Origin of the sequence: Serratia sp. CY71090 (assembly GCF_052166845.1) — a bacterium.
GTDB classification, from domain to species: domain Bacteria; phylum Pseudomonadota; class Gammaproteobacteria; order Enterobacterales; family Enterobacteriaceae; genus Serratia; species Serratia nematodiphila.
This window is the reverse complement of record NZ_JBJNOA010000006.1, coordinates 222,605-335,789: the sequence shown is the minus strand read 5'-3', so window position 1 is coordinate 335,789 and position 113,185 is coordinate 222,605. Positions and strand designations below refer to the sequence as shown.

Genomic DNA, 113,185 nt, shown 5'->3' with positions numbered 1-113,185 from the left:
ATGAGCGGCTGGTGGACGGCAACCGCATCTGCAACGAGCTGGGTTTCGAGTACCAGTATCCCGATCCGGCGCGTATGCCGGTCAGTTAAGACGGTATATGTCGTTTAAAGCGGGAACAGATGGCTCGTCACAAAGTCGACGAACAGCCTGATTTTGACTGACAGGTGGCGGCCCGACGGCCAAAGGACATGAAAAACCATGTTCTCGCGGTGGTACTCATCCAAAACCGTCACCAGGCTGCCCTGTTCCAGCTGTCTGCGCACGGCGATCTCCGGCAAATAAGCGATGCCTAACCCTTGTTCCGCGAAGCACACCTGCGGATCGAGGGTATTTGTCACCATGCTGGCCGGCCGTTCGGGGATCATCTCCGTTTTGTCCCCCAGCGGCCAGACATCCAGTTTGCCGGTGCTGGGAAAGCGATAATGCAAACGGGCATGGCTTGTCAGATCCTCGGGCTTGCGCGGCATACCCGCTTGGCTGAAATAACCCGGCGCGCCAACGAAAACCTTGCGGCAGGTACCCAGCCGGCGGGCAACCAGCCGTGAGTCACTCGGGGTTCCGCTGCGGATAACGGCATCGAAACCTTCCTCAATCACGTCAACCAGCCGATCCGAATAATCAATATCCAGCTCGATCTCAGGATAGCGGCGCTTGAAGTCCCCCAGTTTTGGCATAAAAAGCGTGCCCAGCGACGGGAGGCTGATGCGCAGCTTGCCCTGAGGCGTTCCCCGCGTTTGCAACAGTTCGGCTTCCGCCTCTTTCACCTCACTCAAAATGCGACGGCACCTTTCCAGGAACAGGGCCCCTTCCGGCGTCAGGTTGACCGTGCGGGTGGAACGGTGGAACAAACGCACGCTGAGCCGCTCCTCCAGCCGGGCGATGGTTTTGCTGACCGCCGACGCGGAGATCCCCAGCTGCTGCCCGGCCACCGTGAAACTGCGGCTTTCACTGACCCGGACGAAAACGTCGAGAGAACCCAGACTTTCCATAGGCTTCCATTCTATTGATGACATCTTTGTCATGAGTGTTGTTCACTTTAGCCTATTTTTCTTTTATCAGCGAGTGGGCAGCATGATGCAACCGTCATCCGCAATGAGCGGAAACATCTTTGAATGGGGAGTGATTGATGAATCAAACGACGATATCTGCGCCTGCCGGGAGCATCGAGCGGTTGCCGCTGGGGGGCCTGCTGGCATTGGCAATGGCCGCTTTCATCACGCTGCTGACCGAGATCATGCCGGCGGGCGTGCTTTCTTCGATCGCGGGCGATTTGAACGTGTCTGAAAGCCTGGCGGGACAATTCATCACCGCCTATGCGGTGGGCGCGTTGGTCGCCGCCATTCCGCTGACCGCATTAACGCAAGGCATGCGGCGCCGCCCCTTGCTGTTGAGCGCGATCTGCGGTTTTGCCATCGTCAACCTCGTCACGGCGCTGTCGCATGATTACCATGTCTCATTGGCGACGCGTTTCTTCGCCGGCGTTTTCGGCGGCATCGTTTGGTCTTTGCTGGCCGGTTACGCCGTGCGCATGTCACCGGCTCATCTTGGCGGCCGCGCTATTGCGATCTCCGGCGCCGGTGCCACCCTGGCGTTGGTGCTCGGCGTACCGCTTGGCACGTTGCTTGGTCGAGCCATCGGTTGGCAGGGCGCCTTTGGCCTGATGACGTTGATGGCGCTCGCGCTCGTGGCGTGGATCATCGCCATTGTGCCGGATTTCCCCGGCCAGGCTAAGGCGCATCGCCCGTCTCTGAGCGGCGTCTTCTTGCGGTGCGGGATCCGCGCCGTGCTGTTCGTGGTGTTCACCTTCATCGTTGCCCACAACATTCTGTATATCTACCTGGAGCCTTTCCTCAAGCCGTCGGGGTTATCCGAGCGGGTCGATATCGTTCTGTTTATCTTCGGGCTGGGCGCGATTGCCGGATTAGGCATTGCCGGGATGCTGGTCGATCGGCGAGTCCAATCTCTTACGGTGATGAGTATCGTTATCTTTTCCCTCGCCGCCGTGCTGCTGGGGAGCGGGGGACGGGCGGCCCCGATCGTCTATCTCTCCGTCGCATTGTGGGGCGTGGCTTTCGGCGGTTTCGCCACCCTCACGCAGACGGCATTGTCACGGCTTTCCGGCCGCGCGGCCGACGTTGCGCAGTCCATGTATACGACGGGCTGGAATACCGCCGTGGCCGCTGGTGGCGCGGTCGGCGGCATGGTGCTCGACAAGGGCGGAGCGGCCTCTTTCGCCTGGGCCATCATCGGGTTCCTCGTCCTGTCTTTAACCGGCACGCTGTTTGCCATGAATCGGGCGCTGGCCTCTCAGCGATGAGGTGATTGGCGTGCGGCGCGCGCCAAATCCTCCAGCAGCGCGTTCAACGCCTCGTCGGGCTGGACGGGGCGGCTGACCAGGCTAAGCGTGGCGCGATAAGAGAGCGCCGTGCCGCCCAACTGCCGCAGCAGCCCCTGTTCCACCCAGCGCGCCGCGTAGTGGGTGGGCAGATAGCCAAGACAGGTACCGCTCAGCACCAGATGGGCGACGCTTTCCATATGGTGAGCCACCGCCGCCAAGTGAGGGGGCGCGATCGGGCACAGCTGCTGCGCCAGCAGGTAGCCGCGCTTGACCCAGCGCGCGTTTTCAATCTGCTCGCGCTCGGGTTCTTCCACCGCGAACAGCGGGTGATCCTCACTGCAATAGATCGCCTGCCTCTCCTCCAGCCACGGTTGATAACGCAACGCCTCCAGCTGCTGGCCGAAGTAGCCGATGCCCAGATCGAGCTGCTGGTGCAGCAGCCCTTGCTCAATCTCGTTCGGCGAACAGATGCGGCACTGCAATTGCACGTCCTGGTGGCGCCGCTGAAAGTGCTTGATGGCCTGGCTGAACGGGTTGCCCGGCAGCGAAACCAGATTGTCCACCAGACCGATTTGCAGATCGCCGGTCAGCAGGCCGTTCAGCGACTGGCTGACCCGGGTGAAGTCGCGAGCGGCGTTGAACAACGAGCGGCAGGCGATCAGCATGCGTTCCCCCTTGGGCGTCAGCCGGAAGCCGGAGCGCCCGCGCTGGCACAGGCGAAAACCCAGTCGCGTTTCCAACGAGGCCAGATGGGTGCTGATGGTGGATTGGTTCATCAGCAGCGTTTCCTGCGCGGCGCTGACACCCTGGGCTTCCGCCACCGCGACGAACACCCGCAACAGCTTCAGATCGATATCGCTTAGGTTAGTGAGCATCTGTCCCTCCGCAGAACGTCGGCCGGTTAACCCATTTTTAACATCGAAGAAATAGGCGCGGCGCTGAAGATATGGCCTTTCTTATGGCATGATATTGAAATAAAAATCAATACTTCAATGGGTTAGTTACATCGCGTTTTCCGATGTTTACATGTAAAAGCAGGAATGGTAGCCGGTGCGGTCAACGGGGTAGCCTGCGAATGTTGCTTAAATGTTTCAATTTATCGCAAGCCCAAGACAAGGAAACGCCATGCTGAACCAACCCCAAAGCGGTAACGATATGCCGCGCTTTGCCGGCCTCCCCACCATGATGCGCCTGCCCGCGGCCGAACAGGCGCGCGGTCTGGACGCCGCCTTTGTCGGCATTCCGCTCGATATCGGCACCTCCAACCGCAGCGGCACTCGCTATGGCCCGCGCCAGATCCGCCAGGAATCGGTGATGATCCGCCCCTACAACATGGGTACCGGCTCTGCGCCGTTTGAACGGCTGCAGGTGGCCGATCTGGGGGATATCGCCATCAACCCCTACAGCCTGGCGGACAGCGTGCAGCGCATCGAGGCGGCTTACCACGAGATCCTGGCGCACGGCTGCACGCCGTTGACGCTCGGCGGCGATCACACCCTGACGCTGCCGGTGCTGCGCGCCGTCGCCCGCCGTCATGGCCCGGTCGGGCTGATCCACGTCGATGCGCATTCCGATACCAACGAGGAGATGTTCGGTGAACAGCTGGCGCACGGCACCACCTTCCGCCGCGCGTTTGAGGAGGGGCTGCTGGCGCCGGAAAAGGTGGTGCAGATTGGCCTGCGCGGCAGTGGCTATGCGGCGGACGACTTCGACTGGTCACGCCGCCAGGGCTTTCGTGTGGTGCCGGCCGAGGCCTGCTGGCACCGGTCGCTGACACCGCTGATGGCGGAGATCCGCGAACAGATGTGCGACGCGCCGGTTTATCTCAGCTTCGATATCGACGGGCTGGATCCGGCCTTCGCACCGGGCACCGGCACGCCGGAGGTCGGCGGGCTGTCGGTCTGGCAAGGGCTGGAGATCGTGCGCGGCTGTCATGGGCTGAACCTGGTCGGCGGCGACGTGGTGGAGGTGTCGCCGCCTTACGATCGCTCCGGCAACACCGCGCTGTTGGCCGCCAACCTGCTGTTTGAAATGTTGTGCGTGCTGCCGGCCCGTTGAGGCCGGCGCACTGACTCTACCGGCGGAGCGGTTGCGTCGGGGCCCCTGATAACAATAACTACGGAGTGGAGGTACCCATGAATCTCGATCTGCTGGTCGTGGTGTTTTACTTTCTGGTGATAGGCGCGGTGGGGTGGATGGGCATTCGCCGCGCCAATTCCAAAGAGGCGTATCTGGTGGCCGGGCGCAACCTGGGGCCGGGGCTGTATCTGGGCACGCTGTCGGCGGTGGTGCTCGGCGGTGCGTCGACCATCGGCAGCGTCAAGCTCGGCTACACCTACGGTATCTCCGGCGTCTGGCTGTGCGGCGCGCTGGGGCTGGGCATCGTGGTGCTGAGCCTGGTGCTGGCCAAGCCGCTGCTCAAGCTGAAACTGTATACCGTCAGCCAGGTGCTGTCGCGGCGCTATCACCCGGCGGCGCGGGTCACCAGCGGCGCGATCATGCTGGCGTATGACCTGATGGTGGCGGTGACCTCGATCATCGCCATCGGCAGCGTGATGCAGGTGATGTTCGGCCTGTCGTTCAGCGCATCCATTCTGCTCGGCGGCGGGCTGGTGGTGCTGTATTCGACGCTGGGCGGCATGTGGTCGCTGACGCTGACCGACATCATTCAGTTCATCATCATGACCGTCGGCATGATGCTGGTGCTGATGCCGATGAGCATCGTCAAGGCAGGCGGCTGGGAGGCGTTCACCAGCCTGCTGCCCGCAGGTTACTACCAGCTGTCGTCGATCGGGCTGGACACTATTCTGGTGTTCTTCCTGATCTACTTCTTCGGCATTCTGATCGGCCAGGACATCTGGCAGCGGGTGTTCACCGCCCGCAGCGCCAACGTGGCGCGCTTCGCCGGACTGGGAGCGGGCGTCTATTGCGTGCTGTACGGCGTGACCGGCGCGCTGATCGGCATGGCCGGCAAGATCGTGCTGCCGTCGCTCAGCAACACCGACGGCGCCTTCGCCGCCATCGCGCAGACGGTATTGCCGGTCGGCGTCAGCGGGCTGGTGGCCGCCGCGGCCCTGGCGGCGCTGATGTCCACCGCCAGCGCTTGTCTGCTGGCGTCCTCCACCATCGCGCTGGAGGACGTGCTGCCGGCCATCCGCCGTAAACCTTCCGGCGGGCTGGCTGCCGGGCGCATCACCACGCTTTTCATGGGCGCGGTCATGCTGGGGCTGGCGTTTGTGGTGCGCGACGTGCTGGCGGCGCTGACGCTGGCTTACAACCTGTTGGTAGGCGGCATGCTGATCCCGCTGGTGGGGGCGATCTTCTGGCCGCGCGCCACCAGCGCCGGGGCCATCGCCAGCATGCTGACCGGCAGTCTTTGCGTGGTGGGGCTGATGATCTGGCACGGTATCGACGCTAACAGCCCGATCTACGGCGGTCTGCTGGGTGGCGGCGTCGCCTTCGTGCTGGGCAGCCTGCTGAGCCGCCCGGCGCCGCAGCTGCAGACCCAAACCGAGCGTTGAGGCGCGATCCGGGCTTTTATCACGGTGCCTTTACTGATTTACTGAGGAGCAGGGGGCATTGCCGCCCTGTCGGTTTAACGGTGAGGGTAAGGAGAAGGTGAGTCATGGGTAAAATCAGCGTCGCATGCTGCCAGTTAGCGCTGCGGGTAGGGGAAGCAGAGCATAATCGGGCGCAGTCCGCTCAGGCGATCCGTCATGCGGCGCAGCGCGGCGCCAACGTCATCGTTTTGCCGGAGCTGGTGAACAGCGGTTATGTGTTGCGCGATAAGGCGGAGGCGCTGACGTTGGCCGAGACCGAAGACGGGCCCAGCCTCAGCTTGTGGTGTGCCCTGGCGCGTGAGTTGGATGTGGCGATCGTCGCCGGTTTCTGCGAGCGGCTGCCCGATGGCGGGGTGGCCAACAGCGCGGCATTGATCGATGCGCAGGGCGTGAGGGCGATTTATCGCAAGGCCCACCTGTGGCATGAGGAGAGCACGATCTTTACCCCCGGCGATCGGCCACCGCCGGTCGTCGAGACCCGCTTTGGCCGGTTGGCGGTGATGATCTGCTACGATCTTGAATTCCCCGAATGGGTGCGGCTGCCGGCGCTGGCCGGCGCTCAGCTGCTGTGCGCGCCGGTCAACTGGCCGCAGGCGCCGCGCCCGCAGGGCGAACGGCCGGCGGAGATGGTGAAGGCGCAGGCCAACGCCGCCGTCAATCGGCTGTTCATCGCGGTGTGCGATCGCTGTGAAACGGAGCGCGGCGTTGCGTGGATCGGCGGATCGGCGATCGTCGACGCCGATGGCTATCCGTTGACGCAAAGCCTGACAGGTGAAGGCATGGTGCTGGCATCGATGGATATCGGCGAGGCCGATGACAAGCGCATCGGCCGCTACAATCACGTACATCGCGATCGGCGGCCGCTGCTGTATTGAAGCGGCGGGGCGGTCGGCGGATCCGGCTGCCCCGCCGACCGTTTTTCCGGCGGGAAAATCCGCCGTTTTGGCGCTTACAGCCAGCCTGATTTCTTCAGCTTCTGATACAGGAAAATACAGCCGACGGCGGTCGCCCCCAGCGTGGCGTGATAGGCCCACGGGAATTTCAACTCCGGCATGTCGGCGAAGTTCATGCCGTACAGGCTGAAGATCACCGTCGGGATGGCCAAAATCGCCCCCCACCCCGCCAGCCGTTTCACCACTTCGTTTTGTTTGACCGTCACCAGCGCCAGGTTGACGTGCATGGCGTTGGTCAGCATCTCGCGCATGTCGTCGATGTTGCTGACCACCTGATGCGCGTGATCCTGCACGTCGCGCACGTAGGCGCGCAGCTCTTTCGGGATCACTTCTTCGTGCAGACGGATCAGCTGGTTGCAGATTTCATCCATCGGCAGCGCGGCGTTGCGCAGCGCCAGCAGGTGGCGGCGCAGAGTATAGACGTTCTCGATCGCCGCCTGATCGAACTCCGACTGAAACATGTTGGCTTCGATGTTCTCGATGGTGCTCTCGAAGCGCGTTACCACGCTGCGGTAGTTATCCACCACGAAGTCCAACACCGAATAGAGGGCGAAGCCCGGCCCGCGGCACATCTGCTTGTGGTTCTCTTCCGCCTTGGCGCGGATCGGCGCGTAGCTGGGTGAGGCGCCGTGGCGCACCGTCACCAGAAAGTTTTTGCCGACGAAGAAGTGGGTTTCGCCGTATTCGATTTCGTCGTGCTCGCCCCACTGCGCGGTTTTCACCACGATGAACAGCGAGTCGCCGTAGGTCTCCAGCTTCGGCCGCTGGTGCGCGCACAGCGCGTCTTCGATCGCCAAATCGTGCAGGCCGAACTCCTCCTGCACCTTGCGCATAAATGCCGGCTCCGGCTGCCGCAACCCCAGCCAGACGAAGGTGTCCGGTTGTTTGACCACCTCGCTGATATCGTCGATGGTCACTTCGCCCAGCCGTTGGCCGGCTTTGTACGCCACACAGTTCACCACCATGCTTTTGCTGTCCATCTGTCCGTCCATTAATCAGTCAGGGTTTTGGTAAGAAAATAGCACTCATGTTCCACCGGATACTCTTTCAGCGTCATTTGCAGCTGATAGCCGAGCTTTTCGTAGAACGGTCGCGCCTGGAAGCTGAAGGTGTCGAGACGGGCGTAGCGGCAGCCGCGCGCCTGCGCCTCATGCTCGGCGGCGCGCATCAGCCGGCCGCCGAGGCCGCTGCCGCGCTGGGTATCCGCCACCCACAGCCACTCGACGCTCAGCCAGTTGCCCCAGGTTTCGGCGGTCAGCCCGCCGATCACCGTGCCGGCCTCGTCGCGCGCATAGACGCTGAGCGGCTTGCGGTGACGGGCATCGATATGCGGCAGGTTGTAAGCGCGCAGGCCTTGCCTGATCGCATCGAGGGTATGTTCGTCAATCGCGTCGGTAACGGTAATGTCCATTTTTCCTCCTGGGTTATGGATTAACTTAAGCACACTGCGGCTAAAAGGCAACCCGTTGAAATGTAATGCAAACGACCGCTTCTGCTGAGTGGGCTACACTAAACGGGTCATTTCATCTTCAGGAGGACGCCATGCCCCGATTGACTCTGCTGGCCGGTTTGCTGCTGTGCAGCGGCCTGCTGCACGCCGCGCCGACGGTCAGCCAATTGCAGGACGGCCTGGAACACCCATGGTCGCTGGCCTTCTTGCCGGCGGAACAAGGCCTGCTTATCACCGAACGGCCCGGCCGGCTGCGGCTGTGGCAGCAGGGCAATGGCCTGTCGCCGCCGATCGCCGGCGTGCCGCAGGTCTACGCCGAGGGGCAGGGCGGCCTGCTGGAGGTGTTGCCGGCGCCCGACTTCGCCGCCAGCCGCCGGGTATATCTCAGCTTCGCCGAACCGGGCGAGGGCGGCAAAGCCGGCACGGCGGTCGGCTATGGCCGCCTGAGCGACGACGGCGCGCGGCTGGAAAACTTTAAGGTGATCTTCCGTCAGCAACCCAAGCTGTCGGTCGGCAATCACTTTGGCGGCAAGCTGGCGTTCGATCGGCAGGGCTACCTGTTTATCGCGCTGGGCGAAAACAACCAGCGGCCGACGGCGCAGGAGACTGACAAACTGCAGGGCAAGCTGGTGCGGCTGACCGCCGAGGGCGCGGTACCGCCGGACAACCCCTGGGTCGGCCAGGCAGGTAAACGCCCGGAGGTTTGGTCTTATGGCCACCGCAATCCGCAAGGGTTGGCGCTGAACCCGTGGAGCGGCGCGATCTGGGAGCATGAACACGGTCCGCGCGGCGGCGATGAGCTCAATATCCCGCTGCCGGGTAAAAACTACGGCTGGCCGCTGGCCACCTATGGCATCAACTATTCCGGCCAGCCGATCCCGGAGGCCAAAGGAGAACGGGTGCCCGGCACCGAACAGCCGCTGCACTATTGGCGGGTTTCGCCCGGCCTCAGCGGCATGGCGTTTTATGACGGGCAGCGTTTCCCCGCCTGGCGGCATTCGCTGTTCATCGGCGCACTGGCGCAAAAGGCACTGATTCGCCTGACGCTGGAAGGGGACAAAGTGGTGGCGGAAGAGCGGCTGCTGGGCGATCGCGGCGAACGCATTCGCGAGGTGCGCAGCGGGCCGGATGGCTACCTGTATCTGCTGACGGACGAACGGGACGGCAAGCTGCTGAAGGTCGGGGCGTCGTAGCGCCCCGCACGTGTCAGGTGAGCTCGCTCATCACGCCGCGCTGATAGGCCGGGCGTGCGCGCAGTTGCTGATACCAGCGCTCCATGTTCGGCCGCGGGCGGCGGGCGATCGGCATTTCGAACCAGGCGTAGGCGAAGCTGCCGAGCGGGATATCGCCGAAGCCGAACGCGTCGCCGGAGAGGTAAGGCTGGTGCGCCAGCGTCTGTTCAATGACGTCGAAGTGTTTTTCCAGCGTGGCGATCGCCGCTTCGATTTTCGCCATGTCGCGCAACTCTGGCGCGGTGCGGATCAGGCCCCAAAAGACGATGGTGAAGGCCGGAACGATGGTCGAGGTGGTCCAGTCCATCCATTTCTCGGCGGCGGCGCGCGCCTGCAGATCTTGCGGATAGAACGTCGCGTCGCCGAATTTCGCCGCCAGGTAGCGCACGATGGTGTTGGACTCCCACAGCACGAAGTCATCGTCCTGCAGTAACGGCACCAGGCCGTTCGGGTTCAGCGCGCGGTAACTCTCTTCGTTGACCTTGCCAAACGCCCCGCCGGCGTTGATGTGGGTATAGCTCAGCCCCAGTTCGGCGGCGCACCACAGCACCTTCCTGACGTTGTTCGAATTCTCACGACCCCAAATGGTCAGCATGGGATAACTCCGTTAGCGGATTAAAGACCCTTAATACCTACGCCACAATGCGCTTTTTGTCACACCGCAGGGCATTTTTTGTCTGCCGCTCAACGCTCCCAGCGGCACACTTCCCAGCCGTGCTCCGCCGCTAGCGCGCTCAGTTCGCTGTCGGGGTTGATCACCGTGGCGCTGTCGACGAATTGCAGCATCGCCTTGTCGTTGAGAGAGTCGCTGTAGCCGTGGCTGTGCTCGAACTTCAGGTGCGGGTGCTGCGCCAGCCAGTGCTGCAGGCGGATCACCTTGCCCTGCTGATAGGTCATGGTGCCGTAGGTGTTGCCGGTGAAGCGGCCGTCGCTGATTTCCACGCCGATCGCCAGCGCGTCGTCGGCGCCGAGCTGTTCGGCGATCGGCGCCACCAGGTGTTCGCCGGTGGCGGAGATCACCAGGATGCAGTCGCCGCGTTCGCGGTGCCACTGCAGGCGTTCACGGGCGGCGGGGTAGACGCGCGGCAGGATGTCGCGCCGGATATAACGCTGCACCCAGCCGGCCACGGTTTGCACGCTCAGGCCGGTCAGCGGCGCCAGCGTAGCCTGCATATAGTCCTCCATCGACAGCTTGCCCTGATAATAGAGCTGCATCAGCTGCTGCTCCTGCAGTTCCAGCTCCGCCGGCGCGAACCCCTGGCCGACCAGCCAGCGGATCCACAGGCTGGCGCTGTCATCGTCAATCAGGGTTTCATCCAGGTCGAATAAGGCTAAATCCATCAGTATTTCTCCGGCAGGCAGGGTATGAGGTCGTTTACAGGATAGCGGATAGCGCACGTCGCCAGCCAGCGGCGTCGGCGAAATTGCGCAGAGCATAAGAAACATTGATGACGGTTTTGCGACAGTTTGTTGAACGTTTGCATAACTTAGAACGCAACAATATTGGCCGCTCCGGCGAGCGCGGTGGTAACTATGGGGCAAATGCAGCCACCCGCTGGGGAGGGTCAATGTTGATTATTCGCCTGTACGGCAGCCCGATCGTAATCGGGGAAGAAGAGGAACCGCATGATGACGCACCTGACGACGCTGAAGACGTTGCCGTTGCTGGATCTTTCGCAGCTTGACGGTGATGCGCGCCGGCGGCGCGCTTTTCTTGACGATTTGCGCGCGGCGGCGCGCGACGTCGGTTTCTTCTATCTGCGCGGTCACGGCGTGGATGGCGCGCTGAATGCGCGGCTGCAGCACGCCGCGCGGCAATTTTTCGCCCTGCCGGAAGCCGACAAGCTGGCGGTGCAGATGGTGCATTCGCCGCACTTTCGCGGTTACAACCGTGCGGCGGCGGAACTCACGCGCGGGCAGCCTGACTGGCGCGAGCAGTTCGATATCGGCGCCGAACGCCCGGCGCTGAAGCTGGCTGACGACACGCCGCGCTGGGCGCGTCTGCAGGGGCCAAACCAGTGGCCGGCGGCGCTGCCGGCGCTGAAACCGCTGCTGCTGGAGTGGCAACAGGCGATGACCGCCATGTCGCTGCGGCTGCTGCGCGCTTTCGCGTTGGCACTTTCGCTGCCGGAGCAGGCTTTCGATCGCTTATACGGCGAGAAGCCCAACGAGCACATCAAACTGATCCGCTACCCGGGGCGGGACGCCACCGCCAGCGCACAGGGCGTCGGCGCGCACAAGGACTCCGGCTTTCTCAGTTTCCTGCTGCAGGACGCGCAAAAAGGGCTGCAGGTGGAGGTCAGCGAGGGGCAATGGATAGACGCGCAGCCGCGTGAAGATACCTTCGTAGTGAACATCGGCGAGCTGCTGGAGCTGGCGACCAACGGCTATCTGCGTGCCACGGTGCACCGGGTGGAAACGCCGCCGGCGGGGCGCGACAGGTTGTCGATCGCGTTCTTCCTCGGCGCGCGCTTGGACGCGGTGGTGCCGCTGTATCAACTGCCGCCGCAGTTGGCGGCGCAGGCGCGCGGCCCGGCCAGCGATCCGCTCAATCCGCTGTTGCGCGACGTGGGGTATAACTACCTGAAAGGCCGCATCCGCTCCCATCCCGATGTGGCACACCGTTTTTATCAGGACGTCATCGGCCTCTGAACGCCGGGCGTAAAAAAGCCCGGCGCGTCGGCCGGGCTGATCGTACGCTGATGCGGCGATTATTCCGCCAGCGCCTGCTGCAGATCGGCGATCAGATCTTCCACATCCTCAATCCCCACCGACAGGCGCACCAGCTGCGGCGTGATGCCGGTTGCCAGGCGCTGTTCCAGCGGAATGGAGGCGTGCGTCATGCTGAACGGCTGGCTGATCAGGCTTTCCACGCCGCCCAGGCTTTCCGCCAGGGTGAACAGGCGCGAACGCTGGATGACCCGGCGCGCATAGGCGTCGTCGCCTTTCAGCCGTACCGAGATCATGCCGCCGAAGCGCGTCATCTGGCGCGCCGCCAGCTCATGCTGCGGATGGCTCGGCAGGCCGGGGTAATAGACGTTTTCCACCTGCGGCTGGCTCTCCAGCCACTGGGCGATGCGCAGCGCGCTGTCGCTGTGGCGCTGCATGCGCAGTGCCAGAGTGCGAATGCCGCGCAGCGTCAAGAAGCTGCTGAACGGATCGAGAATGCCGCCGACCGCGTTTTGCAGGAAACCGAGCTGTTCCGCCAGCGCCGGGTTATTCCCCACCGCCGCGACGCCCGCCACCACATCGGAGTGGCCGTTAAGGTATTTGGTGGCGGAGTGCACCACCACGTCAAAACCCAGATCCAGCGGGCGTTGCAGATACGGCGAGGCGAAGGTGTTGTCCGCCACGCTGATGAGCCGGTGCTTTTTGGCGATCGCGGCGATGGCGCTCAGATCCGCCAGCTTAAGCAGCGGGTTGGTCGGCGTTTCCACCCAGATCATTTTGGTGTCCGGCTCGATCGCCTGTTCCAGCCCGGCGAGATCCGCCGGCGCCACGTAGGTGACGCGCAGGCCGGCGGTGCGGCTGCGCACTTTTTCCAGCAGGCGATAGGTGCCGCCGTACAGGTCGTCCACCGCGATCAGGTGGCTGTCTTTATCGAGCAGCTCCAGCACCGTGGAGCAGGCCGCCAGGCCGGAGGCGAAGGCGTAACCGCGGCTGCCGCCTTCCAGTTCGGCGATGGCGCTTTCCAGCGCGGTGCGCGTCGGGTTGGCGCTGCGGGAGTATTCATAGCCGGTATGTTCACCCGGCGCCGGTTGGGCGTAGGTGGAGGTGGCGTAAATCGCCGGCATCACTGCGCCGGTCGCGTCCGGGGTGTAACCGGCGTGAACGGTCAACGTATCAAACTTGGCCATAATGGGTCCTTATTAACGTAATTTTTGGCGCCAGGCGTTAAGCACGTCTGTGCGGGTAATCAGGCCGAGGAAGCGCTCGCCGTCGAGCACCACCGCGACGTGGCCATGGTTGAAGGTGGCCTGTAATTCCTCGTAGCCGGCTTCCTTTTGCAGCGTATGAACCTGTTTGGTCATCGCGCTGCCGGCCGTCAGGCTGAAGTGGGCGGCGTCGGCCTGGACGGCGTTCAGCAGATCCCACTCATCGATCAGACCGACCACCCGATCGCCTTCCAGCACCGGTAGCTGCGAGATGTCGTACAGCCGCATGCGGGCGTGCACGATCGCCAACGTGTCGTCCGGCGCGGCGGAAACGGCGGCGCCCTCGTCGTGGCGGTAGGCGATCAGATCGCGCAGATCGCCGTGCTGTGGCTTGCTCAGCAGGCCCTGCTCCAGCATCCAGTGGTCGTTATACATTTTAGACAGGTATTTGTTGCCGCTGTCGCAGACGAAGGTCACTACCCGCTTGGGTTCGGTTTGCGCGCGGCAGTAACGCAGGGCGGCGGCCAGCAGGGTGCCGGTGGAGGAGCCCGCCAGCACGCCTTCCTTGCGCAGCAGATCGCGCGCGGTGGTGAAGGCTTCTTCATCGCCGATGCGGTAAGCGTGGCGTACCGGGTCAAAGTCGCTGAGCGGCGGGACGAAGTCTTCGCCGATGCCTTCCACCAGCCAACTGCCCGCTTCGCCGATTTGGCCGTGGTCGAGATAGTCCGCCAGGATAGAGCCGGCAGGGTCGGCCAGCACGAATTCCGTCTGCGGCGAAACCTCGGCGAAATAGCGGCTCAGCCCGCCCAGCGTGCCGCCGGAACCGACGCCGACCACGATGGCGTCCACGTCATGCTCCATCTGCCGCCACAGTTCGGGCGCCGTGGTGGTGGTATGAGCCGCCGGGTTGGCCGGATTATTGAACTGGTCGATATAAAAAGCGCCAGGGATCTCTTCCGCCAGGCGTTTGGCGTAATCCTGGTAGTAAGCCGGATGCCCTTTGCCGACGTCCGAACGGGTCAGCAGCACTTCCACCCCCAGCGCGCGCAGGTGGAAGATCTTCTCGCGGCTCATCTTGTCCGGCACCACCAGCAGCAGCTTATAGCCTTTCAGCGCCGCCACCAGCGCCAACCCCAGGCCGGTATTGCCGGCGGTGGCTTCGATGATGGTGCCGCCCGGCTGCAGTTTGCCGTCGCGCTCGGCCTGTTCGATCATCGACAGCGCCACGCGGTCTTTGATCGAACCGCCGGGATTTTGGTTCTCCAGCTTGACGAACAGCCGGCATGGGCCGGTATCAAACTGGGTCAGTTCCAGCATCGGGGTATTGCCAATCATCTCGATGACGGAATGGGGGATCGCCATGACTCATCTCCAGGATTATTCGGTATAAAAGTCTTTGTGCGGATGATAGCGCTGAGGATAAGCGCTTTAAAAAGAACAAATAGCGGTTCTATATGCCATTATGGAATATATTAATCTTTTTTGGACGTATGGATGCGCAGATGTTTAGCGGTGCAGATGCTTGGCCGTGTAGCCGTGGGTAGATGCGAAAATGCGCGTCGTGATGCTTTTTTGAACGATAAGTGCGTACCTGCGTACAGTTATGTAAAAATGCTGAAAATTCACGCTAAACCCTGCAAAAATAAGATAAATCACATAAACTCACAGCAAGGGCATTTTCGGTGCGTTGCGTTACCCACTACGGGCGCCGCAGGGGGTTGCGGCCGGCACGCGCGCACCGGGCCACTCTCGCTGGTTGGCTTAAAACGTGAACATGTTTGAAAGTTAACGCTATTTCAATGGTTTTGAATGGACACTCTGGCGACGTCATGATGAAAAAAAACTTATCCACTTCCCTGAAAAAACTGACCTTCAGCGTAGGCATCCTGTTGCTGGCCGCCCCGGCCGTGCACGCGGCCGAGCCGCCGGCGCCGCCGCAGGTAGACGCCAAGGCCTTCATTCTGATGGATTACAACAGCGGTAAGGTGCTGACCGAAGGCAATGCCGATACGCGTCTCGATCCCGCCAGCCTGACCAAGATCATGTCCAGCTACGTGATCGGCCAGGCGATCAAGGCCGGCAAGATCAAGCCGGAAGACATGGTCACCGTCGGCAAAGACGCCTGGGCGCCCGGTAACCCGGCGCTGCGCGGCTCTTCGCTGATGTTCATCAAGCCGGGCGATCAGGTGCCGGTGCTGGAACTGAATAAGGGCATCGTGATCCAGTCCGGCAACGACGCCAGCATCGCGCTGGCGGACTACGTGGCGGGCAGCCAGGATTCGTTCGTCGGCCTGATGAACAACTACGCCAAATCCCTCGGCCTGCAGAATACCCACTTCCTGACGGTGCACGGTCTGGATGCGGAAGGGCAGTACAGCACCGCGCGCGACATGGCGCTGTTGAGCCAGGCGTTGATCCGCGACGTGCCGGACGAATACGCGCTGCATAAAGAGAAAGAGTTCACCTTTAACAAAATCCGCCAGATTAACCGCAACCGTCTGCTGTGGAGCAGCAACCTGAACGTCGACGGCATCAAGACCGGTTACACCAGCGGCGCCGGCCACAACCTGGTGGCGTCCGCCACCGACGGCCCGATGCGTCTGATCTCGGTGGTTTTAGGCGCGCCGAGCGATCGCGTGCGCTTTAGCGAAAGCGAAAAGCTGCTGACCTGGGGCTTCCGCTTCTATGAAACCGCGACGCCGATCAAGGCCGATAAGCCGTTCGTCACCCAGAAAGTGTGGTTCGGCGATGTCAGCGAAGTGCCGCTCGGCGTGGCGAAAGACGCCTCGGTCACCATTCCGAAAGGGCAGATGAAAAACCTGAAGGCCAGCTACAAGCTGACCCAACCGACGCTGGAAGCGCCGCTGGCGAAAAACCAGGTGGTCGGCACCATCGATTTCCAGCTGGACGGCAAAACCATCGAGCAGCACCCGCTGGTGGCGATGCAAGAGGTGAAAGAGGGCAACTTCTTCAGCCGCATCTGGGATATGGTGGTGATGAAGCTGAGCCAGTGGTTCGGCGGGATCTTCGGCTGAATAGCCTGATATGAGGAGCGCCCCGGGCGCACCATCCTCGACCAAGCCGCAACGGAGACGTTGCGGCTTTTTTTATTTTCAGTATCCGGCCGAAGCGGCGCTTTAAAAATAGTCCACCAGCATGGTGGCGCCGCTGGAGAAGTCGCCTTCCGCCAGGGTGACGGCGCTGTTTTTCACCGGCACTGCATCAAGCGTCGGCGGATTGGCGTAGTCGATGTTCAGCGGCGTATTGATGGCGAAGGCCTTACCGTTGGCCAACAGCTTGATGCCCAATCCAGTGACGCTACTGGTCAACACGCTGTTGTCAAAGGCCGCCGCGCTGCCCATGATCTTCATTTTCAACTGGCGGCTGTTATCCAGAAACTCGCATTTGATGCTGTAATCGATGCGTTGCATATAGCGGCTGCCGTCGATGCGTTTGATGCCGACCTTGCCGAAGTCGATATCGATGGTGCGCCCGTCGTTGATCACGCAAGGCGGAGGCGCCACCACGGTGGCGGTGATGTTGACTTTGGTGCCCTGATCGGCGGCCTGAGCGGCCGAGCTAATCAATTCCAGCGCCAACAGCAGGGCGCAGCCCGTTTTTATCGTCATGTTCATTCTGGCTCCCGTCTCAAGGTGCGCTGAAGATCAGCGTGGCCGAGCCCGACAGCGGACCGGTGGCGATGCTGGTGTAAGGGACATTGTTCTTCACCGGCACAAAGGTGACGGTGTCGTTGCCCAGACCGTTGACGATGCGCGTTCTGAAGGCATTGTTGGGCTTTACCACCGCGCCGTTGTGCACCATGGCCACGCCGACGTTGGGGTTGGTGGTCTTGATAAAATCGCTGGAGAAGCCACTGGCGTCGCTGACCATCCGGATCAGAATATCCTGCGTCGCACTCTGATCGTCGCACTGGTAGCTGAGCGCTTTGTCCTGTTTGATCTGGGCGTCGTTGGCGCTCTGGGTCAGGAAGTCCTGGCGGATCTGACCAAAATCGACATTAATTTGCTGGCCGTTGTTGATGGTGCAACTGGTGGTGACGAAGTAGGCGTCGTTGTCGGCGATCAGGCGCCAGCGATAAACGCCGCACTGTGGGCAGCCCGGTTGATCGTTGGTCTGAATAAAGTTGATTTGGCCGATGACGTCACCCTTATTCACCTTGATGTCCGGCGTTGGGAAACGGTTCAACACGATATAGACCCGGATGGCGACAGACTGGGTCTGCAAGCCGGTGAGGCTGAGTACGCTGATGCCGGCAGGCACCGGGGAGTTGTAGTCGCTGCCGTTGATGGTCGTGCCGCTGCCGATCGAGCCAAAAATCGCACCGTTCATCGACAGTGCCGGGCTATCGGTTTTGAGATAGTCGTACCAGCTCGCGACGTCGTTTTTACAGGTGACCTGGCTGACGTTGACGATTTCGTTTTTGCCATAAGAAAGCTGCGGTCCGATGCGAACCCGGACGTCAACCGGCGTGGCCGATCCCCCTGGGGGAATAAGTCCGCCATCGGACGTGCGGCAAGTAAATGCGTTGGCGTTGCCAAACAGCAGGAAGAAAGAGAGTGCCAGGCAGCAACGTAAAAATAGCAGGGCTGTTTTTCTCACGATAATATCCCGATATATATAAATGGTGTGCGGCGTTACTCCGCAATGAAATATTGCCAATCAGGCCGGCTGGCCATATTTATTCCGTTAAAGGAGAGTGAGATGCATCTTTGTTGGGTATGCCGTTGTTATCGCCACCGTCCAGCAACGCGGTGGGATACCACCTCAACGAGTTGTTGATGGAGCCGTCCGTCACAATCACTTCTTGTCGGGCGACAAGATCCAATAACAGCCGTCGAGCTCGGTAAACACCGACGTTGACGGCATTGGCCAGTTGCCGTGTCGAGAGCCACTGCTGCTGTGGCGGCGGCCCGGCGACGGGACATTGACGGGGCGATTGCGCGAATAATGTTTGCAGCAGATCGTGCTGCAATTGCCGTATTTCCTTTTGTTTCGGAGATAACGCTTCCATAGCACTTCCTCTGTATTCCGATTGCCGTATTCCTAAGAAAAAACAAACATTCGCCGTCTACCAACAACGAGGTAAAACGCGAACAAAGAAAATTCCTATCTATTTATCAGGATTGAAAAAAAAGGCGTTGCCCGCCCCGTTTTTACCTATGTTCAGGCAGGGGTGGCGTCACGCAGAAACCTAAAATTTTGGTTTATTATATTCACAAAGAGCCACTTTGCGATCTGATTACTTGTGAATCTCGCAAAAACAGGATATTGCTCTATAAAAGTATTTTTTACGATCTATGAGCCTAAAAATAACAGTAAATTAACTTTAATTAGGAAATAAATTGCGAATGTTCGCCTTGATCAAAAAAAGCCTTTTTTTGCTGAGAGGCATTTGCCAGAATATTCATCGCCGGACAAGAAGGGCGGATTAGAAAGTATTGGCCCCTGCTCGTTGTGGTTTCGTTTATTTTTATAGGACGAATTCATTAATGGGTGGGCCGCTGCAGACTTACCGTTATCGACTTTTTATTGTCGGTGCCTTTGGGTTTTGGCAGTTAACCAACTAGCAAGATGCTAAAGAATCAGGGCTGCGCACATATAAGCGCGAGCAGGTTTCCTGTTGCTCTTTTTCTTGATTGGAATATGCATTTTTTCTTATAAGGAATATAGGTTCTATGAAACTTAACAAAATCATGATGGCTGCAGTGATTGCATTTGGCGCAAGTTCTTTTGCACAGGCAGCCGATCAGGGACACGGTAAGGTCACTTTCACGGGCTCTATTATTGATGCGCCATGCTCTATTGCGCCTGAGTCGATCGATCAGACCGTAGATCTGGGCCAGGTGTCCAACGTGGCGTTGAAAAACGGCGGCAAATCCAACCCGCGTCCGTTTGAAATCAAGCTGGAGCAGTGCGACATCACCACCCTGAAAACCGTTAAAACCACCTTCAGCGGCGTAGCATCGTCTACCGATAAGGATCTGCTGGGCATCGCGGGCACCGCCAGCGGCGCCGGCGTAGCCATCTCTTACAACGGCCAGCCGATCAAATTGGGTGAAGCGACTACCGCGCAGACCCTGAACACCGGCAACAACACCCTGCATTTCGCCGCCTACCTGCAGGGCGAAGGCGCTTCCGCCGCCATCGTTCCGGGCGACTTCACCGCCGTAGCCGATTTCACCCTGGCTTATCAGTAAGTGAGTCCGAAGGCTTAATCAACCAGGCATGGGGCTCGCCGAATGCCTGGTGAATCTCCCTGTCAAAGGAATGTCGCGATGTTTTTACCAAGGAATCGAGCGGGTGCCGTTCTTTTGGCGTCGTTGGCGTTTGCGCCCGGCTATGCAACTTCCGCCGCGCAGGGGTGGGGCAAGGTCAGTATGCACGGCGCCATTATCGACACCGCCTGCGCCATTGCCGCCGGCAGCCGCGATCAGACGATCGATATGGACACTCTTCCTCTCGGGCAGATCATTCGTGACGGCCAGGGGATGACCAAACCTTTCAGTATTGAATTGGTCAACTGCATTTTGGAACGGCCGGAAAACAAACCTGATTGGAAATTCTTTCAGGTCACGTTTGATGGTTATGCGGAAGGCGCTCTGTTTGGCGTACAGGGCGAGGCGCGCGGCGTCGCATTGAAGATAAAAGACAGCAACGGCACGCCGGTTATTCCAGGGAAACCCTTACCGATGGAAGGAATAATACCGGGAAATAGAGTGCTGAATTATTCCATGACGTTGATGCCGAATCATCAGCCGTTGAAGGCGGGAGCGTATTTTTCCACAGTGCGTTTTAAGCTGGATTATTTTTGATTTTTTCTCGTACTGACGGTTAATTCGTTATTGAAAGGACTTTTATTATGCTTTCACCGGCAGGGAAGTTATTTCGTCTTCAAGCTTTGGGGCTCTGTGTTGCCCTTTCTCTGGGAAATCCGATCGCGTTGGTCTATGCCGCCGACGTTATTCAATTCAATACTGACGTATTAGACATCAACGATCGTAAAAATATCGATCTGAGCCAATTTACGCGCAGCGGCTACATCATGCCGGGCGTTTATACCATGGTGGTGCACGTCAATAAGAACGACCTGCCGGAACAGCCGGTAACGTTTTTGGCGCCTGAGAACGATCCTAAAGGCAGTGAAGCCTGTCTTTCACCGGCATTGGTCAACCAACTGGGGCTGAAAGAAAAGCTGTTAAGCACGCTGAACTGGACACACGGCGGCCGCTGCCTTGACGCCTCCAGTCTGGCGGGGATGGAAGCGCGCGGCGATCTCGCCAGTTCCGCGCTGTATCTCAACATCCCACAGGCCTATCTGGAGTACAGCTCGGAAAACTGGGATCCGCCTTCGCGCTGGGATGACGGTATTCCCGGGCTGCTGTTTGACTATAACGTCAACGCCCAAACGCAAAAGCACCAGAAAGGCGGCAGCAGCTACAGCCTGAGCGGCAACGGCACCGGCGGCGCCAACCTGGGCGCCTGGCGCCTGCGCGCCGACTGGCAGGCCAACCTCAACCACCAGACCGGATCTTCTCAGCCGACTGACAAACAGTTCGACTGGAGCCGCTATTACGCCTATCGGGCGATCCCGGCGCTGCGTTCGCGGCTGACGATGGGGGAGGATTACCTGAACTCCGACATTTTCGACAGCCTGCGCTTTACCGGCGTCAGTCTGCGATCCGACGACAGCATGTTGCCGCCCAACCTGCGCGGCTATGCGCCGGAAGTGACCGGCGTGGCGAAAACCAACGCCAAGGTGGTGGTCAGCCAGCAAGGGCGCGTGCTGTATGAAACGCAAGTGGCGGCGGGGCCGTTCCGCATTCAGGACATCAACGACGCCGTTTCCGGCGAGCTGGACGTGCGCGTCGAAGAGCAGGACGGCAGCGTGCAGGAGTTCAAGATGAACACCGCCAACATTCCTTACCTGACGCGCCCGGGCACGGTGCGTTACAAGCTGGCGACGGGCAAACCGTCGGAGTGGGGGCATCACCTGCGCGGGCCGATGTTCGGCACCGGCGAGTTCTCCTGGGGCATCAGCAACGGCTGGTCGCTGTACGGCGGTGGCATCGCCGGCGGCGATTACAACGCGCTGTCGCTGGGGATCGGGCGCGATCTGATGGCGCTGGGGGCGCTGTCGTTCGACGCCACGCAGTCGCGCGCGCGTTTGCCGCAGGAGGGCACGCTTACCGGCGGTTCGTATCGGTTGAGCTATTCGAAGAACTTCGATGAATACGACAGCCAGGTCACCTTCGCCGGTTACCGCTTCTCCCAGGAGGACTTCATGAGCATGGGGGACTACCTCGATGCGCGTTACGAAGGGGGACGCAGCGGCAAGAGCAAGGAGATGTACACCATCACCTTCAACAAACAGTTCCGCGATCTGGGGCTCAGCACCTATCTCAACTACAGCCACCAAACCTATTGGGATCGGGCGCCGAACGATCGTTACAACCTGATGGTATCGCGCTACTTCGATATCGGCGATTTCAAGAACGTCAGCGTATCGCTGTCGGCCTATCGCAACCGTTACAACGAGCGCAACGACGACGGGATGTACCTGTCGCTGTCGCTGCCCTGGGGCAGCGCCGGGACGCTCAGTTACAACATGACGCTCGATCGCGAAGAGAACGCCCATCGGGTCGGTTACTACAACCGGGTCGATGAACACAACAACTATCAGATCAGCGCGGGCGCCGCACGCAGTGGGGCGACCGCCAGCGGGTATTACAGCCATCAGGGCGATATGGCGCAGATCAACGCCAACGCCAGCTACCAGGCCGGCCGCTACAGCGCCGTCGGCATTGGCGCGCAGGGCGGCCTGACGATGGCGGCGGAAGGGACGGTGCTGCATCGCGTCAATACGCCGGGCGGCACGCGCTTGCTGCTCGATACCGAAGGCGTCGCCGGCGTGCCGGTGCGTGGCTACGGCAGTACGGTGCTGACCAACCGTTACGGCAAGGCGGTGGTGGCGGATGTGAACAGCTACTACCGCAACAAGGCCAGCATCGATCTCAATAGCCTGAGCGACAACGTCGAGGCGACGCGTTCCGTGGTGCAGGCCACGTTGACCGAGGGGGCCATCGGCTACCGCAAGTTTGAGGTGATAGCCGGCGAGAAGGCGATGGCGATCGTCAAACTGGCGGACGGCAGCGAGCCGCCGTTCGGCGCCACGGTGCTGAATGCCCGCAAACAGGAGACCGGCATCATCAATGACGGCGGCAGCGTTTACCTGTCCGGCCTCAACCCCGGCGAGCGCATGCGCGTGCATTGGAACGGCGCGGCGCAGTGTGAAATCCAGTTGCCGGCGCCGCTGCCGGCCGAAATGCTGATGAACACGCTGCTGCTGCCTTGCCGTCCTCTGGCCGGCAACAAGCCGGCGGCTGACGCCAACTGACTTACACCCGGCGGAGTGCGCTCCGCCGCTAAACCGCCGGGGCGGGATTGCCCGCCTTCGGCCGACTGGAACCGTGAAGACATGATGAATCTGACTATGACCAGAAAGACCGTTTCCCTTGTGGGCCCGCTCGCCGCCGCATTGACGCTCGGCGCGGTCGGCCTGCCCGCTCATGCGGCTATCGCGCTGGATCGCACGCGCGTGATTTTCGACGGCGACCTGAAAACGGTCAGTCTCAACATCAGTAACCAGAACAAACAGTTGCCGTATTTGGCGCAGGGATGGATCGAAGACGATCGCGGCAACAAGATCCAAAGCCCCTTCACCGTGCTGCCGCCGGTGCAGCGGGTGGAGCCGGGCAAACCGAGCCAGGTGAAGATCCAGTCGCTGCCGGCGGCGCGTCAGCTGCCGCAGGACCGGGAGACGCTGTATTACTTCAACCTGCGGGAAATACCGCCGCGCAGCAATAAGCCGAACACGCTGCAGATAGCGTTGCAGACCCGCATCAAAATGTTTTATCGCCCGGCGGCGCTCGCCCCGAAGAAGAACGCGGCGCCGTGGCAGGAGCAGCTGACGCTGACCCGGCAGGGTGACAAATATGTGGTGAACAACCCGACCCCTTATTACGTGACGATCGTTGAGGCGAGTGCCAGCAAGGGCGGCAAAGGGGCGGCCGGCTTTGAACCGTTGATGGTGGCGCCGAAGGCCAGCGCCCCGCTGAACGTTTCCGCCGCGAGCCTCGGCAACGCACCGTCGCTGGCGTACATCAACGATTACGGCGGGCGGCCGCAGTTGAACTTCCGCTGCGCCGGCAGTGCCTGCCAGGTCGTGCCGGTCGCCAAATGACGAGCCGAGCGCAAGCAGGGAAGACCGAGTCATGAACACAGCGGAGTGAACGAATCATGCAACGAAAGATCCCCATGCTGTTGGGAAAGGCCTATGAACGTCATCAGCGACACACTATCGGCCTGACGGTGTTGGCCGCGCTGATGGTGCCGCTGACGGCGGGCACGATGCTGATGCTGATGCCGCCGGCCCGCGCGGTGGACAACTGGGACGTGGAGGGGGCGAACGGCACGCTCCACGTCTACGGCGCGTTAACGGAAAGCGCCTGCAGCCTGGAAATGACCACCGCCCGCCAGGAGGTATGGCTGGGCGAGACGGGAACGGCGCACTTCCAGCGCCCGGGCGATCGCGGCACGCCGGTCGCCTTCGAGCTGACGCTGAAAGACTGCCTGCGGGCGCCGGCGAGCAACCGCGACGCCTGGACCGGTGTGCTGGCCTGGAGCGGCAGCCAGCCTGCGGTGTCCGTGGCGTTTGCCGCGCCGACGGATGACGACGCGCCGGGGTTGGTCAGGGTTGCCGGCGTCACCGGGTTGGGGTTGCAGCTGGCGGATGCCAGCGGCCTGCCTGTGCGCCTCGGCGCGCGTAACAAACCGGTATTGCTGACGCCGGGACAAAACACCCTGACGTATACGGTGACGCCGGTGCGCACCCCGGCGACGCTGAGCGCCGGCGCTTACCGTGCGGCGATCGATTTCCGGCTTTACTACGACTAATACGCCGCTTGCGCCCGGTCGGCGCAAGCACAACCAAAGGGAGTGGCGTCATGCGCGCGACAGAGACGAACCGGCGCCGGAGCGCGCTGTTGGGGGCTGGCATGGTCATGGCGGCCGGCATAATGGCGCAGTCGGCGACTGCGGCGGAAAACATGCGCTTTCACGGCACGCTGGTGGCCGAGCCGTGCGTCATTCAGCCAGGGGATGAGGACATTCCGCTGGATTTCGGCACCATCGTCGACAAATACCTGTATCTGAACACCCGCTCCCACAGTCAAACCTTCGCATTGCACCTGACCGAGTGCGATCTCAGCCTGGGCAATACGGTGGCTATCACGTTTACCGGCACCGAAAACGCCAAACTGCCCGGCCTGTTGGCATTGGATGCCGGCAGCCTGGCGTCGGGGATCGGCATCGGGCTGGAAGACAGCAGCGGCAAGGCGCTGCCGCTCAATCGCGCCAGCGATAAATTCCGCCTGAGTGCCGGCAACACCACGCTTACGCTGCAGGCCTATGTGCAAGGGGAACCGGAGGCTATCCAGACGAAGTCCATCGGCCGCGGCACCTTCAGCGCGGTGGCCACTTTTACGTTGGAATACGAATAAGCGTCTACAAGGACAAGAAACGCAATGATGAGAAAGCACGTCAATCACGCCCTGCGCATGGGGCTGCTGTGCCTGTTGGCGTTGAGCGCCGCCGCTTGCCAAAGCCAAAAGTCGGGCAAGCCCGCCGTGAACACTAAAAATCAGGTTGTGCAACCTCCGTCAGAAGAGGCTTTGCGCAAGCAGCGTGAGGCCGAACAGCTGCAGCAGTGCCAGCAGCAACTGGGCGCATTGCGTGCGATCGACGAGAAACAGTATCAGCGCTATCAGCAGGCCTTCGACAGCCTTATGAGCGGCGCCTCGCAGTACGCCAGCCTGCGCGCCAGGGTAAACGGTGACACGCAGGAGACGGTGGATGCGCTGTATCGCTACAAGGTCAACTATCTGTGCGCCGGGGTGAATCAGGCGGTGTTGACCGGCTTGGCGGATCGTGGGGAGCAGATTAAATGAGGCTGCGCCTGCTGGGCTGCGTCGCTCTGCTGTTCTCCGGCGTCGCGCTGGCGGACGACGGCGTGCCGGCGCTGCTGCAGTTTGCCGAGCAGTATCAACGGCAAAACATCGTGCCGACGAACGAAAAAGCGGCGCCAGTCGAACGCGAGTCGGGGCAAAAAAAGCGTGAACCCGCGAAGCGCCCGTCGGACAACAATAAGCCAGCCTCACCGGCCAAAGCTTTTACGCTGACCCAGGAATTATTGGCGCGTGACCAACAGCTGGCGCGCCAGCGAATGGAACTGACGATGTTGCGCCAGGAACTCGCCGCGTTGCGGGCGGAGAAAGCGACGCCATCCGTCGCGACGTTGCCCGATTCGTCAACGCTGCAAAAGTGGATCGCCGGGTTGGGCACCGCCTGGCGCGGCTCGCCCGACGCGCAGCGCGCCGAGGCGCTGCTGCGTCAGGCGACGCAGGAAACCGCCCAAAGCAGAGCGACGGCGGCGCAGGCCGAACGGCGCGTCACCGAACTGGAATCTGCCGCGCAGGCATCGGCACAGACGCTTGCACAACGCCAACGCGAGCACCAGGAGGCGTTGAACGCTCTGCGCGCCGCGTTGGAAGAAAGCGAGCAGAAGCGGGCCGGTGAGCAGAAGGCGACTCAGCAGGCGCGCGAAGACCTGCTGGCGTTGCGTAAGCGGCTGCAATGGGAGATGACGCCGGAGCAGTTGAAGGATGATCGCAAGCGTCTGTCCTATGCGGCGGGCAGTGCGCTGGGGCGGGACATTCAGGGGGTAGTGGCGGAGCGTCAAAGTTGGGGCGTGCCGGTGGATCGCGACAGCCTGTTGGCGGGCGTCATCGATAGCGTCTCGGGGCGTTTGCGGTTGCCGCCGGATGAACTGAATGCGCTGACGGCGCAAGCGGATGCCGCCGCCGTGGCCGCGCGTGAGAAACGCGTTAACGAACAGCGGCGGCGTGATGAAGATTACCTGACGCAGTTCAGTCAACAAAAGGACGTAAAGCAATCGGCGATGGGCTTCTGGTATCGGGTTGATTACGCCGGGGAGGGCGCGCTGGCGCCAACGACGGTGGTTGATGTGGTCGTGAAGGAGAAATTGACCGACGGTACGGTGATCCAGGATATGGAACTGAGCGGCAAGGTGCTGTCGCAACCGTTGTCCGAGTATCCGCCGCTGTTTCGGGAGGCGATAAGCCACCTGCACAACCACGGATCGCTGACGATGGTCGTGCCGCCAGCGCTGGCCTACGGCGAAACCGGCTATCCGCCGAAAGTGCCACCCAACGCCACCATGATTTATGAATTACGCATCGACAACAGCCAGGCGCCGGCAAAGGGTGCCCAGGCGGTTAAACGGGAAGCCGGAACGGCGGGGAGGCAGGGATGAACACGATGATAAAAATCGCGCTATTTGATGAAAACCGTTACTTCAGCGCCGGTTGGCAGGAGGCCCTGGCGCTGCACTTCAGCACTTATGGCAAGCGCACGCTGTTACTGGATGCGCAGCAGGTTCACGAAGCCGATTTGGTGTTCTGCTATTTTCCTCCCGGCGTGCAAAGCTGTTTTTGTCACTTCTTTGAGGCGCAGACCGCAGGGCGCAAAACGCTGTATTTCTCGTTGCGAATGCCGGAGGGGCGGCATAAACGCACCGTCGGCACCCGCTGCTCGCTGGAGGCCGGCGTCATTTACCACGATACGCCGCTGGTATCGGCATTGTATCAGGTGAGCGCCGAACTGGAGCGGCGCAGCAAATGGCCGAACCGGCCGGGTTGTGGCAGGAACTGCATATGCCAGCACCGTGGCCTGACGCTGCGCGAACAGGAGATCATGCGCTGTATGACGCGCGAGATGGGGGTGACGCAAATCGCCCGAATGCTGGACATCAGCGTGAAAACCGTCAGCAACCACAAGATGAGCGTGATGCGCAAAATGGGATTCCGGCGTAATGCCGAACTTTACGGTTGGCTGCGGCACAGCGCTCGTCCCGGGGCAGTGGGGCCTCGCGCGGGCATTCAGGTGGGCGTTGCGGCAGGAAAGGATCGCTATTGAAACGGCGCCGGCCAAGTCAGACCGGCCGGCGCCTTTAGTGCCTCGCCGTGGCGATCAGTTACAGGCCACGACCTTGATCGCCAGCCCGCCCTGTGAGGTTTCGCGGTATTTGGCGTTCATGTCTTTGCCGGTTTCGTACATGGTTTCGATCACCTTATCCAGACAAACCCGCGGCTCGCTGGTGCGGCGCATCGCCATGCGCGCGGCATTGACTGCCTTGACGGCGGAAATGGCGTTGCGTTCGATGCAAGGCACCTGTACCTGGCCGGCGAGCGGATCGCAGGTCAGCCCCAAATGGTGCTCCATGGCGATCTCCGCCGCGATGCACACCTGCGCCGGGCTGCCGCCCAGCAGCTCGGTCAACCCGGCCGCCGCCATCGAACAGGCGACGCCCACTTCCCCCTGACAGCCCACTTCGGCGCCGGAGATCGAGGCATTCATCTTGTACAGCGCGCCAATCACGCCGGACGCCAGGAAGTAGCGGGTGTAGGAGTTGGCGTTCACCGGGCGGATGAACTTGTCGTAGTAGGCCAGCACCGCAGGGATGATGCCGCAGGCGCCGTTGGTCGGGGCGGTAACCACGCGGCCACCGGCGGCGTTTTCTTCGTTGACCGCCAGCGCGAACATGTTGATCCAATCGACCACGTTCATCGGGTCGATATTGTTCTTGTCTCCGGTCACCAGAATGCGGCGCAGCGCGGCGGCGCGGCGCGGCACTTTCATCGGGCCGGGCAGCAAGCCTTCGGTGTTGATGCCGCGTTCGATACCGGCGCTCATCACCTGCCAGACGTCGGCGAAGTGCGCGTCGATATCCGCTTTGCTGCGCAGCGCCAGTTCGTTCTGCATCACCAGGCCGGACAACGACAGCCCGGTCTCTTTGCAATGCTGCTGCAGATCGTGCGCCGATTTGAATGGGTAAGGCACCGGCGTTGCGCCCTCGGCGGACTGGCCGAAGTGCTCTTCGTCGACGATGAAACCGCCGCCGATCGAGTAATAGGTTTTGCTGTGCAGCAAGCGTTCATCGGCGAAGGCGCGGATGCGCATGCCGTTTTCGTGCAGCGGCAGGTTATCGCTGTGGAAATTCATGCCGCCGTGCAGCGGGAAATCCACCTCGTGGTGGCCGTTGGCCAGCGGCAGGCGGCCGCGTTGTTCGACGTCGCGGATAAAGCCCGGAATGCTGTCGATGTCCACGTCGTGCGGCAGGTTGCCGGCCAGGCCCATGATAATGGCGATATCGGTGTGGTGGCCTTTACCGGTCAACGACAGCGAACCGTACACGTCGACCACCACGCGGGTGGTGTCCTGCAGCTGCTGGTGGGCGATCAGATCGTCGACGAACTGTTTGCCGGCTTTCATCGGGCCAACGGTGTGGGAGCTGGATGGGCCGATGCCAATTTTGAAAATATCGAAAACGCTGACCATGGTCTCGCCTCCTTCTTCAGGTTTCAGGCGGTGAATACGGGAAATGGGGGAGTGCGGGAGGGCCGGCGCGCAGCGGCGCCGGCCGGACGTGATTAGCCGAGCAGGCTGAACACGATAGCAGAGATGGCGATCAGACCCATCACAACCACAAACACGTTGCTGATGTGGCCGCTGTACTTGCGCATGGCAGGCACTTTACGGATGGCGTACATCGGCATCAGGAACAGCAGCATGGCGATGATTGGGCCACCCAGGGTTTCGATCATGCCCAGGATGCTCGGGTTCAGGGTGGCGACGATCCAGGTGGTCACCAGCATGAAGATAGCGGTCATGCGGTTCAGCTTGGCGGTGCTGACGGTTTTGCCGCGGCTCTTCATCGACTTGGCGACCAGGCCGTTGAAGCCTTCACGGGCGCCCAGGTAGTGGCCCAGGAACGATTTGGTGATGGCGACGAAGGCGATAACCGGCGCGATGTACTCGATCATCGGGTTGTTAAAGTGGTTAGCCAGGTAAGACAGAATCGAGATATTCTGCGCCTTGGCTTCCGCCAGGTTTTCCGGCGTCAGGCTCAGCACGCAGCTGAACACGAAGAACATCACGGTCAGCACCATCATGATGTGTGCGTAAGCCAGAATGCGGGAGCATTTCTTCTCGGCGTCTGCGCCGTACTCTTCGCGTTTGGCGACGGCGAAGGCGGAGATGATCGGCGAGTGGTTGAAGGAGAACACCATCACCGGGATCGCCAGCCACAGGGTCATGATCAGGCCGTGACCCATGCCGGTACCGCTGCCGGACAGCGACACGTTTTCGAAGATGGCGCCGGTCCAGTTAGGGATCAGATACACCGCCAGCAGCATCAGCACCGCCACAAACGGGAACACCAGGATGCTCATGGTTTTCACGATGGCCTGCTCACCGAAGCGCACGATGGTCATCAGGCCGACGATCAGGATCAGCGACAGGATGGCGCGCGGCGGCGACGTCATGCCCAACTGGTGGGTGATGAAGCTGTCGACGGTGTTGGTGATCGCCACGCTGTAAACCAACAGAATCGGGTAGATGGCGAAGAAGTACAGCAGGGTAATCAGCTTACCGGCGGTGATGCCGAAGTGCTCTTCTACCACGGCGGTGATGTCTTCACCGGGATTTTTGCCGGACAGAACGAAACGGCACAGGCCGCGGTGGGCAAAGAAGGTCATCGGGAAAGCGATGATGGCCATGATGATCAAAGGAATCAAACCGCCGATGCCGGCGTTGATGGGCAAGAACAGGACGCCTGCGCCGATGGCGGTGCCGTACAGGCCCAACATCCACATGGTATCCGTTTTACGCCAGGTACTGCTGGAGCCCGAAGCCGCAGAGGCAATTGTGCCGGTCTGTGTAGTGTCCATAAATATCTCCGAAGTGAACACGAATTTAAAATTAAAAGGCAAAACTTAAGGTTAAACCGTCAAACGTCCTATTCAGGCAACGCTTGCGGTAAGAATCAGGTGTTGCTTGCGGGGATGTTTTGGCGTCCCCCTGGTTGTTTATTGCGTTCATTACCAAGGCACAGCGCCGGGTAATTCACTAAAGACTTTTCACCGTCGCGGGCGATAAAAGTCGTTACCGCTGCCGACAGGTCTTTGCCTGTCGATTTTTGTTGGCGGCAAGATAACGATTTACAGTAGAAACAACCGTGATCCTGCTCTCAAATGCGCAACATGTGCAGTTATCAGCTTTTTTATCGATTTTTCGCGCATTTGTTGCACATTTGTGTAAGATTTTGTGCTGAGAACGCTCTCATGAAAGTTTCTGCGATTATGCGGCTTGTACAATAATTAGCCGGATAAAGCGCTGTGCTCAGCAGCAAGCCGAGCAATATATTTTATGCGTGGTTTTGGATCTAGCGAAAAACCCGGATTAAGCAGTTTTAGTGATGTAGATCACATTATGTTTTTAAGGTAAATAACGTTTATCTTTTTGTTTTTATTTTGTTTTTCTTGAAAAGCACCGCTAGTAACGAAGGGAAATTACTTACGTGGTTAGCGGATAAAAATGCGTAACCATTCATCATATAAATAACAGATACCTAACAGGTATTGGCGAGATTTGCTGCAATCGCGTAAACCGCCGTTTATTTAAACTTCCTGGCCTTTGGCTCGATTTATCATATAAAAGCCATAAATAGCCGTTAATTCACCCAACCGACCGCGTGGTTAGCCTGCGAAAAAATAATCACGCGGGTGAGCTGTTGCATTTTATTAACCCTGATGTTGCGTGCGGATAAGCGAAAAACGCGAATTGATTGCGCATTATTTGTTCATTTTTCGGCGGGGAAAGAGGGATATCGAAGCGGCGCGCCGCCGGTTTCGACGGCGCTGAAGGCGGATTAATAGCGGGTAGCGATGGCGTTATCGTTGAAGAACGCCATGAAGTCGGCGTCCGGCTGGCGATCGGTGATCACCCGATCGAACTGCGTCAGCGGGCCGATGCAGGCCGGCTTGGTTTTGCCGAACTTGCTGTGATCTGCCACCAGGATCTTTTGCTGCGCCATCGCCATGGCGCGATGCTTCATCTCCAGCTCGTCGAAGTTGAAGCAGGTGGCGCCGTGCTGCAGGCTGAGGCCGGCGGCGGAGATAAAGGCGATGTTCGGGCAGATGTGATCGAGCTCGTTGCGGCCGCCGACGCTGGAAAAGATGTAGTTGTTCGGCTTGAACTCGCCGCCGCACAGCACCACCTTGCAGTTCGGTTTGTCCTGCAGCGCCAGGAAGGTGTTCAGCGAATGACACACGGCGGTGAAAGCCAACTCGTCGGCGATGGCGTCGATGATCGCCGGCGTGGTGGTGCCGCAGTCGAAAAACACCGTGTCGTTTTCATTGATCAGCGGCGCCGCCAGCAGGCCGATGCGCCGTTTCTCCGTTACCTGTTTGGCTTTTTGATCGGAAACGAAGTAGTTGGTCACGCCGTTGCTGCGCGGATCGGTCACCACGTAGCCGCCGAGCAACACCACGGCCGCCGGTTCGGCGCTCAGATCGCGGCGAATGGTCATCTCCGAGACCCCCAGCAGCACGGCGGCTTCTTTCAGGTGGATCTTGTCAGCGCGTTTTAACGCCTGAACTAGCCGGTTGATACGTTCTTCGCGCCGCGTTTCCATAGATCCGTCTTCCCACAGGTAGTAGAGATAAAAGGCGAGCCGGCATTTCCGGCGCTAAACAGAACGATGCGGGGCAATATCGGGCCGCATCAACCGCCCGTATTGTCCCGCATCGGAGTGTATTGGCTATGCCCCTCAGGGCATGCCGACGATCAGTAGCTGCCCGCTGCCGCCTGAGCGCCGGAGACGATGGCGACGCCGGAGCTGGTGCCGATACGCGTGGCGCCGGCGTTGATCATCTTCTCGGCGGTGGCGCGATCGCGCACGGCGCCGGAAGCTTTCACGCCCATTTCGCTGCCCACGGTCTCGCGCATCAGTTTGACGTGCTCTTCCCGAGCGCCGCCGGTGCTGAAGCCGGTGGAGGTTTTCACGAAGGCGACATCGAGTTCGCGACACATTTCACAAACCTGGACGATCTGCGCATCGCTGAGCAGGCAGGTTTCCAATATTACCTTCAACGGGATCGCCGCGCAAACCTCGCGCACGGCGGCGATGTCGGCTTTCACTTCGTCCAGCAGGCCGCTCTTCAGCCAGCCGACGTTGATCACCATGTCGATCTCTTGCGCGCCGGCGGCGATCGCCGCTTTGGCTTCAAAGGCTTTGGCGACGGTCAGGCCGGCGCCCAGCGGGAAACCGATCACCGAGCAGACTTTCACCGTGCTTTCCTGCAGCAGCTGGGCCGCCAGCGGCACGTAGCCGGAGTTGACGCATACCGCATAGAAGTTGTGCTGCTGCGCTTCTTCGCACAGTTTGGCGATCTGCATTTCGGTGGCGTCCATGGCCAGCAGGGTGTGGTCAACATAGCTGGCGTAATCGATGTTTTCGGTGGTCATCGCGGTTCCTTAGTGAAGTTGAGAAAAGAGCATGGATAGATAATGTGAAAATAATAACATTGTAATGTCGATAAACCTAGCGGGATTTGAAAAATGTCGACGAGATCATAGTTACTTCACTGTTATATGTATAACTTAGAGGAGGGTTGTTTGTTATTTAAATAACATTTTCAGTGGCCGCTCGCGGCCTGCGCGGGCGAAACGTCGAGGGAAAAAAGATGAAGATCAACATCGACCTGGCTCCTGAAGCTTTCGGGACGTATCGGCAGGAACTGTTCCGCAACGCGGATTTCGCGGTGAGCGCGCATCGCTGCGCAGAACGCGGGCCGATGCTGACGCTGGCGAACTGCCGTGGCGCGCTGACGGTTTTGCCGTATCAGGGCCTCGCGATCTGGGACGCCGAGTTTGACGGACATTCGCTGAAATCGGGCCGCCGCAGCGTGCGGGGCGCCGGAAGAAAGCGCGCTGACGACGCCGCGTTCTGTCCCGCCTGGCCGAGTCACGACGGCGCGCCGCTCCAGATGCAACGCGTGTGGCTGCAGCTGGCGGGCGATGAGCTGACGTTGCACGGTGAAGGCGAGCGGTTGGGCGGGCGTTGGCGCATCGGCCCGGCGCTGCGTCTGGCGGCCCAGAGCGCGCAGTTCGCCATAGAGATGAAGGTTACCAACCTGGCCGATCGGCCGCAGCCGCTGCGCTATGTGTGCCGCCTCAACTACGATTGCATTCCCGACGCGGTGTTCCGCCAGAACCTGCCGACGCCGGCGCTGTTGGGAGAGATGCTCGGGCAGGAACTGCTGTGCTCCGACGATCTGACGCGCTACGTGGATCAGGCCGAGTTCTTTATGCTGGCGCCGCAAGGCCGCCGCTATGTGACGCGTTTTGCCACCGGGCAATTCAACTATGGCCTGCGGCGCATCGCTGTCCAGGGCAACAGGCGGCTGCTTGCTTTTATCCAGCCGGCAAACTGTCGGCCGAACGCACCGGAAGGGGAGGCGGGAGTGATGCTGGGAGCGGGAAAAACGCGGGCATTTTGCGTGACCACCGGCGTGGTGTGAAAGCAGGGGCGGTAACGCCCCTGTCATGTTATGCGGTTATTCTTTTACCCAGCCGCGGCGAATGGCAAAGGCAAACAGAAAGCGATACAGGCGCGACAGCCTGTCGGCGAGGACATCGCCGAACAGATTCCATACCAGCTGAGCGAACAGGCAGCCGACCAGGCCGAGCAGGAAACCGCCGACCATATCCAGCGGCCAGTGCACGCCGAGGTAAACGCGTGACCAGGCGATGCCGACGGCGACAATCATCAGCAGCGCGCCGGACCAGACCCGGTGCCAGAACAGGAACGCCAGCGCAAAGGTAAAGATGGCGGTGCCGTGATCGCTGGGGAACGAACTGTCTGGCACGTGCGCCAGGAAGGTATAACCCACGCCGGCGACGAACGGGCGCTCATGCGGCAGCAGCGCGCCGATAGCGGAGGCGGCAAGCATGGCGAACAGCAGCGCGATCGTGGTTTTCGCCACCACTTCGCGCTGCGAAACCAGCTGGCTGCGCGGCCCCCACAGCCACAGGCCGACGATCAGCAGCGGCACGATAATGATAAGATCGCGCGCCAGAAAGGTGGCGAAATCGATCATCCATTCGGGAGATGCCGGGGTCGCATTGATCCAGGCGAAAAGAACATGGTTTAACTGCTCCATAACCGTTACCTCGTCTTGCGGCGCCAATAGCCGCTAACTATCCAATAAATTGCCAACTGGCTTAACCAAACCCACCAACCTGCCCACAGGTTATGGGTAAGAAAATGTGCGCCGCGCATGATCTGACCAAAGCCCATCAACATGCCGAGCGCAATACCGCCACACCAGCAGCACCAGGCCAGGCGCGGGCGCTGCGGATAAAACAGGAAAAACAACGCCATGACCGCGAAACCGCTCGAGGCGTGCCCGCCGGGGAAACAGCGACCGGGGCCCGGCAGCGCCGGTACCGCGCCGAACAACGGGAAGGACATCGCCTTGCCGCCGTACTCGATCAGATCCCACGGACAGGAGTGCGCGCTGGTGGCCTTGAGAATGCCCACCACCAGCGGGCCGATGCCGAGAAGCAGCATGCTGACAATCAGGCGCGCGCTGCGGCGATAGATGCCCCAAAACAGCGTAAGCACCGCTCCCACGATCACTATCTGCTTCAACAGACGGTGATTGATCAGATCCAGCCAGTAATTGTTTTGCCACGGGAAATGCCCGCTGGCGGCATCGTACCAATAGTTGCTGATCGCCCAGTCCAGCTGTTCGTTGCGGGAGAGCCACAGGAACACCAAACCGCTGATCAGCAGGCCAAAAACTTGCCAACGGTAAAAGGATGTCGGCAGGGAGTAAAGGGCGGTTGTCTTAATTTGCTGTGCCGTTGAGGATTGATTTAATGACGATTCTGGATTCACGCGCAGGCTCGGTGACAGTATTGAATAGCGCCACTGTAATAATTCTGTCTTAAGAAAACCTTAGTCCGCCGGCAAGAAAACCCTATCTGATACACCCGGTTGTGCGCAGGTCATCACTTGTTTATCTCGTCTTAATCGGCGGTTTTTTCTGGGGTATTGCTCCGGTTAACGGGGAATACCAGGCGATTGTCACTATTTATAACCTATTGTAAAGAAGATTAAACCTGTGGCGAGCTTGGCGGTAGTGTATTAGTTTATAGGCGGATTATTTGACAAAAAGTGTAGGGATAAAACATGAACAAGGCATCCGTTGTATTTTCCGGCCTGCTGATGGCCGTTTCCGCCAGCGCCATGGCGGCCACCTCTGGCGACGATGCGGATATCAGCAAACAGCCGCTGGAAAAGGTCGCGCCTTATCCGAAAGCCGAGAAGGGCATGAACCGCCAGGTGATCTACCTGCCGAAGCAAGAGCACGAAGAGAACTATAAGGTAGAGCTGCTGATCGGCAAGACGCTGGAAGTGGACTGCAACCGCCATATGATTGGCGGCACGCTGGAGACCAAAACCCTGTCCGGCTGGGGCTACGACTACCTGGTGCTGGAGAAGCTGTCCGAGCCGGCCTCGACCATGATGGCCTGCCCGGATAACACCAAGAGCAAGCAATTCATCGCCGCCAACCTGGGCGACGCCGCGATGCAGCGTTACAACAGCCGCCTGCCGATCGTGGTGTATGCGCCGAAAGACGCGGAAGTGAAATACCGCATCTGGAAAGCCGAAGACACCGTAAGCCAGGCTGAATCAAAGTAATCCGCGATTAGCGCTGTGAATACATGATCTTGTACAAAACCGTTTGAAGAGCATTTTGCGATGATATGCTGCTCTGCAGGCGGTTTTTTATTTTCAGGCAGGAAAGCCGGGCGCTTAGCCAAATTTTTTCAACCGACAGAGGGAAAATGGAAATTGACTCAAGCTAACAAGGTTAACATCCTTGGTTTAAGGGCATTTTTTTAATTCTCACTCGTAATATCCTCATTTTTATCTCCCTTCATCTTTGATTATATTATTGTGAATTGCAATTATTTCGGCAATAACAAACCGTGTTGGTTACATAAATAAAAATATTCTTATTAATCATTTTATTGTTGTTTTATTGATTTTATTTAATGGCGAAGGAATGGAAATTAATTACTGTACTGCTAGATTCATCAATGTAATTAGCTCCACGGCAATTACATTGTTCGCTAATTAATATCTAAAAAAACTTACGAGGATATTCCAATGGCTGATTGTAAATGCAATGAACAAGATCCGCACGCTCAAAATGAACATGTTGCTGATTTTACTGCGGTTGGATTTTCGCAAAAAACACCGGCGCCGGTACCTGTAGACCTTAAGCAGCAGGGCGTGTTGGCGCTTAAACTTTCGGTTTGCGTTGGGGCCAGTTATAACCCTGCAAACAACCAAATTTGTTTTAACATTCCTATCTACGGTGACTTTTGCGTTTCTTCGCCGATTCCAATTCCCATTGGTGGGCAGCTTAAAGTGTGCGCAGAGACCTGTGGTTCCTTTATTCCTACGGGATTGAAGGCCACTATTTATCTGAACGGTTCCGTTCTGTTCTCTGTCGTTCTTTTTGGCGCTTGCTAATGTAAAAAGAAAAGCAAGGCACCGTAGGTGTCTTGCTTTTTTTGATATTAAGATATTGATAAGGCCGTTGTTGAGTTCAGCCCCACTTGCTAATTAATACGGTTACTCCGCTCTCATTCCTTCTGAAATCAAACCTTGGGAAATCATTGTCTGATAGCCGACCGCCCGACACTAAACGTTAAGAGAAACGATGTTTCAGGAAGGAGCGGACGCGGCGCTGTACGCCGTCAGTTGAGGTGTTGCTGCCATCTGATGGTGGTCCCGCGGGCGGTGGAGTGCAGGCAACAAAAAACCCGATAATCTTGAACCTAAAAGGCGGGATTATCGGGCTCCACAAAATGGGGACATCAAAGAAAAGCAGTGGCACTAATTCAGACTGCGGCCCCCAACGAAAGTTCTGGCCGGCGACAAAAAAATCAAAATATTTTTATCGCCGATCCATCTCTCCCGCTAATCGATCAGCCGAGTATGCCCGGCCATAGCACTACGATGAGCGAACCCGCCAGCGTTAACAGCACGTTAGCGATGGCGTAGGTGCCGGCGTAGCCCAACGCCGGGATGTTGCTGCGCGCGGTATCGCTGATGATCTCCATCGCCGGCGCGCAGGTGCGGGCGCCCATGATGGCGCCGAACAGCAGGGCGCGGTTCATGCGCAGCACGTAGGCGCCGAACAGGAAGCAGATAATCACCGGCACCAGGCTGACGATCAGCCCGGCGATCAGCATCTGGCCGCCGACCGCGCCCAGGCTGTGGCCGATGCCGGCACCGGCGCTCAGACCCACGCCCGCCATAAACACCATCAGGCCGAACTCTTTCACCATGTTCAGCGCGCCCTGCGGAATGTAGCCGAAGGTCGGGTGATTGGCGCGCAGGAAGCCGAGCATGATGCCGGACATCAGCAGACCGGCGGCGTTACCGATGCCGAACGAGAAGTTGCTGAACTGAATGGTGATCTGGCCGATCAGCAGGCCGATGATGAAGAAGGCGCAGAACGCCAGCAGATCGGTCACCTGGCTGTGGATCGAGATAAAGCCAATCTTCTCCGCCACGCTCTTCACCCGGCGCGCGTCGCCGCTTACCTGCAGTACGTCGCCCTTGTTGAGCACGATGCTGTCGTCGATCGGCATTTCGATCTGGCTGCGGATCACGCGGTTGAGGAAGCAGCCGTGGTCGGTCAGCTTCAGCTGGCTCAGGCGTTTGTTCACCGCGTTGCTGTTCTTCACTACGATCTCTTCGGTCACGATGCGCATGTCGAGCAGATCGCGGTCGAACACTTCCTTACCGTTGCGGAAGCTCGGATCCAGCCGCGCGTGGGCGTCCGGATAACCGACCAGCGAGATCTCGTCGCCCACCTGCAGCACCGCGTCACCGTCCGGGTTGGCCAGAATGCCGTTGCGGCGGATGCGTTCGATGTAGCAGCCGGTCTGGCGGTAGATGCCCAGCTCGCGCAGGTTCTTGCCGTCGGCCCAGGCCACCAGCTCGGGGCCGACGCGGTAGGCGCGGATCACCGGCAGGTAGACCTTGCGCTGGCTGTCGGTGTCCAGGCCGCGTTCGCGAGCGATTTGCTGGGCGGAGGTGGACAGATCCTGGTGCTGCAGTTTTGGCAGGTAGCGCGCGCCGAAAATCAGGCTGACCAGACCGATCAGGTAGGTAAGGGCATAGCCAAGGCTCAGATGATCCTGCGCCGCCAGCAGCGCCGGGCCGTTGACGATGGTGTTGCGCAGCGTATCGCCGGCCCCCACCAGCACCGGCGTGGAGGTCATCGAGCCGGCCAGCATGCCGGCGGTCAGGCCGATGTCCCAGTGGAACAGCTTGCCTAGACCGATGGCGATCACCATCGCCGAACCGACCATCACCAGCGCCAGCATCAGGTAATTTTTGCCGTCGCGGAAGAAAATCGAGAAAAAGTTAGGCCCGGCTTCCACGCCGACGCAGAAAATAAACAGCATGAAGCCGAGATTCAGCGCCTCGGTGTTAATGGCGAAGTGTTGCTGGCCGAGCAGCAGAGAAACCACTAAAACGCCAATGGAATTACCGAGTTGGACGGAGCCCAGACGGAGTTTACCGAGGCACAGCCCCAGTGCGAGTACCACGAACAGTAACAGAATGTAGTTACCGTTTAACAAACTAGCGACGTTTATGTTCACGGAGGATAACTTATTGTTTACCAGTAAGTGCTTGATATAGATAACTATAAGAGATAAATTCAGCCTTAAAACGACATCATAAATCACCACCAGCGTAAGGCGAAGCGAACCATCGTTCGGCGGCGTTCATTCTAGACGCTATGACCGATGACAGCCAGCACAGAAAGCTGATTTCCTGCGCCGCCGTGCGCATTTAACTCTCTTTTGACCAAGGAAAAAATTCGGTTCAGCGTTACCGCACGGGTGACCAGGCCGATTTCTATTGATGCGGTAATTGGGCGGGGGAGAATTCGCATGACGAGTTATAGATATTGGCTGGGCATTCTCAGCTGTTTTCTGTTGTTCAGCCTGGTGTTTCTCGGCCAGCAAACCGGCCTGTTCGGCAGCACGGATCATGAGCACCACGGTGAAACCGGTCTGCTGCTGTTTGTGATCCCCGGCGCGATCGCCAGCTATCTGTCGAGCCGCAAGCGGCTGCTTTGCCCGTTGCTTGGCGCGCTGTATGCATTGCCGCTGTGCCTGCTGATCCGCCACTTCTGGCTGACGCCGTCCTCGTCGTTTTGGCAGGAACTGGCTTACGCCACCAGCGCGGTGTTCTGGTGCGTGTTCGGCGCGATGCTGATGCTGTTCGCCCTCGGTTTGTTGCACACGCTCCAGCAGTTGCACCGGCGGCAGCGGCAATAAAAAAAGGCGCATTAAGCGCCTTTTTGCCGTTCAAAAACTTACTGGAACAGGTTCAGGTGTTCTTTAGCGTAAGCTTCGAAATCGGTGCAGCCACCGATGTGCTTCTCATCCAGGAAGATCTGCGGCACGGTTTCAACCGGTTTGCCGACGGTTTTTTCCAGATCGGCCTTGGTGATGCCTTCCGCGTGGATGTCAACGTAACGGAAGTTGAAATCGTCGCGTTCTTCAGTCAGTTTTTCCGCCAGTTCTTTAGCGCGGACACAATAAGGACAGCCAGGACGCCCGAAGATTACTGCAAACATGCAACGCTCCTTAATTGGATTTTCGATAAATTATTCGCGATTGCAACGACATCCCGTCACCGAAAAAGTCATTACCTGCGTCAGATGGCGCCTACTATGCCCGTTGAGGCGGTGAAAAAAAAGCAGGAATTACCTGTTAATCTGATTCATGTAACCAATTAGTCTGCCGGGGCTGTCACCGTCGGCGGGAATTCACTACACTGGGGGCAGACCTTCTGGAGAGGAAAAATATGCGTTCATTCGGTGACTTACCGCGCCCGGTGCTGGTGTTGGAAGGGCTGGGCATCGTGATGCTGGTGCTGGCCTACCTCAGCATTCACGGCCACCTGCAACTGCCGGGTTGGCTGGCGTCGCAGCAGGCGGCGGTCGGCATGATTTTCCTCGGCGTGGCGCTGATGGTGCCGGCGGCGGCGTTTCTGGTATGGCGCGTGGTGCAGGGCTTCGGGCCGCTGATGCGCGGCGGCTTGCCGCCGGAAAACGATCGCCGCAAACCGCAAGATGCAGACGCATCGAAAGATAATCAGGATCGCGATCCGCGCGCCTGAGCGCCGCGGCCGCTAACTCGCCTGCCGGGCAGGCGTTGGCTTTTGGGGTGACGAGTGAAAATTGCCATTCTTTCTCGCGACGGATCGCTCTATTCATGTAAGCGGCTGCGTGAAGCGGCGGAAGATCGCGGGCACAGTATCGATATCATCGATCCGCTCTCCTGCTATATGAACATCAATCCGGCGGCGCCGACCATTCACTATCGCGGTCGTCAGTTGGAACGTTACGATGCGGTGATCCCGCGCATCGGTTCTGCCATCACCTTTTACGGCACGGCGGTGCTGCGCCAGTTCGAGTTGCTCGGCAGCTACCCGCTAAACGAGTCCGTGGCCATTACCCGCGCCCGCGACAAGCTGCGTTCGCTGCAGCTGCTGGCGCGGCAGGGCATCGATCTGCCGATCACCGGTTTTGCCCATTCGCCGGACGACACCGGCGATCTGATCGAGCTGGTCGGCGGCGCGCCGCTGGTGGTCAAACTGGTGGAAGGCACGCAGGGCATCGGCGTGGTGCTGGCGGAAACCCGTCAGGCGGCGGAAAGCGTGATCGACGCCTTTCGCGGCCTGAATGCCCACATCCTCGTGCAGGAGTACGTGCGCGAGGCGCAGGGGTGCGACGTGCGCTGTCTGGTGGTGGGTGGCCGGGTGGTGGCCGCCATCGAACGGCAGGCGAAGCCCGGCGAGTTTCGCTCCAACCTGCACCGCGGCGGCACCGCCCGCAAGGTGACCATCACCGCCAGGGAGCGGGCGATCGCGGTCAAAGCGGCGAACACGCTGGGGCTGGACGTCGCCGGGGTGGATATCCTGCGCGCCCAACGCGGCCCGCTGGTGATGGAGGTCAACGCGTCGCCGGGGCTGGAAGGGGTGGAAACCACCACCGGGCTGGACATCGCCGGCATGATGATCGAATACATCGAGCAGCGCGGCCGGCCGGGCTTCCGCCTGAAATCCGGCGGTTGACGGGGCGGGCGGTGCGCTTTTCCCGCCGTGCAATATCTGAATTAGTGAATTAAGCCGCATTGATCGTAGCGTATCGGGTGAATATTCCGTAAGCTATGCGCCTTTTCGCGTATTGAATATTGTGAGGCTGGTTATTATGGATTCACTCATTGTCCCCGATTTGGCGCTGTTGCGGCGCTGGCTGGATCAGTCGGGCATTTCTTTCTTTGAGTGCGATTCCTGCCAGGCGCTGCACCTGCCGCACATGCAGAACTTCGACGGCGTGTTCGACGCCAAGATAGATCTGGTGGACAACGTCATTCTGTTCTCCGCGTTGGCCGAGGTGAAGCCGACCGCGCTGATCCCGCTGGTGGCGGACCTGAGCCAGATCAACGCCAGCTCGCTGACCATCAAGGCGTTTGTCGACATTCAGGACGACAACCTGCCGAAGCTGATCGTCTGCCAGTCGCTGAGCGTGGCGGTCGGCATCACCTACGAGCAGTTCACCCACTTCATGCAGCAGGGCGAAGAGCAGGTCTCGATGGTGATCCTCGAGGCGCGGGCGAACGATCTGCTGTTTATGGGGGACGAAGAAGAGATCCCCGCTGGCGCCGTGCGTCAGCCGATGCTGCACTGACCCTCGCCATACCTTAAGCATGCCGTCGCTCCGGCGGCATGCTGCCGTGACTCCCCTCCGCAATAAAATATTCTGCACTTTGGCCTTTGCCGCCCGATCTTTCTCGCCTTTTGTGCCGTTAATGGCGTATCACATAGAGAAAACTGCATAAAAAATCGATAAAAGGCGTTTTTTACCCTGGGGGCTGGCGGGTTGCGATGGCAGCGGCTATGCTGCTGATTCTGCAAAGGGCTTGCGATTTCCCTTGTGACCACGCGAGCAGGGCAGTGAAAAAGGCGCATGCAATCATATGCATAGCCATTCAATTCGCGGTTGCAACGATTGCGCTCAATCAGGAAAGGTTTTGTATCGCTGCAGATACAAGTTCAATTCTATGATTCACCCTGTTTTGGAGGAAGTTACGGATGGTCACCCAACGTAAAAAGTGGTTATCGGGTGTGGTTGCCGGCCTGTTGATGGCCGCGTCCGTCAATGCGTCAGCCGAAGAGAAAACGCTGCACGTGTATAACTGGTCCGATTATATCGCGCCGGACACTTTGGCTAATTTCCAGAAAGAAACCGGCATCAAAGTGGTGTACGACGTCTTCGACTCCAACGAAGTGTTGGAAGGCAAACTGATGGCGGGCAGCACCGGTTATGATCTGGTGGTTCCTTCATCCAACTTCCTCGAACGCCAGTCGCAGGCCGGCATCTTCGAACCGCTCGACAAGAGCAAAATGCCCAACTACAAGAATCTCGATCCCGAGATGCTGAAGCTGGTTGCACACAACGATAAAGACAACAAATACGGCATCCCATACCTGATGGTGACCACCGGCATCGGCTATAACGTCGACAAGGTGAAGGCGGCATTGGGCAAAGACGCGCCTGTCGACAGTTGGGATCTGATCCTCAAGCCGGAAAACCTCGAGAAGCTGAAAAGCTGCGGCGTCTCCTTCCTCGATGCGCCGAGCGAGGTTTACGCCACCGTGCTGCACTACCTGGGCAAGGATCCCAACAGCACCAATGCGGCGGACTACACCGGCGCGGCCAACGATCTGCTGCTGAAACTGCGGCCGAACATTCGTTACTTCCACTCTTCTCAGTACATCAACGACCTGGCTAACGGTGATATCTGCGTGGCGATCGGCTGGTCCGGCGACGTGATGCAGGCGGCCAACCGCGCCAAAGAGGCGAAGAACGGCGTGAACGTAGCCTACGCGATCCCGAAAGAGGGAGCGCTGACCTACTTTGACATGTTCGCCATGCCGGCGGACGCCAAGAACAAAGACGCCGCGTACCAGTTCCTGAACTTCCTGATGAAACCTGACGTGATGGCGGGCATCAGCAACTATGTCTATTACGCCAATGCGGTGAAAGACTCCACGCCGCTGGTGAACGCCGAAGTGCGCGAGAACCCGAACGTCTATCCGCCGGCCGATCTGCGCGCCAAGCTGTTCACGCTCAACGTGCAGTCGCCGAAGCTGGACCGTGTCATTACCCGCGCATGGACTAAAGTTAAAAGCGGGAAGTGATGATGGGGGGGATCCCCCCATCGTCGGTAAACCGGCAGGCGGGCGCTCCCCGCCTGCATTGCCGTTTTGGGCCACGGCGCTCGCCGTGGTTTTGTGCCGCTTTACGCCGGAGAGCACCCCGATTGAACGACGCCATCCCTCGTCCTCAAGCCAAGTCGCAGAAGGTCTTCACCCCTCTGCTGGAAATCCGTAACCTCACCAAAACCTTCGACGGGCAGAATGCGGTCGAAGACGTCAGCCTCACCATCTACAAGGGCGAGATCTTTGCGCTGCTTGGCCCGTCCGGCTGCGGCAAGTCCACCTTGCTGCGCATGCTGGCCGGCTTTGAACAGCCGACGGAAGGGCAGATCGTGCTCGACGGGCAGGATATGTCGCATGTGCCGCCGTACCAGCGGCCGATCAACATGATGTTTCAGTCGTACGCGCTGTTCCCGCACATGACCGTGGAGCAAAACATCGCGTTCGGCCTGAAGCAGGACAAAATGCCGCGGGCGGAGATCGCCGAACGGGTGGCGGAAATGCTGGCGCTGGTGCACATGCAGGAGTACGCCAAACGCAAACCGCACCAGCTTTCCGGCGGCCAGCGGCAGCGGGTGGCATTGGCACGCAGCTTGGCCAAGCGGCCGAAGTTGCTGCTGCTGGATGAACCGATGGGCGCGCTGGACAAGAAGCTGCGCGATCGCATGCAGCTGGAAGTGACCGACATTCTCGAGCGCGTCGGCGTGACCTGCGTGATGGTGACGCACGATCAGGAGGAGGCGATGACCATGGCGGGGCGTATCGCCATCATGAACCGCGGCAAGTTCGTGCAGATCGGCGAGCCGGAAGAGATCTACGAGCATCCGAACAGCCGCTTCAGCGCCGAGTTTATCGGTTCGGTCAACGTCTTCGACTGCGTGCTGCAAGAGCGCCACGACGATGCGCTGATCCTGCAAAGCCCGGGGTTGCGCCATGCGATCAAAGTGGATCCGGACGCCTCGGTGGTGGACGGCGTGCCGATCCAGGTCGCGCTGCGGCCGGAAAAGATCCTGCTGTGCGAACAAGTGCCGGAAGACGGCTGCAACTTTGCGGTGGGGGAAGTGGCGCACATTTCCTACCTGGGCGATCTGTCTATCTACCACGTGAAGCTGCACAGCGGGCAGATTATCAGCGCCCAGCTGCAAAACGGCCATCGTTTCCGCAAGGGGATGCCCACCTGGGGCGATGAAGTGCGTCTGTGCTGGGAAACCGACAGCTGTGTCGTGTTGACGGTGTAGTGGCGCTGGTGAGGAGTAACCCGTATGACCCTGCTTTCTGAACGCACGCCGGAACCGCCGGCCAAAACGCCCGCCACCCTCAAGGCCCTGTTCCACCGCCTGCTGATGGCTCACGGCCGCAAGCTGGTGATCGCATTGCCGTATTTATGGCTGACGCTGCTGTTTATGCTGCCGTTCCTGATCGTGTTCAAGATCAGCCTGGCGGAGCTGGCGTTGGCGGTGCCGCCCTACACCGAGCTGATGAGCTGGGTGGACGGCAAGCTGAACATTGCGCTCAACTTCGCCAACTATCTGCAGCTGACCGACGATCCGTTGTATATCGATGCCTACCTGCAGTCGCTGCGCGTGGCGGCGGTTTCGACGCTGTGTTGCCTGATCATCGGCTATCCGTTGGCTTGGGCGGTGGCGCACAGCAAGGCGTCGACCCGCAACATTCTGCTGTTGCTGGTGATCCTGCCTTCCTGGACTTCGTTCCTGATCCGCGTCTACGCCTGGATGGGGATCCTGAAAAACAACGGCACGCTGAATAACTTTCTGATGTGGCTAGGGGTGATCGATCAACCTCTGGTGATCCTGCACACCAACCTGGCGGTGTATATCGGCATCGTTTATTCCTATCTGCCGTTTATGGTGCTGCCGATTTACACGGCGCTGATCCGGCTGGATTACTCGCTGGTGGAGGCGTCGCTGGATCTGGGCGCCCGGCCGCTGAAAACCTTCTTCAGCGTGATCGTGCCGCTGACACGCGGCGGCATCATCGCCGGTTCGATGCTGGTGTTCATTCCGGCAGTGGGGGAGTTCGTGATCCCGGAACTGCTCGGCGGGCCGGACAGCATCATGATCGGCCGCGTGCTATGGCAGGAGTTCTTCAATAACCGCGACTGGCCGGTGGCCTCGGCGGTCGCCACCATCATGCTGCTGTTGCTGATCGTGCCAATTTTGTGGTTCCACAAACACCAGAACAAGGAAATAGGGGGGCAGGAATGAACAACTTGCCGGTAGTGCGTTCACCGTGGCGCATCGCCATCCTGACTGTCGGCTTTACCTTCCTGTATGCGCCGATGCTGATGCTGGTGATCTACTCCTTCAACAGCTCCAAGCTGGTGACGGTGTGGGCCGGCTGGTCCACGCGCTGGTATAGCGAACTGTTCCACGATTCGGCGATGATCAGCGCGGTGGGGCTCAGCCTGACCATCGCCGCCGCCTCCGCCACCGCTGCGGTGGTACTGGGGGCCATCGCCGCCGTGGTGATGGTGCGATTCGGCCGCTTTCGCGGTTCAACCGGCTTCGCGTTTATGCTGACCGCGCCGCTGGTGATGCCGGACGTGATCACCGGCCTGTCGCTGCTGCTGCTGTTCGTGGCGATGGGGCATGCCTTCGGCTGGCCGTCGGAACGTGGCATGTTCACTATCTGGCTGGCGCATGTCACCTTCTGTACCGCTTATGTGGCGGTGGTCATCAGTTCGCGTCTGCGCGAGGTGGATCGCTCGATTGAAGAGGCGGCAATGGATCTGGGGGCGCCGCCGCTGAAGGTGTTCTTCGTCATCACCTTGCCGATGATTGCGCCGGCGCTGATCTCCGGCTGGATGCTGGCGTTCACCCTGTCGCTGGATGACCTGGTGATCGCCAGTTTCGTCTCCGGCCCGGGCGCCACCACGCTGCCGATGCTGGTGTTCTCCAGCGTGCGCATGGGGGTGAACCCGGAAATTAACGCGTTGGCCAGCCTGATCCTGCTGGTGGTGGGCATCCTCGGCCTGATCGCCTGGTGGTTTATGGCGCGCTCGGAAAAACAACGATCGCGTGAATTGCAGCGGGCGGCCCGTAGCTGAATCGTAACAAACCTGCTATTTTTGCAATCAATAAATATTGCAACTAACTACCTGACTTTACATGCGCCACCTGTATAGGTGGCGCGTCGTAGCGGAACACGGATATGTCAGACATGCTGAAAAGCGGGCAGGGAATGGGATCGACTTCGGATGCGCCGGTGCCGGTGATGGTGGCGGGCACCGCCATGGTGGCGATCAAGTGCATCAGCGTGGTGCTGCTGCTGGGTGAGCTGGGCGTCGACGGCGCGCAGGAGTTCGTCAACACCAGCGCGCAGGCGTGGGATTCCACCTTTATCTTTCTGGCCGGCCTGATGCTGCTGTGCCTGCAAATCAGCTGCGGCTTTGCGGTGATGCGCGGCCGCAATTGGGGGCGCTGGGGCTATGTGGTCTGCCAGTGCATCGTGGTGCTTTACCTGCTGCTGGCCACCATCGGCAGCGTCTTCCCCGAGGTGTTCACCGTGGAGGGGGAAACCAGCGGCCAAATTCTGCACGTTCTGATCCTGCAAAAGATCCCCGACGTGGTGATCCTGGCGTTGCTGTTCGTTCCTGCCGCCAGCCGCCGCTTCTTCACCGCGCGCAAGTGAGATTTTAGGCGCGCGGAGTGGTAAACTCTGCGCCCTTAATTCGTCATCCTGAACTTCACGGTAATCTTCATGCATTGCGCTTTGTATACGGCGGGCACCTGCCGTTCCTGTCAGTGGCTGGAAAAGCCCTATCCGCAGCAACTGGCCGACAAACAGCATCACCTGCAATCGCTGCTGGCCGGGCGCGACGTCGCGCAGTGGCTGCAGCCGGTGGCGGGGGAACTGAGCGCATTTCGCAATAAAGCCAAGATGGTGGTCAGCGGCAGCGTGGAGCGACCGCTGCTCGGCATGCTGCACCGCGACGGCACGCCGGTCGATCTGAGCGACTGCCCGCTGTACCCCGCCGGCTTTGCGCCGATGTTTGCGGTGCTGAAAAGCTTTATCGCTCGCGCCGGCCTGACGCCGTATAACGTGGCGCGCAAACGCGGCGAGCTGAAATACCTGCTGCTGACCGAAAGCACGCTCGACGGCGGCGTGATGCTGCGTTTCGTGCTGCGCTCGGAAACCAAACTGGCACAGCTGCGCGCCGCGCTGCCGTGGCTGCAGCAGCAGCTGCCGCAGCTCAGGGTGATCTCCGCCAATATTCAACCGGTGCATATGGCGATCATGGAAGGGGAGCGCGAGATCGCGCTGACCGAACAGCAGGCGCTGGAGGAACAGTTCAATCAGGTGCCGCTGTTCATCCGCCCGCAAAGCTTCTTTCAGACCAACCCGCAGGTGGCCGCCGATCTGTATGCCACCGCCCGCGACTGGGTGCGCGCGCTGGGTATCGACAGCATGTGGGATCTGTTCTGCGGCGTCGGCGGTTTCGGCCTGCACTGCGCGCAGCCGCAGACGCGCCTGACCGGCATCGAAATCAGCGCGGAGGCGATCGCCTGTGCGCGCCAGTCGGCGCAGCGGTTAGGGTTGTTGCAGGTAGATTTTCAGGCGCTCGACTCCACCCGCTTCGCCACCGCCGAAGGCCAGGTGCCGCAGTTGGTGCTGGTCAATCCGCCGCGGCGCGGCATCGGCCAGGCGCTGTGCGACTATTTGAGCCGGATGGCGCCGGACTATATTCTTTATTCGAGCTGCAACGCCGAGAGCATGGCGAAAGATATCGAGATGTTGCCGGGGTATCGCATCGAACGGGTGCAGCTGTTCGACATGTTCCCGCATACCTCGCACTACGAAGTGCTGACGCTGCTGGTGCGACGTTAAAGGCGCTTTTTGGCAGCCGTGTAAGTCGCTGAACGTTCGCGTTTGCCCACAGACAGGACCAGAACCACGATCTCCGTTTCCATGACGCGATATACCAAACGAAAGCCTGAGGCTCTGAGTTTGATTTTGTAGCAATCAGGCAAACCGGCGAGTTTGTTGGCGGGGACGTGGGGATTAACCAGCACCGATGCCAGCTTTTTTTTGAACTGTTCCCGGATCACCGGGGACAGTTTTTTAAATTCCTTCAGCGCATGTTCTTCGAATTCAAGCTTATAAGTCATCCAAATTGACCTTAATGCGTTTGCCGTTCATCCGTGAACGAACGATTTCAGCGAGTTCGATATCTTCCAGGTACTCCGCGATCGCCTCCCAGGTTTCCGGAGAGACGTAATATCCCGAAATCTTACCGTTGGTCAGGACGGCGACCGGTTGCCCTTGTGCCTCTTTAAGGGCGGCGTTGGGCGATTTCTTAAAATCGCTGATGCTGACTGCCGAGTCGGCAAGAATGGGTTGAACCGTCATGATGTTATCCTTGATGCTAAATTCAGTATCAAATTTAGCACTAACCGGATGGGGTGGCAATTAGATGGAGCCGCCGAAGGAGGGCGACTCCACACGCGGACTTACTGCGGGAACCACTTGTCGTTGATGGCCTTGTAGGTGCCGTCGGCCTTGATGGCGTCCAGCGCGGCGTTCAGCTTGGCCAGCAGCGCCTGGTTGTCGGGGCGCACCGCGATGCCGAGGCCGGTGCCGAAGTATTGCGCATCGGTGATGTGCTCGCCAACCGGTGCCAGCTGCGGGTTGGTTTTCAGCCATTCGTTCACCACGGCGGTGTCGCCGAACACGCCGTCGATACGGCCGTTTTTCAGCTCCAGAATGGCGTTCTGGTAGCTGTCGTAAGAAACGGTGTTAATCTCCGGGTGCTTGTCCTGCATGTATTTCTGGTGGGTGGTGCCGTTTTCCATGCCGAGCTTTTTGCCTTTCAGATCCGCCAGCGAGTTGAACTTGCCTTTTTGCGCGATCACGATCGCCGAGTTGGCGTAGTAAGGCTGGGTGAAAGCGACCTGTTTGCTGCGCTCCGGCGTGATATCCATGCCGGAAATCACCGCATCGTATTTCTTGAATTTCAGCGCGGCGATCAGGCTGTCGAACGCCTGGTTGGTGAAGGTGCACTGCGCCTGCATCTGCTTGCACAGCGCGTTGGCCAGATCGATATCGAAGCCGACGATCTGGTTGTTGGCGTCGAGCGATTCGAACGGTGGGTAGGTGGCGGAGGCGGCGAAGCGGATGGTATCGGCCGCGGTGGCGTTAAAGGTCATCCCGGCCAACATCGTCGCGGCAAGCAGCAGTTTTTTCATGCGTAGAGCTCCTGTCTGGATCCTGAAAGTGATTATTCGCTATCGTTTGTTTTTACTGGTAATCGCCAGAGGTTTTTGCGCGAATGCCTGTTGTTAACCCTGCCATTGAGTGAATTAAAATGCAATATAAATGATTAAGTATTGCCTTGAGGGGTAAAAAAAGCCCCGCACAATGGCGGGGCTCATGGGGGCGGCGGCCTCAGTTGCGGCGTTCAAACGCCAGCGCGCGGCGCTCCACCAGACGCATCAGCAGCGTCAGCAGGCCGTTGACGCACAGGTACACCAGGCCGGCGGCGCCGAACACCATCACGTCGTAGGTGCGGCCGTACATCAGCTGGCTGTAGCCCATCACTTCCATCAGCGTGATGGTATAGGCCAGCGAGGTGCTTTTGAACACCAGCACCACTTCGTTGGAGTAAGACGACAGCGCGCGCTTGAAGGCGAACGGCAGCAGAATGCGCAGCGTCTGCCGGCGCGACATGCCAAGCGCTTCGCACGATTGCCACTGCCCGGCGGGAATGGCGCGCACCGCGCCGTAGAACAACTGCGTGGTGTAGGCCGCGCTGTTCAGCGCCAGCGCTATCATCGCACACAGCCAGGGCTGCGACAGCAGGTTCCACAGCCAAGGGTAGTCGCGGATCGCCGGGAACTGGCCGGGGCCGTAGTAGATCAGGAAGATCTGCACCAGCAGCGGCGTGCCGGTGAACAGCGTCACATAAACCTTGACCAACGGCGTCAGGATCGGCGTTTTCAACGTCAGGATCACCGTCAGCAGCAGCGACAGCACCAGCGCGACGATCAGCGCGGCGACGGTCAGCGTCAGGCTGGTGTGCAACCCTTTGAGGATCTCCGGCAAATATTCAATCATCAGGCCGGCCCCCGCTCAAAGCGCGTGGCGCGCAGCTCAATGCGTTTGATGACGTATTGGCTGAACAGCGTCACCAGCAGGTAGATGGCCGCGGCGATCACATACCAGGTAAAAGGCTCCTGGGTGCGGGTGGCGATGCTCTTGGTTTGCAGCATCAGATCGTTCACGCTGATCAGCGACACCAGCGCGGTGTCTTTCAACAGCACCAGCCACTGATTGCCGAGGCCGGGCAGGGCGTGGCGCCACATCTGCGGCATGATCAGGCGAAAGAAGATCGCCGCCTTACTCAGTCCAAGCGCTTGACCGGATTCCCACTGCCCCTGCGGCACCGCTTTGAGCGCGCCGCGCAGCGTCTGCGAGGCGTAGGCGGAATAGAGCAGGGCCAGAGCGATCACCCCGCACAGGAACGGGCTGACTTCGAAATTGTCGATCGCCAACTGAATCGGCAGCTGGAACAGACCGAGGTTGAGGGTAAAGCCGTCGGAGAGCATCAGCAGCAGCTGCGACGAGCCGAAATAGATAAACAGCACCACCAGGATTTCTGGCAGGCCGCGCAACACGGTCACCCAGGCGGTGCCGAGCCAGCTGACCGCTTTCCAGCGGGACGATTCCCATACGGCGAACAGCATCGCCAGAATCAGCCCGAGGATCAGGGCGCAAACGGCAAGGCCGACGGTCATGCCGGCGGCGCTTGCTAAAGGTTGTAATTCATTCATTTGGGCGTATTACTGCTGGAACCATTTTTTGTAGATGGTTTCATAGGTCCCATCCTGCTTGATCTTGTCCAGAGCGGCGTTGAACTTGCCCTGCAGATCGGTGTTCTTCTGGCGCACCGCGATGCCAAGGCCGGTACCGAAGTAGTCTTTGTCGGTCACTTTGGCGCCCACTGCCGCCAGCGCGTCATTCTGCTTCAGCCACTCGTTGACCACTGCGGTATCGCCGAACACCGCATCAACGCGGCCGTTCTTCAGATCCAAAATGGCGTTCTGGTAGCTGTCGTAAGGCACGGTGGTGATTTCCGGGTGCTTGTCGGTCAGGTATTTCTGGTGGGTGGTGCCGTTTTGCACGCCGACTTTCTTGCCTTTCAGCGCCGCCACGTCAGCGATTTTTCCTTTCTGCGCGATGAACAGCGCCGAGTTATCGTAGTAAGGCTTGGTGAACAGCACCTGCTTCTCACGCTCCGGCGTAATGTCCATACCGGCCATCACCGCATCGAAACGCTTGAACTTCAGGCTTGGGATCAGGCTGTCGAACGCCTGGTTGGTGAAGGTACACTCGGCCTGCATTTCTTTGCACAGCGCGTTGGCCAGATCGACATCAAAACCCTGAATCTTGTTGCCGGCGTCAATAAATTCAAACGGAGGATAGGAGGCTTCGGTAGCGAAACGGATGGTTTCGGCTGCGGAGGCGGAAACGCTGATGCCGGCCAGAACGGCGGCGATTATTAGTTTTTTCATCGCAAACTCCCCAAATTACAGCAAGTTAATTGTTAGTGTGATAAGTAGTTGGCAAACTCGGTGGTCCGCGGCTGCGTGAAGTGGCTGCTGTCGCCTTGCTCCACTACGTGGCCGTTTTCCATGTACACCACGCGGCTGGCGGTTTTGCGCGCCACTTCCACTTCGTGGGTGACGATCACCTGCGTGATGCCGGTGCCGGCCAGTTCGCGAATGATGCTGACGATCTGGGCGGTGATTTCCGGATCCAGCGCTGCGGTCGGTTCATCGAACAGCAACACCTGCGGCTCCATCATCAGGGCGCGGGCGATCGCCACGCGCTGCTGCTGGCCACCGGAAAGGTGCAGCGGGAAGCGATCGGCGAAGTCGGTCAGGCGCAGACGCTTGAGCAGCTTGTCGGCGCGCTCCATCGCCTGAGCCTTGGTCAGACCCAGTACGCGGCAAGGTGCCTCGATCAGGTTCTGAACCACGGTGAGGTGAGGCCACAGGTTGTATTGCTGGAACACCATGCCGACGTTTTGGCGCAGTTCGCGAATGGCTTTCTCGCCCGGCGCTTGCCTGAAGTCGAATTGGTTGCCGGCGATCTGCAGTTGGCCCGAACGCGGCATTTCCAGCAGGTTCAGCACCCGCAGCAATGAACTTTTCCCGGCGCCGCTTGGGCCAAGCAGCACCAGGGTTTCCCCGGCTGGACATTCCAGCGTGATGTCAAACAGCGCCTGGTGAGCGCCGTAATAGCAATTGATACCGTTAAGTTGAATACTCATGCGCCAGAATTGAATAGACATTGATGCCGCAAATGTTAACTTCCGCAGAATACTTATGCAATCTTTGTGCGTTAAAATTTATGAGTGTACGGCGGGACAGTAAAAGATTAGCACAAGATACCGCGACTCAAGCCGAGGGAGGGGATTTGTGGCGCAGGCTGTGAGATCGGTAGCGAAATTTTTTCTATTGGACGAAATTCGAGCGGTAGACGGGCGGCGGGATGACCGACGCGGCCAGCCCGCGTCGGCCGGGGGAAGCGGGTTACTGGTTTTCCAGCACCTGGCGTACGCTGCCGTTGGTGGCGTGCGCTGGAACATTCAGGTAGCGAATATCATCAACCACCCAGCAGGTGCCTTCGCGCACCATCAGCACTTCGTCCTGCCAGTTCACGGTGCTGTTGGCGTCTTTCTGGTAGCTCAGGTCAACGCGCAGCGGGATGTTCTTCGCATCGGTGTTGGGAATGGTCGAGGCGCTGGCGACGGATGCGCTGCTTGGCCCCTGCGCATTGCCGGAGAACAGATCGCCGGTAATCTGATGCTTGCCCGGGTTTTGAGCAGTGCTGACCAGATCCTGATACAGCACTTTGCTCAGATAAGGCTGCAGCTGCGCCAGGCGGTTGCTGTCCGGCAGGCCGGCGCCCTGCTGGATGCGCAGGTCATAGAACTTTTGCGCGACCGTATCCGGGCCGCCTTCCACACAGCTGCCGCTGCGGGTGCCGATATCCTTATATGCCGGTTCCACCGTGGTACAGGCACTCAGCAACAGCGCTAAGGGTAAAACAGCCGCAATCGTTTTTGTTTTCATCTTATTACCTTATGTGAAAGTCTCTACCATGAAGACCGATAGCTTACAGTATAAATGCGTTTTTTGGCCTTGCATTCGTACTGCGTGCCATTGATTAAGCGAACATAATGTCAATCTTCTGGTCATAGATACGTTGAATTAATCAAACAAGGAGTTCTGATGCAGCTTTCAACTACCCCGACCCTGGAAGGGTTTACCATCACTGAATACTGCGGCGTCGTCACCGGCGAAGCGATTCTCGGCGCCAACATTTTTCGTGATTTCTTCGCTGGCGTGCGCGATATCGTCGGTGGCCGTTCGGGCGCTTACGAGAAAGAGCTGCGCAAGGCGCGCCTGATCGCGTTCGAAGAACTGGAAGATCAGGCGAAAGAGCTGGGCGCCAACGCGGTGGTCGGCATTGATATCGATTATGAAACCGTTGGCAAAGACGGCAGCATGCTGATGGTGACCGTCAGCGGCACCGCGGTGAAAGTCAGCCGCTAATCCCATGCCTTAACGCCCTGGCTCACGCCGGGGCGTTTTTACTTTGTCGGCGGGTGGCTTCCGTGGCGACTATTGCTTAACGTTAACGTTAGATCAAATCACCAAACCACAGGGAGGATAAGTGAAAATTTGGCCAGGGATCATCGCCGCCGCGCTGTTGGCTGGGTGCCAAAATCCGCAGCAGGACACGCTCGTCGATCGCGGCGCTTACCAGCTCGAAACCTTGCATCAGGCGCAGGGCGCCGATCGGCGCATTCGCTTTCTGGTGATGCACTACACGGCGGAAGATTTCCATTCATCGCTGAAAACGCTGACCGATGAACACGTCAGCGCGCACTATCTGTTGCCGGCGCATCCGCAGCGTGAACACGGCAAACCGACGGTGTACCGGCTGGTGCCGGAAGCGATGCGCGCCTGGCATGCCGGCGCCAGCGGCTGGCGAGGGCGCAGCAATCTCAACGACACCTCGATCGGCATCGAAATCGTCAACAAGGGGTTCACCCGCAGCATGCTGTTCACCCACTGGCAGCCCTACACGGCGGAGCAGATCGCCGTGCTGATCCCGCTGAGCCGCGACATCATCCAACGCTATGGCATCCAGCCGCAGGACGTGGTGGGGCACAGCGACATTGCGCCGCAGCGCAAACAGGATCCCGGCCCGCTGTTCCCCTGGCGGCAACTGGCGCAGGCCGGCATCGGCGCCTGGCCGGACGAGGCAGACGTGCAGCGACTGCTGGCGGGGCGCGACAGACAGGCGCCGGTGCCGCTGGCGCCGCTGCTCGAAAAGCTGGCGCGTTATGGCTACGCGGTTGATTCGTCATGGGATGCGCGGCAGCAGCGCAATGTGCTGGCGGCGTTTCAGATGCATTTCCGGCCCGACGATGTTCGCGGTGAGCCGGATGCAGAGAGTGAGGCGATTATCGATGCGCTGCTGGTGAAGTACGGCGCGTGGCGTTGATTACAGGCCGTGCAGTTTGCCGTGATCTTTCAGCCAGCGGGCGGTGCGCGCGATGCCTTCTTCCAGCGAGACGATCGGCTGATAGCCCAGCTCTTGCTGCGCGCGGGTGGTATCGAGCGTGAGGTCGAAGTTGAGTTTGGCGACGCCGTAATGGGTCAGCACCGGCTCCTTTTCGCTTTTGCTGCCCAGGCGCTCCATGCCGCGCGCCATCATGTCGAGCATCGGATAGGGGACGGAGCGGATGCGGCACTTCATGCCCAGATCGTCGATCAGCTGCTGCACCACGGTGCGCAGCGGGCGCGGCTGCTGGTTGGTGATGTTGTAGGCGCGGCCGGACGGCGTGTCTTCTTTTAGCGTCGCCAGCCACATGGCGTGCACCGCATTCTCCAGGTAAGTCATGTCCACCATCGCCGCGCCGCCGCGCGGCAGCAGCAGGTTGCCGTAGCGTTTGATCATCTGCAGCAGCCGCGGCAGCATCACCTTGTCGTGCGGCCCGAACAATCCCTGCGGGCGCAGAATGGTGAAATGGGTCTGCGGATTGGACAGCGCCAACTGCTGGATCACCTGCTCGCCGGCGGCCTTGCTGCGCGCGAACTCATTGGCGTAGCGCTGCGGGCGGAAGTCTTCGGTTACGTTGCGGTGATGGTGGTAGTCGAAATAGATCGCCGGGGAAGAGATGTGAATGAACTGCGCCACGCCATAGGCCGCCGCCCATTCGCCGAGGCGGCGGGTGGCGCGGACGTTGGCCAGCTCGAAGGCTTCTTCGGTGCCCCAGGGCGAGGTAAAGCTGGAGCAGTGCCACAGCACGTCGACATCCGCCAGCATCGCCTTGGCCTGCGAAGAGATCAGATTGGTGAGATCGGCATGAATGAACTCCGCGCCCATTTTTTCCAGCAGGCCGCCCATCGCCTGGTTGCGGCCGGTGGCGCGCACTTTGATGCCCTGACGGCGCAGATATTCAACGGCGTTACGGCCTAACCCACTGGTGGCACCGGTGACCAATACCTTCATAACGGACTCTATTCTCACCCAAAATCGGAATACCGGCGGGCGCTTGCGGCGCTCCCAGCAAATAAGATGCCATTCTTCCGTGATTTCGTGCGCTATGCAATCGGAAAGCCCCGAAGCACAGCGGCAAACTGTGCGGTTGATCGACAAATGAGCGCCGTTCAGCGCTGTTGGCGGTCCAGGTTCTCGGCAAGCTCGGCGATGCGCTTCGCCATGCCGCGAAAAATAAACAGATGCGCGGGCATCATGGCGAACCAATACAGCAGCCCGCTGAAGCCGGCCGGGTGCCACCAGGCGCGCACGTCCAGCGTGCGGCGATCGCCGCGATCGGTGATGGTGAAGCTCAGCCGCCCCAGGCCGGGCGCCTTCATGCCGAACAGCAGCGCCAGCTGCCGCAGCGGCTTCAGGGTAATCACTTTCCAGCCGTCGATCTCGTCACCCAGTGCCAGGGCCGCGCGCGCCGGGCGGCCATAGACCACGCCGTTGCCGATCATGTCGTCCATGCGGGCGCGGATCCGCCACAGGATATTGGCGTAGAAATAGCCTTCTTCGCCTCCCAACTGCTGCACCGTTTGCCACAGGGCCTGGCTGGAGGCGGCGGTGTCCAGCGCGCAACCGGCCTGTTTGGGGTAGTAGCCGTAGCCAGGGCGCCAGCGAGCCCGCGCCGCCGGATCGTAGCCCCAGTCGGCGGAGTCGACCACTTCCAGTTCGCGCTGCAGCGTGGCGGTGACCGCCTGATCAAAAGTGTGCAGACGCTGCGGGATCAAGGCTTGCAGCGGCCGGCCGTCGGCGGGCAGATCGTGCTTCAACCCCTGGATCAACGCGCGGGCGATCGGCGTCGGCACCGAGGTGATCAGGCTGATGAACCACACCGAAATCAGCCGCGTCGGCAAGGGGATCGGGATCAGCCAGCGTCGTTTGCCGCTGATGGCGATAAAGCGTTGGAACATGTCCTGATAGCTGAGGTATTCCGGCCCGGCGACGTCGAAGATGCGGTGTTCCTGCGCCGGATGCGCCAGCAGATCGGCCAGATAAACCAGCAGGTTCTCCAGCGCCACCGGCGACGATTTCGAACGCACCCAGCGCGGCGGTGTCAGCACCGGCAGGTTATAGACCATGTCGCGCATCACTTCGAACGCCGCCGAGCCGGGGCCAACGATGATGCCGGCGCGCAGCTCGGTGACCGGTACGCCGCTTTGGCGCAGGATCTCGCCGGTCAGGCGGCGGGCCGCCAGGTGCGGCGAACTGTCGTCGTTCGGCTGCAGCGCGCCAAGGAAGATCACCTGCCTGACGCCGGCATTGCGCAGCGCGTCGCGCAGATTTTCCGCCGCCTGGCGCTCCTTTTCGATAAAGTCGTCGCCGTCGCCCATCGCGTGCACCAGATAGTACAGCGTATCTATTTCCCACAGCGCCGCGCTCAGGGTGTCCGGGCGGTACAGATCGACATACAGGCAGTTGACCTGCGGCCAGTTCTGCTCCTGCAGCCACTCGATGCGCCGCGCGGCGGCGGTAATCTGGTGCCCCTGTTCGATCAGGTGCGGGATCAGGTTCTGGCCTATATAGCCGCTGGCTCCAAGAACCAGTACGCGTTGGGGTATCATCGGGCCGCCTTGTGCGGTGAAAGAGTCGCAGAACGACAGGATGCCAAATTCAGGGTTTAAATGCACTTTTTGTATGGGTATAAGCCGGTTGCATCCGCCGCGGCGCAGGTTCACACTACGCGCCCCTTATCGAACGAAGACCGGATGTCATGAAGCTCAATGTGATTTGTTACGCCCTGCTGGGCCTGGCGCTGATCGCCAGTTTGTTATCGCCGCATCCGGTGTGGATGGGGTTGCTGCTGGCGAACCTGCTGACGTTTCTGATCTACGGCGGCGATAAGCTGGCGGCGCGCAAAGGGTGGCGACGGGTGCCGGAGACGACGCTGTTGCTGTTCGGCGCGCTGGGCGGGTGGTTGGGTGCATTGCTGGCGCAGCAGCTGTTTCGCCACAAAACCCAGAAACAGCCGTTTAAAACCTGGTTCATCCTCAGCGTCGCGCTCAACCTGGCGGCGGTGCTGGGGCTGTGGTACTGGGTTTACGGCCGCTGGATTTTCTGATTGCGGGGCGCGGCCTGCGCCCCAAGCGATCAGGCGTGCTGCTGAAGAAACTCCCGCCACAGTTCGACCACCCGCTGCAGATCCTGACGGCTGACGTCGAGGTGGGTCAGAATGCGCGTCAGCGGGCCACTGCTGATCAGCACGCCGCGTTCGCGCATCCACGGACCGAATTTGGCCGCCAGCGCCGGCGGTTGGCGCAGGTACAGCACGTTGGTCTGCGCGCCGGGAGCGGCGATCTCCACGCCGATCTGCCGCAGCTGTTGCTCCAGCCAGGCCGCGTTGTCATGGTCTTCGCGCAGCCGCGCAACGTTATGCTCCAGCGCGTAGAGACCGGCCGCCGCCAGGATGCCGGCCTGACGCAGCCCGCCGCCGGTCATCTTACGCCAGCGCAGCGCACGCTGAATGAAGGCCTCGCTGCCGCACAGCAGCGATCCGACCGGCGCGCCCAACCCTTTCGACAGGCAAATGGTGAAGGTGTCGCAGTATTGCACGATCTCTTTCAGCGGCAGGTTCAGCGCCACGGCGGCGTTGAAGATGCGCGCGCCGTCGATATGCAGCGCCAGCTGCCGCTCGCGGGTAAACTGCCACGCCTGCTGCAGGTAGGCCTGCGGCAAGACTCTGCCGCTGATGGTGTTTTCCAGGCTCAGCAGCCGGGTGCGGGCGAAGTGGATGTCGTCGGGTTTGATGGCGGCGGCGAGCTTGTCCAGCGGCAACGTGCCGTCGGCGTCGGCCTCGATCGGCTGCGGCTGAATGCTGCCCAGCACCGCTGCGCCGCCGGCTTCGTATTTGTAGTTGTGCGCCTGCTGGCCGACCAGGTATTCATCGCCGCGCTGGCAGTGGCTCAGCAGCGCCACCAGGTTGGCCTGGGTGCCGCTGGGCAGAAACAATGCCGCTTCTTTGCCTGACAGGCGCACCGCCTCGGCCTCCAGCGCGTTGACCGTCGGGTCATCGCCGTAGACGTCGTCGCCGACCTCTGCCTGAGCCATCGCCTGGCGCATGGCGGCGCTGGGGCGGGTAACGGTGTCGCTGCGTAGATCGATAAGCATAGGGTTCCTGGAATGTAAGGGAGAGGAAAAGGGTACATGGCATCATATACCCTTTATTTTACCGGGGCAGCTTGCTTAACGCAGCCAGTTGGTTTTCGCCAGTTCAACCACTTCGTCGCCGCGGCCGTTGATGATGGCGCGCAGCATGTACAGGCTGAAGCCTTTCGCCTGTTCGAACTTGATCTGCGGCGGCATCGCCAGCTCTTGCTTGGCGGTGACCACGTCCAGCAGCGCCGGGCCGGGATGCGCCAACATCTCCTGCAGCGCGCCGTCCAGATCGGAGGCTTTTTCCACGCGGATGCCCTTGATGCCGGCGGCGTTGGCGATCGCCGCGAAGTCCGGATTATGCAGGTCGGTGCCGTCGGTCAGGTAGCCGCCGGCCTTCATCTCCATCGCCACGAATCCCAGCACGCTGTTGTTGAACACCACGATTTTCACCGGCAGCTTGAGCTGCGCCAGCGACAGGAAATCCCCCATCAGCATGGTGAAGCCGCCGTCGCCGCACATGGCGATCACCTGTTTATCCGGCGCGGTGGCCTGAGCGCCGATCGCCTGCGGCATGGCGTTGGCCATCGAACCGTGGTTGAACGAACCGAGCAGGCGGCGCTTGCCGTTCATTTTCACGTAGCGGGCGGCCCACACCGTCGGCGTGCCGACGTCGCAGGTGAAGATGGCGTCGTCGCTGGCGTACTGGCTGAGCTGCTGCGCCAGATACTGCGGGTGGATCGGCTGGTCGTCGTTGGCGGTCGCCAGCCCGTCGAGATCCTTGCGCGCGTTGCGGTAATGCTCCAGCGCCTTGTCGAGGAACGCCCGGTCGCGCTTCGGTTCCAGCTGCGGCAGCAGGGCGGTGAGGGTGGTGTGGATATCGCCCACCAGCGCCATATTGACCGGGCAGTGCGCGCCGATGCTGCCGGGGTTGATGTCGATCTGAATGATGTTGGCGTTGGTGGGGTAGAACGCGCGATAGGGGAACTGGGTGCCGAGCAGCACCAGCGTGTCGGCGTTCATCATCGCGTGGTAGCCGGAGGAGAAGCCGATTAGCCCGGTCATGCCGACGCTGTAGGGGTTATCCCATTCGATATGCTCTTTGCCGCGCAGCGCGTGCACCACCGGCGCCTGCAGCAGCTCGGCCAGCTTGACCACTTCATCATGCGCGCCGGCGCAGCCGCTGCCGCACATCAGGGTGATGTTCTTCGCCTTGTTCAGCGTTTCCGCCAGCTTGTTCAACTCGCTCATCGGCGGCTGCACCAGCGGCAGCGCCGGGGTATGCCAGGTCAGGGTCGCGTCTTCCGGCGCCATGCGCAGCGCCACGTCGCCCGGCAAGACCACCACCGAGACGCCGCGATTGAGGATCGCCTTGCGCATGGCGATCTCCAGCACGCGCGGCAGCTGTTCCGGGTTGGAGACCAGCTCGCAATAGTGGCTGCATTCGCGGAACAGCTCCTGCGGATGGGTTTCCTGGAAGTAGCCGCTGCCGATTTCGCTGGAAGGGATGTGTGCGGCGATCGCCAGCACCGGCACATGGTTGCGGTGGCAGTCGAACAGGCCGTTGATCAGGTGCAGGTTGCCGGGGCCGCAGGAACCGGCGCACACCGCCAACTGGCCGGTAAGCTGGGCTTCGGCGCCGGCGGCGAAGGCGGCCACCTCTTCATGGCGGGTGCCCAGCCATTCGATGGTGCCCATGCGGTGCAGGCTGTCGCTAAGGCCGTTGAGCGAATCGCCGGTCACGCCCCAAATGCGTTTTACGCCGGCTTGATCCAGCGTTTTGGCGATCAGTGTGGCTACGGTTTGCTTCATGGTTCCCCCAAACAAGGTTTGAAAAACGATGTGGACTCGATCCGGTGAGTGGCAGCAGAACAACTGCAAGCATAGCTTACCGGCTGTGGACGAGATGCGGTCAGGAAGGGTAAAGAGCGTAGGACGGGGAAAAGTGTAACCGGGCTGGCCGCGGGGAGCTTGCCGATAAATGCCCCATCGCGGCGATGGGGCTATAGGGGATCACGCCAGCGTGACGTCGCCCTGCAGCTGGCAACTGCAGGCGAGCACGTAGCCTTGCGCTATCTCTTCCTCGCTCAGCGTCATGGTGCTGGTGGTGGTGTAGTCGCCCTCGAGGATGCGGGTTTTGCACGAGCCGCACACCCCGGCGCGGCAGGCGGCGTTGACCGGCAGGGCGTGGGCCTCCATCGCCGCCAGCAGCGTGCTGCCAACCGGTACGCGGAATTCGCGCAGCGGGCGCGCGGCGCGCAGCGTCAGCCCTTCGGTGGCGTCGGCCTGCGCCGTCGGCGTGTGGAACTGCTCTTTATGGAAACGCTCGGCCGGCACGCCGAGCCGGCGGCACAGCTGCTCCACCTGATCCATGTAGGGCGCAGGGCCGCAGGTCATCACCGTGCGTTCGGCGATATCCGGCGCCGCCTGCCGCAGCGTCTGTTCATCGATGCGGCCGCTGAGGTAGCCGGGCTGCAGATCCTGCTCGGCCATCAGCGTCAGGCGCAGCTGCGGATGGGCGGCGCACAGCGCGCGCCATTGATCGGCGAAGATCGTGTCGGCGGGAGTGCGCACGTTAACGATCGCGACGATATCGCAGGCCGGACGGTTGGCGGTCAGCCAGCGGCACATCGAGACGATCGGCGTCACGCCGCAGCCGGCGGCCAGCATCAGATAACGATCGGCCGGGTGGCGCTCGCAGCTGAATTCGCCCTGCGCGTCGGACAGCCACAGCGTGTTGCCGGGCTTGACCTCTTGCGTCAGCCAACGCGATCCCACGCCGTCCGGCAGGCAGCGCACGCTGATGCTGAGAAAGCGGCTCTGGCCGGGCGAGGAGGAGAGCGTATAGGCGCGCAGTGTCTCCTCGCTGTTGCGGATGCTGACCAGCGCAAACTGGCCGGCCTGGTAAGGATAAAAAACGTCGCAGATCAGGTTCAGCGTCCAGACGTCGGCGGTTTCACGCTGGATGGAATGCACCTGCATGCGATTCGGGCAAAGCGGAGTGGGTTGAGTCATCGGGGCACCTCAAAAAGCAAAGGGGCCGGCGCAGGCGGCCCCATAACGTAACGGCATCAGGCGAGCAGCGCGGTGATATCCTGCTCGACGGTAGTGATCGGGCGCAGGCCGAATTTCTCGTTGAGGATCGCCATCAGGTTGTCGGTCAGGAAGCCCGGCGCGGTCGGGCCGGTGACGATGTTTTTCACCCCCAGCGACAGCAGCGTCAGCAGAATGACGATCGCCTTCTGTTCAAACCACGACAGCACCAGACTGAGCGGCAGCTCGTTGACGCTGCAGCCGAGCGTGTCCGCCAGCTTGACCGCCAGCATGATGGCGGAGTAGGCGTCGTTGCACTGGCCGACGTCCAGCAGGCGCGGCAACCCCTCCAGCGTGCCGAAGTCCAGCTTGTTGAAACGGTACTTGCCGCAGGCCAGCGTCATGATCAGGCAGTCTTGCGGCACGCTGCGGGCGAAGTCGGTGAAGTAGCTGCGCTCGTCGCGGCTGCCATCGCAGCCGCCGACCAGGAAGACGTGGCGCAGTTTTTTCTGCGATACCAGGTCGATGACCGTGTCGGCGGCGTTCAGCAACGTCTGGCGGCCGAAGCCGACGGTGATCAGGTGTTCGATCTCGGTGTAAGGGAAGCCGTTCATGCCCTGTGCCTGGCGGATCACGGCGCCGAAGTCGTCGCCTTCCAGATGGTTGACGCCCGGCCAGCCGACGATGCTGCGGGTCCAGATACGATCGCCGTAGTTGCCGACGTTAGGATCGATGATGCAGTTGGAGGTCATCACGATCGGGCCGGGGAATTTGGCGAATTCCGTCTGCTGGTTTTGCCAGCCGCTACCGTAGTTGCCCACCAGGTGCTTGAATTTTTTCAGTTCCGGATAGCCGTGCGCCGGCAGCATTTCACCGTGGGTGTAAACGTTGACGTTTTGCCCTTCGGTTTGCTCGAGCAGCATGCGCAGATCTTTGAGATCGTGGCCGGAAATCAGAATGGCTTTCCCGGCCACCGGGCGCACGTTGACCGCGCTGGGCTGCGGATCGCCGTAGGCCTGGGTTTCGCCGCGATCGAGGATCGCCATCACGTTGAAGTTCATCTTGCCGATGCCCATAGCGTTGTTCAGCAGGGTATCGACGTCGCGCGGCCGGGTGCCGAGCCAGGCCATAAAGGCGTGGTAGTCGGCATAGAGTTGTTCGTCGAACTGGCCGAGCACGTGCGCGTGTTCCATATAGGCCGCCGCGCCTTTCAGGCCGTACAGGCACAGCAGGCGCAAACCGTGTACGTCGTCGCCGACCTCGGCCTTGTCGCTGTCGAGGGCAAACTGCGCCGCCTGTTGCAGCAGCGCAGGCATATCGTCACCGGCCAGCTGCAGGGCCGCCATCGGGTGATCGACGCGCACGCCGGCATCCAGCAACCGGCAACGGGCGGCCAGCGAGTCGCGCAGCAGCAGAGTTTCCCGCGCGTAGCCGATGATGCGCTGGGAATCGAAGTTGACGTTGGTCAGGGTGGAGAAGAAGGCGCGCGGGGCGAAGCTGTCGATCTCGTGGTCGACGATGCCCAGCGAACGCGCCTGCAGCGCCCAGGCGGAGAGGCCCTGCAGCGCCGCCACCAGCAGATCCTGCAGGTCGGAGGTTTCCGCCGTTTTGCCGCACATGCCCTGAGCATACGCGCAGCCGTTGCCTGCCGGGGTACGGATGGTTTGTTCACATTGCACACAGAACATAGTCGCTTCCTTTTATTTTAAAGTTGCATTTGTAATGCTTGTTTAAAAGCATAGATCGGCGATCGGGGTTGCAAAAGGCTTTTGTGCGACTACTGCGGGCAAGTTTGATTTAGCGCAATTTTGCGGTGCGGATGGGAATTATTACGCTTTGGGGGCCAGGCGGCCCCCAGGGGGAAAGGATCAGGAGAACAGGGCGATCAGCACCGGCGCCAGCAGGCTCAGCAGGAAGCCGTGCACGATGGCGGGCGGCACCATGTCCAGCCCGCCGCTGCGCTGCAGCACCGGCAGGGTGAAGTCCATCGAGGTGGCGCCGCACAGGCCGAGGGCGGTGGAGCGGCTGCGGCGCACCAGCGTCGGGATCAGCATGATCGCCACCAGCTCGCGTGCCAGATCGTTGAAGAACGCGGCGCTGCCCATCACCGGGCCGTAGGCGTCGGTGATCAGAATGCCGGACAGCGAGTACCAGCCGAAGCCGGAGGCCATCGCCAGCCCGGCCTTGACCGGCAACCCCAGCAGCTGAGCCGCCAGCGCGCCGCCGGCCAGCGACGCGACGGTCACCACCAATGCCACCAGCGTGCCGCGGCGGTTGAGCACGATCTGGCGCAGCGTCATGCCGCTGTTGCGCAGCTGAATGCCGACCAGCAACAGCAGGAAGATCAGCGCATATTCGCTGCCTTTATGGGCGAACTGCAGCCATTGCCACTGCGTCAGGCCGAGCAGGAAGCCGCCGAGCACCACGCCGCACAGCTTGAGCGACTCCAGCGCCATGTGCACGCGCGAAGGCAGCTTTTCCTGTTTATGGCTGCTGCGCCACGGCATGCGCCGCTCCAGCAGCGCCAGCAACAGCAGGTTGGCGCAGAGAATGCAGAAGAAGAACACCGCGCTGTACTGGAAGATCAGCACCAGGTTGCTGCTGAGATCTTCCATGAATGCCAGGCTGATACCCATGAAAAACAGGATCACGTACACCATCCAGCTGAGCAGCCGGTTGATCAGCACCAGCAGCGGGCGATGGCGTAAGGGAATGAGGTAACCGACAATCAGCGGTAACAGAATAATCAACAGTCCTGAGTACATGGTGCAGCTTGTGTCCTTGAGTTTTGAAGCGCGCCGAACGCCGACGAGGAGCACACGCTAACCAAAAGCCCGGCCGGAGTAAAGCGGCAGATTTGACGTTGGCCGCTTGACCTGCAAGGGGTTTTTTGACCATGCTCTGTGAAGGTCACCTCATTGAAGAGGCGACGGCGCGCACGGGAGGCGGCGGATGTTCTTGGAGCGTATCGAAATTGTAGGTTTTCGCGGCATTAACCGGCTGTCGCTGATGCTGGACGACAACACGCTGTTGCTCGGCGAAAATGCCTGGGGTAAATCCAGCCTGCTGGATGCGCTGACGCTGCTGCTGGCGCCGGAGCAGAAACTGTATCGGTTTGAAGCGCACGACTTCCATTTCCCTCCCGGTGAGGAGGCGGCCAAAGAGCGCCACCTGCAGGTGGTGTTCACCTTCTGCGAAAAAGACATCGGCCATGCGCACCTGCCGCGCTATCGCCACCTGACGCCGCTGTGGGTCAAGGGCGAAGATGGCCTGAGCCGCATTCATTTCCGCTGCGAGGGCGAGCTGGCCGACGACGGCACGGTGTGCACCTGGCGCGGTTTTCTCGACGCTGACGGCAACGCCTTTCAACTGCACCATATCGAACAGCTGGCCCACGCCATTATCCGCATCCATCCGGTATTGCGCCTGCGCGACGCGCGCTTTATTCGCCGCCTGCGCCCCAGCAGCCTCGGCGATGAACGCAAACCCGATACCCAGGCGCTGGCGCAGCAGTTGGATCAGCTGACGCGCGAGCTGGTGCGCAATCCGCAGAAGTTGACCAACGGTGAGCTGCGTCAGGGGCTGGCGGCGATGCAGCAGCTGCTGGAGCACTATTTCGCCGAGCAGAGTTCACAGGTGACGCGGCCGCGCCGCCGCGGCGGTGAACCGGAGCAGGACGCCTGGCGCGCGCTGGACGGCATCAACCGCATGGTGGCCGAGCCGAACAGCCGCAGCATGCGCCTGATCCTGCTGGGCATGTTTTCCACCCTGCTGCAGGCCAAGGGCGACGTCAAGCTGGATCCCCATGCCCGGCCGCTGCTGCTGGTGGAGGACCCGGAAACTCGCCTGCATCCGATCATGCTGTCGGTGGCCTGGGGGCTGCTCAATCAGCTGCCGCTGCAGCGCATCACCACCACCAACTCCAGCGAACTGGTGTCGCTGGTGCCGGTGGAGCACGTCTGCCGGCTGGTGCGCGAGTCGGGGCGGGTTGCGACCTACCGTCTCGGGCCGCGCGGGCTGAGCGCCGAAGACGGGCGGCGCATCGCGTTTCACATCCGTTTCAATCGGCCGTCGTCGCTGTTCGCCCGCTGCTGGCTGCTGGTGGAAGGCGAGACCGAAGTGTGGCTGCTGAACGAGCTGGCGCGCCAGTGCGGCTACCATTTCGAGGCGGAAGGGGTGAGGGTCATCGAATTCGCCCAGTGCGGCCTGAAGCCGCTGCTGCGCTTCGCCCGCCGTATGGGTATCGAGTGGCATGCGTTGGTGGACGGCGACGAGGCGGGCAAAAAGTACGCCAATACCGTGCGCAGCCTGCTGGACAATCATGAAGACAACGAACGCGATCGGCTGACCGCGCTGCCGGCGCCGGACATGGAGCACTTCATGTTCCGTGAAGGGTTCGGCCCGGTTTATCACCGAATGGCGTCGGTGCCGCTCAACGCGCAGATGCCGGTGCGCAAGGTGATCCTGAAAGCGGTTCACCACTCGTCGAAGCCGGATCTGGCGATTGAGGTCGCGATGCAGGCCGGCGAATGGGGCACGGACTCGGTGCCGCCGCTGCTGAAGAAAATGTTCTCACGGGTAATCTGGCTGGCGCGCGGCCGGGCGGACTGACGGCCCGCCGGGCGTTATCGGGCGCAGAAATGCGCCGCCAATCCCTGTTCCAGTTCGTCCAGCAACTGATAGCGGCGGCGATACTCGGCGCGCTTCTTGCTGGCAATCTCTTCGATCGGCTTGCGGGCGATGCGCTCGGGCAGCAGGAAATAGCCGCTGTCGAGCGGTTTGGCGCCCATCGACAGCCAGAACTGATCGTAATCGGCGTGCAGTTGGTCCTTCTTCTTACTCTGGTAACGCCAGTTTTGATAGATATGGGTGGCATTGCCGACGGCTACGATCCGGCGGATGCCGAGATGCCGAGCCAGCGTGCAAACGCCTTCCAGCACCAGTCGTTTAGGGAACAGACCGTGACACTCCTTGGTGGTGTGCTGGATCTCGGCGTGCGGCACCTCATGGTTCGCGCCCTGCAGGCCGCCGATGAACAGCGTCGGCTGCTGCTGATAATGCATCAGCGCAAAGGTGATTTCCGCCAGCATCACGCCGTTGGCGTTGCGCAGCAGCAACGTGGCTTCCCCTTCCTTATTCAGTTTGTCGATCGCCGCCAGTTCCAGCGAGATCGGCGCTTCGTTTTTGCCCATCGCGCGGGCCAGCACGAAAGGCTGTGGGCCGAGGTGGCCGAGACGCATCTTCAGCGGCATGCGCTGCACGATGAGATCGTAATGATCGCGCAGGGCGAACAAGCATTCGATCTTGCTCATGTTGGCCGCCAGGTAGGGGCGATGCAGCTTGCACGGCAGGTTCGGCTGCGCGTTCAGGATCTCTTCCAGCAGCGGGTTGCTGGCCAGGGTACTGAGCAGGCCGCTGGTGGTGCGCCAGTTGAGCAGCGAACGGCCGAGAAACTTCAGGCGAAACGAGGTTTTTTTCCAGGCGTTGCTTGGCGCCTTTTCGCCATTGATCAGCGCCGTCATCAGTTGCCAGCCGTTAAGCGGCCGGGGGGAGGCGAGTGGGTAGCTGAGCTGTGACATGATGAAATCCTTGGCTGTGTTGAATGGCGGTATTTCATCAAGGTTTCACTAAACGGGAGTTCAATGCTGAACTGTAACCAGGCGTGTCTCCACATTGTGTTGAGCTAAGGTTTAGTTATTCCCTACGTTGCATGCTAATTTAGCTCCGCCGCCGCAATGGGCGGTGGATATTCACAAGCACAGGCAGGTCCATTTTGACAGGGTTTAAAGGACATAAACGCCGCTGGATACTCGTTCTGGCGGTGATTGCGGCGCTTGCCGCGGCGGCCGTTTGGCACTTTCGCCATCCGGCGCCAACCGATTTCAAAACGGTGAAGGTCACCCAGCGCGATCTGCAGCAGAACGTGTTGGCGACCGGCCAGCTGGACGCGGTGCGCAAGGTTGACGTCGGCGCGCAGGTCAGCGGGCAGTTGGAAAAACTGTATGTCGAGATCGGCGACAAGGTGAAAAAAGGCCAGTTGCTGGGGGTTATCGATCCGCAACAGGCGCAGAACAGCATCCGCGAAGGCGAGGCGACGCTGCGCGAACTGCATGCGCAGCTGCTGCAGGCGCAGGCGGAACAGCAGCTGGCGGCGGTCACGCTGCAGCGCAACCAGGCGCTGGCCAGGCTGCAGGCGGTGTCGCGTCAGGATTTGGATCAGGCGGCGACGCAGCTGGCGGTGAAGAAGGCGCAGGTGGGCACCATCAATGCGCAGATCGCGCGGAATCAGGCCAGCCTGGACACCGCCAAGATCAACCTGGCCTACACCCGCATCGAAGCGCCGATGGATGGCGACGTGGTGCAGATCACCACGCTGCAGGGCCAGACGGTGATCGCGGCGCAGCAGGCGCCGAACATTCTGACGCTGGCGGATCTCGGCACCATGCTGGTGAAGGCGCAGGTCTCGGAGGCCGACGTCATTAACCTCAAGCCGGGTCAGAAGGCCTGGTTCACGGTGCTGGGCGATCCGACCCGGCGCTTCGACGGCGTGCTGAAAGACATCCAGCCGACGCCGGAAAAGGTCAATAACGCCATCTTCTATTACGCGCGTTTCGAAGTGCCCAACCCGGAAAGGTTGCTGCGCTTGCAAATGACGGCGCAGGTGCACATTCAGCTGGCCGGCGTTCAGCAGGCGCTGGTGATCCCGCTGGCGGCGCTGGGCGATCAGATCGCCGACAACCGCTACCATGTCTCGGTGTTGAAACAGGGCAAGGAAGAGAAGCGCGAGGTGGCCATCGGCCTGCGCAACAATATCGACGTGCAGATCCTCCGCGGGCTTGAGGCGGGCGATGAGGTGATCGTCAGCCGCGGCGGCGTGGAGGCCGGCTGATGGCGGCGCTGTTGCAGCTGAGCGGCATTCGCCGCAGCTACCGTTCCGGCGAGCAGACGGTCGAGGTGCTGAAGGGGATCAGCCTGAGCATCGACGCCGGTGAAATGGTGGCGATCATGGGGGCCTCCGGCTCCGGCAAATCGACGCTGATGAACATTCTCGGCTGTCTGGACAAGCCGAGCGCCGGCGTGTATCGGGTGGCCGGGCAAGATGTGGCGACGCTGAGCGACGATGCGCTGGCGCAGCTGCGGCGTGAGCATTTCGGCTTTATCTTTCAACGCTACCATCTGCTGCCGCACCTGAGCGCGGCGCACAACGTCGAGGTGCCGGCGGTGTACGCCGGGCTGGGCAAAGCGGCGCGGCGCGAACGGGCGGAGGCGCTGTTGCGGCGGTTGGGGCTGGGGGAGCGCGTCAACTATCGGCCGAGCCAGCTTTCCGGCGGCCAGCAGCAGCGCGTCAGTATCGCCCGCGCGTTGATGAACGGCGGGCAGGTGATCCTGGCGGATGAGCCGACCGGCGCGCTGGACAGCCACTCCGGCGAAGAGGTGATGGCGATCCTTAAACAGTTGTGCGCCCAGGGGCACACGGTGATCCTGGTGACTCACGATCCGGCGGTGGCGCGCCAGGCGGAGCGAATCATCGAAATCCGCGACGGCGAGATTATCGCCGACTCGCGGCCGGCACCGCAGGAGAATGCGCAGGCCAAGCCGCTGGCGCTGGCCGCCGCGGCGCCTTCCTGGCGGCAGATGGGCGGCCGTTTCCGCGAGGCGCTGAGCATGGCCTGGCGCGCGATGGCGGCCAACAAGATGCGCACCGCGCTGACCATGCTCGGCATCATTATCGGCATCGCCTCGGTGGTGTCGATCCTGGTGATCGGCGACGCCGCCAAGCAGATGGTGCTGGCGGACATCAAATCCATCGGCACCAACACCGTCGATATCTATCCCGGCAAGGATTTCGGCGACGACGATCCGACCTACCGGCAATCGTTGAAATACGGCGATCTCGACGCGCTGCGCGAACAGCCTTACATCAGTGCGCTGTCGCCGAGCATCAGCAGCAGCATGCGGCTGCGCCTGGGCAACGTTGATGCGGCGGCCAACGTCAACGGCGTCAGCGAGCAGTTCTTCCGCGTGTACGGCATGAGCTTTACCCAGGGCGTCGGCATCGATCCGATGCAGGTACAGTCGCAGGCGCAGACGGTGGTGATTGACGCCAATACCCAACGGCGGCTGTTCCCGCACCAGAAGAACGTGGTGGGCGAGGTGATCCTGGTGGGCAACATGCCGGCGACGGTGGTCGGCGTGGCCAAGGAGAAGCAGTCGATGTTCGGCAGCAGCAAGACGCTGAACGTGTGGGTGCCGTACAGCACCATGGCCAACCGGCTGATGGGCAACAGCTATTTCGATTCGATCACCGTGCGCATCCGCGACGGTTACGACAGCAAGGAAGCGGAGCAGCAACTGTCGCGCCTGTTGACGCTGCGCCACGGCAAGAAGGACTTTTTCACCTATAACATGGACAGCCTGGTGCAAACCGCGGAGAAAACCACCCGCACGCTGCAGCTGTTCCTGACGCTGGTGGCGGTGATTTCGCTGGTGGTCGGCGGCATCGGCGTGATGAACATCATGCTGGTGTCGGTGACCGAGCGCACGCGCGAGATCGGCATCCGCATGGCGGTGGGCGCCCGTTCCGGCGACGTGTTGCAGCAGTTCTTGATCGAGGCGGTGTTGGTCTGCCTGGTGGGGGGCGCGCTGGGGATTACGCTGTCGTTTGCCATCGGCCTGGCGGTGCAGTTGGTATTGCCAGGCTGGCAGATCAGCTTCCCGCCGGCGGCGTTGCTGAGCGCGTTCCTCTGTTCCACCGGTATCGGCGTGGTGTTTGGCTATCTGCCGGCGCGCAATGCCGCGCGGCTGAATCCGATCGATGCGCTGGCGCGCGAGTAAGTAAAAGGCATAAAAAATGCCAGTCACACGGCGGCTGGCATTTTTATCGCAGTCAGGGTCAATGCAGCGCGACGCTGCTGGAGGCGTTCAGGACAGCGCCTCGCTTTCCACCGGCACAATCAGACTGGCATGGTTCCCTTTTGGCCCTTGATGCACGTCGAAGCTGACCTGCTGGCCTGCCTTCAACGTTCTGTAACCATCCATCTTGATGGTGGAATAATGCGCGAAAATATCTTCGCCACCGCCGGCTGGGCAGATGAAGCCAAAGCCTTTGGCGTTGTTAAACCATTTAACAGTACCCGTCTCCATGCTTTTACATCCCTCGCAACGCTATTTTAAGTGAGATGAATAACTGAATTCGCACCCGCCGTGGGCGGGTAGCAGGGTGGACAAGGGGTGGTTAAAAGACCACCAGCCACGAATTTACACTCTAGAGCAAATGATCGGGGCGTCAAGGGATCGGCTTTTGTCGGCGGGGAGCAGTTCACCAAAGTTTGAAGCAGGTAACGCTATTGCCACGATTCAGTCACAATTGGCCCGTTTTTTTGCGCACGTTACAGTGCGGCGGGACGATGGCGAAGATGATAAAATAGTAACTATCCCCACTTTGAATAACCGAAACCTGTCCCCATATCAGAGGGCAGAGCAGAGAAGATGAGCAGCGATGGGCAATAACAACGACTGGCTAAACTTTGAACACTTGGCCGAAGAAAAACAAATCGATGCGGTAAAACCGCCGTCTATGTATAAAGTTATACTTAACAACGACGATTACACACCGATGGAATTTGTGATTGACGTTCTGCAAAAGTTCTTTTCTTATGATATTGAACGCGCAACGCAACTGATGCTCACGGTCCACTATCAAGGCAAGGCGATCTGTGGTGTTTTCACCGCCGAGGTGGCGGAAACCAAAGTCGTCCATGTGAACCGGTACGCAAGGGAGAACGAGCATCCGTTGCTTTGTACGCTGGAAAAAGCCTGAATAAGGCAATCTATTGGGGAGGTGCTTATGCTCAATCAAGAACTGGAACTCAGTCTCAACATGGCTTTCGCCAGGGCGCGTGAGCACAGACACGAGTTTATGACCGTGGAGCACCTGTTGCTGGCGTTGCTGAGCAACCCTGCCGCGCGAGAAGCGCTCGAGGCATGTACGGTGGATCTGGCCGCGTTGCGCCAGGAGCTGGAAGCCTTCATCGAACAAACCACACCGACGCTGCCCGCCGGCGAAGAAGAGCGCGACACTCAGCCGACGCTCAGCTTCCAGCGCGTGCTGCAGCGCGCGGTCTTCCATGTGCAATCTTCCGGCCGCAGCGAAGTGTCCGGCGCCAACGTGTTGGTGGCCATCTTCAGCGAGCAGGAGTCGCAGGCGGCCTATCTGCTGCGCAAGCACGACGTCAGCCGTCTCGACGTGGTGAACTTCATTTCACATGGCACGCGTAAAGACGAGCCGGGCCAAGCGCCGAATGCGGAAAACCCGGTGAACGAAGAGCAGTCCGGAGGGGAAGACCGTATGGAAAACTTCACCACCAACCTCAATCAGTTGGCCCGTGTGGGCGGCATCGATCCGTTGATCGGCCGCGATCGTGAGCTGGAGCGCGCGATTCAGGTGCTGTGCCGCCGTCGTAAAAACAACCCGCTGCTGGTCGGCGAATCCGGCGTGGGCAAGACCGCGATCGCCGAAGGCCTGGCCTGGCGCATCGTGCAGGGCGACGTGCCGGAAGTGATGGCGGACTGCACGCTGTATTCGCTGGATATCGGTTCACTGCTGGCCGGCACCAAATACCGCGGCGACTTCGAGAAGCGCTTCAAGGCGCTGCTCAAGCAGCTGGAACAGGATCAGAACAGCATCCTGTTCATCGATGAAATTCACACCATCATCGGCGCCGGTGCGGCTTCCGGTGGGCAAGTGGATGCCGCCAACCTGATCAAACCGCTGCTGTCGAGCGGCAAGATCCGGGTGATCGGCTCGACCACCTACCAGGAGTTCAGCAACATCTTCGAAAAGGATCGCGCCTTGGCGCGCCGCTTCCAGAAGATCGATATCACCGAACCGACGGCGGAAGAGACCGTTCAGATCATCAACGGCCTGAAGGCCAAGTATGAAGCGCACCACGACGTGCGTTATACCGCCAAAGCGATCCGCGCCGCGGTGGAGCTGTCGGTGAAATACATCAACGATCGTCATCTGCCGGACAAGGCGATCGACGTGATCGACGAGGCGGGCGCCCGCAGCCGGTTGATGCCGGCCAGCAAGCGCAAGAAAACCGTCAACGTGGCCGATATCGAATCCGTGGTGGCGCGCATTGCGCGCATCCCGGAGAAAACCGTGTCGGCCAGCGATCGCGACGTGCTGAGAAATCTGGGCGATCGCTTGAAGATGCTGGTATTCGGCCAGGATCAGGCGATCGAGGCGCTGACCGAAGCGATCAAGATGAGCCGCGCCGGTCTGGGCCACGAGCGCAAGCCGGTCGGTTCCTTCCTGTTCGCCGGGCCGACCGGGGTCGGCAAAACCGAGGTCACCGTACAGTTGGCCAAGGCGATGGATATCGAGCTGCTGCGTTTCGACATGTCCGAGTACATGGAGCGGCATACCGTCAGCCGCCTGATCGGCGCGCCTCCGGGCTACGTCGGTTACGATCAGGGCGGGCTGCTGACCGATGCGGTGATCAAGCATCCGCATGCGGTGGTGCTGCTCGATGAGATCGAGAAAGCGCATCCGGACGTGTTCAACCTGCTGCTGCAGGTGATGGACAACGGCACGCTGACCGATAACAACGGCCGCAAGGCGGATTTCCGCAATGTGATCCTGGTGATGACCACCAACGCCGGGGTGCGGGAAACCGAACGCAAGTCGATCGGTCTGGTGCAGCAGGACAACAGCACCGACGCGATGGAAGAGATCAAGAAGGTGTTTACGCCGGAGTTCCGCAACCGTCTGGACAACATCATCTGGTTCAACCATCTGTCTACCGAGGTGATCCAGCAGGTGGTCGACAAGTTTATCGTCGAACTGCAGGCGCAGCTGGATGCGAAGGGCGTCTCGCTGGAAGTGAGCGACGAAGCGCGCGATTGGCTGTCGGTGAAGGGTTACGACCGTGCGATGGGCGCTCGTCCGATGGCGCGCGTCATGCAGGAGAACCTGAAGAAACCGCTGGCCAACGAGTTGCTGTTCGGCTCGCTGGTGGACGGCGGTTCCGTGAAGGTCGAGCTGGACAAGGACAAGAAACAGCTGACCTACCACTTCCTCAGCGCCGCCAAGCGCAAAGCGGACGAGGGCGCGGTGCACTAAGGCCGCCTTCAGGCAAAGAAAAAGCGATGCTTCGGCATCGCTTTTTTTATGGGTGAGATTCACCGTATAACAGAAACGAGTGAGCCCTCTCAGTTTACCTGCGCACCTGCAACCCGTTGTGTAACGTCGCTGCGGGGGTAAACGGAAAGGGCTCCCGAGGGATTACATCCTCGATGCCGCCAGCGTGTGGCGCGCGGTGAGCCGATTAACGGCTACGGAAGACAATGCGGCCTTTGCTCAGGTCGTACGGGGTCAGCTCTACAGTGACTTTGTCGCCCGTCAGGATGCGGATATAGTTTTTACGCATTTTACCGGAGATGTGTGCGGTTACCACGTGCCCGTTTTCCAATTCAACGCGGAACATGGTGTTCGGCAGCGTATCAAGAACGGTGCCCTGCATTTCAATATTGTCTTCTTTGGCCATCGAATCCTCTAGGTCTAACTACCTTAGTTTTTAACCGGCAAGATAATGCCGAAAAACCCCCATTATGTAAAGATGTGTCGGTGAACATTGCACCGTTTCCACCAATTAGTTTGCTGGGCAGGGCGGTTCAACCGGCTGTGGGGATATGACTTGCGGCGCCCAGCACGCCGGTGCCAAAGGCCGCCGTTGAAGGGTGCTGAGCTGCTGCAAAAATTGACGGCGCGGAATTTCACGCGCGCCAAGGCGGGCAGTGTGAGCGTTCAGCACCTGGCAGTCAATCAATTCCCCGCCATAAGCGGCAAAATGGCTACAAAAGGCCATCAATGCGCATTTTGAGGCGTTGGTGACGCGGCTGAACATCGATTCGCCGCAGAACAACGCGCCTTGCGCTACGCCGTACATGCCGCCGACCAGTTGATCATCCTGCCATACCTCCACCGAGTGCGCGTAGCCGAGGCGATGAAGATGTTGATAGGCGCGCTGTACCTCCGGGCCGATCCAGGTGCCTTCATCCGGCCGGTGGGCGCAGGCGGCGATCACCGCGGCGAAGTCGTGATTAAGCGTGATGCGAAACGGATCGTGGCGCAGAAAGCGTTTCAGGCTGCGGTTGAGATGAAACTCGGCCGGGAACAGCACCGCACGCGGATCGGGTGACCACCACAGAATCGCTTCCCCCGGCGAGTACCAGGGGAAGATGCCGCGCTCGTAGGCTGCCAGCAGCCGCGGCGCCGTCAGGTCGCCGCCGATCGCCAGCAGGCCGTTGGGATCGCGCAGGGCGCCCTCAGGCGAGGGAAACGCCAGCGACTGAGGGGAAAGCTTAACGATGCGCATACAGGGTTTCTGCGTCCTCTACGGGCCGATTACGGCGCCAGGTTGCTGATACGGTTGCGAAAGCGGGCATAGCGGCCCTGCTGGCGCATTAGGGTGGCGTGATCGCCCTGTTCGACAATTTGGCCGTCATCCATTACGCAAATGCGATCGAGATGCTCCAGGCCGTACAGGCGGTGCGTCACCAGGATCAGCGTCTTGCCCTGACAATGCCGGCGCAGCAGCGCCAGGATCTGCTGCTCGGTCTCGGCGTCCAGCCCTTCGGTCGGTTCGTCAAGCAACAGCAGCGGGGCAGGGTGCAGCAGCGCGCGGGCGATGCCTAGCCGGCGCTGTTCACCGCCGGACAGCTGCCGGCCGCCTTCGCCCAGCCAGGCGTTCAGCCCGCCGTCGCTGTCCAGCAATTTGCCGAGCCCCACCTGCTGCAACACCTCGCTCAGGCGAGCGTCGCCGGCATCCGGTGCGGCCAGCCGCAGGTTTTCCCGCAGCGTATCGCTGAAGATATGCACTCGCTGGCTGACGACCGTGGTCATTCGACGCAGCGTGGTTTCATCATAATCTTCCAGCGGTTCGCCGTTGAGCAGAATTTTTCCGCCGTCGGTGCGCCAGGCGCGGGTCAGCAGCTGCAGCAGGGTGGACTTGCCGCAGCCGGTGCGGCCGAGCAAGGCGATGTGTTCGCCGGCCGCGACCTCGAGCGTGACGTCGCGCAGTACCGGCTGCGGCTGATCGGGGTAGGTGAAACTCAACTGCCGCAGGCTGAGCTGAGCCCGGTCGGCGGCGGCCGGACCGGTGGCAGGGAAGGAGACTTCCGGTTGGCGATCGATGATCTGTTTGACCCGCGTGGCGGAGGCGATCACCTGGCCGAGGTGCTGGAAGGCGCCGGCCACCGGCATCAGCGCTTCGAACGACGCCAGCGCGGCGAAGACAAACAGCGCGATCAGCGCGCCGGGTTGGGTATCGCCGCCGATGCCGGCGGCGGTCAGCCACAGCAGCAGCGTCACCGTCAGCCCGCTGGCGAGGATCATCAGCGCCTGCGCCTTGCCGCTCAGCGAGGCTTGCTGCCACTGGCGGCGTTGCCACAGCTGTTCGGTGGCGTTCAGCGTCTGGCGGAAGTCGTTGACGGCGCCGAACACCACCAGCTCCGCCTGCCCCTGCAGCCAGGCGGTCAGGTCGGTGCGGTATTGGCCGCGCAGTGCGGTGAGTTGCCCGCCGATCGGTTTGCCGGCGCGATAGAACACCGGCGGCACCAGCAGCAACAGCAGCAACAGTATGCCGCCCAGCGTCAGGGCGAGCGCAGGATCCAGCCAGCTCAGGCCGTAGGTGACCACCAGGATCACCACCGCCGCGCTGATCAGCGGCGAGATCACCCGCAGATAAAGGTGATCCAGCGTGTCCACGTCCGCCACCAGGCGATTGAGCAGGTCGGCCTGGCGGAAACGGGCGATGCCGCCCGGCGTCAGCGGCAGGATCTTGCTGAAGGTGAACACCCGCAGGTGCGACAGCACGCGGAAGGTGGCGTCGTGGCTGACCACGCGCTCGGCGTAGCGCCCGGCGGTGCGGAAGATCGCCGCGCCGCGCACGCCGGCGGCCGGCAACATATAGTTGAAGGTCAGCAGGCCCGCCAATCCGGCCAGCGAAGAGGCGGCCAGGAACCAGCCGGAGAGCGCCAGCAGGCCGATGCTGGCCAGCAGGGTGACGATCGCCAAAAGGATGCCCAGGCTAATCAGCAGGCTATGGCGGCGATACAACGCCAAAAACGGCAGCAAAACGCGCATGATTAAAGCTCCCCGCGGCGATGGGCGATCAGAGTGGCGAACAGGCCCGGCTGGGCGCTGAGGGTGGCGTAATCGCCCTGTTGCACGATGCGCCCGTTATCCATCACCCAAATCTGATCGCAGTCTTCGGTATCTTCCAACTGGTGCGTCACCAGCAGGGTGGTTTGCTGATGCGAAGCGGCATTCAACGCCTGCATCACCCGTTGTTCGCTATGGGCATCGAGGCTGGCGGCCGGTTCATCCAGCAGCAGCAAGCGGCGCGGGCCGATCAGCGCCCGGGCGACCGCCACGCGCTGCGCCTGGCCGACCGACAGGCGGGCGGCGTTGTCGCCCACTTCGGTGTCGAGCCCCTGCGGCAGATACGGTAACAGTTCGCTGACGTAGGCGAGCTCCACCGCCTGCTGCAGCTGCGCTTCGTCGGCCTGCGGGCAGCCCAGCAGAATATTGGCGCGCAAGGTTTGCGCCGGCAGGTGCGGGTTTTGCCCTACCCAGCTCAACTGTTGCCTCCAGTTTTCTGCGGACAGTTCACGCAGCTCGACGCCGTTGACGGTCAACGACCCACGGTAGGGCAGAAAGCCGAGCAGCAGATTGAGCAGCGAACTTTTGCCGGCGCCGCTCAGCCCGACCAGCGCCACGCGCTGTTGCGGTTGCAGGGTGAAACTCAGCGGCCCGGCCAGCAGCACGCCGTTCGGCGACAGGATTTCCAACGCGTTCGCCTGCAGCGTCAGCGGTTGATCGGCGGGCAGCTGCCGCGTGCCGTTGCCCATCTGCTCGCCTTCGGCGCTGAGGAAGGTTTCCAGCGCTTCCGCCGCGCCGACCGCCTGCGCCTTGGCATGGTAGAAGGTGCCGAGATCGCGCAGCGGTTGGAAGAACTCCGGCGCCAGAATCAGCACCAGAAAACCGGAAAACAGCGTTACGCCGAGGCCGTAGCTGCCGAAATTGAGTTCGCCGAGGTAGGAAAAACCGAAGTACACCGCCACCACGGCGATGGAAATCGAGGCGAAGAACTCCAGCACGCCGGAAGAGAGGAAGGCCATGCGCAGCACTTCCATGGTGCGGCTGCGGAAGTCTTCGGAGGATTTGGCGATCTGCGCGGTTTCGGCCTGCGCGCGGTCAAACAGCCGCAGAGTGTCCAGGCCGCGCAGGCGGTCGAGGAAGTTGCCGCTCAATCGCGCCAGTGCGACGAAGTTGCGGCGGTTGGCGTCGGCGGCCCCCATACCGACCAGCGCCATGAACAGCGGGATCAGCGGCGCGGTCGCCAACAGAATCAAACCGGCGGCCCAATTGATCGGGAAAACGGCGATCAGGATCAGCAGCGGGATGAAGACCGCCAGATACATCTGCGGCAGATAGCGCGAGTAATAGTCCTGCATATCCTCGATCTGCTCGACGATGATGCTGGCCCAACTGCCCGCCGGTTTGCCCTGGATCCAGGCCGGGCCGAGCTGCTGCAGCTTATCCAGCACCTGTCGGCGCATGCGCTGACGGATCACCTGGCCACACTGGAAACCGACCCGCTCCCGCAGCCAGCTCAACAGCGCCCGCAATGCGAACGCGGCGGCCAGCCAGATAAACGAAGGGAGCAGCTGTTCGCGTGGGGTATGTTCGATGATCAGGGCGTGCAGCAGGCTGGCCAGCAGCCACGCCTGCGCCACGATCAGCAGGCCGCTGAACAGCCCCAACAGCATGGAAAGGCGCAGCCAACGCTGCGCCAACGAACTCTGGGTTTTAAGCCAACGGGTTAACTGTTGCTGTCTGGTTTTTTTCATCAGATATGCGTCTGCGTCGCCGGTGCCCGTTTGTTACAGGCTGGGTTAACGTACTGTTAAATAATAGTGTTTGGCGCAATTGGCGACAAACAAGCGAGGTCCCATGTTACCTCGTCACCCGGCAGACTGAAAATAATAAAGCGGCCAAATGTGGCTATAACAGACGCGTTACCGACTATTTGACTTCCTCACTTGCGGCCTCGGCCTCCAGAGCGGCGCGCACCGACGCTCGCTCCGCGATCCGCGCCACATAATGCTGGAGCGGCGGCCACTCGCTCAGCGAAATCTCGAAGCGCGCCATCCAGCGCAACACGGTAAACAGATAAACGTCAGCGACGCTAAAATGTGCTCCCAACAGATAGGTTTGTTGTGCCAAAACTTGCGCGAGATAACCCAATCGCCGCCTCAACTTGTCGCGCAGCAACGCCTTGGCGCCGTCGGGCAGGGCGTCATTGAACAAAGGGGCGGCACCGGCATGGATCTCGCTGGTGATGAAATTAAGCCATTCCTGCAGCCGTACCCGCTCAAAGGCCGTCGGTGGCGGCGCCAGCTGGCTTTCTGGGCGCAGGTCGGCGAGGTATTGAACGATGGCGGGGCCTTCGGTGATCACGTTGCCGTCGTCCAGCAGCAGGGCGGCGACGTAACCTTTGGGGTTGATGCAATAGAAATCCTCACCGTCGGCGCAGCGCTTGCTGCGATTGTTCACCCTGATCAGGGTGAAGGGGAGCGCTAATTCGCGCAGGACGATATGTGGGGCAAGCGAGCAGGCATCGGGAGCAAAATACAGCTTCATGCTATTTCCTTGTGGGTCAATGAGAACGCTTGCCACAGCATGCCGACGCGGGCACCGGCGGAAAAATGGAAATTTCAGAAAGCCGCTATTAGCTCAGCGACTGGCCTGAGCTTGCTCCTGTTCTCGCAGGTAACTCAGCAGGGTTTGGACGGGGGGCTGGGCCGCCGCATCGGATGAGCACGCGAGGCCGAAACGGCGATAAATCGGCGCAACGAGCGGCAGAGCGCAAACCCCGAGCGCGTCGGGCGGGATCACGGACGCGGGCATCAGCGCAACGCCCGTGCCCTCCCTGACCAGCGTCAACGCCGTTTGCCAATCGCTGACGGTGGCACGGATATCGACCAGCGCCAAACCTGACTGCTGCGCCAATCGTTGCGCATTCACATCACACCCGCCGGTCGCCAGGATAAAAGGCAGCCGGAACAGGGCATCCAGCGCCACCGGCCGCCGCGCTCGCGCCAGCGAGTGCGCGCTGGGTACGACCGCCAGCCAGGCATCCTCTCCCAAAGGGAAGCACAGCCGCTCCGGCGCCGGATTGAGCACCACGCCGATGTCTGCCGTTGCCGATGTTAACCAGCTCTCCACTTCGTGGTCGGTGCCCTCGAGCGTAATCAACTCAATGTTGGGGTACAGACGGCGAAATTTGCGCAGCAGCGGCGGCAACAGCTTGCTGAATGCCGACGGGAAACTGGCCAGGCGTATTTTGCCCGCGTGCGCGTTGCCGGCTTGTTGCGCGCACTGCTGAATGGCTCGCAGTGCTTCCAACATCGTGCGGGCATGGGCGACGATCTGTAGGCCGCTTTGGGTCAAGACGACATTGTGCGGTTGGCGAACCAAAAGCCGGGTGCTCAGCATTGTCTCCAGTTGAGCGATGGCCTGGCTGGCGGCAGACTGCGTCATACCGCAGAGCGCGGCAGCCTGAGTGATGGTGCCGCTGTCGGCGACGGCAACCAGCAGGCGCCAGTGAAGAAGATTATGCATCGGCGTGCATCCTCTTGAGGAGCGAAGACAAAAAAAGCGGCCCGAGAGCCGCTTTTTGCTGATGACGAGAAAGTCTTAGCAGACTTCTGCGCCGGCGATGCCGTCCAGGTAACGTTCTGCGTCCAGCGCCGCCATACAGCCGGTGCCGGCGGAAGTGATCGCCTGGCGGTAGACGTGATCCATCACGTCGCCTGCGGCGAAGACGCCGGGGATAGTGGTTTGGGTCGCATTGCCGTGAATGCCGGACTGTACCTTGATGTAGCCGTTTTCCAGCTCCAGCTGGCCGCCGAAGATGCCGGTGTTCGGGCTGTGGCCGATAGCGATGAACACGCCGGCCAGTTCCAGTTCACGGGTTTCGTTTTCCGCTTTGGTGCTGCGGATGCGCACGCCGGTCACGCCCATTTCATCGCCCAGCACTTCGTCCAGCGTATGGTCGGTGTGCAGCACGATGTTGCCGCTTTTCACTTTTTCCATCAGCCGGTCGATCAGGATCTTCTCCGAGCGGAAGCTGTCGCGACGGTGGATCAGGTGAACCTCGGCGGCGATGTTGGACAGGTACAGCGCTTCTTCAACGGCGGTGTTGCCGCCGCCGACCACCGCGACTTTCTGGTTGCGGTAGAAGAAACCGTCGCAGGTCGCGCAGGCGGAAACGCCTTTGCCCTTGAAGGCGTCTTCGGAAGGCAGGCCAAGGTAGCGGGCGGAGGCGCCGGTCGCGATGATCAGCGCGTCGCAGCTGTATTCGCCGCTGTCGCCGAACAGGCGGAACGGACGCTGCTGCAGATCGACGCTGTTGATATGATCGAAGACGATTTCAGTCTGGAACTTCTCCGCGTGCTCGCGCATGCGCTCCATCAGCGCCGGGCCGGTCAGGCCTTCGGCGTCGCCCGGCCAGTTTTCCACTTCGGTGGTGGTGGTCAGCTGGCCGCCTTGCTCCAGACCGGTGATCAGCACCGGATTCAGGTTGGCTCGCGCCGCGTAGACGGCGGCGGTGTAACCGGCCGGGCCGGAGCCCAGAATCAGTAATTTGCTATGTTTAGCCGTGCCCATGAATAACCTCTTTATTCCACAATGGCGGACAATGAAGCCGATTGTAGGGAAAATGACGCAGTAAAAAAAGCGCCGGGCGACGTTGTTAACGATTTGTATGATAGTTGTCGCCTATTAATGCACCCGCTGTCGGCAAATCGTACGCCGAACGCAGAAATTTACCTTATCAAAGCCGCATTCGGCCGCTGAATCGCCAACCGCGCAAAAACGGCGCATTCTGCGACTTCAGCCGCTCCCCGCCGGGGTTTATCTGCCAGCGATTCATAACCAAAAATGGGATGCAGACTTTTCGTGACGGTACGTTGTTCTGATTTTGCTTCTTTTACTTTGACAATCCGCTGCGCATTTGCGAAAACATCATAGGAAGAAGAAATTATCCCCGTAACACCAGCAAATCGTACGTATTTGCGCCGCGAGGCGGCAATGCGCGATGGGTGTGCGGAGCAGAGCGCGCAAGCGTTTGCTGATTTTTTCTCGACCTAAACGTCGTTACCTGCATCGCGCGGGGTTGGACAGACAGGCTGCGCGGCGTGGAATGATGGTAGTGAAGAAGCATATGACAGGCATCGGGTCTTCGCTTGGAACGAACCCTTACACATTGACGTTGGCTAGGGTGTGGCAAGTGCACGGAAGAAAATAAGAGAGACAATAATAATGGCAGACAACAAGAAACGCCCGGGTAAAGATCTTGACCGTATCGACCGCAACATCCTGAATGAGCTGCAGAAGGATGGGCGTATTTCGAACGTCGAGCTTTCGAAGCGCGTGGGGTTATCCCCAACACCATGTTTGGAACGCGTGCGCCGTCTCGAGCGCCAGGGTTTCATTCATGGCTATACCGCATTGCTTAACCCGCATTATCTGGATGCGTCCCTGCTGGTTTTCGTGGAGATCACGCTGAACCGCGGTGCGCCGGATGTGTTTGAGCAATTCAACTCGGCAGTGCAGAAGCTTGAAGAGATTCAGGAGTGTCATCTGGTTTCCGGCGATTTCGACTATCTGTTGAAAACCCGCGTACCGGACATGTCGGCTTACCGCAAATTGCTGGGCGAAACCTTGCTGCGTTTGCCGGGGGTTAACGACACCCGTACCTACGTAGTGATGGAAGAAGTGAAACAGAGTAACCGTCTGGTTATCAAAACACGGTAAGGTGCAGGTGCAAAACCTGATTAAATTGGTTACACTCCTGTTTATTCATACAGTTTCGGCGCCGGGGCAGTTTCTCGGCGCTGTTGCTATGTCAGCTAACAGGAACCTGGAGAGCCTTTCTTGAGCCAGGAATATACAGAAGATAAAGAAGTTACCCTGAAAAGACTCAGCAGTGGCCGGCGTTTGCTGGAAGCTGTGCTTATCGTGGTAGCGATTTTTGCCGTTTACCTCATGGCTGCGTTGGTCAGTTTCAATCCGTCTGACCCAAGCTGGTCGCAGACCGCGTGGCATGAGCCGATTCACAATCTGGGCGGCGGTGTCGGGGCCTGGTTGGCCGATACGCTGTTCTTCACCTTCGGGGTGCTCGCCTACGCGATACCGCCGATCATGCTGGTCCTGTGCTGGGCGGCTTATCGCCAACGCAGCAACAGAGACTACATCGACTATTTCGCGCTTTCCCTGCGCCTGATCGGCACCCTGGCGTTAGTGCTCACCTCCTGCGGGCTGGCGGCGCTGAACGTCGACGATCTCTATTACTTCGCTTCCGGCGGCGTGATCGGCAGCCTGCTGAGCAACGCCATGTTGCCGTGGTTCAACGGCATCGGCGCTACGCTGGCGCTGCTGTGCGTATGGGCGGCGGGGTTGACGCTGTTTACCGGCTGGTCTTGGCTGGTGATCGCCGAGAAGATCGGCGGGGCGGTGCTGGGCGTCGCGACGGTGATGACCAATCGCTCACGTCGCGAAGAGCGCTATTTTGAGGATGACGAGCGTTACGTCGACGACGAGCCTGAGCAGGCAGAGAAGGGTGCCGCCGCAGCGGTTGCCGCGACCGCCGCCGGAGCCGCGGCCGCCGATGACGACGTGCTGTTCTCCGCGCCTTCGGTCACCGAAAGCGCCAAAGCGGCGGCAGAAGACGCCGCCGATCCGTTGCTCAGCGGCCTGCGCGCCGACGATGGCGAGCTTGAAGCAGAAGCCGCATCCATCGCGCCGGTGGCTTCGCCTGCACCGGCGGTGAAGGCTGAGATCCACGAGCCCGTTGCAGCGCCGATCGCCACACAGGCGCCGTCGGTAACGGTGGCGCCGGCCGCGCCGACCTCGGTCAATCAGCACCCGGTGAGCGCCCCGGCGCAAGACGCTACGCCGCCGCTGTATTCCTTCGAGATCCCGGAAGAAACGCCTGCGCCTAAGGCGACGCGTCCTGTCGATCCTTATCAGGATGACGATGAGCCGCGCCTCGGCAACTGGCAAGAGCCGGCCGCACCGCAGCCGCCGGCGCGTTCTCCCTTTGATTTTACCGCCGCACAGCGTGACAGCGTCGACATCGGCAGTTCGAGCGGTTTCAGCGCCACCGGCGCCAAACCGCAGCCGGATACGGCGGCAGCCGCTGCTGCTGCAGGTGCCGCGGCGGCGACCTTTATGCCGGCCTTTACGGCGACCAGCGACGGCAATCCGCAGGTTAAGCAGGGCATCGGCCCTGAACTGCCGCGGCCGAATCCGGTGCGCATCCCGACCCGTCGCGAACTGGCTTCCTACGGCATCAAGCTGCCTTCGCAGCGTGCGGCCGAACAGGAGCAGCGCCAGACAGAGGTAGAGCCTCAGCAGCCGGCGGCGGTGAACCCGCAGGAAGAAGAGGCGCTACAGGAAGCCGCGCTGCGTCAGGCGTTTGCCGAGCAGCAAAGCCAGCGCTATGGCGAAAGCTACGCGTCTGAGCAACAAGATGACGAGAGCGCATTGCAGGAAGCCGAGCTGAGCAAGGCGTTTGCCGAGCAGCAGCACCAACGCTACGGCGAAGGCTATCAACAGGACGACGAAGAGGCGCAGCAAGAGGCCGCGCTGCGCCAGGCGTTTGCCGAGCAGCAGCAGGCGCGCTACGGCCAGCAAGCATCTGCTCCGCAGGTGCCGGCCGCCAGCCCGATCGATACCCGCAATGCTTTCAGCTTCTCGCCGATGGCGGATCTGGTGGACGATGGCCCGAGCGAGCCGATGTTCACGCTGTCCCCGCAGCTTGAAGAGCGCATTGAACAGCAAAGCGAGCAAGAGGACGATGTGCCATTCGGTCAGTTTGAGCCTGTGGCACCTGCGGCTCAACCTCAGCAATCGCATCAGCCGCCTCAACAATACCAACAGCCGCAGCAACAGCAGCATCAACAGCCGTCGCAGCAGCAATATCAGCAGCCGCAGCAACAGCAGTATCAACAGCCGTCGCAGCAGCAATATCAGCAGCCGCAGCAACCGGCGCAGCAGCAGCCTCAGCAAGCTCAGGCAGAGCAACATCCTGCGATGGACAGCCTGATTCACCCGTTCCTGATGCGCAACGATCAGCCGCTGCAGAAGCCGACCACGCCGCTGCCGACGCTGGATCTGTTGACCGAAGCGCCGAAAGAGGTGGAGCCGGTCGATTCCTTCGCGCTGGAACAGAAGGCGCGCCTGGTGGAGGCCAGCCTGGCCGATTACCGCGTGAAAGCCGACGTGGTGGACATCCTGCCGGGGCCGGTCATCACCCGCTTCGAGCTGGATCTGGCGCCGGGCGTTAAAGCGGCGCGCATTTCCAACCTGTCGCGCGATCTGGCGCGCTCGCTGTCGACTTCGGCGGTGCGCGTGGTGGAAGTGATCCCCGGCAAGCCTTATGTCGGTCTGGAGCTGCCGAACGCCAAACGGCAAACGGTGTATCTGCGTGAAGTGCTGGATTGCCCGGCTTTCCGTGACAATCCGTCGCCGCTGTCCATCGTATTGGGTAAAGACATCTCCGGCGAACCGGTCGTGGCCGATCTGGGCAAAATGCCGCACTTGCTGGTCGCCGGTACCACTGGTTCCGGTAAGTCGGTCGGGGTCAACGCCATGATCCTGAGCATCTTGTATAAGGCCACGCCGAAAGAAGTGCGCTTTATCATGATCGACCCGAAAATGCTGGAACTGTCGGTTTACGAAGGCATTCCACACCTGTTGACCGACGTGGTCACCGACATGAAAGACGCCGCCAACGCGCTGCGCTGGTGCGTGGGTGAAATGGAACGCCGCTACAAGCTGATGTCTGCCCTGGGCGTGCGTAACCTGGCTGGCTACAACGAGCGCGTCGATCAGGCCGAAGCGATGGGGCGTCCGATCCCGGATCCATTCTGGAAGCCGACCGACAGCATGGACATCACGCCGCCGGTGCTGGAGAAAGAGCCGTACATCGTGGTGATGGTCGACGAATTCGCCGATCTGATCATGACGGTGGGCAAGAAGGTCGAAGAGTTGATCGCTCGCCTGGCGCAGAAAGCGCGTGCGGCGGGTATCCACCTGGTGCTGGCGACCCAGCGTCCGTCGGTGGATGTGATCACGGGTCTTATCAAGGCCAACATCCCGACGCGTATCGCCTTTACCGTGTCGAGCAAGATCGACTCTCGCACCATCCTCGATCAGGGGGGCGCCGAGTCCTTGCTGGGCATGGGGGACATGCTTTATCTGGCGCCGAACTCCTCAATCCCGGTGCGCGTACATGGCGCATTCGTGCGCGATCAGGAAGTGCATGCGGTGGTCAAGGATTGGAAAGCGCGCGAGCGGCCCCAATATAAAGAGGGCATTCTCAGCGGCGGTGAAGACGGCGAGGGCGGTGCCGGCGGCGGTATGGACGGTGACGAAGAGCTGGATCCGCTGTTTGACCAGGCGGTGGATTTCGTGGTGGATAAACGCCGCGCCTCCATCTCCGGCGTACAGCGCCAGTTCCGTATCGGCTACAACCGCGCGGCGCGCATCATCGAACAGATGGAGGCGCAGGGCATCGTCAGTGAGCAGGGGCATAACGGCAACCGCGAGGTGCTGGCGCCGCCGCGGCACGATTGATGGTCGTTTAGCCATTGCAATTCAATAAGAAAGGGCCGCTTAAGCGGCCCTTGTGCAAAGAAGCGTAAACCCGTTTCTTCTCGGAACATTGGCCTACCGGCCGATCGCCGGCTTCAGGTAAAGTAACGGGAGTAAAGGGTTGATTGACCCGCACGGCGTCGCCCTGCGGTTAACGCATTTCATAAGGTATCTGGAATAATGAAAAAACTGTTAGTTGCCTGCTGTCTGCTCTCGGGATTCGCTTCTACCTCCGTGCTGGCCGATGCCGCACAGGATCTGCAAAGTCGCCTGGCGAAGGTGAACAGTTTCCACGCCAGCTTCTCGCAAACCGTGACCAGCGCCGAAGGCGCCGCGGTGCAACAGGGTGAAGGCGAGCTGTGGGTGAAGCGGCCGAACCTGTTCAACTGGCACATGACCTCACCCGATGAGAGCGTGCTGGTCTCCGATGGCCAAACCCTGTGGTTTTACAACCCGTTCGTCGAGCAGGTGACGGCGACCTGGTTGAAGAACGCCACCGGCAATACGCCGTTTATGCTGATTACCCGCAATAATGCCAGCGACTGGAAACAGTACAACGTGAAGCAAAAGGGCGATGATTTCGAATTAACGCCAAAATCCGCCAGCGGCAACCTGAAGCAATTCGCCATCAGCGTGACCAACAGCGGCACCATCCGCAGCTTCGCCGCGGTGGAGCAGGATGGCCAACGTAGTGCTTATACGCTGAAAAGCCAGCAGAACGTCGCCGCCGATCCGGCCAAATTCAAATTTACCCCGCCGAAGGGGGTGACGCTGGACGACCAGCGCCAGTGAGGTGCAAGTGAGTAATAATCTGTCGCTCGATTTTTCCCAGAACGAGTTCCAGCCGTTGGCCGCGCGCATGCGGCCGACCACGCTGGCGCAGTATATCGGCCAGCAACACCTGCTGGCCGCCGGCAAGCCGCTGCCGCGCGCCATTGAGGCCGGGCAACTGCACTCGATGATTTTATGGGGGCCGCCGGGCACCGGGAAGACGACGTTGGCAGAGCTGATCGGCCGTTATGGCCAGGCGGACGTCGAACGGATCTCCGCCGTGACCTCCGGCATCAAGGAGATCCGCGAGGCGATCGAACGGGCGCGGCAAAACCGCGACGCCGGCCGCCGCACCATCCTGTTCGTCGACGAAGTGCACCGCTTCAACAAAAGTCAGCAGGACGCCTTCCTGCCGCACATTGAAGACGGCACCATCACCTTTATCGGCGCCACTACCGAAAACCCGTCGTTCGAATTGAACTCGGCGCTGCTGTCGCGCGCCCGCGTGTATCTGCTTAAGGCGCTGACCGCCGAAGATATCGGCCAGGTGCTGGATCAGGCGATGAGCGACAAGGCGCGCGGCTTTGGCGATCAGAACGTCGAGCTGCCGGCGGAAACGCGCCGCCTGCTGTCGGAGTTGGTGGGCGGCGATGCGCGCCGGGCGTTGAACAGCCTGGAAATGATGGCGGACATGGCGGAGATCGACGCCAAAGGCGTGCGGGTGCTGACGCCGCAGCTGCTGAAAGAGGTGTCGGGCGAGCGCAGCGCGCGCTTCGACAACAAGGGCGACCGTTATTACGACCTGATTTCCGCGCTGCATAAATCGGTGCGCGGTTCGGCGCCGGACGCCGCGCTGTATTGGTATGCGCGCATCATTACCGCCGGCGGCGATCCGCTCTATGTGGCGCGCCGTCTGTTGGCGATCGCCTCTGAAGACGTGGGCAACGCCGATCCGCGCGGCATGCAGGTGGCGATCGCCGCCTGGGATTGCTTCACCCGCGTGGGGCCGGCGGAGGGCGAGCGCGCCATCGCGCAGGCGATCGTCTATCTGGCCTGCGCGCCGAAGAGCAACGCGGTTTACACCGCGTTCAAGGCCGCCATGCGCGACGCCAGGGAGCAGGCCGATTATGACGTACCTGAGCACTTGCGCAACGCGCCGACCAAGCTGATGAAGGAGATGGGGCTGGGGGCGGAGTACCGTTACGCCCACGACGAACCCAACGCCTACGCCGCCGGCGAGAACTACTTCCCGCCTGAAATGGCCCATACGCGCTACTACCAACCGACCTCGCGCGGGCTGGAAGGGAAAATCGGCGAAAAGTTGGCATGGCTGGCTGAGCAGGATCAAAATAGCCCGACAAAACGCTACCGCTAGCGTGGCCGTTGCGGTAAGGTTAGCGGGTATCACTCTTCTTTTATGCGGCTATAAATCAGCCGCATAGAACAACAACACTTCTTTCAATAACAACAAGCACAGGATTAGCATGCTCGATCCCAATCTGCTGCGTAATGAGCTAGACGCAGTCGCCGTCAAACTGGCTCGCCGAGGCTTTAAACTCGATCTGGATCTGCTGCGTTCGCAGGAAGAACGCCGCAAAGTTCTGCAGGTAGAAACTGAAACGCTGCAAGCGGAACGCAACTCCCGATCGAAATCCATCGGCGCGGCCAAAGCGCGTGGGGAAGACATCGAGCCGCTGCGTCGCGAAGTGAACGAGCTGGGTGACAAGCTGGATGCCGCCAAGGCGGCGCTGGATGCGCTGCAGAGCGAGATCCGCGATTACGCTCTGACGCTGCCTAACCTGCCGGACGACGCGGTGCCGGATGGTAAAGACGACAGCGAAAACCTGGAAGTCACCCGCTGGGGCGAACCGCGCCAATACGACTTCGCGGTGCGTGATCATGTCGATCTGGGCGAAATGGCCGGCGGGCTGGATTTTGCCGCCGCGGTTAAGCTGACCGGTTCACGCTTCGTGGTGATGAAAGGGCAAATCGCCCGCATGCACCGCGCGCTGTCCCAGTTCATGCTGGATCTGCACACCGAGCAGCATGGCTATCTGGAGGCCTACGTGCCTTATCTGGTCAACCACGCCACGCTGTATGGCACCGGCCAGCTGCCGAAGTTCGGCGAAGACCTGTTCCATACCCGCCCGCTGGAAGAAGAAGCCGACAGCAGCAACTACGCGTTGATCCCAACGGCGGAAGTGCCGCTGACCAACCTGGTGCGCGACGAGATCGTGGAAGAGGAATCTCTGCCGCTGAAGATGACCGCACACACGCCATGCTTCCGTGCGGAAGCCGGTTCTTACGGCCGCGACACCCGTGGTTTGATCCGTATGCACCAGTTCGACAAGGTTGAAATGGTGCAGATCGTCCGTCCGGAAGATTCGATGGATGCCCTGGAAGAGCTGACCGGCCACGCGGAAAAAGTGCTGCAGCTGCTGAACCTGCCTTACCGCAAGGTGCTGCTGTGCACCGGCGACATGGGCTTCGGCGCGTGCAAGACTTACGATCTGGAAGTGTGGCTGCCGGCGCAGGATACCTACCGCGAGATCTCGTCCTGCTCCAACATGTGGGACTTCCAGGCGCGCCGCATGCAGGCGCGCTGCCGCAGCAAGGCCGACAAGAAGCCGCGTCTGGTCCACACGCTGAACGGCTCCGGCCTGGCGGTCGGCCGTACACTGGTGGCGGTGCTGGAAAACTACCAGCAGGCCGACGGCCGTATTCAGGTGCCTGAAGTGCTGCGCCCTTATATGGGTGGCCTGGAATATATCGGCTGAACAGCCAATCACTAGAAAAAAGCGCCTGCGGGCGCTTTTTTTATGTCGAGAATTCAGCCTTTCGCCAGCGTATAAGCCTGTTTAATGTAGTCGGCCAGATGCTTGCTTTTAACCTCGTCGGGCGAGTGAAGCTTGATGTGCCGCCGATACTGGCCGCTGCCCTCGAGCTGGTGATAACGATCTTCCAGTCGGTGCCCTTGGCCGAATTCCACCGTGACGTGATTGCGGTAGGCGAAAACGCCGCAGAAAAATTGAGTATGCGAGAACATGATGCCGCCGTATTTGACCGATTCGGTGACGCCGCTGCCGCTCGCCGCTGCCGCTCGCCGCGGCGACCCGGCGCACCTGTTGTACGATCTCCAGCAGCTCGCCGTGCGTGCTGCCGATGTCCGCCAGCAAGGTCTCGACCGCCGCATTATTTGCCTGACTCATCTTGCTTCTCCGTCGTCAAATCCGCTCTGCGCTGAGCATAACGCTTTTTCGGTCGTTTGGTCGGAAACAAATCGTGCGCTGGAATGATAAGAGGCGATTGACTTTTTTATCGCCAGTGGCATGATGCGCGCACTCTCATTGCGCGTTCGGTCACAATTTCACTATGTCCGCATACTCCCGCCCAGTGCTCCTGTTGCTCTGCGGCCTGTTGTTGCTCACGGTATCCATTGCCGTTTTGAATACGTTAGTGCCTCTTTGGTTAACCCATGCTCAGCTGTCGACCTGGCAAGTGGGAATGGTCAGCTCCTCTTATTTCAGCGGCAACCTGTTGGGCACGTTGGTGGCGGGCAAACTGATCCAGCGCGTCGGCTTCACCCGCAGCTACCATCTCTCCTGTTTGTTGTTCGCCGCCGCGACCGCCGGCATGGTGCTGTCGATCGATTTCTGGAGCTGGCTGGGCTGGCGCTTCTTCGCCGGCGTCGGTTGCGCCTGGATCTGGGTGATTGTGGAAAGCGCGCTGCTGCGCAGCGGTAATCTCAGCAACCGCGGCCAACTGCTGGCGGCCTATATGATTGTCTATTACCTCGGTACGGTGACCGGCCAATTGCTGTTGAGCATGACCTCGACCGAATTGCTGCACGTGGTGCCGTGGGTGACCGCCATCGTGATCAGCGCCATGCTGCCGATGCTGTTCGCGCGGGTCAACCGCCATGAAGACGAGCCGCAGCAGGCGGCGGTGTGGTCGATGCTGAAACGCCGCAGCGCGCGCCTCGGCATCAACGGCTGCATCATCTCCGGCATCGTGCTCGGTTCGCTGTACGGCCTGATGCCGCTGTATCTCTCCCATCAGGGCATGAGCGATGCCAACGTCGGCTACTGGATGGCGCTGCTGGTCAGCTCCGGCATCGTCGGCCAATGGCCAGTCGGGCGCCTGGCCGATCGTTACGGGCGCCTGCTGGTGCTGCGCATTCAGGTGTTCGTGGTGATCCTCGCCAGCGTGGCGATGCTCGGCAACTACGCCATGGCGCCTTCGCTGTTCATCCTCGGCTGCGCCGGCTTTACCCTGTATCCGGTGGCGATGTCCTGGGCCTGTGAGAAGGCGATGCCGCACGAGCTGGTGGCGATGAACCAGGCGCTGCTGATGAGTTACACCATCGGCAGCCTGCTGGGCCCATCGATGACGGCGCTGCTGATGCAAAACTACTCCGATCGCGTGCTGTTCGTGATGATCGCCGCCGTGGCGCTGGTTTACCTGCTGATGCTGCTGAAGAAGCAGAAACCGGATCGCCACCATACGCCGTTCGCCGCCGCCTGAGCATAAAAAAACCGGCCATGAGCCGGTTTTTTCTTGTGGCGCGCGCCAATCAGTAGATCACTTTGTGGCCGTAGCTTTCCAGGATGCCTTTGACGCGATCCATGGTCTCGGCCTTCGGCGGATGAACGCCGTCCAGCTTGTACTCTTCCCCCATCGCCACCCATTTGTGCTTGCCCAGTTCGTGGTAGGGCAGCAGCTCGATTTTCTCGATGTTAGTCATGTCTTTGGTGAACTCGCCCAACAGATGCGCCGATTTGTCGTCGTCTGACCAACCCGGCACCACCACGTAGCGGATCCAGGTGCGCTGGTTGCGTTTCGCCAGGTAGCGGGCGAATTCCAGCGTGCGGTGATTGGAAACGCCGACCAGGTTCTGATGGATCTCGTCGTTCATCTGTTTCAGATCCAGCATCACCAGATCGGTGGTGTCCAGCAGCTCGTCGATCACCGGATCGTAGCGGCGCACGAAGCCGTTGGTATCCAGGCAGGTATTGATGCCTTCGGCATGGCAGGCGCGGAACCAGTCGCGCACGAATTCAGCCTGCAGGATCGCTTCGCCGCCGGATGCGGTCACGCCGCCGCCAGAGGCATTCATGAAGTGGCGGTAGGCCACCGCGTCTTTCATCAGCTCTTCGACGGTCACTTCTTTGCCGCCGTGGGTATCCCAGGTGTCGCGGTTATGGCAATAGAGGCAGCGCATCAGGCAGCCCTGGAAGAAGACGATAAAGCGGATCCCTGGCCCGTCGACGGTGCCGCAGGATTCGAAGGAGTGGATGCGACCAGTTACTGACATTGCGGGTTTTTCTCCAATATTGACTGTCAAACGCAGTCTAAAAATAGGCGCGTGGCCGCCGGCCAGGTATCTGCGATGCAGTGGCGGGGTGAGCCCGCCACCGGGGGTAATGATGCCTGTCGGCCGGTCAGTTGCCGGATAACTGTTTTGCCGGCTATCCATTCAGTATAGATGTCCGGCAAAACAGACTCGTACAGAGTCAGGGGAGAGCGGTGGGAGAAAAGGGCCGGCAGAACCGGCCCTGACGTTGCTACCGGGCGGTTTCCCGCCCGGCTGGCGCATTACATCGTTTGAGTGAAGGTACGAGTAATGACGTCCTGCTGTTGCTCTTTGGTCAGCGAGTTGAAGCGCACGGCGTAACCGGAGACGCGGATGGTCAGCTGAGGGTATTTCTCAGGGTTTTCCATCGCGTCCAGCAGCATTTCGCGGTTCATTACGTTGACGTTCAGGTGCTGGCCGCCTTCGATGGAGGCTTCATGGTGGAAGTAACCATCCATCAGGCCCGCCAGGTTGGCTTTACGCACGTCGTCGTCTTTACCCAGCGCGTTAGGCACGATGGAGAAGGTGTAGGAGATCCCGTCTTTCGCGTAGGCAAACGGCAGTTTGGCTACCGAGGTCAGGGAGGCTACTGCGCCTTTCTGGTCGCGGCCGTGCATCGGGTTGGCGCCTGGGCCGAATGGTGCGCCGGCGCGGCGGCCATCCGGGGTGTTACCGGTTTTCTTACCGTACACCACGTTGGAGGTGATGGTCAGTACGGACTGAGTCGGTACCGCGTTGCGGTAGGTGCGCAGTTTCTGAATTTTCTTCATGAAACGTTCCACCAGGTCGCAGGCGATGTCATCGACGCGGGCGTCGTTGTTACCGAACTGCGGATACTCGCCTTCCACTTTGAAGTCGATAGCCAGGCCGTCTTCGTCGCGAATGGTGGTGACTTTCGCGTACTTGATGGCGGACAGGGAGTCGGCCGCCACGGACAGACCGGCGATGCCGCAAGCCATGGTGCGATAAACGTCACGGTCATGCAGCGCCATCAGCGCAGCTTCGTAGCTGTACTTGTCGTGCATGTAGTGAATGATGTTCAGCGCGGTCACGTACTGCTTGGCCAGCCAATCCATAAAGTGGTCCATGCGCGCCATGACTTTGTCATAGTCCAGCACTTCGTCCATCATCGGCGCTTCTTTCGGGCCGACCTGCAGTTTCAGTTTTTCGTCAACGCCGCCGTTGATGGCGTACAGCATGGTTTTCGCCAGGTTGGCGCGGGCGCCGAAGAACTGCATTTGTTTGCCGACGATCATCGGGCTGACGCAGCAAGCGATGGCATAGTCATCGTTGTTGAAGTCAGGGCGCATCAGGTCGTCGTTTTCGTACTGTACGGAAGAGGTGTCGATGGACACTTTCGCCGCGAATTTCTTGAAGTTCAGCGGCAGCTTCTCAGACCACAGGATGGTCATGTTCGGTTCCGGAGACGGCCCCATGGTGTACAGGGTATTCAGGAAGCGGAAGCTGTTTTTGGTGACCAGGGTACGGCCGTCGACGCCCATACCGGCCAGGGACTCAGTCGCCCAGATTGGGTCGCCGGAGAACAGCTCATCGTACTCAGGGGTACGCAGGAAGCGCACCATACGCAGTTTCATCACCAGGTGGTCGATCAGCTCCTGCGCTTGTTCTTCGGTCAGTTTGCCCGCCTTGATGTCGCGCTCGATGAACACGTCGAGGAAGGTGGACACGCGGCCGAAGGACATGGCGGCGCCGTTCTGGGATTTCACCGCGGCCAGGTAGCCGAAGTAGGTCCACTGCACCGCTTCTTGCGCGCTGGTGGCTGGGCCGGAGATGTCGTAACCGTATTTGGCGGCCATCTCTTTGATCTGAGCCAGAGCGCGATGCTGTTCAGCGATCTCTTCGCGCAGCTGGATGGTCATTTCCAGGTCTTCGCCGTTTTCCAGTTTTTCCTGCAGCGATTTGAACTGGTTCAGCTTGTCGGCCATCAGGAAGTCGATACCGTACAGCGCCACGCGGCGGTAGTCGCCGATGATGCGGCCGCGGCCGTAGGCGTCCGGCAGACCGGTCAGCACGCCGGATTTACGGCAGTTCAGGATGTCTTTGGTGTAAACGTCGAATACGCCCTGGTTGTGGGTTTTGCGGTATTCGGTGAACACTTTTTTCAGCTGCGGATCCAGTTCGCGGCCGTACACTTTGCACGAACCTTCGACCATTTTGATGCCGCCGAACGGGATCAGCGCGCGTTTCAGAGGGGCGTCGGTCTGCAGACCCACGATGGTTTCCAGCTCTTTGGCGATGTAACCCGCGTCGTGAGAAACGATGGTTGAAGCAACGTTGGTGTCGAAATCAACCGGCGCATGAGTGCGGTTTTCCAGTTTGATCCCTTCCATAACCTTGTCCCACAAGGTGGTGGTGGCTTGAGTAGCGCCAGCCAGGAAGGATTCGTCACCCTCATAAGGCGTGTAGTTTTTCTGGATGAAGTCACGAACGTTGACTTCATTCTGCCAGTCACCCTTGCTGAAACCTTCCCAAGCGTTGGCTAATTTCTCGTTAAGTTCGGTCATTGTACACCTACCTTTGATTGTGGATTTCTAACTCTGCGCGCGGTTACTCACAGCTTAGTGCTGCTCGCGGCCCCCGCGCAGATAAATTACCCAGTAAGTCAACCCAACCAGCAGACCACCGCCGATGATGTTACCGAGGGTGACCGGAATCAGGTTGTCGATGATGAAGTTGCTTACTGTCAGATGAGCGAATTGCTCAGGTACCGCCCCTACGGCTTGCCAGAATTCCGGCGTGGCGAAGTGTTTGACCACGATGCCCATAGGGATCATAAACATGTTGGCGATGCTGTGCTCGAAACCGCTGGCGACAAACATCCCGACCGGCAGCACCATGGCGAGCATCTTGTCGGTCAGGGTGCGGCCGGAGTAGCTCATCCAGACCGCCAGGCAGACCATCAGGTTGGCCAGAATGCCGAGGCACACGGCTTCGATGAAGGTGTGATGCAGCTTGTGGTCTGCGGTTTGCAGGACATTCAGGCCCCACTGGCCGTTGGCGACCATATACTCGCCGGAGAACCAGATCAGCGCCACGAAGAACAGCGCGCCGACCAGGTTGCCGAGATAAACGTTCAGCCAGTTGGCGCCCAGCTGGCCCCAGCTGATGCGGCCGCTGGCCTTGGCGATGACGATAAGCACGGTAGAGGTGAACAGGTCGGCGCCCGACACCACCACCAGCATTAACCCGAGAGAGAAGCAGATGCCGCCGACCAGTTTCGCCAGCCCGAAAGGCACGCCGGCGGTGCCGGTGGTCGCCGTGATGTAGAAGACGAAGGCGATGGAAATGAAGACACCGGCGGTGATCGCCAAATAAAACGTTTTCAGCGGATGTTTGGTGGCTTTATACACGCCGGCATCTTCAGCGATTTTCGCCGTGGCCGCAGGTAAAATCAGATCGAAGGGGCTGTCAGTTTTCAAACTAACTCTCGCTCTTAAGGGTTAAAACAACGCAATGAGATACTAGCAAAGCAGTATAGGGGAAAATTTGATTTGGATCATAAGGCGGGGAAGTAGAGCGGTGAAATGACGTGTTTTTTGTGTGGTTTTTATGGTTAATTTATTGATTTTCAATCAAAAACAATTTTTTAATGTTTGCAAATTTTTTTGAATCCACCGAGTGGTCGGCGTGGAGTAAAGTTAAATTTTTAGGCGTTTTGTCGCCGCGCGGCGCTGAAAGTTTAATTATCGGTTAATTATTATTTCACCGTCCGGCAACAATTGACGGTTTATTTATTTTTATGGTCGTTTAACCACCTATTTCCCGGCGAAAAAATAAAACCGAATGCGTTGAAATAAACCGCAAAATTGAAAACGCCGCAACGGAGTGCGGCGTTTGGCAACAGGGGTACTCCCAAAGTGGCAGTATCCCCTGATGATGCTTAGGCCTTGGCCCAGTGGCGGCGTTTGGCCGCCTGCAGCTTCTCGTAAGCCGCCAGCAGCGCCTGATGGGCCGGCAGCGCCTTCAGATCGGCATCGACGGCGAACAGCCCGTTGAAGCGCTCTTCACCGCTGATGGCGGCGGAGGCGGCGTCGACCGCTTCCTGGCCGTACATCTTCACGAACGCGGTATAGTACTGCGCCGCTTCGCGTTCAGGCTCCTGCGCCAGCAGCAGCAGCGTTTGCAGGCAGCGGTAGTAGTTGCTGCGCGCCGGGCTCAGCACCGAGGCGTTGAAGTCCTGCGTCCATTCGGTCCAGATCAGCGCCTGATCCAGATCGCCGCCCGCCAGCGCCAGCATCGACTTCAGCTCGCCCACGCGCAGGGTATACCAGGCGTTGTCTTTGCCGCTGGCAATGCCAAGCAGTTCGCGTACGCGGGTGAAATCGTCCAGCCCTTCGTCGTCCAACTGTTCGATCAGCGCCAGGTATTCTTCCGGCTCCCACTCGCTGCCCGGCAGCGCCAGCAGCGTATCGCGCAGGTGCGCACCCATGCTGTTGTTAGCCAGCAGCAGGTCTTCCGCCGGGTAGATATCGGACATGCCCGGCACGATGATGCGGCAAGCGTAGACGCCCAGGTGCTCGTAGTCGGCGATGTACACTTCCGCGTCTTCCTTGTCGAAGATGCTCATCAGGGTGGCGAACTCTTCCTGCGTGCTGCCGCTGAAGTTCCAGTCAACGAACGGATAGTCCGCGTCCTGCTTGAACAGATCCCAGGAGATCAGGCCGCTGGAGTCGATGAAGTGCGTTTCCAGGTTGGTGTGTTCCGCCACTTCTTCGTCATCGAAGGTCGGCGCGGTGAACACGTCGAGATCTTTCAGGCTGCGGCCCTGCAGCAGTTCGGTTACCGTGCGCTCCAGCGCCACGCCGAAGTCCGGGTGCGCGCCGAATGAAGCGAAGCAGGTGCCGTTGGTCGGGTTGAACAGCACCACGCAGATCACCGGGTAGTTGCCGCCCAGCGAGGCGTCATAGGAGAGGATCGGGAAACCTTCCTCTTCCAACTTGGCGATGGCTTCCACCACGCCCGGGTAGCGGTTCAGCACCTCGTCCGGGATCGCCGGCAGGCTGATGGATTCGGCGATGATGCGGTTTTTCACATAACGCTCGAACACTTCCGACAGGCCCTGCACGCGCGCTTCGTTGGCGGTGTTGCCGGCGGACATGCCGTTGGAAACATACAGGTTGCCGATGATATTCATCGGGATGTACACGGTTTGCTGGTCGGACTGACGGGTAAACGGCAGTGCACATACGCCGCGATCGGCGTTGCCGGACTGCAGATCGACCAGATCGCTGGCGCTCAGCTCTTGCTGCGGATCGTAGAAGGCGTGCAGACGTTCGTCGAGGATGCCGGCCGGCAGCGCGTCGTCTTCAGGGATCGGGAACCATTTCTCATTCGGATAGTGCACGAAGTCGCCTTCGGCGATCTGCTTGCCCAGATAGAAATCGGCGAAGAAGTAGTTGGTGGACAGGCGCTCGAAATATTCACCCAGCGCGGAGGCCAGCGCGGCTTTTTTGCTGGCGCCTTTGCCGTTGGTGAAGCACAGCGGGCAATCGCGATCGCGGATGTGCACCGACCACACGTGCGGCACCGGGTTCAGCCAGGAGGCTTCTTCGATGTTGAAACCGAGATCGCTCAGTTTCTGCTGGAAACGGGAGATGGAGTCTTCCAGGGCGGCGTCTTTACCGGGGATAAAAGTTTGCGTCATTGTCTTCACTTTTTGCGCGTACTAAAAACGCGCAATGATACGGGGTTTTACGCTGGAGCTCCACGTATTCCTAAAGCGGTGGCAAAGTCACAGTTTTTTTAAGGATAAAGACCATAATTCAGCAAGTTATCTGTCACGGAGAAATCTAATGAAATCAGTGAAACTCAGCGCGTTAACCCTCTTGTTGACCGGCGTCAGCGCCTCGGCGCTGGCGCTGCCCAACATCACCCTGCTGGCGACCGGCGGCACTATCGCCGGCGGCGGCGATTCGGCGACGAAATCCAACTATACCGCGGGCAAGCTTGGCGTCGAGGCGTTGGTCGATGCGGTGCCGGCGCTGAAGGATATCGCCAACGTGCAGGGGGAGCAGGTGGTGAACATCGGCTCGCAGGACATGAACGATCAGGTCTGGCTGACGCTGGCGAAGAAAATTGACGCCGACTGCGGCAAAACCGACGGCTTCGTCATCACTCACGGCACCGATACGCTGGAAGAGACGGCCTATTTCCTTGATTTGACGGTGAAATGCGACAAGCCGGTGGTGTTGGTGGGGGCGATGCGGCCGGCGACGGCGATGAGCGCCGACGGTCCGTTCAACCTGTATAGCGCGGTGGTGACGGCGGCGGATCCGCAATCGGCCAACCGCGGGGTGCTGGTGGCGATGAACGACACCGTGCTGGACGCGCGTGACGTCACCAAGACCAATACCACCGCCGTGCAGACCTTCCAGTCGCCAAACTACGGCCCGCTGGGGTATATCCACAACGGCAAGATCGATTACCAGCGCTCGCCGCAGCGTAAGCATACCCGGGAGACGCCGTTCGACGTCAGCAAGCTGAACGAGCTGCCGAAGGTCGGCATCGTCTACAACTACGCCAACGCCTCCGATGCGCCGGCCAAGGCGCTGATCGCCGAAGGCTATCAGGGCATCGTCAGCGCCGGGGTCGGCAACGGCAACCTGTATAAAACCGTGTTCGACACCCTGGCGACGGCGGCGCACAACGGCGTGGCGGTGGTGCGTTCTTCGCGCGTGCCGACCGGCGCCACCACCGAGGATGCGGAAGTGGACGACGCCAAGTACGGCTTCGTGGCCGCCGGCACGCTGAATCCGCAAAAGGCGCGCATTCTGCTGCAGCTGGCGCTGACGCAAACCAAAGACGCGAAGCAGATCCAGCAGATGTTTAATCAGTACTGATCGTTTCCTCTCCTGCGGGGGCCATCCGGGCTCCCGCAGCCATCTTGGCTGAATACAGCATAAAACACCGCGTTAACCCGCTGAATTTCCCCATGTCACAGGGTTTTATCGTCCAAACAATCGCGACGGCCGCAGAGCCTGTCATCACCCGGCACGGCCGTTTGCCGCCGACGGGCGAATAAGCGTTGCAGCCATGGGGCGTGAGTGATAAAACCGATGGGTTGGTTAACGCGAGCGTTAACTTCGGGCGTCTTTTCGACAGGTCGCTTTTCTGCGGCGAACAGTGAATGTGGTGAGGGGAAATGACTCAGGTTTATAATTTTAGCTCTGGCCCGGCGATGCTGCCGGTGGAAGTGTTGCGTCGTGCGGAACAGGAACTGTGCAACTGGCACGGCCTGGGAACGTCTGTGATGGAGATCAGTCACCGCAGCAAAGAATTCATCGCCGTTGCCGAGCAGGCGGAACAGGATCTGCGCGATCTGCTGAAAGTCCCCTCCAACTATAAAGTGCTGTTTTGCCACGGCGGCGCCCGCGCGCAGTTCGCAGCGCTGCCGCTGAACCTGCTGGGCGACAAGGCCACCGCCGACTATATCGACGGCGGCTATTGGGCGCACAGCGCCATCAAGGAAGCGGAAAAGTATTGCGCCCCGAACGTCATCGACGTGAAAACCCGCATCGACGGCCTGAGCGGCATCAAGCCGATGAAAGAGTGGCAGCTCAGCGCCGACGCGGCTTATGTGCACTATTGCCCGAATGAGACCATCGACGGCGTGGCCATCGATGAAACGCCGGACTTCGGCGACAAAGTGGTGATCGGCGATTACTCCTCGACCATCCTGTCCCGCCCGCTCGACGTCAGCCGCTTCGGCGTGATTTACGCCGGCGCGCAGAAAAATATCGGCCCGGCCGGCCTGACGCTGGTGATCGTGCGTGACGATCTGTTGGGCAAGGCGCGTAAAGAAGTGCCGTCGATCCTCGATTACACCGTGTTGGCCGAGAACGATTCGATGTTCAACACCCCGCCGACCTTCGCCTGGTACCTGTCCGGGCTGGTGTTCAAATGGCTGAAAGAGCAGGGCGGCCTGGTGGAGATGCAAAAACGCAATCAGGCTAAGGCCGAGTTGCTGTATGCGACCATCGATAAATCCGACTTCTACCGCAGCCAGGTTGCCATCGCCAACCGCTCGTGGATGAACGTGCCGTTCCAGCTGGCCGATGCGGCGCTGGACAAGGTGTTCCTCAGCGAAGCCGAGGCTATCGGCCTGCAGGCGCTGAAAGGCCACCGGGTAGTTGGCGGCATGCGCGCTTCTATTTACAATGCCATGCCGCTGGCCGGCGTCCAGGCGCTGACCGACTTCATGGCCGACTTCGAACGTCGTCACGGTTGATTCCGGCAGCCCGCCAGGCGCGGGCGGCCTCAGGCTGTTGTCCTTTTGCATTAAAGCGGCTCCGGCATTATTCCGGAGCCGTTTCGTTTATCAGAATTGGAGAGTTTTGTTCACATGGTGGATTCCCTGACGTTACAACCGGTCGCCCTGGTCAATGGCACCGTCAACTTACCCGGCTCGAAGAGCGTTTCTAACCGCGCTCTGCTGCTGGCGGCGCTGGCGGAGGGAACGACCCGGCTGACCAACCTGCTGGACAGCGACGACGTGCGTCATATGCTGAATGCGCTGCAGGCGTTGGGTGTGAACTACCGGCTTTCCGCCGACCGCACCGTGTGTGAAGTGACCGGCGTGGCCGGGCCGTTGGTGGCCAACCAACCGCTGGAACTGTTCCTCGGCAATGCCGGCACCGCGATGCGCCCACTGGCGGCGGCGCTGTGCCTAGGTGAAGGCGACGTGGTGCTGACCGGGGAACCCCGCATGAAAGAACGCCCGATCGGCCATCTGGTGGACGCGTTGCGCCAGGGCGGGGCGCAGATTGATTACCTCGAACAGACCGATTACCCGCCGATTCGCCTGCGCGGCGGTTTCCTGGGCGGCGACGTCACCGTTGACGGCAGCGTCTCCAGCCAGTTCCTGACCGCGTTGCTGATGACCGCGCCCCTGGCGCCGCAGGATACGCAGATCCACATCAAGGGCGAGCTGGTTTCCAAGCCGTACATCGACATTACGCTGCATCTGATGCGCACCTTCGGCGTATCGGTGAGCCACGACAACTACCGGGTATTCCATATCCAGGGGCGCCAGACGTATATCGCGCCGGGCGATTACCTGGTTGAGGGCGACGCTTCTTCCGCCTCTTACTTCCTGGCGGCGGCGGCGATCAAGGGCGGCACCGTGCGCGTGACCGGCATCGGTCGCAAAAGCGTGCAGGGCGACACCAAGTTTGCCGACGTGCTGGAGAAAATGGGCGCGCGCATCACCTGGGGCGACGATTTCATCGAGTGCAGCCGCGGTGAACTGCGCGGCATCGACATGGACATGAACCACATTCCCGACGCGGCGATGACCATCGCCACCGCAGCGCTGTTCGCAGAGGGGCCGACCACCATCCGCAATATCTACAACTGGCGGGTGAAGGAGACCGACCGTCTGGCGGCGATGGCCACCGAGCTGCGTAAAGTGGGGGCGGAAGTGGACGAAGGCGAAGACTACATTCACGTCGTGCCGCCGGCCAAACTGCAGTTCGCCGAGATCGGCACCTACAACGATCACCGCATGGCAATGTGCTTCTCGCTGGTGGCGCTGTCGGATACGCCGGTCACCATTCTCGATCCGAAATGCACCGCGAAGACCTTCCCGGATTATTTCGAACAGCTGGCGCGCATCAGCCAGCCGGCGTAACCCGTCAAATCGTTTATTTTAAGGCCCCTTTGCGGGCCTTTATCGTTTTTAACCTTTGGCGACCGGCGTTTCTTCTATACTTTTTCGCGGTTGTGCGCTTATTTTCAACAACCGGATAGTTCCAGGGTAACAGATCGCCGTAGGGCAGCGTATAATACGCCACCGTATTTGCCCCTGATTGGGCAGGTGACAGAGCTCACGGGCTTCGAGTCGAAGCGCGCCGTGCCTCTGTGAGGTTTTCTACCTGAAGGAGAGAGAAATGACGGCTACAGCCCCGGTGATAACCGTTGATGGACCAAGTGGCGCGGGCAAAGGCACGCTGTGTAAAGCGTTGGCCGAGTCCCTTGGTTGGCGTTTGCTGGACTCCGGCGCGATCTATCGCGTGCTGGCGCTGGCGGCGTTGCATCATCAGGTGGATATCACTTCTGAGGAAGCGCTGGTTCCGCTGGCCGCACATCTCGATGTTCGCTTCGTTGCCCAGGACGGCAAGCTGCAGGTGATTTTGGAAGGTGAGGACGTCAGTAATGAGATCCGCACCGAAACCGTCGGCAACACCGCGTCGCAAGCGGCTGCGTTTCCGCGCGTGCGCGAGGCGTTGCTGCGCCGCCAGCGCGCATTCCGCGAGGCGCCCGGCCTGATTGCCGATGGCCGCGACATGGGCACGGTGGTGTTCCCGGACGCGCCGGTCAAGATTTTCCTCGACGCCAGCTCGGAGGAGCGCGCGCACCGCCGCATGCTGCAGTTGCAGGAAAAGGGCTTTAATGTTAACTTTGAACGTCTTTTAGCCGAGATAAAGGAACGGGACGACCGTGACCGTAATCGGCCTATCGCGCCTCTGGTGCCCGCTTCTGACGCCCTCGTGCTGGATTCTACCAGCATGTCGATCGAAGAAGTGATCCGGCAGTCGTTGACGTATGCACAGAAAGTGTTGGCGTTGCCGCAGCAATAAGCGCGGCGGCGCTATTGGCTTTTTGTCATATTTGTCATAGCGGTATCGCAATATATCGGGTAAAATTTTACCCCTGTAACCTTAAACCCTGTCGGCATGGAGCCAATGGCGGGGTATGTGAAACAACCCCATTCGGCGGGACGCTAAATGGACGTTAAACTAAAGAACCCTGAAGATTAACAACATGACTGAATCTTTCGCTCAACTCTTTGAAGAATCCTTAAAAGAAATCGAAACCCGCCCGGGTTCCATCGTTCGTGGCGTCGTTGTTGCTATCGACAAAGATATCGTACTGGTTGACGCCGGTCTGAAATCTGAGTCTGCCATCCCGGCAGAGCAATTCAAAAACGCCCAGGGCGAGCTGGAAATCCAGGTTGGTGACGAAGTTGACGTTGCTCTGGATGCTGTTGAAGACGGCTTCGGTGAAACCCTGCTGTCCCGTGAGAAAGCTAAGCGTCACGAAGCTTGGATCACGCTGGAAAAAGCCTACGAAGAAGCTGAGACTGTAACCGGTGTTATCAACGGCAAAGTGAAGGGTGGCTTCACCGTCGAGCTGAACGGCATCCGCGCGTTCCTGCCAGGTTCCCTGGTTGACGTGCGTCCGGTACGTGACACTCTGCACCTGGAAGGCAAAGAGCTTGAGTTCAAAGTCATCAAGCTGGATCAGAAGCGCAACAACGTTGTCGTTTCTCGCCGTGCGGTTATCGAATCCGAGAACAGCGCTGAGCGCGATCAACTGCTGGAAAACCTGCAGGAAGGCATGGAAGTTAAAGGTATCGTTAAGAACCTCACTGACTACGGTGCATTCGTTGATCTGGGCGGCGTAGACGGCCTGCTGCACATCACTGACATGGCTTGGAAACGCGTTAAGCACCCAAGCGAAATCGTCAATGTTGGCGATGAAATCACTGTTAAAGTGCTGAAGTTCGACCGCGAGCGTACTCGTGTATCCCTGGGCCTGAAACAGCTGGGCGAAGATCCATGGGTTGCTATCGCGAAACGTTACCCAGAAGGCACCAAGCTGACTGGCCGTGTAACCAACCTGACTGATTACGGCTGCTTCGTAGAAATCGAAGAAGGCGTTGAAGGTCTGGTACACGTTTCTGAAATGGATTGGACCAACAAGAACATCCATCCGTCCAAAGTTGTTAACGTGGGCGACGTAGTGGAAGTGATGGTTCTGGACATCGATGAAGAACGTCGTCGTATCTCCCTGGGCCTGAAGCAGTGCAAATCCAACCCATGGCAGCAGTTCGCAGAAACCCACAACAAGGGCGACCGCGTTGAAGGTAAAATCAAGTCTATCACTGACTTCGGTATCTTCATCGGCCTGGACGGCGGCATCGACGGCCTGGTTCACCTGTCTGACATCTCCTGGAACGTTGCAGGCGAAGAAGCTGTACGTGAATACAAGAAAGGCGACGAAATCGCTGCGGTTGTTCTGCAAGTTGACGCAGAGCGCGAGCGTATCTCCCTGGGCGTGAAGCAACTGGCTGAAGACCCGTTCAATAACTACCTGTCTATGAACAAGAAAGGTGCTATTGTTACTGGTAAAGTCACTGCAGTTGACGCCAAAGGTGCTACAGTTGAATTGGCAGGCGGCGTAGAAGGTTACCTGCGTGCATCTGAAGCCTCTCGCGACCGCATTGAAGATGCAACTCTGGTTCTGAACGTAGGTGACGAAGTTGAAGCTAAATTCACCGGCGTTGACCGTAAGAACCGCGTTGTAAGCCTGTCCGTACGTGCTAAGGACGAAGCTGACGAGAAAGACGCCATCGCAACTGTTAACAACAAACAGGAAGAAGGCAACTTCTCTAACGCAATGGCTGAAGCTTTCAAAGCGGCTAAAGGCGAGTAATGACGGGGGGCGGTCGCTGACCGCCCCGATACGGTAGTTTAGCTGCAAAGCTTGGAGGTACTATGACCAAGTCTGAACTTATTGAAAGACTTGCTGGCCAGCAATCTCATATTCCGGCGAAGGCCGTTGAGGATGCAGTGAAAGAGATGCTTGAGCACATGGCCGCTACGCTGGCCGAGGGCGAACGCATTGAGATCCGCGGATTCGGCAGTTTTTCTCTTCACTACCGTGCCCCGCGTGTAGGCCGCAACCCGAAAACCGGTGACAAAGTTGAGCTGGACGGCAAGTACGTTCCTCACTTCAAACCAGGCAAAGAGTTGCGTGACCGCGCCAATATCTATGGCTAGTCGCTGACTGATCATAGCGTTGTTGCTTGAAAAGAATATAAAACGGTGCCTGTAAGGCGCCGTTTTTTTTCGCCTGCGATTCTCCACGATACGCTTGTGAATTGCGTACTGCGCCGCATTTGCGGTGTAGTTGCTGCATAAACCTCTCTTACCCTGGCGCGCTCGCCGCATTCTCGCTAAAGCCCGCTGGTCGCGGCATGCCGCTTGACTCATCCTGTTTGCCTGCCGTAACGCGCTTGTGCGCGTGGCGGGTGCGATGGGAGAAGAACGATCAAAATTTCGCTGGATCTGGCGATATTCGCCGTTATCTGCGGCATCCTGCCGCTGCTGATTTTACCGCAGTTGCCAGAACTATGGCTGCTGTGGCCGATGCTGTTTGTCGGCTGCTTGCTGTTGCGCGCGCGTTGGCCATTCTGCCGCTATTTGGCCTGCCTGGGATTGGGATTCATATGGGCGGTTTTCAACGCCGGCAGCCTGATCGGGCAAATGGAGCGCTTAACTCGCATGCCGGACGTGACGGCGGTGGTGCTGGTGAGCAGCGTCGCGCTGGAGCCCGCCGCCAGTAAACAGACGCTGATGCGCATCGAGCGGGTCGACGGTCATTGGTTGGCGCCTGCGCTGGCGTTTACCACGACGTGGGCTCCAGAACGGCAGCGGCTGTGCGCCGGGCAGCGTTGGCAATTGAAACTGCGCCTGCGGCCGGTACATGGCAAGCTCAATGAAGGCGGATTTGACAGCCAACGTTGGGCGATCGCCCAGCGCCAGCCGTTGACGGGGCGGGTCAGGCAGGCTCGTTTGCTGGATGGCGATTGCGGGCTGCGCCAGCGCATCATCAGCCATGCGGAAACCAACATCGGTGCATTGCGTTACAAGGCGGTATTGCTGGCGCTGGCGTTTGGGGAACGAACCGCGCTGGAGCAGGCTTTGCGCACGCTGATGCTGAAAACCGGCATCGCTCACCTGATGGCCATTTCAGGGTTGCATGTGGCGATGGTCGCCATTTTGTTCTGGGCCGCGTTGCGAGCGCTGCAGTTTTTTCTGCCCGCCCATTTGATTGGCTATCGCTTTCCATTGGTCGCAGGCTGGGTGGCGACGCTGATCTATGTTTGGTTGGTGGGCGCCCAACCGCCGGCGGTGCGTACCGCGTTGGCGATGACGCTGTGGATGCTGCTGCGCTTGCGCGGCGTTCATTGTTCTTCCTGGCAAGTGTGGCTGTGGTGTATCGGGCTGATTTTGCTGTGCGATCCGTTGGCGGTTTTGTCAGACAGTTTTTGGCTGTCGGTGCTGGCGGTGGGGTGTTTGATTTTTTGGTTTGAATGGGCGCCGCTCAGCGAGCGATTTCGCTCGGCCTGGTATTGGGCGCCGGTACGCTGGCTGCATATTCAGCTGGGCATGACGTTGTTGCTGGTGCCGATGCAGGTCACGCTGTTTTTAGGTCTGACGCTGACCTCGCTGCCCGCCAATCTTTGGGCTGTGCCCATCGTCTCATTGGTGACGGTGCCGTTGATTTTGCTGGCGGTGATCGGCGGCGCCTTCCCCTCGCTAAGTTACGGGCTTTGGTGGTCGGCAGATTTCACGTTGAGCGGGGTGTTTGTGCCGCTGCATTACCTGCAACGCGGTTGGGTGGATTTGGGGGCCGCCTCGCTGCTGGCCAGCATAGCGGGATGGCTTATCGTTATCTGCTGGCGCTTTCATTGGTGGTGGCGCTATGCGCCGGGGCTGGCGGCGGTGGCGATATGCTGCGTGTTGTGGCGTGGCAAAGCGCCGGACTATCGCTGGCGCGTCGATATGCTTGATGTCGGGCACGGGTTGGCGGTGGTTATCGAGCAAAACGGCAAGGGGATACTGTACGATACCGGCGATCGTTGGCCCGCGAGCAGCGCCGCCGAACGGCATATCTTACCGATGTTGAACTGGCGGAATATTGAACTGGAGCAGATCATTATCAGCCATATTCACCTCGATCATATCGGCGGGCTGCCGGTGATGCGGCGGGCATTTCCTCAGGCGACGGTGCGCAGCCCGATACGCGGGGAAGGACACTTGCCCTGCGTCGCCGGTGAGCGTTGGCGCTGGCAATCGCTGCAATTCGAGGTGCTGTGGCCACCGAAAACGCGCAAAAGGCCGGTCAATGACGACTCCTGCGTGATCCGCATCGACGATGGGCAATTCAGTCTGCTGCTCACTGGCGATGCGGAAAAGCAGGCGGAGGCGCAGCTGTTACGGTTGCGGCGCGATCGCTTGGCGGCAACGGTGTTGCAGGTGGGGCATCACGGCAGCAAGACATCCTCGACGCCGCCGTTTCTGCGCGCGATCAATCCCGAAGCGGCGCTGGCCTCCGCATCGCGTTACAACAAATGGCGATTGCCGGCGCGGAAAGTGGTCGCCAGATACCGGGCAAATGGCATCCAATGGCGCGATACGACGCGCTCCGGTCAGTTATCGGTACTTTTTTTCGACAACGATTGGCAAATTAAAGGCTTTCGCGAACAATTAATGCCCCGTTGGTACCATCAGCGGTTTGGCGTAGAGGGTGATAATGAGTAAAATAGGCCGCTATTTCTTCCGATGCTGGTATTTGCATGATGAATGATAAAGATCTCTCGACCTGGCAGACGTTCCGTCGACTCTGGCCGATGATCACTCCTTTTAAGACCGGGCTGATTGTGGCCGCCATTGCGTTGATTATGAACGCAGCGGGGGACACGCTGATGCTGTCTCTGCTTAAACCGCTATTGGACGATGGGTTTGGAAAAACCGACAGCAGCGTGCTGGTATGGATGCCGTTGGCGGTGATTGCGCTGATGTTGATGCGCGGCGTGACCAGTTTTGTTTCAAGCTACTGCATTTCCTGGGTTTCCGGTATGGTGGTGATGCAAATGCGCCGCCGCCTGTTTGGCCACATGATGAGAATGCCGGTGGCCTTCTTCGATCAGCAGTCCACCGGGACTTTGCTGTCGCGCATTACCTATGATTCCGAGCAGGTAGCTTCCTCCTCTTCCAGCGCGCTGGTGACTGTGGTGCGTGAAGGAGCCTCGATCATTGGCCTGTTCATCATGATGTTCTACTACAGCTGGCAGCTGTCGGTGATCCTGATCGTGCTGGCGCCGATCGTCTCCATCGCCATTCGCCTGGTGTCCAAGCGTTTTCGCAACATCAGCAAGAACATGCAGAACACCATGGGGCAGGTCACCACCAGCGCCGAGCAGATGCTGAAAGGCCATAAAGAAGTGCTGATCTTCGGCGGCCAGCAGGTGGAAACCGAGCGCTTTAACTCGGTGAGCAACCGCATGCGCCAACAGGGCATGAAACTGGTCTCCGCGTCTTCCATTTCCGATCCGATCATTCAGCTGATCGCTTCGCTGGCCCTGGCGTTCGTGCTGTTTGCCGCCAGCTTCCCAAGCGTGATGGAAACCCTGACCGCCGGCACCATTACCGTGGTGTTCTCGTCGATGATCGCGCTGATGCGTCCGCTGAAGTCGCTGACCAACGTCAATGCCCAGTTCCAGCGAGGGATGGCGGCCTGTCAGACGCTGTTCTCCATTTTGGATATGGAACAGGAAAAAGACACCGGCACCCGCGAAGTGAAGCGTGCGAAAGGCGATATCGAATTCCGCAACGTCACCTTCTACTACCCGGCCAAAGAAACGCCGGCGCTGCGTGATATCAACCTGAAAATCGCCGAAGGCAAGACCGTCGCGTTGGTGGGCCGTTCCGGTTCGGGTAAATCCACCATCGCCAACCTGCTGACGCGCTTCTACGATATTCAGGAAGGCGAAATCCTGATGGATGGCCACGATCTGCGTGAATATACCCTGGCCTCGCTGCGCAATCAGGTGGCCCTGGTTTCGCAAAACGTGCACCTGTTCAACGACACCATCGCCAACAACATCGCCTATGCGCGTGAGAGCGAATACAGCCGCGAGCAGATTGAGAAAGCGGCGGAAATGGCGTACGCGATGGACTTCATCAACAAGATGGAAAACGGTCTGGATACGGTGATCGGTGAAAACGGCGTGATGCTGTCCGGCGGCCAACGTCAGCGCATTGCCATCGCGCGTGCTTTGCTGCGCGATTGCCCGATCCTGATCCTGGATGAGGCGACGTCTGCGCTGGATACCGAATCCGAGCGTGCCATTCAGGCCGCGCTGGACGAGTTGCAGAAAGACCGCACTTCACTGGTGATCGCGCACCGTCTGTCGACCATTGAGAAGGCGGACGAGATCCTGGTGGTGGAGGACGGCCGCATCGTCGAACGGGGTGAACACGCCGAGTTGCTTGAGCGGCAGGGCGCCTATGCGCAGCTGCACCGCATGCAGTTTGGTCAATAATGATTGAGCGCATCTGGTCCGGCGGTTCGTTGCTTTATCTGGTGCTATTGCCGCTCTCGTGGCTCTATGGCTTGTTCAGTTGGCTGATCCGTCTCAGTTACCGCTGCGGCCTGCGTAAAAGTTGGCGTTCGCCGGTGCCGGTAGTGGTGGTGGGTAACCTCACCGCCGGCGGCAACGGCAAAACGCCGATGGTGATTTGGCTGGTGGAACACCTGCAACAACGGGGCTATCGCGTTGGCGTGGTGTCACGCGGTTACGGCGGCAAGTCGGCGGTTTATCCGCTGGTGCTCGGTCAGAATACGTCGACCCGCGAGGCGGGCGATGAGCCGGTGCTGATTTATCAACGTACCGGTGCGCCTGTGGCGATCGCACCCAAGCGAGCCGAGGCGGTGCAGGCCCTGCTGCAACAACAGCCGCTGGATGTGATCATCACCGACGACGGCTTGCAGCACTACGCTTTACAGCGTGACTTCGAGCTGGTGGTCATCGACGGTGTGCGTCGTTTCGGTAACGGCTGGTGGTTGCCGGCCGGGCCGATGCGCGAGCGCGCTGCGCGGCTTGGCAGCGTCGATGCGCGCGTCGCCAATGGCGGCGTGGCGCAGGCCGGGGAAATTGCCATGCGCCTGCAGGCGCGTGATGCGGTGAACCTGCTGAGCGGTGAACGTCGCCCGGCGGCCGAGCTGCCGCGCGTGGTGGCGATGGCGGGTATCGGCCATCCGCCGCGTTTCTTCGCGACGTTGGAAAAGTTGAACGTCGAAGTCGTGCAGGAAGTGGCGTTTGCCGATCATCAGGAATATCAGCAGGAACAGCTGGCGGCGTTGGTTAATGCAGATCAAACGCTGTTGATGACGGAGAAGGACGCGGTGAAGTGTCGCGCCTTTGCCCAGCCCAATTGGTGGTATCTACCGGTTGATGCGGTGCTACCGTCCGCTCAGGCTGAGCAACTGCTGCAGGATATCGAGTCCCTGCTGACTAAGTAATCTCAGGATGCCAGCGTGGCAAGCCCCAGGGCTTGCGCGCAGGCTTCCAGCGAACGCTGCTGGGTTTGCTGATATAGCGCCAGCTCGTCGATCACCTCACTGCCCAACGCTTGTTCAAACGCTGCCCGGCTGGAAGCGGCATTGTACTGCGCGTGGCGGCTGTCACCCAGATTTGACTGGAAAATCCCCGCTGCGCTGACCGGCAGAAAATCTTCATACACCAGAGGCTGGAAGCGAACGTGTTCTTTCTCGATCAGTTGTTCCAGGGTGCTGTGCTTGTCCAGCGACTCTTTGGCCGCCAGGCCGCATTCGGTCGGGAAATAGCGGAACCAGGCCAGCTGTTGCTCACGCAGCGTGGCGTAATCATCCGGAAACGCCCGGAAGTTTTCCTCCAGCAGTTGATAGTAGCGCTCGGCATTCTTCTCGCTCGGCGGCGCCTGTAACGCATCGTTGGTCGCCTGCAGCAAACGGTCGTAAAGTTCGCGTCCTTTAGGCGTTAGCGCCACGCCGCGTTGTTCGATCTCGCCGAAGCGCGCGGTATGGTGACCGGCGATGGCGTGGCCGTCGTGCTCAACGAAATCGACGCTTTCTTCCAACGCTTTGAAGCTGGTTTGGCGCAGCAGGATCGCGCGGCGGCGGCGCGGCGGGCCCTCGATGACCGCTTTGGGCGTAATACCGCGGCCGGGCATCGCTTGCTGAACGCGATCGATATCCAGCGTACGTGGTGTCAGATGGTTGATATGCGGCCCTTTAAACGCCACCACGTCGGCGATCAGGCGATGCTGATCGTGCAGCTGCCGGTATTCTTCGGCGCTGACCGTCGCCTGGTTATGCCAGCGGAAAGTTTCCAGCGCTTGTTCGACAAATTCTTGCGCCTGCACTTCATTCAGCCCGCCTTGCGCTTCCTGCAGCGCCATCAGCTCCAGCGCGCGATCGGTAAAGATACGGCGGCGCGCCAGCAAGCGCTCGGCCAGCGCACGCAGCGCGGGATCTTCTATCAGTTCCAGGCGCAGCAGGGAGGTGAACACGCGGAAAGGACTGATCTGCAGCGCGTCTTCGTGTATGGCGCGAAAAGCGGTGGAGTGCACCGGAACGCCCGCCACCGACAGGTCATAGTAACCGACCGGCGCCATGCCCATCACCCGGAACAGGCGGCGCAGGGTGGCGAGTTCGTCCGCCGTGCCGACCCGGATCGCGCCGTGGCGCTCCATGGCCAGGCGTTCGATCTCGCCGGTGATTTGCAGTTGATGAGCCAGTGCGGCATCTTCGCGTAGAACCTGCCGGTTGGTTTCCGCCACCAGCTCCAGCAGATCGCCGTACAGCGGTACCTCTTTTTGATACATGTCCGACATCGCGTGAGAGAATCTGGCGCGGATTTCATTAGGTGAAACGAACTGCTGGGCGGTCATGCGCATAGCTCCTTGATTCAGCATAATCTGAAAAATCGTGTTTTTAGCGGCAAAAGTGCTGGTGAAAAAGCCGTCTGCCTTGTTTTCCCCTCAAGTTTAGCCATCTGATTTGGGATTTGTTATAGCGGCGTCAAGCATATTAGAGTTTTATGCGTTAGCTCTCATTTGCAGCGCTCAGACGGGAAAATGATGCCCCGGTGAGGAGAGGAACGCGCTGGAGCGGCTGCGGTGAGCGTTAAATTAAGTCATGTATATTCATGGGGATAAAAATAAATTCGGCGCAATGATGAATTTATTGCAATAAACCTCTTGTGCATTCACCATTTTTATGAGTAAATGCAAGTCGGCCTGTAATCCA

General features: G+C 60.1%; 104 protein-coding genes (1 of these 104 only partly in view). 55 read left to right on the top strand and 49 right to left on the bottom strand.

Features of this window, described 5'->3' with window-relative positions; genetic code table 11:
• A protein-coding gene (locus ACJ8OK_RS14025) for an SDR family oxidoreductase (protein ID WP_442530648.1) crosses the window boundary here: on the top strand, window positions 1-89 show its 3' portion. Its footprint begins 736 nt before the window's first position; only the last 89 of its 825 coding nucleotides appear in the window; the start codon falls outside the window, past its left edge; its stop codon occupies window positions 87-89.
• A gap of 15 nt (window positions 90-104) precedes the next feature.
• Here ACJ8OK_RS14025 and ACJ8OK_RS14020 read toward each other — a convergent pair whose 3' ends face one another.
• Window positions 105-989, bottom strand: a complete 885-nt coding sequence (locus ACJ8OK_RS14020) for a LysR family transcriptional regulator (protein WP_048322630.1) — start codon at window positions 987-989, stop codon at window positions 105-107.
• A 137-nt stretch (window positions 990-1,126) separates the two neighbouring features.
• Here ACJ8OK_RS14020 and ACJ8OK_RS14015 point away from each other — a divergent pair, with 137 nt between their 5' ends.
• Window positions 1,127-2,317 carry an MFS transporter gene (locus tag ACJ8OK_RS14015; RefSeq protein WP_442530647.1) on the top strand — a complete coding sequence of 397 codons (1,191 nt, stop codon included), beginning with the start codon at window positions 1,127-1,129 and terminating at the stop codon, window positions 2,315-2,317.
• On the opposite strand, the gene ACJ8OK_RS14010 is transcribed toward ACJ8OK_RS14015, so the two are convergent.
• Window positions 2,308-3,213 (bottom strand): LysR family transcriptional regulator, encoded by a 906-nt coding sequence (locus tag ACJ8OK_RS14010; RefSeq protein WP_442530646.1) that lies wholly within the window; start codon window positions 3,211-3,213, stop codon window positions 2,308-2,310. The two genes, ACJ8OK_RS14015 and ACJ8OK_RS14010, sit on opposite strands and share 10 nt — an antisense overlap.
• Before the next feature lie 250 nt (window positions 3,214-3,463).
• On the opposite strand from ACJ8OK_RS14010, the gene speB reads away from it, so the two are divergent.
• The 3 genes from speB (at window position 3,464) to ACJ8OK_RS13995 (ending at window position 6,773) form a co-directional block, all read left to right on the top strand.
• Window positions 3,464-4,396, top strand: a complete 933-nt coding sequence (gene speB / locus ACJ8OK_RS14005) for an agmatinase (RefSeq protein WP_033633494.1) — start codon at window positions 3,464-3,466, stop codon at window positions 4,394-4,396.
• A 77-nt stretch (window positions 4,397-4,473) separates the two neighbouring features.
• Window positions 4,474-5,859 carry a sodium:solute symporter gene (locus ACJ8OK_RS14000; protein WP_033633493.1) on the top strand — a complete coding sequence of 462 codons (1,386 nt, stop codon included), beginning with the start codon at window positions 4,474-4,476 and terminating at the stop codon, window positions 5,857-5,859.
• Between the two features lie 104 nt (window positions 5,860-5,963).
• Complete coding sequence (locus ACJ8OK_RS13995) at window positions 5,964-6,773, top strand: nitrilase family protein (RefSeq protein WP_135637980.1); 810 nt, start codon at window positions 5,964-5,966, stop codon at window positions 6,771-6,773.
• A gap of 74 nt (window positions 6,774-6,847) precedes the next feature.
• On the opposite strand, the gene ACJ8OK_RS13990 is transcribed toward ACJ8OK_RS13995, so the two are convergent.
• On the bottom strand, window positions 6,848-7,831 hold the full coding sequence (locus tag ACJ8OK_RS13990) for a magnesium and cobalt transport protein CorA (RefSeq protein ID WP_015377262.1): 984 nt from the start codon (window positions 7,829-7,831) through the stop codon (window positions 6,848-6,850).
• An 11-nt stretch (window positions 7,832-7,842) separates the two neighbouring features.
• The gene (locus ACJ8OK_RS13985) at window positions 7,843-8,262 is read right to left on the bottom strand and encodes a GNAT family N-acetyltransferase (RefSeq protein WP_060559086.1); all 420 of its coding nucleotides are present in this window, start codon (window positions 8,260-8,262) and stop codon (window positions 7,843-7,845) included.
• Between the two features lie 131 nt (window positions 8,263-8,393).
• On the opposite strand from ACJ8OK_RS13985, the gene ACJ8OK_RS13980 reads away from it, so the two are divergent.
• Window positions 8,394-9,494 carry a PQQ-dependent sugar dehydrogenase gene (locus ACJ8OK_RS13980; RefSeq protein WP_033633491.1) on the top strand — a complete coding sequence of 367 codons (1,101 nt, stop codon included), beginning with the start codon at window positions 8,394-8,396 and terminating at the stop codon, window positions 9,492-9,494.
• A 13-nt stretch (window positions 9,495-9,507) separates the two neighbouring features.
• On the opposite strand, the gene ACJ8OK_RS13975 is transcribed toward ACJ8OK_RS13980, so the two are convergent.
• Together ACJ8OK_RS13975 and ACJ8OK_RS13970 are read right to left on the bottom strand one after the other, a co-directional pair.
• Window positions 9,508-10,128: a glutathione S-transferase family protein gene (locus ACJ8OK_RS13975; RefSeq protein ID WP_048322642.1), complete on the bottom strand. Its 621-nt coding sequence runs from the start codon at window positions 10,126-10,128 to the stop codon at window positions 9,508-9,510.
• Between the two features lie 89 nt (window positions 10,129-10,217).
• Window positions 10,218-10,874, bottom strand: a complete 657-nt coding sequence (locus ACJ8OK_RS13970) for an HAD family hydrolase (RefSeq protein WP_004938759.1) — start codon at window positions 10,872-10,874, stop codon at window positions 10,218-10,220.
• A gap of 107 nt (window positions 10,875-10,981) precedes the next feature.
• On the opposite strand from ACJ8OK_RS13970, the gene ACJ8OK_RS13965 reads away from it, so the two are divergent.
• Window positions 10,982-11,218: a hypothetical protein gene (locus ACJ8OK_RS13965; protein ID WP_171453092.1), complete on the top strand. Its 237-nt coding sequence runs from the start codon at window positions 10,982-10,984 to the stop codon at window positions 11,216-11,218.
• Entirely contained in the window at window positions 11,163-12,185 is a 1,023-nt protein-coding gene (locus ACJ8OK_RS13960; RefSeq protein ID WP_442530650.1) for an isopenicillin N synthase family dioxygenase, read from the top strand. Before ACJ8OK_RS13965 ends, ACJ8OK_RS13960 begins: the two co-directional genes overlap by 56 nt.
• Before the next feature lie 59 nt (window positions 12,186-12,244).
• On the opposite strand, the gene ACJ8OK_RS13955 is transcribed toward ACJ8OK_RS13960, so the two are convergent.
• Entirely contained in the window at window positions 12,245-13,390 is a 1,146-nt protein-coding gene (locus tag ACJ8OK_RS13955) for a trans-sulfuration enzyme family protein (RefSeq protein ID WP_442530645.1), read from the bottom strand.
• A 12-nt stretch (window positions 13,391-13,402) separates the two neighbouring features.
• Window positions 13,403-14,770: a pyridoxal-phosphate dependent enzyme gene (locus ACJ8OK_RS13950; RefSeq protein ID WP_442530644.1), complete on the bottom strand. Its 1,368-nt coding sequence runs from the start codon at window positions 14,768-14,770 to the stop codon at window positions 13,403-13,405.
• Window positions 14,771-15,237: 467 nt separating this feature from the next.
• Between ACJ8OK_RS13950 and ACJ8OK_RS13945 the strand changes: the two genes are divergently transcribed.
• A complete protein-coding gene (locus tag ACJ8OK_RS13945; protein ID WP_442530643.1) occupies window positions 15,238-16,443 on the top strand; it encodes a serine hydrolase in 1,206 nt (401 codons plus the stop codon).
• A gap of 102 nt (window positions 16,444-16,545) precedes the next feature.
• Here ACJ8OK_RS13945 and ACJ8OK_RS13940 read toward each other — a convergent pair whose 3' ends face one another.
• The 3 genes from ACJ8OK_RS13940 to ACJ8OK_RS13930 form a co-directional block, all read right to left on the bottom strand.
• Complete coding sequence (locus ACJ8OK_RS13940; RefSeq protein WP_226772988.1) at window positions 16,546-17,037, bottom strand: fimbrial protein; 492 nt, start codon at window positions 17,035-17,037, stop codon at window positions 16,546-16,548.
• Between the two features lie 19 nt (window positions 17,038-17,056).
• Window positions 17,057-17,875, bottom strand: a complete 819-nt coding sequence (locus tag ACJ8OK_RS13935) for a fimbrial protein (protein ID WP_033633691.1) — start codon at window positions 17,873-17,875, stop codon at window positions 17,057-17,059.
• 232 nt (window positions 17,876-18,107) lie between these two features.
• Window positions 18,108-18,440 carry a hypothetical protein gene (locus tag ACJ8OK_RS13930; protein ID WP_025302211.1) on the bottom strand — a complete coding sequence of 111 codons (333 nt, stop codon included), beginning with the start codon at window positions 18,438-18,440 and terminating at the stop codon, window positions 18,108-18,110.
• A 664-nt stretch (window positions 18,441-19,104) separates the two neighbouring features.
• Here ACJ8OK_RS13930 and ACJ8OK_RS13925 point away from each other — a divergent pair.
• The 9 genes from ACJ8OK_RS13925 (at window position 19,105) to ACJ8OK_RS13885 (ending at window position 27,481) form a co-directional block, all read left to right on the top strand.
• A complete protein-coding gene (locus ACJ8OK_RS13925; protein WP_025302212.1) occupies window positions 19,105-19,626 on the top strand; it encodes a fimbrial protein in 522 nt (173 codons plus the stop codon).
• 78 nt (window positions 19,627-19,704) lie between these two features.
• Window positions 19,705-20,241 (top strand): fimbrial protein, encoded by a 537-nt coding sequence (locus ACJ8OK_RS13920; RefSeq protein ID WP_033642500.1) that lies wholly within the window; start codon window positions 19,705-19,707, stop codon window positions 20,239-20,241.
• Between the two features lie 47 nt (window positions 20,242-20,288).
• A complete protein-coding gene (locus ACJ8OK_RS13915; protein WP_442530642.1) occupies window positions 20,289-22,823 on the top strand; it encodes an outer membrane usher protein in 2,535 nt (844 codons plus the stop codon).
• A gap of 81 nt (window positions 22,824-22,904) precedes the next feature.
• On the top strand, window positions 22,905-23,669 hold the full coding sequence (locus ACJ8OK_RS13910; protein WP_050501267.1) for a fimbria/pilus periplasmic chaperone: 765 nt from the start codon (window positions 22,905-22,907) through the stop codon (window positions 23,667-23,669).
• A 74-nt stretch (window positions 23,670-23,743) separates the two neighbouring features.
• Entirely contained in the window at window positions 23,744-24,382 is a 639-nt protein-coding gene (locus ACJ8OK_RS13905; protein WP_033633483.1) for a fimbrial protein, read from the top strand.
• A 50-nt stretch (window positions 24,383-24,432) separates the two neighbouring features.
• Window positions 24,433-24,987: a fimbrial protein gene (locus ACJ8OK_RS13900; protein ID WP_004938719.1), complete on the top strand. Its 555-nt coding sequence runs from the start codon at window positions 24,433-24,435 to the stop codon at window positions 24,985-24,987.
• Window positions 24,988-25,011: 24 nt separating this feature from the next.
• A complete protein-coding gene (locus ACJ8OK_RS13895; protein WP_033633481.1) occupies window positions 25,012-25,434 on the top strand; it encodes a hypothetical protein in 423 nt (140 codons plus the stop codon).
• The gene (locus tag ACJ8OK_RS13890; RefSeq protein WP_135637984.1) at window positions 25,431-26,819 is read left to right on the top strand and encodes an FKBP-type peptidyl-prolyl cis-trans isomerase N-terminal domain-containing protein; all 1,389 of its coding nucleotides are present in this window, start codon (window positions 25,431-25,433) and stop codon (window positions 26,817-26,819) included. The genes ACJ8OK_RS13895 and ACJ8OK_RS13890 overlap by 4 nt, the downstream gene beginning before the upstream one ends.
• The gene (locus ACJ8OK_RS13885; protein ID WP_048322667.1) at window positions 26,816-27,481 is read left to right on the top strand and encodes a response regulator transcription factor; all 666 of its coding nucleotides are present in this window, start codon (window positions 26,816-26,818) and stop codon (window positions 27,479-27,481) included. The genes ACJ8OK_RS13890 and ACJ8OK_RS13885 overlap by 4 nt, the downstream gene beginning before the upstream one ends.
• Before the next feature lie 54 nt (window positions 27,482-27,535).
• Here the strand turns inward: ACJ8OK_RS13885 and ACJ8OK_RS13880 are convergent, their stop codons facing one another.
• The 4 genes from ACJ8OK_RS13880 to deoC form a co-directional block, all read right to left on the bottom strand.
• Window positions 27,536-28,903: an L-serine ammonia-lyase gene (locus ACJ8OK_RS13880; RefSeq protein ID WP_074469397.1), complete on the bottom strand. Its 1,368-nt coding sequence runs from the start codon at window positions 28,901-28,903 to the stop codon at window positions 27,536-27,538.
• Between the two features lie 92 nt (window positions 28,904-28,995).
• Window positions 28,996-30,294: an HAAAP family serine/threonine permease gene (locus tag ACJ8OK_RS13875; RefSeq protein WP_004938697.1), complete on the bottom strand. Its 1,299-nt coding sequence runs from the start codon at window positions 30,292-30,294 to the stop codon at window positions 28,996-28,998.
• Between the two features lie 980 nt (window positions 30,295-31,274).
• Window positions 31,275-32,039 (bottom strand): DNA-binding transcriptional repressor DeoR, encoded by a 765-nt coding sequence (gene deoR, locus ACJ8OK_RS13870; protein ID WP_033633478.1) that lies wholly within the window; start codon window positions 32,037-32,039, stop codon window positions 31,275-31,277.
• A 152-nt stretch (window positions 32,040-32,191) separates the two neighbouring features.
• A complete protein-coding gene (gene deoC, locus ACJ8OK_RS13865) occupies window positions 32,192-32,872 on the bottom strand; it encodes a deoxyribose-phosphate aldolase (protein WP_004938693.1) in 681 nt (226 codons plus the stop codon).
• Window positions 32,873-33,090: 218 nt separating this feature from the next.
• Between deoC and ACJ8OK_RS13860 the strand changes: the two genes are divergently transcribed.
• Window positions 33,091-33,927: a hypothetical protein gene (locus ACJ8OK_RS13860; protein ID WP_033633477.1), complete on the top strand. Its 837-nt coding sequence runs from the start codon at window positions 33,091-33,093 to the stop codon at window positions 33,925-33,927.
• A 36-nt stretch (window positions 33,928-33,963) separates the two neighbouring features.
• Here ACJ8OK_RS13860 and ybjG read toward each other — a convergent pair whose 3' ends face one another.
• Complete coding sequence (ybjG, locus tag ACJ8OK_RS13855; protein WP_015377285.1) at window positions 33,964-34,569, bottom strand: undecaprenyl-diphosphate phosphatase; 606 nt, start codon at window positions 34,567-34,569, stop codon at window positions 33,964-33,966.
• A gap of 5 nt (window positions 34,570-34,574) precedes the next feature.
• Window positions 34,575-35,309 (bottom strand): phosphatase PAP2 family protein, encoded by a 735-nt coding sequence (locus ACJ8OK_RS13850; protein ID WP_015377286.1) that lies wholly within the window; start codon window positions 35,307-35,309, stop codon window positions 34,575-34,577.
• Between the two features lie 294 nt (window positions 35,310-35,603).
• Here ACJ8OK_RS13850 and eco point away from each other — a divergent pair, with 294 nt between their 5' ends.
• Together eco and ACJ8OK_RS13840 are read left to right on the top strand one after the other, a co-directional pair.
• A complete protein-coding gene (eco, locus tag ACJ8OK_RS13845; protein ID WP_033633474.1) occupies window positions 35,604-36,116 on the top strand; it encodes a serine protease inhibitor ecotin in 513 nt (170 codons plus the stop codon).
• Window positions 36,117-36,587: 471 nt separating this feature from the next.
• Window positions 36,588-36,956 carry a hypothetical protein gene (locus ACJ8OK_RS13840; protein ID WP_235363179.1) on the top strand — a complete coding sequence of 123 codons (369 nt, stop codon included), beginning with the start codon at window positions 36,588-36,590 and terminating at the stop codon, window positions 36,954-36,956.
• Window positions 36,957-37,414: 458 nt separating this feature from the next.
• Here the strand turns inward: ACJ8OK_RS13840 and ACJ8OK_RS13835 are convergent, their stop codons facing one another.
• Window positions 37,415-39,103 carry an aspartate:alanine antiporter gene (locus ACJ8OK_RS13835; protein ID WP_004938680.1) on the bottom strand — a complete coding sequence of 563 codons (1,689 nt, stop codon included), beginning with the start codon at window positions 39,101-39,103 and terminating at the stop codon, window positions 37,415-37,417.
• A gap of 294 nt (window positions 39,104-39,397) precedes the next feature.
• On the opposite strand from ACJ8OK_RS13835, the gene ACJ8OK_RS13830 reads away from it, so the two are divergent.
• Window positions 39,398-39,787 (top strand): inner membrane protein YbjM, encoded by a 390-nt coding sequence (locus tag ACJ8OK_RS13830; RefSeq protein ID WP_015377289.1) that lies wholly within the window; start codon window positions 39,398-39,400, stop codon window positions 39,785-39,787.
• A gap of 38 nt (window positions 39,788-39,825) precedes the next feature.
• On the opposite strand, the gene ACJ8OK_RS13825 is transcribed toward ACJ8OK_RS13830, so the two are convergent.
• Entirely contained in the window at window positions 39,826-40,089 is a 264-nt protein-coding gene (locus ACJ8OK_RS13825) for a GrxA family glutaredoxin (protein WP_004938676.1), read from the bottom strand.
• Between the two features lie 230 nt (window positions 40,090-40,319).
• On the opposite strand from ACJ8OK_RS13825, the gene ACJ8OK_RS13820 reads away from it, so the two are divergent.
• The 9 genes from ACJ8OK_RS13820 to rlmC all read left to right on the top strand — a co-directional run bounded on the left by ACJ8OK_RS13820 (window position 40,320) and on the right by rlmC (window position 48,587).
• Window positions 40,320-40,634 (top strand): YbjC family protein, encoded by a 315-nt coding sequence (locus ACJ8OK_RS13820; RefSeq protein ID WP_015377290.1) that lies wholly within the window; start codon window positions 40,320-40,322, stop codon window positions 40,632-40,634.
• Window positions 40,635-40,688: 54 nt separating this feature from the next.
• A complete protein-coding gene (gene rimK, locus ACJ8OK_RS13815; protein WP_033633473.1) occupies window positions 40,689-41,591 on the top strand; it encodes a 30S ribosomal protein S6--L-glutamate ligase in 903 nt (300 codons plus the stop codon).
• A gap of 136 nt (window positions 41,592-41,727) precedes the next feature.
• On the top strand, window positions 41,728-42,207 hold the full coding sequence (locus ACJ8OK_RS13810; protein WP_004938666.1) for a YbjN domain-containing protein: 480 nt from the start codon (window positions 41,728-41,730) through the stop codon (window positions 42,205-42,207).
• Between the two features lie 404 nt (window positions 42,208-42,611).
• The gene (gene potF, locus ACJ8OK_RS13805; protein ID WP_015377292.1) at window positions 42,612-43,721 is read left to right on the top strand and encodes a spermidine/putrescine ABC transporter substrate-binding protein PotF; all 1,110 of its coding nucleotides are present in this window, start codon (window positions 42,612-42,614) and stop codon (window positions 43,719-43,721) included.
• 122 nt (window positions 43,722-43,843) lie between these two features.
• The gene (gene potG / locus ACJ8OK_RS13800; RefSeq protein ID WP_004938650.1) at window positions 43,844-44,977 is read left to right on the top strand and encodes a putrescine ABC transporter ATP-binding subunit PotG; all 1,134 of its coding nucleotides are present in this window, start codon (window positions 43,844-43,846) and stop codon (window positions 44,975-44,977) included.
• A 24-nt stretch (window positions 44,978-45,001) separates the two neighbouring features.
• Window positions 45,002-45,964 carry a putrescine ABC transporter permease PotH gene (gene potH, locus ACJ8OK_RS13795; RefSeq protein WP_033633472.1) on the top strand — a complete coding sequence of 321 codons (963 nt, stop codon included), beginning with the start codon at window positions 45,002-45,004 and terminating at the stop codon, window positions 45,962-45,964.
• The gene (gene potI, locus ACJ8OK_RS13790; RefSeq protein WP_004938644.1) at window positions 45,961-46,806 is read left to right on the top strand and encodes a putrescine ABC transporter permease PotI; all 846 of its coding nucleotides are present in this window, start codon (window positions 45,961-45,963) and stop codon (window positions 46,804-46,806) included. The genes potH and potI overlap by 4 nt, the downstream gene beginning before the upstream one ends.
• Window positions 46,807-46,910: 104 nt before the next feature.
• Window positions 46,911-47,390: a YbjO family protein gene (locus ACJ8OK_RS13785; RefSeq protein ID WP_015377294.1), complete on the top strand. Its 480-nt coding sequence runs from the start codon at window positions 46,911-46,913 to the stop codon at window positions 47,388-47,390.
• A gap of 69 nt (window positions 47,391-47,459) precedes the next feature.
• Window positions 47,460-48,587: a 23S rRNA (uracil(747)-C(5))-methyltransferase RlmC gene (gene rlmC / locus ACJ8OK_RS13780; protein WP_015377295.1), complete on the top strand. Its 1,128-nt coding sequence runs from the start codon at window positions 47,460-47,462 to the stop codon at window positions 48,585-48,587.
• On the opposite strand, the gene ACJ8OK_RS13775 is transcribed toward rlmC, so the two are convergent.
• The 8 genes from ACJ8OK_RS13775 to ACJ8OK_RS13740 all read right to left on the bottom strand — a co-directional run bounded on the left by ACJ8OK_RS13775 (window position 48,584) and on the right by ACJ8OK_RS13740 (window position 53,836).
• A complete protein-coding gene (locus ACJ8OK_RS13775) occupies window positions 48,584-48,868 on the bottom strand; it encodes a type II toxin-antitoxin system RelE family toxin (RefSeq protein ID WP_433991077.1) in 285 nt (94 codons plus the stop codon). The genes rlmC and ACJ8OK_RS13775 overlap by 4 nt on opposite strands.
• A complete protein-coding gene (locus tag ACJ8OK_RS13770) occupies window positions 48,858-49,109 on the bottom strand; it encodes a type II toxin-antitoxin system Phd/YefM family antitoxin (RefSeq protein ID WP_004928423.1) in 252 nt (83 codons plus the stop codon). Before ACJ8OK_RS13770 ends, ACJ8OK_RS13775 begins: the two co-directional genes overlap by 11 nt.
• A gap of 101 nt (window positions 49,110-49,210) precedes the next feature.
• Window positions 49,211-49,945 carry an arginine ABC transporter substrate-binding protein gene (artJ, locus tag ACJ8OK_RS13765; RefSeq protein WP_033633468.1) on the bottom strand — a complete coding sequence of 245 codons (735 nt, stop codon included), beginning with the start codon at window positions 49,943-49,945 and terminating at the stop codon, window positions 49,211-49,213.
• A 199-nt stretch (window positions 49,946-50,144) separates the two neighbouring features.
• Window positions 50,145-50,813, bottom strand: a complete 669-nt coding sequence (gene artM, locus ACJ8OK_RS13760) for an arginine ABC transporter permease ArtM (RefSeq protein WP_004928418.1) — start codon at window positions 50,811-50,813, stop codon at window positions 50,145-50,147.
• Entirely contained in the window at window positions 50,813-51,529 is a 717-nt protein-coding gene (gene artQ, locus ACJ8OK_RS13755; protein ID WP_004928413.1) for an arginine ABC transporter permease ArtQ, read from the bottom strand. Before artQ ends, artM begins: the two co-directional genes overlap by 1 nt.
• Window positions 51,530-51,538: 9 nt before the next feature.
• On the bottom strand, window positions 51,539-52,270 hold the full coding sequence (gene artJ, locus ACJ8OK_RS13750) for an arginine ABC transporter substrate-binding protein (RefSeq protein ID WP_004928409.1): 732 nt from the start codon (window positions 52,268-52,270) through the stop codon (window positions 51,539-51,541).
• 32 nt (window positions 52,271-52,302) lie between these two features.
• Window positions 52,303-53,031: an arginine ABC transporter ATP-binding protein ArtP gene (gene artP, locus ACJ8OK_RS13745; RefSeq protein WP_004928406.1), complete on the bottom strand. Its 729-nt coding sequence runs from the start codon at window positions 53,029-53,031 to the stop codon at window positions 52,303-52,305.
• A gap of 262 nt (window positions 53,032-53,293) precedes the next feature.
• Window positions 53,294-53,836, bottom strand: a complete 543-nt coding sequence (locus tag ACJ8OK_RS13740) for a lipoprotein (RefSeq protein ID WP_015377301.1) — start codon at window positions 53,834-53,836, stop codon at window positions 53,294-53,296.
• A gap of 159 nt (window positions 53,837-53,995) precedes the next feature.
• Here ACJ8OK_RS13740 and ACJ8OK_RS13735 point away from each other — a divergent pair, with 159 nt between their 5' ends.
• Window positions 53,996-54,319, top strand: coding sequence for a heavy metal-binding domain-containing protein (locus ACJ8OK_RS13735; protein WP_004928400.1), 324 nt, complete (start codon window positions 53,996-53,998; stop codon window positions 54,317-54,319).
• A gap of 121 nt (window positions 54,320-54,440) precedes the next feature.
• Window positions 54,441-55,277: an N-acetylmuramoyl-L-alanine amidase gene (locus ACJ8OK_RS13730; RefSeq protein WP_085336398.1), complete on the top strand. Its 837-nt coding sequence runs from the start codon at window positions 54,441-54,443 to the stop codon at window positions 55,275-55,277.
• Here ACJ8OK_RS13730 and ACJ8OK_RS13725 read toward each other — a convergent pair whose 3' ends face one another.
• A complete protein-coding gene (locus ACJ8OK_RS13725; RefSeq protein ID WP_004928393.1) occupies window positions 55,278-56,288 on the bottom strand; it encodes an NAD-dependent epimerase/dehydratase family protein in 1,011 nt (336 codons plus the stop codon).
• A 158-nt stretch (window positions 56,289-56,446) separates the two neighbouring features.
• Complete coding sequence (locus tag ACJ8OK_RS13720; protein ID WP_082996894.1) at window positions 56,447-57,886, bottom strand: DUF2867 domain-containing protein; 1,440 nt, start codon at window positions 57,884-57,886, stop codon at window positions 56,447-56,449.
• A 149-nt stretch (window positions 57,887-58,035) separates the two neighbouring features.
• Here ACJ8OK_RS13720 and ACJ8OK_RS13715 point away from each other — a divergent pair, with 149 nt between their 5' ends.
• Entirely contained in the window at window positions 58,036-58,383 is a 348-nt protein-coding gene (locus tag ACJ8OK_RS13715; RefSeq protein ID WP_082996893.1) for a DUF1294 domain-containing protein, read from the top strand.
• 29 nt (window positions 58,384-58,412) lie between these two features.
• On the opposite strand, the gene ltaE is transcribed toward ACJ8OK_RS13715, so the two are convergent.
• The 5 genes from ltaE to ACJ8OK_RS13690 all read right to left on the bottom strand — a co-directional run bounded on the left by ltaE (window position 58,413) and on the right by ACJ8OK_RS13690 (window position 65,212).
• On the bottom strand, window positions 58,413-59,429 hold the full coding sequence (ltaE, locus tag ACJ8OK_RS13710) for a low-specificity L-threonine aldolase (RefSeq protein WP_021504350.1): 1,017 nt from the start codon (window positions 59,427-59,429) through the stop codon (window positions 58,413-58,415).
• 75 nt (window positions 59,430-59,504) lie between these two features.
• A complete protein-coding gene (poxB, locus tag ACJ8OK_RS13705; RefSeq protein ID WP_025302253.1) occupies window positions 59,505-61,226 on the bottom strand; it encodes a ubiquinone-dependent pyruvate dehydrogenase in 1,722 nt (573 codons plus the stop codon).
• 201 nt (window positions 61,227-61,427) lie between these two features.
• Window positions 61,428-62,429 (bottom strand): NADH oxidoreductase, encoded by a 1,002-nt coding sequence (hcr, locus tag ACJ8OK_RS13700; RefSeq protein ID WP_033633464.1) that lies wholly within the window; start codon window positions 62,427-62,429, stop codon window positions 61,428-61,430.
• 56 nt (window positions 62,430-62,485) lie between these two features.
• On the bottom strand, window positions 62,486-64,135 hold the full coding sequence (hcp, locus tag ACJ8OK_RS13695) for a hydroxylamine reductase (RefSeq protein ID WP_442530641.1): 1,650 nt from the start codon (window positions 64,133-64,135) through the stop codon (window positions 62,486-62,488).
• A 180-nt stretch (window positions 64,136-64,315) separates the two neighbouring features.
• Window positions 64,316-65,212 (bottom strand): lysine exporter LysO family protein, encoded by an 897-nt coding sequence (locus tag ACJ8OK_RS13690; protein ID WP_004928363.1) that lies wholly within the window; start codon window positions 65,210-65,212, stop codon window positions 64,316-64,318.
• Between the two features lie 187 nt (window positions 65,213-65,399).
• Here ACJ8OK_RS13690 and ACJ8OK_RS13685 point away from each other — a divergent pair, with 187 nt between their 5' ends.
• Window positions 65,400-67,058 (top strand): ATP-dependent endonuclease, encoded by a 1,659-nt coding sequence (locus ACJ8OK_RS13685; RefSeq protein WP_033633462.1) that lies wholly within the window; start codon window positions 65,400-65,402, stop codon window positions 67,056-67,058.
• A gap of 14 nt (window positions 67,059-67,072) precedes the next feature.
• On the opposite strand, the gene ACJ8OK_RS13680 is transcribed toward ACJ8OK_RS13685, so the two are convergent.
• Window positions 67,073-68,026 (bottom strand): VirK/YbjX family protein, encoded by a 954-nt coding sequence (locus ACJ8OK_RS13680; protein ID WP_004928358.1) that lies wholly within the window; start codon window positions 68,024-68,026, stop codon window positions 67,073-67,075.
• Between the two features lie 194 nt (window positions 68,027-68,220).
• Here ACJ8OK_RS13680 and macA point away from each other — a divergent pair, with 194 nt between their 5' ends.
• Window positions 68,221-69,336 carry a macrolide transporter subunit MacA gene (gene macA, locus ACJ8OK_RS13675; protein WP_060559126.1) on the top strand — a complete coding sequence of 372 codons (1,116 nt, stop codon included), beginning with the start codon at window positions 68,221-68,223 and terminating at the stop codon, window positions 69,334-69,336.
• Window positions 69,336-71,282, top strand: coding sequence for a macrolide ABC transporter ATP-binding protein/permease MacB (gene macB / locus ACJ8OK_RS13670; RefSeq protein ID WP_060559127.1), 1,947 nt, complete (start codon window positions 69,336-69,338; stop codon window positions 71,280-71,282). The genes macA and macB overlap by 1 nt, the downstream gene beginning before the upstream one ends.
• An 87-nt stretch (window positions 71,283-71,369) precedes the next feature.
• On the opposite strand, the gene cspD is transcribed toward macB, so the two are convergent.
• Complete coding sequence (gene cspD, locus ACJ8OK_RS13665) at window positions 71,370-71,591, bottom strand: cold shock-like protein CspD (RefSeq protein WP_004928349.1); 222 nt, start codon at window positions 71,589-71,591, stop codon at window positions 71,370-71,372.
• Window positions 71,592-71,946: 355 nt separating this feature from the next.
• Between cspD and clpS the strand changes: the two genes are divergently transcribed.
• On the top strand, window positions 71,947-72,267 hold the full coding sequence (gene clpS, locus ACJ8OK_RS13660; protein WP_004928347.1) for an ATP-dependent Clp protease adapter ClpS: 321 nt from the start codon (window positions 71,947-71,949) through the stop codon (window positions 72,265-72,267).
• A 27-nt stretch (window positions 72,268-72,294) separates the two neighbouring features.
• The gene (gene clpA / locus ACJ8OK_RS13655; protein ID WP_004928343.1) at window positions 72,295-74,574 is read left to right on the top strand and encodes an ATP-dependent Clp protease ATP-binding subunit ClpA; all 2,280 of its coding nucleotides are present in this window, start codon (window positions 72,295-72,297) and stop codon (window positions 74,572-74,574) included.
• A 205-nt stretch (window positions 74,575-74,779) separates the two neighbouring features.
• On the opposite strand, the gene infA is transcribed toward clpA, so the two are convergent.
• From infA to trxB, 7 genes are all read right to left on the bottom strand, one after another.
• On the bottom strand, window positions 74,780-74,998 hold the full coding sequence (infA, locus tag ACJ8OK_RS13650; RefSeq protein WP_002211347.1) for a translation initiation factor IF-1: 219 nt from the start codon (window positions 74,996-74,998) through the stop codon (window positions 74,780-74,782).
• Between the two features lie 105 nt (window positions 74,999-75,103).
• Window positions 75,104-75,829, bottom strand: a complete 726-nt coding sequence (gene aat, locus ACJ8OK_RS13645) for a leucyl/phenylalanyl-tRNA--protein transferase (RefSeq protein ID WP_048322705.1) — start codon at window positions 75,827-75,829, stop codon at window positions 75,104-75,106.
• A 29-nt stretch (window positions 75,830-75,858) separates the two neighbouring features.
• On the bottom strand, window positions 75,859-77,598 hold the full coding sequence (gene cydC, locus ACJ8OK_RS13640) for a heme ABC transporter ATP-binding protein/permease CydC (protein WP_033633458.1): 1,740 nt from the start codon (window positions 77,596-77,598) through the stop codon (window positions 75,859-75,861).
• A gap of 2 nt (window positions 77,599-77,600) precedes the next feature.
• Window positions 77,601-79,367, bottom strand: a complete 1,767-nt coding sequence (cydD, locus tag ACJ8OK_RS13635) for a heme ABC transporter permease/ATP-binding protein CydD (RefSeq protein ID WP_442530640.1) — start codon at window positions 79,365-79,367, stop codon at window positions 77,601-77,603.
• 175 nt (window positions 79,368-79,542) lie between these two features.
• Window positions 79,543-80,160 (bottom strand): glutathione transferase GstA, encoded by a 618-nt coding sequence (gene gstA, locus ACJ8OK_RS13630; RefSeq protein WP_033633456.1) that lies wholly within the window; start codon window positions 80,158-80,160, stop codon window positions 79,543-79,545.
• Between the two features lie 93 nt (window positions 80,161-80,253).
• The gene (locus ACJ8OK_RS13625) at window positions 80,254-81,141 is read right to left on the bottom strand and encodes a LysR family transcriptional regulator (protein ID WP_261238073.1); all 888 of its coding nucleotides are present in this window, start codon (window positions 81,139-81,141) and stop codon (window positions 80,254-80,256) included.
• 75 nt (window positions 81,142-81,216) lie between these two features.
• Window positions 81,217-82,188, bottom strand: coding sequence for a thioredoxin-disulfide reductase (trxB, locus tag ACJ8OK_RS13620; protein ID WP_004928321.1), 972 nt, complete (start codon window positions 82,186-82,188; stop codon window positions 81,217-81,219).
• Window positions 82,189-82,842: 654 nt separating this feature from the next.
• Here trxB and lrp point away from each other — a divergent pair.
• The 5 genes from lrp to serS all read left to right on the top strand — a co-directional run bounded on the left by lrp (window position 82,843) and on the right by serS (window position 90,728).
• Window positions 82,843-83,337: a leucine-responsive transcriptional regulator Lrp gene (lrp, locus tag ACJ8OK_RS13615; protein ID WP_004928318.1), complete on the top strand. Its 495-nt coding sequence runs from the start codon at window positions 82,843-82,845 to the stop codon at window positions 83,335-83,337.
• Between the two features lie 120 nt (window positions 83,338-83,457).
• The gene (locus tag ACJ8OK_RS13610; protein WP_033633452.1) at window positions 83,458-87,162 is read left to right on the top strand and encodes a DNA translocase FtsK; all 3,705 of its coding nucleotides are present in this window, start codon (window positions 83,458-83,460) and stop codon (window positions 87,160-87,162) included.
• Window positions 87,163-87,360: 198 nt separating this feature from the next.
• On the top strand, window positions 87,361-87,972 hold the full coding sequence (gene lolA, locus ACJ8OK_RS13605; protein ID WP_015377319.1) for an outer membrane lipoprotein chaperone LolA: 612 nt from the start codon (window positions 87,361-87,363) through the stop codon (window positions 87,970-87,972).
• A 67-nt stretch (window positions 87,973-88,039) separates the two neighbouring features.
• Window positions 88,040-89,326 carry a replication-associated recombination protein A gene (locus ACJ8OK_RS13600; protein ID WP_049187632.1) on the top strand — a complete coding sequence of 429 codons (1,287 nt, stop codon included), beginning with the start codon at window positions 88,040-88,042 and terminating at the stop codon, window positions 89,324-89,326.
• 109 nt (window positions 89,327-89,435) lie between these two features.
• The gene (serS, locus tag ACJ8OK_RS13595) at window positions 89,436-90,728 is read left to right on the top strand and encodes a serine--tRNA ligase (protein ID WP_038880767.1); all 1,293 of its coding nucleotides are present in this window, start codon (window positions 89,436-89,438) and stop codon (window positions 90,726-90,728) included.
• Between the two features lie 53 nt (window positions 90,729-90,781).
• Here the strand turns inward: serS and ACJ8OK_RS13590 are convergent, their stop codons facing one another.
• Complete coding sequence (locus ACJ8OK_RS13590; RefSeq protein ID WP_442530639.1) at window positions 90,782-90,997, bottom strand: DUF1801 domain-containing protein; 216 nt, start codon at window positions 90,995-90,997, stop codon at window positions 90,782-90,784.
• Between ACJ8OK_RS13590 and ACJ8OK_RS13585 the strand changes: the two genes are divergently transcribed.
• Together ACJ8OK_RS13585 and ACJ8OK_RS13580 are read left to right on the top strand one after the other, a co-directional pair.
• Window positions 90,996-91,247, top strand: coding sequence for a hypothetical protein (locus tag ACJ8OK_RS13585; RefSeq protein WP_442530638.1), 252 nt, complete (start codon window positions 90,996-90,998; stop codon window positions 91,245-91,247). The genes ACJ8OK_RS13590 and ACJ8OK_RS13585 overlap by 2 nt on opposite strands.
• A gap of 76 nt (window positions 91,248-91,323) precedes the next feature.
• Window positions 91,324-92,475 carry an MFS transporter gene (locus ACJ8OK_RS13580; protein WP_060559131.1) on the top strand — a complete coding sequence of 384 codons (1,152 nt, stop codon included), beginning with the start codon at window positions 91,324-91,326 and terminating at the stop codon, window positions 92,473-92,475.
• 49 nt (window positions 92,476-92,524) lie between these two features.
• Here the strand turns inward: ACJ8OK_RS13580 and pflA are convergent, their stop codons facing one another.
• From pflA to ycaO, 4 genes are all read right to left on the bottom strand, one after another.
• Window positions 92,525-93,265 (bottom strand): pyruvate formate lyase 1-activating protein, encoded by a 741-nt coding sequence (pflA, locus tag ACJ8OK_RS13575; RefSeq protein WP_015377324.1) that lies wholly within the window; start codon window positions 93,263-93,265, stop codon window positions 92,525-92,527.
• Between the two features lie 281 nt (window positions 93,266-93,546).
• Complete coding sequence (pflB, locus tag ACJ8OK_RS13570) at window positions 93,547-95,829, bottom strand: formate C-acetyltransferase (protein ID WP_033633448.1); 2,283 nt, start codon at window positions 95,827-95,829, stop codon at window positions 93,547-93,549.
• A 54-nt stretch (window positions 95,830-95,883) separates the two neighbouring features.
• Complete coding sequence (focA, locus tag ACJ8OK_RS13565) at window positions 95,884-96,744, bottom strand: formate transporter FocA (protein ID WP_004928284.1); 861 nt, start codon at window positions 96,742-96,744, stop codon at window positions 95,884-95,886.
• Between the two features lie 461 nt (window positions 96,745-97,205).
• Window positions 97,206-98,969, bottom strand: coding sequence for a 30S ribosomal protein S12 methylthiotransferase accessory factor YcaO (gene ycaO / locus ACJ8OK_RS13560; RefSeq protein ID WP_004928282.1), 1,764 nt, complete (start codon window positions 98,967-98,969; stop codon window positions 97,206-97,208).
• 148 nt (window positions 98,970-99,117) lie between these two features.
• Between ycaO and ansB the strand changes: the two genes are divergently transcribed.
• The 9 genes from ansB (at window position 99,118) to lpxK (ending at window position 111,418) form a co-directional block, all read left to right on the top strand.
• Complete coding sequence (gene ansB, locus ACJ8OK_RS13555) at window positions 99,118-100,164, top strand: L-asparaginase 2 (protein WP_082996885.1); 1,047 nt, start codon at window positions 99,118-99,120, stop codon at window positions 100,162-100,164.
• A gap of 302 nt (window positions 100,165-100,466) precedes the next feature.
• Window positions 100,467-101,552 carry a 3-phosphoserine/phosphohydroxythreonine transaminase gene (serC, locus tag ACJ8OK_RS13550; RefSeq protein WP_033633446.1) on the top strand — a complete coding sequence of 362 codons (1,086 nt, stop codon included), beginning with the start codon at window positions 100,467-100,469 and terminating at the stop codon, window positions 101,550-101,552.
• A 114-nt stretch (window positions 101,553-101,666) separates the two neighbouring features.
• The gene (gene aroA, locus ACJ8OK_RS13545) at window positions 101,667-102,953 is read left to right on the top strand and encodes a 3-phosphoshikimate 1-carboxyvinyltransferase (protein ID WP_048322730.1); all 1,287 of its coding nucleotides are present in this window, start codon (window positions 101,667-101,669) and stop codon (window positions 102,951-102,953) included.
• A gap of 259 nt (window positions 102,954-103,212) precedes the next feature.
• Complete coding sequence (gene cmk, locus ACJ8OK_RS13540) at window positions 103,213-103,902, top strand: (d)CMP kinase (RefSeq protein ID WP_442530637.1); 690 nt, start codon at window positions 103,213-103,215, stop codon at window positions 103,900-103,902.
• 184 nt (window positions 103,903-104,086) lie between these two features.
• A complete protein-coding gene (gene rpsA / locus ACJ8OK_RS13535) occupies window positions 104,087-105,760 on the top strand; it encodes a 30S ribosomal protein S1 (protein WP_004928267.1) in 1,674 nt (557 codons plus the stop codon).
• 62 nt (window positions 105,761-105,822) lie between these two features.
• Complete coding sequence (gene ihfB, locus ACJ8OK_RS13530) at window positions 105,823-106,107, top strand: integration host factor subunit beta (protein WP_004928264.1); 285 nt, start codon at window positions 105,823-105,825, stop codon at window positions 106,105-106,107.
• Between the two features lie 270 nt (window positions 106,108-106,377).
• The gene (locus ACJ8OK_RS13525; RefSeq protein ID WP_394852904.1) at window positions 106,378-108,654 is read left to right on the top strand and encodes a ComEC family protein; all 2,277 of its coding nucleotides are present in this window, start codon (window positions 106,378-106,380) and stop codon (window positions 108,652-108,654) included.
• 35 nt (window positions 108,655-108,689) lie between these two features.
• Window positions 108,690-110,438, top strand: coding sequence for a lipid A ABC transporter ATP-binding protein/permease MsbA (gene msbA / locus ACJ8OK_RS13520; RefSeq protein ID WP_021504329.1), 1,749 nt, complete (start codon window positions 108,690-108,692; stop codon window positions 110,436-110,438).
• Entirely contained in the window at window positions 110,438-111,418 is a 981-nt protein-coding gene (gene lpxK, locus ACJ8OK_RS13515; RefSeq protein ID WP_033633444.1) for a tetraacyldisaccharide 4'-kinase, read from the top strand. Before msbA ends, lpxK begins: the two co-directional genes overlap by 1 nt.
• Before the next feature lie 2 nt (window positions 111,419-111,420).
• Here lpxK and hglS read toward each other — a convergent pair whose 3' ends face one another.
• Window positions 111,421-112,827 (bottom strand): 2-oxoadipate dioxygenase/decarboxylase HglS, encoded by a 1,407-nt coding sequence (gene hglS, locus ACJ8OK_RS13510; RefSeq protein ID WP_033633443.1) that lies wholly within the window; start codon window positions 112,825-112,827, stop codon window positions 111,421-111,423.
• Window positions 112,828-113,185 lie beyond the last annotated feature (358 nt).

Bases quoted from the DNA above. Each gene is read 5' to 3' on its own strand.
- ACJ8OK_RS14020 (WP_048322630.1), bottom strand. From the start codon at position 989: ATGGAAAGTCTGGGTTCTCTCGACGTTTTCGTCCGGGTCAGTGAAAGC.
- ACJ8OK_RS14015 (WP_442530647.1), top strand. From the start codon at position 1,127: ATGAATCAAACGACGATATCTGCGCCTGCCGGGAGCATCGAGCGGTTG.
- ACJ8OK_RS14010 (WP_442530646.1), bottom strand. From the start codon at position 3,213: ATGCTCACTAACCTAAGCGATATCGATCTGAAGCTGTTGCGGGTGTTC.
- speB (WP_033633494.1), top strand. From the start codon at position 3,464: ATGCTGAACCAACCCCAAAGCGGTAACGATATGCCGCGCTTTGCCGGC.
- ACJ8OK_RS14000 (WP_033633493.1), top strand. From the start codon at position 4,474: ATGAATCTCGATCTGCTGGTCGTGGTGTTTTACTTTCTGGTGATAGGC.
- ACJ8OK_RS13995 (WP_135637980.1), top strand. From the start codon at position 5,964: ATGGGTAAAATCAGCGTCGCATGCTGCCAGTTAGCGCTGCGGGTAGGG.
- ACJ8OK_RS13990 (WP_015377262.1), bottom strand. From the start codon at position 7,831: ATGGACAGCAAAAGCATGGTGGTGAACTGTGTGGCGTACAAAGCCGGC.
- ACJ8OK_RS13985 (WP_060559086.1), bottom strand. From the start codon at position 8,262: ATGGACATTACCGTTACCGACGCGATTGACGAACATACCCTCGATGCG.
- ACJ8OK_RS13980 (WP_033633491.1), top strand. From the start codon at position 8,394: ATGCCCCGATTGACTCTGCTGGCCGGTTTGCTGCTGTGCAGCGGCCTG.
- ACJ8OK_RS13975 (WP_048322642.1), bottom strand. From the start codon at position 10,128: ATGCTGACCATTTGGGGTCGTGAGAATTCGAACAACGTCAGGAAGGTG.
- ACJ8OK_RS13970 (WP_004938759.1), bottom strand. From the start codon at position 10,874: ATGGATTTAGCCTTATTCGACCTGGATGAAACCCTGATTGACGATGAC.
- ACJ8OK_RS13965 (WP_171453092.1), top strand. From the start codon at position 10,982: ATGACGGTTTTGCGACAGTTTGTTGAACGTTTGCATAACTTAGAACGC.
- ACJ8OK_RS13960 (WP_442530650.1), top strand. From the start codon at position 11,163: ATGACGCACCTGACGACGCTGAAGACGTTGCCGTTGCTGGATCTTTCG.
- ACJ8OK_RS13955 (WP_442530645.1), bottom strand. From the start codon at position 13,390: ATGGCCAAGTTTGATACGTTGACCGTTCACGCCGGTTACACCCCGGAC.
- ACJ8OK_RS13950 (WP_442530644.1), bottom strand. From the start codon at position 14,770: ATGGCGATCCCCCATTCCGTCATCGAGATGATTGGCAATACCCCGATG.
- ACJ8OK_RS13945 (WP_442530643.1), top strand. From the start codon at position 15,238: ATGATGAAAAAAAACTTATCCACTTCCCTGAAAAAACTGACCTTCAGC.
- ACJ8OK_RS13940 (WP_226772988.1), bottom strand. From the start codon at position 17,037: ATGACGATAAAAACGGGCTGCGCCCTGCTGTTGGCGCTGGAATTGATT.
- ACJ8OK_RS13930 (WP_025302211.1), bottom strand. From the start codon at position 18,440: ATGGAAGCGTTATCTCCGAAACAAAAGGAAATACGGCAATTGCAGCAC.
- ACJ8OK_RS13925 (WP_025302212.1), top strand. From the start codon at position 19,105: ATGAAACTTAACAAAATCATGATGGCTGCAGTGATTGCATTTGGCGCA.
- ACJ8OK_RS13920 (WP_033642500.1), top strand. From the start codon at position 19,705: ATGTTTTTACCAAGGAATCGAGCGGGTGCCGTTCTTTTGGCGTCGTTG.
- ACJ8OK_RS13915 (WP_442530642.1), top strand. From the start codon at position 20,289: ATGCTTTCACCGGCAGGGAAGTTATTTCGTCTTCAAGCTTTGGGGCTC.
- ACJ8OK_RS13910 (WP_050501267.1), top strand. From the start codon at position 22,905: ATGATGAATCTGACTATGACCAGAAAGACCGTTTCCCTTGTGGGCCCG.
- ACJ8OK_RS13905 (WP_033633483.1), top strand. From the start codon at position 23,744: ATGCTGTTGGGAAAGGCCTATGAACGTCATCAGCGACACACTATCGGC.
- ACJ8OK_RS13900 (WP_004938719.1), top strand. From the start codon at position 24,433: ATGCGCGCGACAGAGACGAACCGGCGCCGGAGCGCGCTGTTGGGGGCT.
- ACJ8OK_RS13895 (WP_033633481.1), top strand. From the start codon at position 25,012: ATGATGAGAAAGCACGTCAATCACGCCCTGCGCATGGGGCTGCTGTGC.
- ACJ8OK_RS13890 (WP_135637984.1), top strand. From the start codon at position 25,431: ATGAGGCTGCGCCTGCTGGGCTGCGTCGCTCTGCTGTTCTCCGGCGTC.
- ACJ8OK_RS13885 (WP_048322667.1), top strand. From the start codon at position 26,816: ATGAACACGATGATAAAAATCGCGCTATTTGATGAAAACCGTTACTTC.
- ACJ8OK_RS13880 (WP_074469397.1), bottom strand. From the start codon at position 28,903: ATGGTCAGCGTTTTCGATATTTTCAAAATTGGCATCGGCCCATCCAGC.
- ACJ8OK_RS13875 (WP_004938697.1), bottom strand. From the start codon at position 30,294: ATGGACACTACACAGACCGGCACAATTGCCTCTGCGGCTTCGGGCTCC.
- deoR (WP_033633478.1), bottom strand. From the start codon at position 32,039: ATGGAAACGCGGCGCGAAGAACGTATCAACCGGCTAGTTCAGGCGTTA.
- deoC (WP_004938693.1), bottom strand. From the start codon at position 32,872: ATGACCACCGAAAACATCGATTACGCCAGCTATGTTGACCACACCCTG.
- ACJ8OK_RS13860 (WP_033633477.1), top strand. From the start codon at position 33,091: ATGAAGATCAACATCGACCTGGCTCCTGAAGCTTTCGGGACGTATCGG.
- ybjG (WP_015377285.1), bottom strand. From the start codon at position 34,569: ATGGAGCAGTTAAACCATGTTCTTTTCGCCTGGATCAATGCGACCCCG.
- eco (WP_033633474.1), top strand. From the start codon at position 35,604: ATGAACAAGGCATCCGTTGTATTTTCCGGCCTGCTGATGGCCGTTTCC.
- ACJ8OK_RS13840 (WP_235363179.1), top strand. From the start codon at position 36,588: ATGGCTGATTGTAAATGCAATGAACAAGATCCGCACGCTCAAAATGAA.
- ACJ8OK_RS13830 (WP_015377289.1), top strand. From the start codon at position 39,398: ATGACGAGTTATAGATATTGGCTGGGCATTCTCAGCTGTTTTCTGTTG.
- ACJ8OK_RS13825 (WP_004938676.1), bottom strand. From the start codon at position 40,089: ATGTTTGCAGTAATCTTCGGGCGTCCTGGCTGTCCTTATTGTGTCCGC.
- ACJ8OK_RS13820 (WP_015377290.1), top strand. From the start codon at position 40,320: ATGCGTTCATTCGGTGACTTACCGCGCCCGGTGCTGGTGTTGGAAGGG.
- ACJ8OK_RS13810 (WP_004938666.1), top strand. From the start codon at position 41,728: ATGGATTCACTCATTGTCCCCGATTTGGCGCTGTTGCGGCGCTGGCTG.
- potF (WP_015377292.1), top strand. From the start codon at position 42,612: ATGGTCACCCAACGTAAAAAGTGGTTATCGGGTGTGGTTGCCGGCCTG.
- potH (WP_033633472.1), top strand. From the start codon at position 45,002: ATGACCCTGCTTTCTGAACGCACGCCGGAACCGCCGGCCAAAACGCCC.
- potI (WP_004938644.1), top strand. From the start codon at position 45,961: ATGAACAACTTGCCGGTAGTGCGTTCACCGTGGCGCATCGCCATCCTG.
- ACJ8OK_RS13785 (WP_015377294.1), top strand. From the start codon at position 46,911: ATGTCAGACATGCTGAAAAGCGGGCAGGGAATGGGATCGACTTCGGAT.
- rlmC (WP_015377295.1), top strand. From the start codon at position 47,460: ATGCATTGCGCTTTGTATACGGCGGGCACCTGCCGTTCCTGTCAGTGG.
- ACJ8OK_RS13775 (WP_433991077.1), bottom strand. From the start codon at position 48,868: ATGACTTATAAGCTTGAATTCGAAGAACATGCGCTGAAGGAATTTAAA.
- ACJ8OK_RS13770 (WP_004928423.1), bottom strand. From the start codon at position 49,109: ATGACGGTTCAACCCATTCTTGCCGACTCGGCAGTCAGCATCAGCGAT.
- artJ (WP_033633468.1), bottom strand. From the start codon at position 49,945: ATGAAAAAACTGCTGCTTGCCGCGACGATGTTGGCCGGGATGACCTTT.
- artM (WP_004928418.1), bottom strand. From the start codon at position 50,813: ATGATTGAATATTTGCCGGAGATCCTCAAAGGGTTGCACACCAGCCTG.
- artQ (WP_004928413.1), bottom strand. From the start codon at position 51,529: ATGAATGAATTACAACCTTTAGCAAGCGCCGCCGGCATGACCGTCGGC.
- artJ (WP_004928409.1), bottom strand. From the start codon at position 52,270: ATGAAAAAACTAATAATCGCCGCCGTTCTGGCCGGCATCAGCGTTTCC.
- artP (WP_004928406.1), bottom strand. From the start codon at position 53,031: ATGAGTATTCAACTTAACGGTATCAATTGCTATTACGGCGCTCACCAG.
- ACJ8OK_RS13740 (WP_015377301.1), bottom strand. From the start codon at position 53,836: ATGAAAACAAAAACGATTGCGGCTGTTTTACCCTTAGCGCTGTTGCTG.
- ACJ8OK_RS13735 (WP_004928400.1), top strand. From the start codon at position 53,996: ATGCAGCTTTCAACTACCCCGACCCTGGAAGGGTTTACCATCACTGAA.
- ACJ8OK_RS13725 (WP_004928393.1), bottom strand. From the start codon at position 56,288: ATGAAGGTATTGGTCACCGGTGCCACCAGTGGGTTAGGCCGTAACGCC.
- ACJ8OK_RS13720 (WP_082996894.1), bottom strand. From the start codon at position 57,886: ATGATACCCCAACGCGTACTGGTTCTTGGAGCCAGCGGCTATATAGGC.
- ACJ8OK_RS13715 (WP_082996893.1), top strand. From the start codon at position 58,036: ATGAAGCTCAATGTGATTTGTTACGCCCTGCTGGGCCTGGCGCTGATC.
- ltaE (WP_021504350.1), bottom strand. From the start codon at position 59,429: ATGCTTATCGATCTACGCAGCGACACCGTTACCCGCCCCAGCGCCGCC.
- poxB (WP_025302253.1), bottom strand. From the start codon at position 61,226: ATGAAGCAAACCGTAGCCACACTGATCGCCAAAACGCTGGATCAAGCC.
- hcr (WP_033633464.1), bottom strand. From the start codon at position 62,429: ATGACTCAACCCACTCCGCTTTGCCCGAATCGCATGCAGGTGCATTCC.
- hcp (WP_442530641.1), bottom strand. From the start codon at position 64,135: ATGTTCTGTGTGCAATGTGAACAAACCATCCGTACCCCGGCAGGCAAC.
- ACJ8OK_RS13690 (WP_004928363.1), bottom strand. From the start codon at position 65,212: ATGTACTCAGGACTGTTGATTATTCTGTTACCGCTGATTGTCGGTTAC.
- ACJ8OK_RS13685 (WP_033633462.1), top strand. From the start codon at position 65,400: ATGTTCTTGGAGCGTATCGAAATTGTAGGTTTTCGCGGCATTAACCGG.
- ACJ8OK_RS13680 (WP_004928358.1), bottom strand. From the start codon at position 68,026: ATGTCACAGCTCAGCTACCCACTCGCCTCCCCCCGGCCGCTTAACGGC.
- macB (WP_060559127.1), top strand. From the start codon at position 69,336: ATGGCGGCGCTGTTGCAGCTGAGCGGCATTCGCCGCAGCTACCGTTCC.
- cspD (WP_004928349.1), bottom strand. From the start codon at position 71,591: ATGGAGACGGGTACTGTTAAATGGTTTAACAACGCCAAAGGCTTTGGC.
- clpS (WP_004928347.1), top strand. From the start codon at position 71,947: ATGGGCAATAACAACGACTGGCTAAACTTTGAACACTTGGCCGAAGAA.
- clpA (WP_004928343.1), top strand. From the start codon at position 72,295: ATGCTCAATCAAGAACTGGAACTCAGTCTCAACATGGCTTTCGCCAGG.
- infA (WP_002211347.1), bottom strand. From the start codon at position 74,998: ATGGCCAAAGAAGACAATATTGAAATGCAGGGCACCGTTCTTGATACG.
- aat (WP_048322705.1), bottom strand. From the start codon at position 75,829: ATGCGCATCGTTAAGCTTTCCCCTCAGTCGCTGGCGTTTCCCTCGCCT.
- cydC (WP_033633458.1), bottom strand. From the start codon at position 77,598: ATGCGCGTTTTGCTGCCGTTTTTGGCGTTGTATCGCCGCCATAGCCTG.
- cydD (WP_442530640.1), bottom strand. From the start codon at position 79,367: ATGAAAAAAACCAGACAGCAACAGTTAACCCGTTGGCTTAAAACCCAG.
- gstA (WP_033633456.1), bottom strand. From the start codon at position 80,160: ATGAAGCTGTATTTTGCTCCCGATGCCTGCTCGCTTGCCCCACATATC.
- ACJ8OK_RS13625 (WP_261238073.1), bottom strand. From the start codon at position 81,141: ATGCATAATCTTCTTCACTGGCGCCTGCTGGTTGCCGTCGCCGACAGC.
- trxB (WP_004928321.1), bottom strand. From the start codon at position 82,188: ATGGGCACGGCTAAACATAGCAAATTACTGATTCTGGGCTCCGGCCCG.
- lrp (WP_004928318.1), top strand. From the start codon at position 82,843: ATGGCAGACAACAAGAAACGCCCGGGTAAAGATCTTGACCGTATCGAC.
- lolA (WP_015377319.1), top strand. From the start codon at position 87,361: ATGAAAAAACTGTTAGTTGCCTGCTGTCTGCTCTCGGGATTCGCTTCT.
- ACJ8OK_RS13600 (WP_049187632.1), top strand. From the start codon at position 88,040: ATGCGGCCGACCACGCTGGCGCAGTATATCGGCCAGCAACACCTGCTG.
- serS (WP_038880767.1), top strand. From the start codon at position 89,436: ATGCTCGATCCCAATCTGCTGCGTAATGAGCTAGACGCAGTCGCCGTC.
- ACJ8OK_RS13585 (WP_442530638.1), top strand. From the start codon at position 90,996: ATGATGCCGCCGTATTTGACCGATTCGGTGACGCCGCTGCCGCTCGCC.
- ACJ8OK_RS13590 (WP_442530639.1), bottom strand. From the start codon at position 90,997: ATGTTCTCGCATACTCAATTTTTCTGCGGCGTTTTCGCCTACCGCAAT.
- ACJ8OK_RS13580 (WP_060559131.1), top strand. From the start codon at position 91,324: ATGTCCGCATACTCCCGCCCAGTGCTCCTGTTGCTCTGCGGCCTGTTG.
- pflA (WP_015377324.1), bottom strand. From the start codon at position 93,265: ATGTCAGTAACTGGTCGCATCCACTCCTTCGAATCCTGCGGCACCGTC.
- pflB (WP_033633448.1), bottom strand. From the start codon at position 95,829: ATGACCGAACTTAACGAGAAATTAGCCAACGCTTGGGAAGGTTTCAGC.
- ycaO (WP_004928282.1), bottom strand. From the start codon at position 98,969: ATGACGCAAACTTTTATCCCCGGTAAAGACGCCGCCCTGGAAGACTCC.
- ansB (WP_082996885.1), top strand. From the start codon at position 99,118: ATGAAATCAGTGAAACTCAGCGCGTTAACCCTCTTGTTGACCGGCGTC.
- serC (WP_033633446.1), top strand. From the start codon at position 100,467: ATGACTCAGGTTTATAATTTTAGCTCTGGCCCGGCGATGCTGCCGGTG.
- aroA (WP_048322730.1), top strand. From the start codon at position 101,667: ATGGTGGATTCCCTGACGTTACAACCGGTCGCCCTGGTCAATGGCACC.
- cmk (WP_442530637.1), top strand. From the start codon at position 103,213: ATGACGGCTACAGCCCCGGTGATAACCGTTGATGGACCAAGTGGCGCG.
- rpsA (WP_004928267.1), top strand. From the start codon at position 104,087: ATGACTGAATCTTTCGCTCAACTCTTTGAAGAATCCTTAAAAGAAATC.
- ihfB (WP_004928264.1), top strand. From the start codon at position 105,823: ATGACCAAGTCTGAACTTATTGAAAGACTTGCTGGCCAGCAATCTCAT.
- msbA (WP_021504329.1), top strand. From the start codon at position 108,690: ATGATGAATGATAAAGATCTCTCGACCTGGCAGACGTTCCGTCGACTC.
- lpxK (WP_033633444.1), top strand. From the start codon at position 110,438: ATGATTGAGCGCATCTGGTCCGGCGGTTCGTTGCTTTATCTGGTGCTA.
- hglS (WP_033633443.1), bottom strand. From the start codon at position 112,827: ATGACCGCCCAGCAGTTCGTTTCACCTAATGAAATCCGCGCCAGATTC.